The 112,763-nt window shown below is 64.5% G+C and carries 107 protein-coding genes, 6 tRNA genes and 1 pseudogene (1 of these 114 running past the window's edge); 47 read left to right on the top strand and 67 right to left on the bottom strand.

All coding sequences use genetic code 11. The features are described 5' to 3' along the window. From AC3FNH_RS13360 to AC3FNH_RS13335, 6 genes are all read right to left on the bottom strand, one after another. Positions 1-297: the start of an HTD2 family dehydratase gene (locus tag AC3FNH_RS13360; protein WP_488720402.1), read on the bottom strand. It extends 549 nt beyond the left edge of the window; 297 of the gene's 846 nt are visible here — the first part of the coding sequence; the start codon lies at positions 295-297; the stop codon falls past the left edge of the window. A gap of 579 nt (positions 298-876) precedes the next feature. Continuing rightward, complete coding sequence (locus AC3FNH_RS13355; RefSeq protein ID WP_488720357.1) at positions 877-1,683, bottom strand: IclR family transcriptional regulator; 807 nt, start codon at positions 1,681-1,683, stop codon at positions 877-879. Positions 1,684-1,707: 24 nt separating this feature from the next. Further along, positions 1,708-3,843 carry an acetate--CoA ligase family protein gene (locus AC3FNH_RS13350; protein ID WP_488720356.1) on the bottom strand — a complete coding sequence of 712 codons (2,136 nt, stop codon included), beginning with the start codon at positions 3,841-3,843 and terminating at the stop codon, positions 1,708-1,710. A 6-nt stretch (positions 3,844-3,849) separates the two neighbouring features. Beyond that, on the bottom strand, positions 3,850-4,650 hold the full coding sequence (locus AC3FNH_RS13345) for an enoyl-CoA hydratase/isomerase family protein (RefSeq protein ID WP_488720355.1): 801 nt from the start codon (positions 4,648-4,650) through the stop codon (positions 3,850-3,852). A gap of 47 nt (positions 4,651-4,697) precedes the next feature. Then, positions 4,698-5,696, bottom strand: coding sequence for a tripartite tricarboxylate transporter substrate binding protein (locus tag AC3FNH_RS13340; protein WP_488720354.1), 999 nt, complete (start codon positions 5,694-5,696; stop codon positions 4,698-4,700). 136 nt (positions 5,697-5,832) lie between these two features. Next, entirely contained in the window at positions 5,833-6,825 is a 993-nt protein-coding gene (locus tag AC3FNH_RS13335) for a LysR family transcriptional regulator (RefSeq protein ID WP_488720353.1), read from the bottom strand. Positions 6,826-7,176: 351 nt separating this feature from the next. On the opposite strand from AC3FNH_RS13335, the gene AC3FNH_RS13330 reads away from it, so the two are divergent. From AC3FNH_RS13330 to AC3FNH_RS13260, 15 genes and pseudogenes are all read left to right on the top strand, one after another. Continuing rightward, positions 7,177-8,484: a cation:dicarboxylate symporter family transporter gene (locus AC3FNH_RS13330; protein WP_488720352.1), complete on the top strand. Its 1,308-nt coding sequence runs from the start codon at positions 7,177-7,179 to the stop codon at positions 8,482-8,484. Positions 8,485-8,503: 19 nt separating this feature from the next. Then, complete coding sequence (locus AC3FNH_RS13325) at positions 8,504-9,064, top strand: carboxymuconolactone decarboxylase family protein (RefSeq protein ID WP_488720351.1); 561 nt, start codon at positions 8,504-8,506, stop codon at positions 9,062-9,064. Positions 9,065-9,095: 31 nt separating this feature from the next. Beyond that, positions 9,096-9,920 (top strand): SDR family NAD(P)-dependent oxidoreductase, encoded by an 825-nt coding sequence (locus AC3FNH_RS13320; RefSeq protein WP_488720401.1) that lies wholly within the window; start codon positions 9,096-9,098, stop codon positions 9,918-9,920. Between the two features lie 2 nt (positions 9,921-9,922). Continuing rightward, positions 9,923-10,747 carry an amidohydrolase family protein gene (locus AC3FNH_RS13315; protein WP_488720400.1) on the top strand — a complete coding sequence of 275 codons (825 nt, stop codon included), beginning with the start codon at positions 9,923-9,925 and terminating at the stop codon, positions 10,745-10,747. 12 nt (positions 10,748-10,759) lie between these two features. Then, positions 10,760-12,061: an MFS transporter gene (locus tag AC3FNH_RS13310; RefSeq protein ID WP_488720350.1), complete on the top strand. Its 1,302-nt coding sequence runs from the start codon at positions 10,760-10,762 to the stop codon at positions 12,059-12,061. Then, positions 12,058-12,999: an SMP-30/gluconolactonase/LRE family protein gene (locus AC3FNH_RS13305; protein WP_488720349.1), complete on the top strand. Its 942-nt coding sequence runs from the start codon at positions 12,058-12,060 to the stop codon at positions 12,997-12,999. The genes AC3FNH_RS13310 and AC3FNH_RS13305 overlap by 4 nt, the downstream gene beginning before the upstream one ends. Before the next feature lie 42 nt (positions 13,000-13,041). After that, complete coding sequence (locus AC3FNH_RS13300) at positions 13,042-13,839, top strand: substrate-binding domain-containing protein (RefSeq protein ID WP_488720348.1); 798 nt, start codon at positions 13,042-13,044, stop codon at positions 13,837-13,839. A gap of 85 nt (positions 13,840-13,924) precedes the next feature. Next, positions 13,925-14,428 carry an alpha/beta fold hydrolase gene (locus AC3FNH_RS13295; RefSeq protein WP_488720347.1) on the top strand — a complete coding sequence of 168 codons (504 nt, stop codon included), beginning with the start codon at positions 13,925-13,927 and terminating at the stop codon, positions 14,426-14,428. Beyond that, complete coding sequence (locus AC3FNH_RS13290; protein ID WP_488720404.1) at positions 14,316-14,831, top strand: alpha/beta fold hydrolase; 516 nt, start codon at positions 14,316-14,318, stop codon at positions 14,829-14,831. Before AC3FNH_RS13295 ends, AC3FNH_RS13290 begins: the two co-directional genes overlap by 113 nt. A 70-nt stretch (positions 14,832-14,901) precedes the next feature. After that, positions 14,902-15,795: an alpha/beta fold hydrolase gene (locus AC3FNH_RS13285; protein WP_488720346.1), complete on the top strand. Its 894-nt coding sequence runs from the start codon at positions 14,902-14,904 to the stop codon at positions 15,793-15,795. Positions 15,796-15,888: 93 nt separating this feature from the next. After that, positions 15,889-16,743 carry a 3-oxoadipate:acetyl-CoA acetyltransferase gene (locus AC3FNH_RS13280; RefSeq protein ID WP_488720345.1) on the top strand — a complete coding sequence of 285 codons (855 nt, stop codon included), beginning with the start codon at positions 15,889-15,891 and terminating at the stop codon, positions 16,741-16,743. 52 nt (positions 16,744-16,795) lie between these two features. Next, positions 16,796-17,788: a Bug family tripartite tricarboxylate transporter substrate binding protein gene (locus tag AC3FNH_RS13275; RefSeq protein ID WP_488720344.1), complete on the top strand. Its 993-nt coding sequence runs from the start codon at positions 16,796-16,798 to the stop codon at positions 17,786-17,788. Positions 17,789-18,485: 697 nt separating this feature from the next. Beyond that, positions 18,486-18,950 (top strand): cupin domain-containing protein, encoded by a 465-nt coding sequence (locus tag AC3FNH_RS13270; protein WP_488720343.1) that lies wholly within the window; start codon positions 18,486-18,488, stop codon positions 18,948-18,950. A 672-nt stretch (positions 18,951-19,622) separates the two neighbouring features. After that, positions 19,623-19,937 (top strand): hypothetical protein, encoded by a 315-nt coding sequence (locus AC3FNH_RS13265; protein ID WP_488720342.1) that lies wholly within the window; start codon positions 19,623-19,625, stop codon positions 19,935-19,937. Positions 19,938-20,178: 241 nt separating this feature from the next. Continuing rightward, positions 20,179-20,377 (top strand): annotated as a pseudogene (locus AC3FNH_RS13260) (VOC family protein); the annotation flags it as partial. Positions 20,378-20,616: 239 nt separating this feature from the next. Here AC3FNH_RS13260 and AC3FNH_RS13255 read toward each other — a convergent pair. Beyond that, on the bottom strand, positions 20,617-20,871 hold the full coding sequence (locus AC3FNH_RS13255) for an NUDIX hydrolase (RefSeq protein WP_488720341.1): 255 nt from the start codon (positions 20,869-20,871) through the stop codon (positions 20,617-20,619). 167 nt (positions 20,872-21,038) lie between these two features. On the opposite strand from AC3FNH_RS13255, the gene AC3FNH_RS13250 reads away from it, so the two are divergent. Continuing rightward, positions 21,039-21,236 (top strand): hypothetical protein, encoded by a 198-nt coding sequence (locus AC3FNH_RS13250; RefSeq protein ID WP_488720340.1) that lies wholly within the window; start codon positions 21,039-21,041, stop codon positions 21,234-21,236. On the opposite strand, the gene AC3FNH_RS13245 is transcribed toward AC3FNH_RS13250, so the two are convergent. The 5 genes from AC3FNH_RS13245 to AC3FNH_RS13225 all read right to left on the bottom strand — a co-directional run bounded on the left by AC3FNH_RS13245 (position 21,177) and on the right by AC3FNH_RS13225 (position 24,523). Continuing rightward, the gene (locus AC3FNH_RS13245) at positions 21,177-21,452 is read right to left on the bottom strand and encodes an ADP-ribosylglycohydrolase family protein (RefSeq protein WP_488720339.1); all 276 of its coding nucleotides are present in this window, start codon (positions 21,450-21,452) and stop codon (positions 21,177-21,179) included. The two genes, AC3FNH_RS13250 and AC3FNH_RS13245, sit on opposite strands and share 60 nt — an antisense overlap. Before the next feature lie 132 nt (positions 21,453-21,584). Continuing rightward, on the bottom strand, positions 21,585-21,818 hold the full coding sequence (locus AC3FNH_RS13240; protein ID WP_488720338.1) for a hypothetical protein: 234 nt from the start codon (positions 21,816-21,818) through the stop codon (positions 21,585-21,587). A gap of 212 nt (positions 21,819-22,030) precedes the next feature. After that, positions 22,031-23,116 carry a tripartite tricarboxylate transporter substrate binding protein gene (locus AC3FNH_RS13235; protein ID WP_488720337.1) on the bottom strand — a complete coding sequence of 362 codons (1,086 nt, stop codon included), beginning with the start codon at positions 23,114-23,116 and terminating at the stop codon, positions 22,031-22,033. A gap of 30 nt (positions 23,117-23,146) precedes the next feature. After that, a complete protein-coding gene (locus AC3FNH_RS13230; RefSeq protein WP_488720336.1) occupies positions 23,147-23,809 on the bottom strand; it encodes an aspartate/glutamate racemase family protein in 663 nt (220 codons plus the stop codon). Positions 23,810-23,815: 6 nt separating this feature from the next. Then, positions 23,816-24,523 (bottom strand): HpcH/HpaI aldolase family protein, encoded by a 708-nt coding sequence (locus AC3FNH_RS13225; RefSeq protein WP_488720335.1) that lies wholly within the window; start codon positions 24,521-24,523, stop codon positions 23,816-23,818. Between the two features lie 271 nt (positions 24,524-24,794). On the opposite strand from AC3FNH_RS13225, the gene AC3FNH_RS13220 reads away from it, so the two are divergent. The 3 genes from AC3FNH_RS13220 to AC3FNH_RS13210 are packed head-to-tail and all read left to right on the top strand — an operon-like array spanning position 24,795 to position 27,415. After that, the gene (locus tag AC3FNH_RS13220; RefSeq protein WP_488720334.1) at positions 24,795-25,562 is read left to right on the top strand and encodes an SDR family NAD(P)-dependent oxidoreductase; all 768 of its coding nucleotides are present in this window, start codon (positions 24,795-24,797) and stop codon (positions 25,560-25,562) included. Between the two features lie 11 nt (positions 25,563-25,573). Next, positions 25,574-26,455, top strand: a complete 882-nt coding sequence (locus tag AC3FNH_RS13215) for an IclR family transcriptional regulator (RefSeq protein WP_488720333.1) — start codon at positions 25,574-25,576, stop codon at positions 26,453-26,455. 24 nt (positions 26,456-26,479) lie between these two features. Then, complete coding sequence (locus AC3FNH_RS13210) at positions 26,480-27,415, top strand: SMP-30/gluconolactonase/LRE family protein (protein ID WP_276100007.1); 936 nt, start codon at positions 26,480-26,482, stop codon at positions 27,413-27,415. Between the two features lie 706 nt (positions 27,416-28,121). Here the strand turns inward: AC3FNH_RS13210 and AC3FNH_RS13205 are convergent. Continuing rightward, positions 28,122-28,198: transfer RNA gene (locus AC3FNH_RS13205), tRNA-Arg, on the bottom strand. A 41-nt stretch (positions 28,199-28,239) separates the two neighbouring features. Further along, positions 28,240-29,472: a GGDEF domain-containing protein gene (locus AC3FNH_RS13200; RefSeq protein ID WP_488720399.1), complete on the bottom strand. Its 1,233-nt coding sequence runs from the start codon at positions 29,470-29,472 to the stop codon at positions 28,240-28,242. Between the two features lie 416 nt (positions 29,473-29,888). Between AC3FNH_RS13200 and AC3FNH_RS13195 the strand changes: the two genes are divergently transcribed. After that, positions 29,889-29,965, top strand: a tRNA-Pro gene (locus AC3FNH_RS13195). Between the two features lie 64 nt (positions 29,966-30,029). Here AC3FNH_RS13195 and AC3FNH_RS13190 read toward each other — a convergent pair. Continuing rightward, entirely contained in the window at positions 30,030-30,563 is a 534-nt protein-coding gene (locus AC3FNH_RS13190) for a hypothetical protein (protein WP_488720332.1), read from the bottom strand. 601 nt (positions 30,564-31,164) lie between these two features. Here AC3FNH_RS13190 and infA point away from each other — a divergent pair. The 3 genes from infA to AC3FNH_RS13175 all read left to right on the top strand — a co-directional run bounded on the left by infA (position 31,165) and on the right by AC3FNH_RS13175 (position 33,288). Continuing rightward, a complete protein-coding gene (gene infA / locus AC3FNH_RS13185; RefSeq protein ID WP_006578938.1) occupies positions 31,165-31,386 on the top strand; it encodes a translation initiation factor IF-1 in 222 nt (73 codons plus the stop codon). A 225-nt stretch (positions 31,387-31,611) separates the two neighbouring features. Then, positions 31,612-32,088: a SixA phosphatase family protein gene (locus tag AC3FNH_RS13180; RefSeq protein ID WP_488720398.1), complete on the top strand. Its 477-nt coding sequence runs from the start codon at positions 31,612-31,614 to the stop codon at positions 32,086-32,088. Positions 32,089-32,445: 357 nt separating this feature from the next. Continuing rightward, positions 32,446-33,288: a GNAT family N-acetyltransferase gene (locus AC3FNH_RS13175; RefSeq protein WP_276100005.1), complete on the top strand. Its 843-nt coding sequence runs from the start codon at positions 32,446-32,448 to the stop codon at positions 33,286-33,288. Positions 33,289-33,368: 80 nt separating this feature from the next. Here the strand turns inward: AC3FNH_RS13175 and ppx are convergent, their stop codons facing one another. Then, the gene (ppx, locus tag AC3FNH_RS13170; RefSeq protein ID WP_276100004.1) at positions 33,369-34,901 is read right to left on the bottom strand and encodes an exopolyphosphatase; all 1,533 of its coding nucleotides are present in this window, start codon (positions 34,899-34,901) and stop codon (positions 33,369-33,371) included. A gap of 157 nt (positions 34,902-35,058) precedes the next feature. On the opposite strand from ppx, the gene ppk1 reads away from it, so the two are divergent. Beyond that, a complete protein-coding gene (gene ppk1 / locus AC3FNH_RS13165) occupies positions 35,059-37,182 on the top strand; it encodes a polyphosphate kinase 1 (RefSeq protein WP_488720331.1) in 2,124 nt (707 codons plus the stop codon). 79 nt (positions 37,183-37,261) lie between these two features. Here the strand turns inward: ppk1 and phoR are convergent, their stop codons facing one another. The 11 genes from phoR to AC3FNH_RS13110 form a co-directional block, all read right to left on the bottom strand. Then, the gene (gene phoR / locus AC3FNH_RS13160) at positions 37,262-38,593 is read right to left on the bottom strand and encodes a phosphate regulon sensor histidine kinase PhoR (protein ID WP_276100002.1); all 1,332 of its coding nucleotides are present in this window, start codon (positions 38,591-38,593) and stop codon (positions 37,262-37,264) included. 120 nt (positions 38,594-38,713) lie between these two features. Further along, positions 38,714-39,421, bottom strand: coding sequence for a phosphate regulon transcriptional regulator PhoB (phoB, locus tag AC3FNH_RS13155; RefSeq protein ID WP_488720330.1), 708 nt, complete (start codon positions 39,419-39,421; stop codon positions 38,714-38,716). Positions 39,422-39,449: 28 nt separating this feature from the next. Beyond that, entirely contained in the window at positions 39,450-40,154 is a 705-nt protein-coding gene (gene phoU / locus AC3FNH_RS13150; protein WP_276100001.1) for a phosphate signaling complex protein PhoU, read from the bottom strand. Between the two features lie 57 nt (positions 40,155-40,211). Continuing rightward, entirely contained in the window at positions 40,212-41,000 is a 789-nt protein-coding gene (gene pstB / locus AC3FNH_RS13145) for a phosphate ABC transporter ATP-binding protein PstB (protein WP_224079776.1), read from the bottom strand. Between the two features lie 58 nt (positions 41,001-41,058). After that, positions 41,059-41,961 (bottom strand): phosphate ABC transporter permease PstA, encoded by a 903-nt coding sequence (gene pstA, locus AC3FNH_RS13140; protein ID WP_276099999.1) that lies wholly within the window; start codon positions 41,959-41,961, stop codon positions 41,059-41,061. Then, positions 41,958-42,923 (bottom strand): phosphate ABC transporter permease PstC, encoded by a 966-nt coding sequence (gene pstC, locus AC3FNH_RS13135; RefSeq protein WP_276099998.1) that lies wholly within the window; start codon positions 42,921-42,923, stop codon positions 41,958-41,960. The genes pstA and pstC overlap by 4 nt, the downstream gene beginning before the upstream one ends. 112 nt (positions 42,924-43,035) lie before the next feature. After that, positions 43,036-44,067, bottom strand: coding sequence for a phosphate ABC transporter substrate-binding protein PstS (gene pstS, locus AC3FNH_RS13130; RefSeq protein ID WP_276099997.1), 1,032 nt, complete (start codon positions 44,065-44,067; stop codon positions 43,036-43,038). Between the two features lie 242 nt (positions 44,068-44,309). Then, the gene (gene glmM / locus AC3FNH_RS13125; RefSeq protein WP_276099996.1) at positions 44,310-45,653 is read right to left on the bottom strand and encodes a phosphoglucosamine mutase; all 1,344 of its coding nucleotides are present in this window, start codon (positions 45,651-45,653) and stop codon (positions 44,310-44,312) included. Positions 45,654-45,700: 47 nt separating this feature from the next. After that, positions 45,701-46,507, bottom strand: a complete 807-nt coding sequence (folP, locus tag AC3FNH_RS13120) for a dihydropteroate synthase (protein ID WP_488720397.1) — start codon at positions 46,505-46,507, stop codon at positions 45,701-45,703. A 204-nt stretch (positions 46,508-46,711) separates the two neighbouring features. Continuing rightward, positions 46,712-48,595 carry an ATP-dependent zinc metalloprotease FtsH gene (ftsH, locus tag AC3FNH_RS13115; protein WP_276099995.1) on the bottom strand — a complete coding sequence of 628 codons (1,884 nt, stop codon included), beginning with the start codon at positions 48,593-48,595 and terminating at the stop codon, positions 46,712-46,714. A 136-nt stretch (positions 48,596-48,731) separates the two neighbouring features. Further along, a complete protein-coding gene (locus AC3FNH_RS13110) occupies positions 48,732-49,409 on the bottom strand; it encodes an RlmE family RNA methyltransferase (RefSeq protein WP_276099994.1) in 678 nt (225 codons plus the stop codon). A 204-nt stretch (positions 49,410-49,613) separates the two neighbouring features. On the opposite strand from AC3FNH_RS13110, the gene AC3FNH_RS13105 reads away from it, so the two are divergent. After that, positions 49,614-50,117 (top strand): YhbY family RNA-binding protein, encoded by a 504-nt coding sequence (locus AC3FNH_RS13105; protein ID WP_276099993.1) that lies wholly within the window; start codon positions 49,614-49,616, stop codon positions 50,115-50,117. Between the two features lie 44 nt (positions 50,118-50,161). On the opposite strand, the gene AC3FNH_RS13100 is transcribed toward AC3FNH_RS13105, so the two are convergent. From AC3FNH_RS13100 to gloB, 15 genes are all read right to left on the bottom strand, one after another. Further along, complete coding sequence (locus AC3FNH_RS13100; RefSeq protein WP_488720329.1) at positions 50,162-50,665, bottom strand: DUF4149 domain-containing protein; 504 nt, start codon at positions 50,663-50,665, stop codon at positions 50,162-50,164. A 34-nt stretch (positions 50,666-50,699) separates the two neighbouring features. Next, positions 50,700-51,176 carry a transcription elongation factor GreA gene (greA, locus tag AC3FNH_RS13095; RefSeq protein WP_276099991.1) on the bottom strand — a complete coding sequence of 159 codons (477 nt, stop codon included), beginning with the start codon at positions 51,174-51,176 and terminating at the stop codon, positions 50,700-50,702. A gap of 226 nt (positions 51,177-51,402) precedes the next feature. Continuing rightward, positions 51,403-54,651 (bottom strand): carbamoyl-phosphate synthase large subunit, encoded by a 3,249-nt coding sequence (gene carB, locus AC3FNH_RS13090; RefSeq protein WP_488720328.1) that lies wholly within the window; start codon positions 54,649-54,651, stop codon positions 51,403-51,405. A gap of 79 nt (positions 54,652-54,730) precedes the next feature. Continuing rightward, positions 54,731-55,411, bottom strand: a complete 681-nt coding sequence (gene leuE, locus AC3FNH_RS13085) for a leucine efflux protein LeuE (protein WP_488720327.1) — start codon at positions 55,409-55,411, stop codon at positions 54,731-54,733. A 49-nt stretch (positions 55,412-55,460) separates the two neighbouring features. After that, positions 55,461-56,597: a glutamine-hydrolyzing carbamoyl-phosphate synthase small subunit gene (carA, locus tag AC3FNH_RS13080; RefSeq protein ID WP_488720326.1), complete on the bottom strand. Its 1,137-nt coding sequence runs from the start codon at positions 56,595-56,597 to the stop codon at positions 55,461-55,463. Between the two features lie 336 nt (positions 56,598-56,933). Continuing rightward, entirely contained in the window at positions 56,934-57,344 is a 411-nt protein-coding gene (locus AC3FNH_RS13075) for a RidA family protein (RefSeq protein WP_488720325.1), read from the bottom strand. Positions 57,345-57,387: 43 nt separating this feature from the next. After that, positions 57,388-57,837 carry an acyl-CoA thioesterase gene (locus tag AC3FNH_RS13070; RefSeq protein ID WP_488720324.1) on the bottom strand — a complete coding sequence of 150 codons (450 nt, stop codon included), beginning with the start codon at positions 57,835-57,837 and terminating at the stop codon, positions 57,388-57,390. Continuing rightward, complete coding sequence (locus AC3FNH_RS13065) at positions 57,834-59,510, bottom strand: AMP-binding protein (RefSeq protein ID WP_276099985.1); 1,677 nt, start codon at positions 59,508-59,510, stop codon at positions 57,834-57,836. Before AC3FNH_RS13065 ends, AC3FNH_RS13070 begins: the two co-directional genes overlap by 4 nt. Positions 59,511-59,578: 68 nt before the next feature. Continuing rightward, positions 59,579-60,748: an acyl-CoA dehydrogenase family protein gene (locus tag AC3FNH_RS13060; protein ID WP_488720323.1), complete on the bottom strand. Its 1,170-nt coding sequence runs from the start codon at positions 60,746-60,748 to the stop codon at positions 59,579-59,581. A gap of 35 nt (positions 60,749-60,783) precedes the next feature. Then, the gene (locus AC3FNH_RS13055) at positions 60,784-61,635 is read right to left on the bottom strand and encodes an enoyl-CoA hydratase family protein (RefSeq protein ID WP_276099983.1); all 852 of its coding nucleotides are present in this window, start codon (positions 61,633-61,635) and stop codon (positions 60,784-60,786) included. Positions 61,636-61,699: 64 nt separating this feature from the next. Then, complete coding sequence (locus AC3FNH_RS13050; RefSeq protein ID WP_488720322.1) at positions 61,700-62,497, bottom strand: SDR family NAD(P)-dependent oxidoreductase; 798 nt, start codon at positions 62,495-62,497, stop codon at positions 61,700-61,702. A 2-nt stretch (positions 62,498-62,499) separates the two neighbouring features. Next, positions 62,500-64,869: a bifunctional salicylyl-CoA 5-hydroxylase/oxidoreductase gene (locus AC3FNH_RS13045; protein WP_488720321.1), complete on the bottom strand. Its 2,370-nt coding sequence runs from the start codon at positions 64,867-64,869 to the stop codon at positions 62,500-62,502. 148 nt (positions 64,870-65,017) lie between these two features. Beyond that, positions 65,018-66,910: a propionate--CoA ligase gene (locus tag AC3FNH_RS13040; RefSeq protein WP_488720320.1), complete on the bottom strand. Its 1,893-nt coding sequence runs from the start codon at positions 66,908-66,910 to the stop codon at positions 65,018-65,020. A 182-nt stretch (positions 66,911-67,092) separates the two neighbouring features. Beyond that, positions 67,093-68,760, bottom strand: coding sequence for a transglycosylase SLT domain-containing protein (locus tag AC3FNH_RS13035; RefSeq protein ID WP_276099979.1), 1,668 nt, complete (start codon positions 68,758-68,760; stop codon positions 67,093-67,095). Positions 68,761-68,891: 131 nt separating this feature from the next. Beyond that, entirely contained in the window at positions 68,892-69,692 is an 801-nt protein-coding gene (gloB, locus tag AC3FNH_RS13030; RefSeq protein ID WP_276099978.1) for a hydroxyacylglutathione hydrolase, read from the bottom strand. 12 nt (positions 69,693-69,704) lie between these two features. Between gloB and AC3FNH_RS13025 the strand changes: the two genes are divergently transcribed. From AC3FNH_RS13025 to AC3FNH_RS13000, 6 genes are all read left to right on the top strand, one after another. Then, on the top strand, positions 69,705-70,499 hold the full coding sequence (locus AC3FNH_RS13025; protein ID WP_488720319.1) for a class I SAM-dependent methyltransferase: 795 nt from the start codon (positions 69,705-69,707) through the stop codon (positions 70,497-70,499). A 63-nt stretch (positions 70,500-70,562) separates the two neighbouring features. Further along, the gene (rnhA, locus tag AC3FNH_RS13020) at positions 70,563-71,000 is read left to right on the top strand and encodes a ribonuclease HI (RefSeq protein ID WP_488720318.1); all 438 of its coding nucleotides are present in this window, start codon (positions 70,563-70,565) and stop codon (positions 70,998-71,000) included. A gap of 31 nt (positions 71,001-71,031) precedes the next feature. After that, positions 71,032-71,745 carry a DNA polymerase III subunit epsilon gene (dnaQ, locus tag AC3FNH_RS13015; protein WP_488720317.1) on the top strand — a complete coding sequence of 238 codons (714 nt, stop codon included), beginning with the start codon at positions 71,032-71,034 and terminating at the stop codon, positions 71,743-71,745. A 133-nt stretch (positions 71,746-71,878) separates the two neighbouring features. Next, positions 71,879-71,953, top strand: a tRNA-Val gene (locus AC3FNH_RS13010). Positions 71,954-72,133: 180 nt separating this feature from the next. Continuing rightward, entirely contained in the window at positions 72,134-72,793 is a 660-nt protein-coding gene (locus AC3FNH_RS13005; RefSeq protein WP_488720316.1) for a hypothetical protein, read from the top strand. Positions 72,794-72,999: 206 nt separating this feature from the next. Continuing rightward, the gene (locus AC3FNH_RS13000) at positions 73,000-74,973 is read left to right on the top strand and encodes a sensor domain-containing diguanylate cyclase (RefSeq protein WP_488720315.1); all 1,974 of its coding nucleotides are present in this window, start codon (positions 73,000-73,002) and stop codon (positions 74,971-74,973) included. Between the two features lie 54 nt (positions 74,974-75,027). Here the strand turns inward: AC3FNH_RS13000 and AC3FNH_RS12995 are convergent, their stop codons facing one another. From AC3FNH_RS12995 to AC3FNH_RS12970, 6 genes are all read right to left on the bottom strand, one after another. Continuing rightward, the gene (locus tag AC3FNH_RS12995) at positions 75,028-76,743 is read right to left on the bottom strand and encodes an ABC transporter substrate-binding protein (protein ID WP_488720396.1); all 1,716 of its coding nucleotides are present in this window, start codon (positions 76,741-76,743) and stop codon (positions 75,028-75,030) included. Positions 76,744-76,866: 123 nt separating this feature from the next. Then, positions 76,867-77,175: a DUF2160 domain-containing protein gene (locus tag AC3FNH_RS12990; protein WP_488720314.1), complete on the bottom strand. Its 309-nt coding sequence runs from the start codon at positions 77,173-77,175 to the stop codon at positions 76,867-76,869. Positions 77,176-77,197: 22 nt separating this feature from the next. Continuing rightward, positions 77,198-78,031, bottom strand: a complete 834-nt coding sequence (locus AC3FNH_RS12985) for a carbohydrate ABC transporter permease (RefSeq protein WP_488720313.1) — start codon at positions 78,029-78,031, stop codon at positions 77,198-77,200. After that, positions 78,024-78,908 carry a carbohydrate ABC transporter permease gene (locus AC3FNH_RS12980; protein WP_276099970.1) on the bottom strand — a complete coding sequence of 295 codons (885 nt, stop codon included), beginning with the start codon at positions 78,906-78,908 and terminating at the stop codon, positions 78,024-78,026. The genes AC3FNH_RS12985 and AC3FNH_RS12980 overlap by 8 nt, the downstream gene beginning before the upstream one ends. Next, entirely contained in the window at positions 78,905-80,023 is a 1,119-nt protein-coding gene (locus AC3FNH_RS12975; protein WP_488720312.1) for an ABC transporter ATP-binding protein, read from the bottom strand. Before AC3FNH_RS12975 ends, AC3FNH_RS12980 begins: the two co-directional genes overlap by 4 nt. A 1-nt stretch (position 80,024) precedes the next feature. Beyond that, complete coding sequence (locus AC3FNH_RS12970) at positions 80,025-81,146, bottom strand: ABC transporter ATP-binding protein (protein ID WP_488720311.1); 1,122 nt, start codon at positions 81,144-81,146, stop codon at positions 80,025-80,027. 162 nt (positions 81,147-81,308) lie between these two features. Here AC3FNH_RS12970 and AC3FNH_RS12965 point away from each other — a divergent pair, with 162 nt between their 5' ends. Next, positions 81,309-82,079 (top strand): DeoR/GlpR family DNA-binding transcription regulator, encoded by a 771-nt coding sequence (locus tag AC3FNH_RS12965; protein ID WP_276099967.1) that lies wholly within the window; start codon positions 81,309-81,311, stop codon positions 82,077-82,079. Positions 82,080-82,158: 79 nt separating this feature from the next. Here AC3FNH_RS12965 and purU read toward each other — a convergent pair whose 3' ends face one another. After that, positions 82,159-83,025, bottom strand: a complete 867-nt coding sequence (gene purU / locus AC3FNH_RS12960) for a formyltetrahydrofolate deformylase (protein ID WP_276099966.1) — start codon at positions 83,023-83,025, stop codon at positions 82,159-82,161. 69 nt (positions 83,026-83,094) lie between these two features. Beyond that, positions 83,095-83,937 (bottom strand): NUDIX hydrolase, encoded by an 843-nt coding sequence (locus AC3FNH_RS12955; RefSeq protein WP_276099965.1) that lies wholly within the window; start codon positions 83,935-83,937, stop codon positions 83,095-83,097. Positions 83,938-83,984: 47 nt separating this feature from the next. Here AC3FNH_RS12955 and glpK point away from each other — a divergent pair, with 47 nt between their 5' ends. The 3 genes from glpK to AC3FNH_RS12940 all read left to right on the top strand — a co-directional run bounded on the left by glpK (position 83,985) and on the right by AC3FNH_RS12940 (position 87,765). Beyond that, positions 83,985-85,535, top strand: a complete 1,551-nt coding sequence (gene glpK, locus AC3FNH_RS12950) for a glycerol kinase GlpK (RefSeq protein ID WP_488720310.1) — start codon at positions 83,985-83,987, stop codon at positions 85,533-85,535. A 39-nt stretch (positions 85,536-85,574) separates the two neighbouring features. Then, positions 85,575-87,179 (top strand): glycerol-3-phosphate dehydrogenase/oxidase, encoded by a 1,605-nt coding sequence (locus tag AC3FNH_RS12945; protein WP_276099963.1) that lies wholly within the window; start codon positions 85,575-85,577, stop codon positions 87,177-87,179. A gap of 193 nt (positions 87,180-87,372) precedes the next feature. Further along, the gene (locus AC3FNH_RS12940) at positions 87,373-87,765 is read left to right on the top strand and encodes a hypothetical protein (RefSeq protein ID WP_276099962.1); all 393 of its coding nucleotides are present in this window, start codon (positions 87,373-87,375) and stop codon (positions 87,763-87,765) included. A gap of 41 nt (positions 87,766-87,806) precedes the next feature. Here AC3FNH_RS12940 and AC3FNH_RS12935 read toward each other — a convergent pair whose 3' ends face one another. The 4 genes from AC3FNH_RS12935 to AC3FNH_RS12920 all read right to left on the bottom strand — a co-directional run bounded on the left by AC3FNH_RS12935 (position 87,807) and on the right by AC3FNH_RS12920 (position 89,416). Further along, positions 87,807-88,034 (bottom strand): hypothetical protein, encoded by a 228-nt coding sequence (locus tag AC3FNH_RS12935; protein ID WP_488720309.1) that lies wholly within the window; start codon positions 88,032-88,034, stop codon positions 87,807-87,809. 138 nt (positions 88,035-88,172) lie between these two features. Continuing rightward, positions 88,173-88,568: a YXWGXW repeat-containing protein gene (locus AC3FNH_RS12930; RefSeq protein WP_276099960.1), complete on the bottom strand. Its 396-nt coding sequence runs from the start codon at positions 88,566-88,568 to the stop codon at positions 88,173-88,175. 101 nt (positions 88,569-88,669) lie between these two features. After that, the gene (locus tag AC3FNH_RS12925) at positions 88,670-88,873 is read right to left on the bottom strand and encodes a hypothetical protein (RefSeq protein WP_276099959.1); all 204 of its coding nucleotides are present in this window, start codon (positions 88,871-88,873) and stop codon (positions 88,670-88,672) included. A gap of 81 nt (positions 88,874-88,954) precedes the next feature. Beyond that, positions 88,955-89,416 (bottom strand): DUF4149 domain-containing protein, encoded by a 462-nt coding sequence (locus AC3FNH_RS12920; protein ID WP_488720395.1) that lies wholly within the window; start codon positions 89,414-89,416, stop codon positions 88,955-88,957. 266 nt (positions 89,417-89,682) lie between these two features. On the opposite strand from AC3FNH_RS12920, the gene yfiR reads away from it, so the two are divergent. Together yfiR and dgcN are read left to right on the top strand one after the other, a co-directional pair. After that, positions 89,683-90,270, top strand: a complete 588-nt coding sequence (gene yfiR, locus AC3FNH_RS12915; protein ID WP_488720308.1) for a regulatory sequestration protein YfiR — start codon at positions 89,683-89,685, stop codon at positions 90,268-90,270. Continuing rightward, complete coding sequence (dgcN, locus tag AC3FNH_RS12910; protein ID WP_488720307.1) at positions 90,267-91,541, top strand: diguanylate cyclase DgcN/YfiN; 1,275 nt, start codon at positions 90,267-90,269, stop codon at positions 91,539-91,541. Before yfiR ends, dgcN begins: the two co-directional genes overlap by 4 nt. 43 nt (positions 91,542-91,584) lie before the next feature. Here dgcN and AC3FNH_RS12905 read toward each other — a convergent pair whose 3' ends face one another. The 7 genes from AC3FNH_RS12905 to acs all read right to left on the bottom strand — a co-directional run bounded on the left by AC3FNH_RS12905 (position 91,585) and on the right by acs (position 98,918). Next, positions 91,585-91,860, bottom strand: coding sequence for a hypothetical protein (locus AC3FNH_RS12905; RefSeq protein WP_488720394.1), 276 nt, complete (start codon positions 91,858-91,860; stop codon positions 91,585-91,587). Positions 91,861-91,914: 54 nt separating this feature from the next. Continuing rightward, positions 91,915-92,763 (bottom strand): D-amino acid aminotransferase, encoded by an 849-nt coding sequence (locus tag AC3FNH_RS12900; protein WP_488720306.1) that lies wholly within the window; start codon positions 92,761-92,763, stop codon positions 91,915-91,917. An 810-nt stretch (positions 92,764-93,573) separates the two neighbouring features. Then, the gene (locus AC3FNH_RS12895; protein ID WP_488720305.1) at positions 93,574-93,816 is read right to left on the bottom strand and encodes a hypothetical protein; all 243 of its coding nucleotides are present in this window, start codon (positions 93,814-93,816) and stop codon (positions 93,574-93,576) included. Positions 93,817-94,147: 331 nt separating this feature from the next. Next, the gene (locus tag AC3FNH_RS12890) at positions 94,148-94,438 is read right to left on the bottom strand and encodes a hypothetical protein (RefSeq protein WP_488720304.1); all 291 of its coding nucleotides are present in this window, start codon (positions 94,436-94,438) and stop codon (positions 94,148-94,150) included. A gap of 189 nt (positions 94,439-94,627) precedes the next feature. Next, positions 94,628-94,718 (bottom strand) — tRNA-Ser (locus AC3FNH_RS12885). Positions 94,719-94,778: 60 nt separating this feature from the next. Beyond that, entirely contained in the window at positions 94,779-96,830 is a 2,052-nt protein-coding gene (locus tag AC3FNH_RS12880) for a sodium:solute symporter family protein (RefSeq protein ID WP_276099952.1), read from the bottom strand. A 105-nt stretch (positions 96,831-96,935) separates the two neighbouring features. Beyond that, the gene (acs, locus tag AC3FNH_RS12875) at positions 96,936-98,918 is read right to left on the bottom strand and encodes an acetate--CoA ligase (protein ID WP_488720303.1); all 1,983 of its coding nucleotides are present in this window, start codon (positions 98,916-98,918) and stop codon (positions 96,936-96,938) included. Positions 98,919-99,231: 313 nt separating this feature from the next. On the opposite strand from acs, the gene AC3FNH_RS12870 reads away from it, so the two are divergent. The 4 genes from AC3FNH_RS12870 to murI all read left to right on the top strand — a co-directional run bounded on the left by AC3FNH_RS12870 (position 99,232) and on the right by murI (position 103,379). Then, the gene (locus AC3FNH_RS12870; RefSeq protein ID WP_276099950.1) at positions 99,232-100,143 is read left to right on the top strand and encodes a DMT family transporter; all 912 of its coding nucleotides are present in this window, start codon (positions 99,232-99,234) and stop codon (positions 100,141-100,143) included. Between the two features lie 104 nt (positions 100,144-100,247). Continuing rightward, positions 100,248-100,781 carry a TIGR00645 family protein gene (locus AC3FNH_RS12865; protein ID WP_276099949.1) on the top strand — a complete coding sequence of 178 codons (534 nt, stop codon included), beginning with the start codon at positions 100,248-100,250 and terminating at the stop codon, positions 100,779-100,781. Between the two features lie 192 nt (positions 100,782-100,973). Then, positions 100,974-102,497, top strand: coding sequence for a fumarate hydratase (locus AC3FNH_RS12860; RefSeq protein ID WP_276099948.1), 1,524 nt, complete (start codon positions 100,974-100,976; stop codon positions 102,495-102,497). Positions 102,498-102,569: 72 nt separating this feature from the next. After that, on the top strand, positions 102,570-103,379 hold the full coding sequence (gene murI, locus AC3FNH_RS12855; protein WP_488720302.1) for a glutamate racemase: 810 nt from the start codon (positions 102,570-102,572) through the stop codon (positions 103,377-103,379). A 3-nt stretch (positions 103,380-103,382) separates the two neighbouring features. On the opposite strand, the gene AC3FNH_RS12850 is transcribed toward murI, so the two are convergent. Further along, the gene (locus AC3FNH_RS12850) at positions 103,383-105,683 is read right to left on the bottom strand and encodes an AAA family ATPase (RefSeq protein ID WP_488720301.1); all 2,301 of its coding nucleotides are present in this window, start codon (positions 105,681-105,683) and stop codon (positions 103,383-103,385) included. Positions 105,684-106,095: 412 nt separating this feature from the next. Here AC3FNH_RS12850 and AC3FNH_RS12845 point away from each other — a divergent pair, with 412 nt between their 5' ends. The 4 genes from AC3FNH_RS12845 to AC3FNH_RS12830 all read left to right on the top strand — a co-directional run bounded on the left by AC3FNH_RS12845 (position 106,096) and on the right by AC3FNH_RS12830 (position 108,480). After that, positions 106,096-106,755 carry an energy transducer TonB gene (locus tag AC3FNH_RS12845; RefSeq protein ID WP_276099945.1) on the top strand — a complete coding sequence of 220 codons (660 nt, stop codon included), beginning with the start codon at positions 106,096-106,098 and terminating at the stop codon, positions 106,753-106,755. A gap of 34 nt (positions 106,756-106,789) precedes the next feature. Continuing rightward, complete coding sequence (locus AC3FNH_RS12840) at positions 106,790-107,518, top strand: MotA/TolQ/ExbB proton channel family protein (protein ID WP_488720300.1); 729 nt, start codon at positions 106,790-106,792, stop codon at positions 107,516-107,518. Between the two features lie 24 nt (positions 107,519-107,542). Then, positions 107,543-107,953 (top strand): ExbD/TolR family protein, encoded by a 411-nt coding sequence (locus AC3FNH_RS12835; RefSeq protein ID WP_276099943.1) that lies wholly within the window; start codon positions 107,543-107,545, stop codon positions 107,951-107,953. Positions 107,954-108,159: 206 nt separating this feature from the next. Next, positions 108,160-108,480 carry a hemin uptake protein HemP gene (locus AC3FNH_RS12830; RefSeq protein WP_276099942.1) on the top strand — a complete coding sequence of 107 codons (321 nt, stop codon included), beginning with the start codon at positions 108,160-108,162 and terminating at the stop codon, positions 108,478-108,480. 134 nt (positions 108,481-108,614) lie between these two features. Here AC3FNH_RS12830 and AC3FNH_RS12825 read toward each other — a convergent pair whose 3' ends face one another. The 3 genes from AC3FNH_RS12825 to AC3FNH_RS12815 form a co-directional block, all read right to left on the bottom strand. Beyond that, on the bottom strand, positions 108,615-109,022 hold the full coding sequence (locus AC3FNH_RS12825; protein WP_211949045.1) for a heme-binding protein: 408 nt from the start codon (positions 109,020-109,022) through the stop codon (positions 108,615-108,617). A gap of 182 nt (positions 109,023-109,204) precedes the next feature. Further along, positions 109,205-109,462 carry a hypothetical protein gene (locus AC3FNH_RS12820; protein WP_488720299.1) on the bottom strand — a complete coding sequence of 86 codons (258 nt, stop codon included), beginning with the start codon at positions 109,460-109,462 and terminating at the stop codon, positions 109,205-109,207. Between the two features lie 262 nt (positions 109,463-109,724). Further along, the gene (locus AC3FNH_RS12815; protein WP_276099940.1) at positions 109,725-110,048 is read right to left on the bottom strand and encodes a hypothetical protein; all 324 of its coding nucleotides are present in this window, start codon (positions 110,046-110,048) and stop codon (positions 109,725-109,727) included. Between the two features lie 208 nt (positions 110,049-110,256). Here AC3FNH_RS12815 and AC3FNH_RS12810 point away from each other — a divergent pair. Further along, positions 110,257-110,343: transfer RNA gene (locus tag AC3FNH_RS12810), tRNA-Leu, on the top strand. 37 nt (positions 110,344-110,380) lie between these two features. Here the strand turns inward: AC3FNH_RS12810 and AC3FNH_RS12805 are convergent. Continuing rightward, on the bottom strand, positions 110,381-111,466 hold the full coding sequence (locus AC3FNH_RS12805; protein WP_276099939.1) for a YeiH family protein: 1,086 nt from the start codon (positions 111,464-111,466) through the stop codon (positions 110,381-110,383). A 96-nt stretch (positions 111,467-111,562) separates the two neighbouring features. Between AC3FNH_RS12805 and AC3FNH_RS12800 the strand changes: the two genes are divergently transcribed. After that, positions 111,563-112,474, top strand: coding sequence for a LysR family transcriptional regulator (locus AC3FNH_RS12800; RefSeq protein WP_488720298.1), 912 nt, complete (start codon positions 111,563-111,565; stop codon positions 112,472-112,474). Positions 112,475-112,522: 48 nt separating this feature from the next. Here AC3FNH_RS12800 and AC3FNH_RS12795 read toward each other — a convergent pair. After that, a tRNA-Cys gene (locus tag AC3FNH_RS12795) sits at positions 112,523-112,596 on the bottom strand. Between the last annotated feature and the right edge of the window lie 167 nt (positions 112,597-112,763).

Here is a 112,763-nt window from a genome sequence, read left to right as displayed (position 1 = left end):
AACGCGGTCGCCCACCCGAAGCGGAGCACGAAATTCAAACTGGCCACCAGCCCACATGCGACGTGGCAGTGGCACGGGAGGCAGGAAGCCACCACGCTTTGCATGACCATCCGCACCAATCTCGCTCTGTCGGTGCATGGGAAGAAAGTAAAGCCAATGCCACAGCGGCGGCAATGGCGTACCAGTCGGCTGCGGTGCCACCGGATAGTCCAGCGTGGCCCGCAAAGCAGTCACCGGCACCGCGGTAATCGTATCTTCGTGCTGCTCCCTGCGTCCGATCCATGTCCGCGGGTCCATTGCCTGTTCGTTCACTGCTCTCTCCTTGCTGTCCGTGCCAGAGCGGCACATGCACGCGAATTGATTTTGGTCTCCCCGCTGAAGAGAGGGAAATGCATAGTTCCGATGGATTGATCCGCCAACTGCATCAATCGCGAGCCCGTGCAGCAGGTCCGGGTCGCAAGCCGATACCGCCACCGGCCTTGCTGCCCTTGACGCCCATGAAGGAAGGGAGCGCGTAACCGCCATGGATTCGATTGAAGTCAACCTCAGCGTAGACATCGGTGCGCTTCGACAGGTTGTAGTCAGCAACACCCGTGACCATACTTCGGCTGCCATCGGCGTTGCGTTGGCGGTCGTAGTGTGACGTCACCGATAGTGTTTAGGCTTGGGTCGCAGCTACCGCGATGCCGCCTAAACGGACCATTGCCGTCAGTCAGAAGACGGAGGACATAGCCGTCCGGCGATTGCAAGGATCGGCGCTTCGAGCGATGTCATGGCGCGGCGACCCAGCGGCCCATCGGCTTGGCAAGGGAGCGAGGTACGGGAAACGCACTGCTTGAATGGGCGGACGACGTCGCCCAGCGGCGGATGGGGCAGTCAGCCTGTCCTGGCTTCCACTGACAAGAACTCTGCCCGTACATCGGCAGCCAGGCGCATCAGCAGCGGTGCCAACCGCAGCACTGCCTCCGATAGCGGAACCTTCGTCGACTGGCTGACGTTCAGCACGTGAATCGCGTGCGCTCCGAGTTGCAGGGGCGTGGAGACTGCCACGACCTCCGGCTGCCAGCCAGCGGCGCACCAGCCATGCTGTCGGACATGCGTAATGGCCTCGCGGATTTCCGCTTCGAGCGTTGGCGAGCTCGCGAAGCGCGCCTGGAAGTCCGCCATCATGGCAGTGCGCTCGCCCTCGGATGCGGCCGCCAGCCACGCCCGCCCCAGGGAAGTCAACGCCATCGGCACGCGCTGCCCCGCCACCACGCTGCGCAGGGAGGCCCTGCGGCTGTAGCGGATCGATTCGAGGTAGACCATCTCGTCGCGGTCGGCCATCGCCAGGCCGACGTTCAGGTGCTCGCGCTCTGCCAGCTCCCGCATCCGTGGCGCAGCGACTTGCAGGATGGCGGAGCCGCTGCGCATGGCGTGCGCGAGGCTAAGCAACGGCACGCCGAGGCGGTAGGCACGCAACGCGGTGTCGTACTGGAGGAAGCCGGTATCGACAAGGCTCTGCGTCAGCCGGCTGACGGTCGAACGGGGCAGTCCGGTACGCTCGGCGAGTTCGCTATTGCCAAGGGTCTCCGAGCCCGGCCGGAAGGCGCGCAGGATCTCGAGCCCTCGCTCCAGCGAACGGTTGGCCAGCAGGCTGGCCGGGCGGCCGCGCGCCCGGCGACTTGCATCTTGCGCATCCAACGTCTTCCTCCCGCGGGCTTGCCCTCAGGGCGCGATCACGGCCACGCCGTCCGCCGCACGCACGCCTTTTCCGGCTGGCAGGACGAAGAGCGGATTGATCTCCGCCTCGGCGAGGCGGGCGCCCATTGCCGCCGTCATGGCCGAGAACGCCACGATAGCATCGGCGAGTGCTCCCACGTCGGCCTTCGGCCGGCCGCGATAGCCGTCAAGCAGGGGCCAGGTCTTCAGGCAGTGGATCATGTCCAGTGCCTCTGCATGCGTCAGGCCTCCGGCTGGCGGCAACAGGCGCAACGTCGTGTCCTGGAACAGCTCCGCCGTGACGCCGCCCATGCCAAGCAGAATCGCGGTGCCGAGGGCGTCGCGGTGCATGCCAAGAATCAGCTCGACGCCACCGGACACCATTTCCTGCACCAGGAAGCGCTCCGGCGCTTCACCCGTGTGATGCCGCACCGCCTCGCGCATCACCTCCAGCCGGGCGCCTGCCTCCGCCGGCGCGACGCCCACCGCTACCCCACCCACGTCGCTCTTGTGCGTGATGGCGGACGACAGAATCTTCAGCACTACCCGGCCACCCAGTTCGCGCGCGGCAGCCTCCGCTTGCGCTGCGTTGGCAACTTCCCGTTCGCGGACCCCGGGTACTCCGAAGCGCGCGAAGAGTTGCTTGGCCGCGGCCTCGTCCAGCGGCCCCGCCGGCAGATCGGAGGTATCCACCAACGAAGACGCAGGGACCGCGTCTGCGTCGTCCGGAAGCCGTTGGCGCGCCGCCAGCATGGCCGCGAACGCTACTGCGCAACTCTCCGGCGCGCTGAAAGCCGGCACGCCACTGCGGCTCAGCACGGCCGCCACTTCCGGCGCGTGGGGACTGACGTAGGCCAGCACCGGCTTGTCGCTCTCCGGCAGGCAGTCGTTGATGGCATCGGCCATCAGGTGCGGCATGGCCAGGCCGGACGAGCCGACGATCACGGTCACCGCGTCATACGACGGGCTCGCGAGCAGTGCACGGATCGCGCCGCGCAGCAGATCTGGCTGCAGGCCGGCCAGCGTCACGTCGATGGGGTTGCGGTCCAGCGCGGCGTGGTCGCCCTTTTGCAGGGCGCGCAGCCGCTCAGCCGTCATCGCATCCGGCGGCGGTGTCTCGAAGCCGGAAACGCCGAGGCTGTCCGCCACGAGCGTGCCCGCGCCTCCGGTCGAGGTCAGCACGGCGATCCGCCGACCGGTCAGCACGCGTCCAGTAGCAAGCGCGGCAGGGATGTCGACCAGGTCAGAGAACGATTGTGCCCGGATCACGCCAACCTGCCGGAACAGCGCATCGTACATGCGGTCGGCGCCGGCCATTGCGCCGGTGTGCGACACAGCGGCGCGCGCGCCCGCCTCGGAGCGGCCGATCTTGAAAGCCACCACGGGCTTGCCGGCCGCGGCCGCCTTCAGCGCCGCCGCACGGAATTTCGCCGGGTGCCGCACGCTTTCCACATACAGCGCAATGACCTGCGTGGCCGGGTCGTCAGCCAGATAGTCGATGAAGTCCGCGAGGTCGAGGTCCGCCTCGTTGCTGGTCGACACCAGCTTGGACAGGCCGACGCCCCGCGCCGCCGCACGCGACAGCAGCGCACCCAGGATGCCGCCGCTTTGCGACACCACGCCGACGCCGCCCGCCGGGAACCGCTCCATTTCCAGCGCGCCGCTCGCCGAAAGTGGAATGCTGTCCGTCACATTGACCAGCCCGATCGTGTTCGGACCGAGCAGGCGCATGCCGCCGGCCGCTTCGACCAGTTCAGCCTGCCGCCGCGCGCCTTCCGCGCCGGTCTCGGTATAGCCGCTCGCCAGTACGATGGCCGCCGCCGTGCCGCGAGCGGCCAGCTCGCGAACGGCATGGTGCGCCCGCTCTGCGCCAAGCAGGACGAGACCGACGTCGGGAACTTCGGGAAGCGAGTCGATGTCCGGATAGCAGCGGATGCCGCCGATCGCGGCCACCCGCGGGTTGACCGGGTAGATTGCGCCCGCATAGCCGTGGCGCACAAGGTATGAGACGGGGCGGCCCGCGGTCTTTTCCGGATCGGCCGACGCGCCGATCACCGCCACGCTGCGCGGCGCGAACAGGCGGGAGATAGCGTCCGGGCCTGAGCGCGGCGAGGCAATGGAAGCGCGGAATGAAGTCGTCATGATGTCTCAACCCTTTGCCGTGGCAGCCTTGGCCAGGAAGGCGAGCACCGATTCGCGGTGCTCGCTGCTCGTGTAGCAGATGCCCTGCGCCTGGCTCCCCTGCGCGAACACCTGGTCGGAGGTCAGTTCGAAGGTCTGGTTCAGGATCGTCTTGCCGAGCGCCAGCGCCGTGGGCGAGCCCTTCGACAGCTCTGCCGCCCAGGCGACCGCTTCGGCCAGGAGCGTTTCCGGCGACGTGCTCAGCCGGTCCGCGATGCCGAGCGCCAGCGCCTCCCCGGCATCGACCTTGCGGCCGCTGAAGATCAGCGCCTTGGCCATTGGCAGCCCGGTGCGCCGTGGCAGGAAGTACATGCCGCCGCCATCGGGAATCAGCCCGCGGTGGATGTACGACCACGCAAAGCTGGCCGACGCCGACGCCATCACGAAATCGCAGGCCATGGCCATGTCGGCACCGAGGCCGTTGGCGCCGCCATTGACCGCGGCGATGACCGGCTTGGGCATGTGATGAAGCAGCGCGACCGAATGGTGCACGCGCTGCTGGCGCGTCCAGCCGTTGAAGCCGACTTCGCCGTGGGGCGCTTCCATGCGGCGCTGCATGCCAGCCACGTCGCCGCCGGCACAGAATCCCTTGCCGCTGCCCGTCAGTACCAGCGCGCGGATCTCCCGGCTTGCGGTGACATATTCCAGCGCGTCGATAAGCTCGATGCGCATGTCGTCGCTGATGGCATTGCGCTTCTCGGGGCGGTTCAGGGTGAGGACCGCTACGCCGTCCTGTACGTCGAGGTGAATCAGGTGGTGTTCGCTCATGATGGGTGTTTGGATGTTCAATTCGGCTGCTTGTGTAGACGGGTGCGTCAGTTCAAGGTGATGTGGGCGTCCTTGACGACCTTGCTCCAACGCGCCTGTTCGCCGAGCACGTAGCGCCCCAAGTCCTCCGGCGTCCCGGGAGAGACGATCAGCCCCTCCGACGCCACACGCTTGCGGAAGCCGTCGGCTGTCACCGCCTTCTTCGCTGCAGCATTCAGCCGGGCAATGATCGGCGCTGGCGTGCCGGCCGGCACGAAGAGCCCGTACCAGCTTTCGGCGACATATCCGGGTACGCCCGCCTCGGCGATCGTCGGCACCTTTGCCAGGTCGGCGCTGGTCGAGCGCTGTGCTGTGGTCACGCCCAGCGCCCGCAACTTGCCCGACTCGAGCAGGTTGCCGACTGCGGAAGCCGTCGCGAACATCATGTCCACCTGGCCGCCCAGCAAGTCAGTGATGGCCGGGCCGGCGCCTTTGTAGGGAATGTGGTTGAGGTCGATCTTCGCAAGGCTCTTGAACAGTTCGCCGGCAAGGTGGGCGGACGTGCCCGAGCCCTGCGAGGCAAAGGAGAGCTGCCCAGGCTTCGCCCTTGCGGCGCTGAGGATGTCCTTCACAGATTTGTAGGGACTGTCGGCGCGCACGACCAGCACGTTGGGCGAGCGGCCGACCAGCATCACGGGAGCGAATGCCTTGTCGGTCTGGTACGGCAGCTTCGGCTGCAGGCTCGGGTTGACGGCGTGGGCGAAGGTCGCCATCACAAGCGTGTAGCCGTCCGGCGGCGACTTGGCGACGTTATCCGTGCCGATAATGGTGCCCCCGCCGGGCCGATTGTCGACGACCACCGGCTGCCCGAGGTCCTGGCCCATTGCAACGCCCATCGCGCGTGTGATCAAGTCGGTGCCGCCGCCTGGCGAGAAGGGTACGACGATGCGAATGGGCTTGTCGGGATAGGCGGCCTGCGCAAGCTGTGCTGGCAGGGGTGCCAGAACGGCAAGAGGCGCGAGGAGCGCCCTCAGGCTGCGGCCGGCACGATGTATCAGAGTTGCCACGGTTGTCTCCTGTCATTGGCTTCGCCGGTATGCCGGCTGCACAAACAGGTTAAGCGTGGAATGGTGTTGTGGCAGCCCACCAATTCCATACAGTGGAATTGGTGGGCTGCCTATCGCGTTTGGCTCGGTGTTTCGCCTAGCGGCTGTCGGGGATGGCGTGCATTCGCCGCGCAGACAGCGGCGGGTTACCTGAACCTCCATCTTCGAGCCATGCCACATCCGATTTCCATGTGGCGTTCTCGATAAAGCTCCGCAACTTCTCACACATCATCGTTATCCACGCCTCAGCGAAACGCGATAGAGGTTGGTCACGCAGAGTCGTTATCGCGACGGTGGAGCGGATCGCAGGCCGCTCGATACGGTGCGCCACCAGTTCTCCCGCTTCGATCTCTTGTTGGATGGCGACATACGTCAGGATGGAGTACCCCAATCCAGCCTTAACCAGGCGCTTCGTCAGCGCGACGCTGTCCACTTCGAGCGTCACGCGCAAGCGCACCCCGTGCTGGATCGCCGCCTGTTCCACCAGGCGACGGTTGCTATGGGGGAGTCCGGGCAGGATGAGCGGGATATCGGCCAAGTCACGGATCTGCAAATCCGGTTTGCCAGGGCCGGATCCTGGCGGACCAACCAGAATCATCGGCTCGTTGAACAGCGGCCGGACGTCGAAGGCATCCAGTGGGGGCTGGTTGTAGACCACCGCCAAGTCGACGCGCCGGTCGAGCACCCACTCTTGCAAAGAGCTGCTCAATCCCTCGCGCACATGCAGGGAGACCCGAGGCCATCGGGCGCGGAAATCTTCGATCAACTCGGCACCGACCAGCAAGCCAATCGTCGGCGGCAGTCCCACGGCCAGATGACCCCGTTCTTCGTCGGCGCTGGCGCGAACGGCTTCCCCGGTCTCGGCAAGCATGTGCGTGATCATTTCTGCTCGTTCGAGCAATCGCGACCCTGCTGCAGTGACTCTTACGCCTCGTCCGTGCCGGATCAGCAGGGCCACGCCGATTTCCGTTTCGAGCTTGGCAATTTGCCGGCTGAGTGCCGGCTGAGCAATGTAGAGCTCGGCTGCCGCGCGGCTGAAGCTGCCGGCGCGCGCAACGTGGATGAAGCTCTTGAGTTCGCGGATGTCCATGGTGCTTGAGCTATGCCTATAGAGCATAGATTTGTATGTTTATACGGTCTTTGTCAAGCAGATGGCATCAATCTATGCTTCCGGCAGATACGAAGCATTCATAAGATCCATTGGAGACAGGCATGTTGCCCCTCGCAGTCCTGCACCCCTCGCCTCATTCCTAGCCGCCCCGGCGGTACGGCCTGCCCGGTTATAGCCGGCGCGAGCATCCAATCTCTCGAACGCCTCTCCGAGTTCCGCCTTGCCAGCGGGCGGCTTGGGAGCCCTTCGACTTTCTACAAGCTCCGGCGGTAACGCCGCAGCGCATTCGGTCCGGTCAATTCCGTGCCTGGATCAGGAGACGCGATCAACGTGAAGCATTTGAAGAAACTGCATATCCAGGTGCTGCTCGGACTCGTCTGCGCAGTCATCCTCGGCCTTGTTGCACCCCAGTGGGCGATTGCGATGAAGCCATTGGGCCAGGGCTTCATCGCCCTGCTGAAGATGATGCTCGCTCCCATCATCTTCTGTACGCTGGTCCAGGGACTGGCCCACGTTCGCGACCTCCGGATGCTTGGCCGCATGGGTGTGAAATCGCTGGTGTACTTCGAGGTTCTCAGCACTGTGGCCATGGTCCTCGGCTTCGTGCTGGTCAATGTATTTCAACCGGGCATCGGGCTGCACGCGACCAACCTGGCCGAGAGCGCCGATGCCGTCAAGGCCACGGCCAGTGCAGGTGGGATTTCCGCCGTCAACTATGTCCTCGGGCTGATCCCGCACACGTTGGTCGATGCCTTTGCCAAGGGCGACATCGTCCAGGTGCTGATCATCTCGATTCTGGCCGGACTGGCGCTCAACCTCTCCGTCGGGCATGACTCTGTGCTGCTGCGCGGGCTCGACGAGGCCCAGTCGGTGCTCTTCCGCATGCTCGCCTTCATCATGAAGCTGGCGCCGCTGGGAGCCTTCGGTGCAATGGCGGCAGCGGTGGGCAGCTATGGCGGCATGACCCTCGTATATCTGCTCAAGGTGATCGTGCTGTACTACGCTGCATCGCTCGTCTTCGTGTTCGGCGTGCTGAGCAGCGTCAGTTGGATGATCGGGCTGCCCTACTTCGCGATCCTGAAGCTGATCCGCGAAGAACTGCTGCTGATCTTGGGCACGGCGTCCAGCGAGGTTGCATTCCCGCGACTTGTCGAGAAATTCCAGCGCGCGGGTTGCGACGATGCAGTGGTGGGCTTTGTTTTGCCGGCCGGCTACAGCTTCAACTTGGATGGAACGTCCATCTACATGGCGATTGCCATCGGCTTTATCGCGCAGGCGACCGACACGCCGTTCTCGCTGTGGCAGCAAATCGGACTGCTCGCAATTCTCAGCCTTACCTCCAAGGGCGGCACCACGGTTGCCGGCGGCGCCTTCGTCAAGCTGGCTGCGACCCTCCAGTCCGTACGCTCGCTGCCCCTTGCCGGCCTGGGCCTGCTGTTCGGCATCGACCGCGTCATGGCCGTCGCCACGGCACTGGTCAATGTCGTCGGCAACACCATGGCTGTATTCGCCATCGCGCGCTGGGAGGGTGCATTTGATGCAGAAGCCTTCACCCGGGAGACAGGTGGCCGTGTTCGGACGCCCCTTCTGTCGACAAATACGGCCGCGACAACGCGTGCCGTAGCCCAAACGAACTGAACTCTGCAAAGGTCCTGCCATGCAACCCCGTATCTCGCCCATCAATCCCGAAGATCTCGACGCAGCGCAGCGCGCTGTGTATGACGCCATCGCAAGTGGCCCACGCAAGGGCGTCCGTGGTCCGCTCGCTGTCTGGTTGCATCGCCCGCAACTGGCCGACCGAGCACAGGCACTGGGCCGCTACTGCCGGTATGACAGCAGCCTCCCGCCGCGCCTGTCGGAACTGGCGATCCTGTTCATGGGCCGCCATTGGCTCGCCGAATATGAATGGGCCGCGCACAAGCCCTTCGCCCTGGAGGCCGGTGTTGCCCCTGCCGTCATCGATGCGATCCGGGATGGTGCCACACCTCCGTTTTCCCAGCGCGACGAGGCACTGGTGTACGCATTCCTTACACAGCTTCATGCATGGCGCGCCGTGGATGACGCCCTTTACGCCGAGCTCACCGAAGCGATCGGAAAGGACGGCGTCGTCGATCTGGTCGGCGTTGCTGGCTACTACACCCTCATCTCGATGACCATCAAGGTCTTCAATGTCCCGCCGCCCGTCGGCGCGACGCCTGAACTGCCAACGACTCTCTGACAAGGAACCTGCCGTGAATATCGTGGATACGATGAACTCATCAGCAACTGTTTCGTCCGCCGGCCGTCTGCAAGGCAAGGTGGCAATCGTCACCGGCGCCGGTTGCGTTGGGCCCGGCTGGGGCAATGGCCGCGCTGTCGCCGTCCTGTTCGCCATGGCTGGCGCACGCGTCTTCGCCGTCGACAAGAGCATGGAAACCATGGAAGAAACGCTGCGACGGGTGCGCGATGCTGGCGGTGACGTGACCCCCTACACGTGTGATGTCACCGACAGCGCCGCAGTGAAGACCATGGTCGACGCCTGCGTCGAAAAATACGGACGTGTCGACATCCTCGTGAATAATGTCGGCGGCTCCGCGGCGGGCGGCCCGGTCGATCTGCCGGAGGAGAAGTGGGATGCGCAGATTGCGTTCAACCTGAAGAGCGTATACCTGACCTGCAAGCACGTGATCCCGGCCATGGAGCATGTCGGCGGCGGTGCGATCGTCAATACGGCCTCGACATCCGGACTGCGCTGGACCGGATCGGCCCAGGTTGCCTACGCCGCGTGCAAGGCCGGTGTCATCCAGCTATCCAGAGTGGTGGCTGTGGAATACGCCAAAAAGGGAATCCGGGTCAACACCGTCGTGCCGGGACAGTTGCACACGCCAATGGTGGAGGCGCGTCTTGCCGGGCAGCGGTCTGGCGGCGATGTCGACAAGCTTCTGGAAACCCGTCTGGCACGCATCCCGCTTGGCTTCATGGGAGATGGCCGCGATACCGCTAACGCGGCACTGTTCCTGGCTTCCGACGAAGCACGCTTCATCACCGGCACGGAAGTGGTGGTGGATGGCGGCATGATTGCACGCTGCGATTGACCATGCAGGCACTTCAGAACGGCGGTATGTGGGACTGCCACACCCATATCTATGGTCCGTGGGAGATCTATCCGCTCCCTGCCGATGCAGCGTACCAGCCGGCGGAGGCGCCAATGGAGCAGCTTCTGGCGGTCCATGCACGGCTCGGCATTGAGCACGGCGTGCTGGTCCAGGCGGCCTGCTACCGGAATGACCACAGTGCGTTGCTGGCGGCCCTGGCCATGTCGGACGGCCGGTATCGCGGCATTGCACTCGTGGATCATGCCACGACCGATGACGAGTTGCGCACGCTCCACCACGGGGGAGTGCGTGGCATCCGGTTCAACTTCATGGGGCACTTGCCCGGGGATCGGGACCTCGGTCGATTGCGCGCGGTCGCCGAGCGAATTGCACCACTGGGCTGGCACGTGCTTCTGCACGGCCGGCTCGACCAGATCCTGCCCGTCCTGGAGGAATGGAAAGGCCTGGATACGGTGCTGGTGATCGACCACATGGCCCGGCAGGATGCCACCGCACCCCTCGATGAAGGGCGGGTGCGCGCGCTCGAGGGCCACCTGCGGCACCCGAAGCGCTGGATCAAGCTCTCGGGTGTCGATCGCCTGATGCAGGGCGCCGCACCACCGTGGGCCGCCGCCTTGCCGCTGGCTCGCAGGCTACTGCGCGCCGCCCCCGAACGTGCCATCTGGGGGACAGATTGGCCGCATCCGAACATCCAGGGCGATGCCCCGGACGATGGCGAACTGCTGGCCTTCGTGCGCGAGGTGTGCGGAGACCCGGCGCTGGCCGAAGCGGTGCTGATCGATAACCCGCAGCGACTGTATTTCTGATCGAGGCATTCAATGAATACAACCACGCTTGATGCCACGCTCAAGCAGGATACCGCCGAGCAGCGTGCGTATCGGAAGGCCGCCTTGCGGTTGGTGCCGTTGCTCGCGGTAGCTTACTTCGTCAACTATCTGGATCGCACCAACGTCGGCTTCGCTGCGTTGACGATGAACCATGACCTGGGGCTCAGCGCGTCGCAGTTCGGCTTCGCGGCAGGCATCTTTTACGTCGGCTATTGTCTGTTCGAGGTCCCGAGCAACCTGGCGTTGTATCGCTACGGTGCACGCCGCTGGCTGGCGCGCATCATGATCACTTGGGGCCTGTTTGCCGCCGGCACGAGCCTGGCCGTCGGTCCCAACAGCTATGCGGCCATTCGCCTGCTGGCCGGCATTGGCGAGGCCGGGTTCTTTCCCGGCGTGATCTTTTACCTCACGCTGTGGTTTCCATCGCGTTATCGCACGCGCATGATGGGCTGGTTTCTTGCCGCGATTCCACTCTCATCGGTATTCAGCGGGCCGCTGTCGGTGTCGATGCTGGAGCTGGACGGCTGGCTTGGGCTGCACGGCTGGCAATGGCTGTTCATCCTGCAAGGGCTGCCGGCATGTGTGCTGGGCATGCTCTGCCTGCGCATGCTGACGGACAGGCCGGATAACGCGACGTGGCTGACAACGGAAGAGCGCACTGCCTTGGCGGCGGCCATTGAGCGTGAGCGCAGCGCGGCTGTGGAGCATCGCCTCGGGCCCGCGCTTAAAGATGCGCGTGTTTGGCTGCTAACGGCCATCCTGTTCAGCTACATCATTGGCATTCTCGGCATCGGCGTGTGGATGCCGACCATCCTCAAGACGCATCACCTGTCGAACACGCAGGTGGGCTTTGCCACCGCGCTGCCCTATGTCGTGGGCGCCCTTGTGATGCTGGGCTGGGCACGCGTGGTGGCGCGCACGCAGCGCTACGTGCTGCATCTGGTGATCACGTGTGCGGTGGCGGCGCTGGGCTTCTTTGTGTCGGTGGCATCGGATGCGCTCGTGCCAGCCATGCTTGGGTTGACTGTGGCAGTGGTGGGGCTGTCGTCCGTGCGCACTTGCTTCTACAGCATCCCGGCCACGTTCCTGGACAAGCAGGCCGCCGCAGGCGGGCTGGCGTTCATCAATTCGGTGGGTAGCCTTGGCGGGTTGTTCGGACCGTACATAGTCGGCTGGCTGAAAGACGCGACCGGCTCGTTCAAGGCGGGGCTGATCGGCATGGGCACCATGTTGGTTCTGGCAACGCTGCTTTCACTGGTCCTGCTTACCCGCGTCAAGGAGGGCCAGCGATGAGCACCGATTGGTGGCACCCCAGCCTGCGCACCCCTGACCCGGCCGTGCGCGTCCTGGACCCGCGCTTCGAGCACTATCGCCTGCCGCACGCCAAGGTCGAGCGACTGTGGACTGGCTGCCGGTGGGCCGAAGGCCCGGTCTGGTTTGGCGATGCAAGGGCGCTCTACTGGACCGACTTGCCTAACGATCGCATTTTGCGTTGGGACGAAGCGTCCGGTACCGTGGCGACATACCGTGCTCCCTCAGATAAAGCCAATGGCCTGACGCGTGACCGACAGGGCAGGTTGATTGCGTGCGAGCACGGCCAGCGCCGCGTCACGCGCACCGAATACGACGGAAGCGTCACCGTGCTCGCGAGCGAATACCAGGGCAAGCCACTGAACTCCCCCAACGATGTGGTGGTCGCCAGCGATGGCGCGGTGTGGTTCACCGATCCGCCATTCGGCCTGGTGAGTGACTACATGGGCCAGATCGGCGAACCGCAGTTGCCCGCAAGCATCTATCGGATTGACCCGCAGGATGGGCGGCTGGACTGTGTTGCCGACGATGTGCCCGGCCCCAACGGGCTGGCGTTCTCGCCGGATGGGCGCACGTTGTACGTGGTCGCGTCGCGTGCGCGGCCTCGGACTATCGTCGCATTCGACGTAGTCAAAGGCGCGGAGCTGGCCAATGGCCGCGTGCTGATCGACGCGGCGGACGGTGCTCCCGACGGCTTTCGCGTCGACATCCACGGCAATCTATGGTGCGGTTGGGGAACCGGTACGGCGGAACTCGATGGCGTGCGTGTGTTTGCGCCGGAAGGCACAGCCATCGGCCACATCGCGCTGCCGGAGCGCTGCGCCAACCTCTGCTTTGGTGGGCGGCACCGCAACCGCCTGTTCATGGCGTCCACCACATCGCTCTATGCCCTGTATGTGAATACACGCGGGGCAGTCTAAATCGGTAACCCCACAAACGAAGAACGAATTATGAGACAAGACATGCCGTTCCAATCCAGAGTGCGCCGTTTTACGGCACGTACGCTGTGTGCAATGCCGCTGATCGCCGCAACCAGCGCGGCCTGGGCCGCCGATATCCACGTGCTGGCGACGGGCGCGTTGCACGCGGCTTTCGAACAGGTCATACCCGCGTACGAGCGCGAGTCGGGCGATCATCTGATCATCTCGTGGGGGCCGTCCTACGGAAGCTCGCCCGACGCCTTGCCGATGCGCATCAAGAACGGTGAGCCGATGGACGTCTGCTTCATGATCGGGGCTGCGTTGACCGAGCAGGTCAAGCAAGGACGCTTCATTCCAGAATCACGCGTTGACCTGGTGGCCTCGGGTATCGGCGTGGCGGTACGCAAGGGCTTGACAACGCCCACGATCCGCACGGTGGATGACTTGCGCAAGGCGCTGCTGACAGCCAAATCCGTTGCCTTCTCTGAAGGCGCAAGCGGTACGTACATCACTGGCACGCTGTTTGAGCGGCTGGGCATTGCCGAGCGAATGAAAGCCAAGAGCGTGCTGATCCGGGGCAAGGAGTTGGTCGGCTCGGCGCTTGAGCGTGGCGATGCCGATCTTGGCTTGCAGCAGATCAGCGAGCTGCGCGCATTCAGTGGCATCCAATATGTGGGTCCGCTACCGGCCGAGGTGCAGAAGACCAGCGTGATTGCTGTTGCGGTGGCGAAAGACGCCAAGGAGCGCCAAGCCGCCGAAGGGCTCATCACCTATCTGCGCTCGCCAGAAGTTGCCGCCAAACTGATGCAGACAGGGCTCGACCCGATTCGCGCCAAATAACCTGATCGACCGCCGCTGCTCGGCTTCTCGAGGCCTGTTTCAAGCGCATAGGGCAACTGTTGCCCGAATCAAGAAGAACCGGGCCATGCCCCGGATAAACGGAGACTCCATGATGTTGCAGAAGTGCGTTCTGGGCGCCGCGTTGGCACTGACGGTGGCTGCCTGCGCCACACCGGCGCAAAACGGCGCAGACGTTCAGCGAAAGCTCGTAAGTCACGGCGATGTGCAGATCGAAACCCTCAGCCAGGGGACTGGGCCGACGGTTGTCATCCTGCCTTCGCTCGGGCGCGGCGCAGAAGACTATGACGAGATAGCACGCCTACTCGCGGCCGATGGGCTGCACGTGCTGCGACCGCAGCCTCGCGGTATTGGGCAAAGCAAGGGTCCGATGACGAACCTCGACATGCATGCGTTTGCGGCCGACGTCGCTGCCGTGCTGGATCAGGAGAAGACTGGCCCCGTGGTTGTAGTGGGGCATGCCTGGGGTAGCCAGGCCGGCACGCATGCTCGCGGTGGATCGGCCGGATCTGGTGCGTGGCCTGGTCATGGCCGCCGCCTCCGCAGGCAAGCTGCCACCCGGCTCCAATGAGAAGCCTTACGGCCGGTTGCGCGAGGCGATTGACGGTTCCGGCAATCTCGCGCTGCCCGAGGCAAAGCGCCTGGGGTATCTGCGCCAAGCGTTCTTCGCGCCCGGCCATGACCCGAAGCCGTGGCTGGGCGGCTGGTATCCCGATACCCACCATGCGCAAGCCCACGCCCGCAACGTTACACCAGTCGATGCGTACTTCGCCGGTGGCAACGTTCCCATGCTCGACCTGCAGGCGCAGTACGACGCCGTGGTGGTGCCCAACGTGTTCAAGCCCATGCTGGGCGACCGCGTGACGGTGGAGGTGATTCCTGATGCAGGACATGCCATGGCGCCTGAGCAGCCGTTGGCGATGAGCCGCGCAATTGCCCGCTTTGCCGGACGTGTCTATGCAGGCGCATCTTGATCCGGTCAAAACAACAACACGCAGTCTGGTGCCTTCGCCCGGCATGCACAACCAACCCAAGGAGAACACCATGAAGTTGATCAAATACGGCTGCACCGCACTGGCGGCGGTCATGCTTTCATTTTCTGCTCTGGCGGCAACGGGTGCTGATCAGATCGACCGTGAACTGGTCAAATACAACAACGTGCAAATCGAGGTGATGCGGCAGGGCAAGGGTCCGTTGATCGTCATCCTCCCGTCGCTTGGCCGCTCAGGGCGTGATTACGACAAGGTCGCTGACAGGCTCGTCGCCGATGGTTTCCGTGTGCTGCGCCCTGAGCCGCGTGGCATCGGGCAGAGCAAGGGGCCAATGGCCAACCTCGACATGCACGCCTTTGCCGCAGACGTTGCAGCGGTCATCGAGAACGAGAAACAAGGGCCCGCCGTTGTGGTCGGCCACGCTTGGGGCAACTTCCCGGCACGCATGGTCGCGGTGGACCGGCCCGAGCTGGTGCGCGGTGTTGTGTTGGTCGCGGCTTCGGCCGGCAAGGTTCCGCCTGGCTCGACCGAGAAGCCGATCAGTGCCGACATGCGCAAAGCCATCGATGGCGCTGGCGACATGCGGCTGCCCGAGTCGCAGCGGTTGGCCTACCTTCGCGAAGCCTTCTTCGCTCCGGGTAACGACCCCAGGGTGTGGCTTGATGGCTGGCACGAGGCCACGCACGAAGCCGAATCGCATGCGCGAAACACGACCCCCGTGGACGACTACTTCGCCGCAGGTAAGGCACCCATCCTTGACCTCCAGGCCGAACATGACGCCGTGGCGCCCCGGCGCTTTTCGCAGGTCTTGAAGTCAATGCTGGGCGACCGGGTGACCGTGGTGGTCATCCCGAACGCTGGACACGCCCTGGCGCCAGAACAGCCCAAGGCTATGGCCGATGCGATCGCGGCCTTCGCGCACCGCGTGTATTCGACCGCTCGATAGCCCGTCACTGGAGTGCGCCAGCGCGACGGCCGGTAGGTAGTCCACCCCCGGTCGCGTGCCAGCCACCGCCTCGTCCTTTGGAAGATTCAAGTCATGTCCCAGCCCTGCATCATCTCTGTCGCCATCACCGGCTCGCTGCCGCGCAAGAAGGACAATCCGGCGGTGCCAATCACCGTCACCGAGCAGATCGAATCCACGCAGGCTGCCTTCGAGGCCGGCGCCACACTCGTCCACCTGCACGTGCGCAACGACGACGAGACGCCATCCTCCGAACCCGAGCGCTTCGCCCGCGTGCTGGAAGGTATCCGAAAGCATGCGCCGGGGATCATCACGCAGGTCTCCACCGGCGGTCGCTCGGGCGCTGGCCGGGAGCGAGGCGGAATGATCTCGCTGCGCCCGGACATGGCCTCGCTGGCCACGGGATCGGTCAACTTCCCGACCCGCGTCTGCGACAATGCGCCCGACCTCGTCGACTGGCTCGCGTTGGAAATGAAGAACTATGGCGTCAAGCCAGAGGTAGAGGCGTTCGACTTGTCGATGATCTTCCAGGCGGTGGCAATGCAGAAGGCCGGCAAAATCGACGGCGCGCTGCATATCCAGTTCATCATGGGGATCAAGAACGCCATGCCGGTGGATCGCGAGGTGTTGGCCTTTTACGTCCAGACACTGCGTCGCCTCGCGCCCAACGCCACGTGGACCGGCGCCGGCATTGGCCGCGACCAACTCACGATGGCACGCTGGTCGCTGGAAATGGGCGGGCATTGCCGCACCGGGCTGGAGGACAACGTCCGGATGGACAGGAACATGCTGGCGCCGTCGAACGCCGCGCTGGTGAGCCAGGTTGCCGCGCTGTGTGAGGAATACGGCCGGCCGGTGGCAACTGTTGCCGAAGCCAGGGGGTTGCTGGGCCTGCATCCGGCTATTGCGGACGCTGAAACGCCACAATAGATGTGTGCTGGAGGACCGTGCAAGTGCAAATCGTGAATATTTGGAGTGACAGATGAACAGCAATCTTGGATTCGGGCGCCGCAAGGCGCTCGGTCTGATCGTCGGCGCGATGGTCTGCCCGCTGAGAGCAGGGGCACAAGCGGAGACATATCCGGCCAAGCCAATCAGGCTGGTGGTGGCGTTTTCAGCAGGCGGTCCGACTGACATTATCGCGCGCGTGATTGCACGCGATATGAGCGCGAGGCTTGGACAACAGATTATTGTGGACAATCGTCCGGGCGCGGGCGGCAACATCGCTGCCGAGTACGTAGCCAAGTCACCCGCGGACGGTTATACGCTGCTGTATAACAGTTCATCCATCGCAATCTCGCCGGCACTGTACAAGAATGCGAGGCTAGATCCTGATCAGATCTTCGCTCCAGTCGGGTATGCAGCAAAGGTTCCACTCGTGCTGCTCGTCAATGCCGCGTCGCCAGTCAAAACACCTGCTGACTTCATCAAGCTGCTCAAGGCCAGGCCGGGCCAACTCAACTTCGGATCGTCCGGTAACGGAACCATCGACCATTTGACGAGCGTGGTGTTTGCCGACAAGACGCGGACCAGTTTCAATCACGTACCGTACAAAGGCAATGCCGCTGCCCTCCCAGACCTCCTCGCCGGACGGATCGACTTCATGATGTCAGGCAGTCTCAACGCAATACTCCCCTTCATCAAGGATGGCAAGCTGCGCGCCCTTGCGGCAACCACGTCCAAGCGCGTATCCGTGTTGCCGGATGTGCCGACGCTCGCTGAGACGGTATTGCCGGGCTTTGATTCGGGGACTTGGCAAGGAATCGTGGCGCCGAAGGGCACGCCTACGCCAGTGGTGATGAGACTCAACAAAGAGTTGAATGCGACGCTCGGATCGCCAGCGGTGGTCAAGGCGTTACGTCTGCAAGGCGCCGATCCGACCGGAGGAACCCCCGGCCAGTACCGGGAACTGATTCACGCCGAATACGTGCGCTGGACCAGCGTCGTCAAGGAGACTGGCGCCACCGCAGGTTGACTGGGATGGAGACACCATCATCGTCCGGGGTCATGGTCACATTCCCCGCCTGTTTGACGGTTCAATTAACCCAAGCCCTTCCCAAAGAACCTAGTTGTCAGCTTGCGCCATTGCGGCCATTGTTCGCCGCGTTGGGCATCCGCTCATGGTTCGGTCGTGTACCGAATGACCGAAACCGGCCCGTCATCGGCCCACCGTTCTCAGAGTTCGAAAGACGGCTTATCGGTGCCATAGCCGCCATTCGGGCGTGTCCAAGCCAAATGGCAGAGATGGGTCGCAGCCGCCGACGACCGCCGTCGGCCCTAAAACGGTGAGCCGACGGCGGAGGTCGGCCAGGATGCGTCATTCGCTTGCTTCATCGCTCGGACATTCGCACATCTCGTCCGCACCTGAAACCAGCCAGTGGATTCGCGAAGACCAACGTCGATTTCGTCGGCGCGGACGTGCCCAAGGCCGGGCACTCAGCGACAGCAGTCGTATTCGATCCGGGGCACGGCGCGCCCCTCCTGGCCCAGTTAAGAGGCGTCTGACAACGGGACAAGGTTTCATGATCGTGATGGCGTCCAGAATGTCCCTCCCCTGGCGCGTTTCCGTTCCAAAGTTGCGGCACCGCGGCTTGCATCGTCATGCTTCTTTCCTAACATGAAGGCAATCCGCGCTGATAGCGACTGCGAAAACCGGATCTGGGAGGCTAAAAATGAAACGGCTGGAATTTGCTCTGCTGCTTGCCTTGGCCATCGCGCCTCCTCTGTTCGGCCAGGAGGCCGCTCCGGTGGACAAGATGGAAATGCTGAATGCCGCGACCCTCAAATGGACAGATGCGCCCGACACGCTCCCAAAGGGAGCCAAGATTGCTGTGCTATACGGCGACCCGATGAAGGGGGGTTCGTATGTGATCCGGCTGAAGCTGCCGGCCGGATACGAGATCCCACCCCATTGGCACACGCAGGACGAGAACCTGACGATTCTCTCCGGTGCACTCTATCTTGGGTCAGGTGACAAGTATGATATCAATAAGGCACATCAGCTAGTGGCCGGCGGCTTCCACCATCTACCTGGCAAGGCGCAGCATTACGCCTTTACGAAGCGGGCAACCATTGTCGAGATTCACGGAATGGGGCCGTTCGATATCCATTATCTCGAGGAGAAGATGAAAGGCTGAATGCATGCCGCAGTTCCAGTCAAAACAAAGGCGCCCCTCGCCTTGGAGGGGCGCCACGGCAATTGGACAGCGGGGCTCTCTTGGGACCAACTCTAGGTCGGACCATGTCACGGTTCCATGGCGGCACTGTTGATCTTCTTTGGTGCCATGGCACATGGTATCGCTCAACGCGGTGAACCGAAGGCAAGGCTTTGTTTGCTGCCCTTGTGCAGATGACCGTTAGCCTCGGAGAGCGGCCGTCCAAATGGCGCAGAAGCCAACGGCGCAAGCGGGTCGGTCAGGGACGGCCGCGACCTGGAGGTGAGCACCCGGCCGTGACCGGCCATGAAGAGCCGCTTGGTAGCTCCGTTTGTCTGTTGTACCCAACCCAACAGAACCGCCCTATCACTTCGCCCTTGTTTTCGGTCTAGCGGCTCGCTACGACCCGCCCCGCGGACATCGAGACACCAGGTTGCAGCGATTGGTATCTGAAGCTTAGTCCCCTTGGGGTCATGACATGCACATGTTCAGTGGTATCCCCATATTTGCACCGATTGAATTCTAAAAAGCGCAATCAGAAGGGTGGTTTTTACCTCAGTGCGGGGATATGCGGCTGGCTGACGGCAGCTAGAATCGACTTCTCGCTCCGGTTTGCTCGCTCGTCTAAGGGGAACAATGCCCGAGGGTCGCCGCATGCTCATCGCACTTACCGAGAAGGTCCATATCCTGCGGGAGCAGTACCCCGGACGACGCATTTTGGTCTTGCGAGATAACTACTGCGCTGTCTTCCTGGACTGTGAAATGGGGAAGGATGGTGTTGAAATAACCGTGTCGCCTCTTGATGGCGGCTCGGAGAGGCAGACGCTCCAATGGGACCCGGCGAGCTACGCGATCATGGTAGAGGAAGCCAGTGTTGGCGACCAGCAGAGCGCTGCGCCGAAGGCTGACGAGAGCCAATTCGAGCAGGCCCCGCCCAAAAAGAACCCGCCAAAGCGCGGGGGGCACTAAGACGGGCCGGAAAAGCAGCGGTGTATCCTGACATGTCCAGTATTTCACGTCGTTTAAGTCTGATGTGAGCGTCATTGTGTTGGCGCGCACGGAGCACTTTAGTGCGCTGATCCGTGACCGGCAGAAAGCAGCCGGTCGCCAAGGGCAGCTCTTAGGTAGGCTGTTTCCTCGGTAAAATCATCCACCCGTTGATCCGGACGCCCACTCTCCAAGTTCGTGACACCGTGAGGGACCGAAGAACGTGACGGTCAAGCGAATGGACAACGTACTGATAGTTGTGGACGACCTCGAAGCCGTGAAGGCATTCTTTATTGAGTTGGGCCTCGCGTTTGAGGGCCAAACCACGGTTGAAGGGCCTTCTGTCGGGAGCCTCATAGGTCTCGGAGACGTCCGAGCCACCCTCGCTATGCTGTGGACAGGGAATTGAACTGGACAAATTCCGGCGTCGCTCGCCCGCACTGCAGTTCAGACATTCAGAGGTCGGTCGGTTCTCCCATAGAAGTGGCCATCCAATTCGTGAACGTTGGTTATCGATTGAATCGATAGGCAAGACCACCCAACGGGATGACATGGTCTATGGTTGCCAGGAATTGCCGGGTGGAATTTGTCCAGTCGACAAACCAATCACGATGACGGAGTGCCTAATGCCACGAGCACCGCACGCTTGCGTTGACCCCGCTTAACGCAGGGTGTCGTGGTACTGACAACTGTCCCATTCCCATGCAGGTCGAATGGCGTGACCCATTGACAGTGCAGAATCTCTCGGTTCGGCTTTGGCTATTGCGACTTTGCCAAGAATCGCAACGAACACATGGTGCACCGTGGTGGCACCGATTATCTGGAACGCAAAATCCAGCCCCTTGGCCACCATGGATGTTTCCTCTTCCAACTCCCGGATCGCGGTCTCTGCCAGCGTTTCGGCTTTGCCCGGCATAACTGCCCTCCGAGCCCCGCAGCATACGGCTTTTGGGTTAGGGGAATTCACTGAGGAAGATGTGCACCGGGAATTGTATTAACAATGCTAGTATGTTTGCTCTAAATTTTGCAGAGCAACATCGATGTGAGAGGCAGGCCGACAGTAATCCATCAAGGAGACACGCAATGCTGAGTCCGCATGAATTCGCAGCCCTGATGCTGGTCAACGATGCGCAGGATCAAATCGAAATAGATCGTGCGGACCTTCACGCCCTGATGGAACGTCAATTTGTGGCAATGGAACCGCTGGCCTCAGGGCAACAGCTACCTCGCGTCACGCCGCACGGCCAAGCATTCCTGCACGCCGTTGCGCGAACTCGCTAATTGGCGACTACGGGTTTTATCTGCCCGCCGGACGATCAGCGGTTCCACCAGTTCGAACCCGCGCAACTTTTCAAGCCATCGCGTCGGCGCCCCTGCCAGACCTGAGCGAATCCCGGCAAGTCCGCCGGTGATAGCGGCACTGGTGTCCGTATCGTGATCGAAGAGGATGGCGGCTTGACCACACCTTCGAAGGTTCTCTCGGCCATTTCCCGTCACTCACTCACGAGTCAGCGGACGATCGGGGTCGACCTTATTTCGGGCATTCGCATTGTGGTGTGCGATGACCGGGGCGAACAGCGCCTATGGCCCTCACCTCGCGGTTGGCAGAAGTCGGCCATGTTCGGTTAGCTAGGCAAGATCGACCAACGGCAGCGGCCGATCACCTGCCGACCTGGCCGCGTGGATGGCCGTTGTAGATTGAAAGCTGTCGTCGAGGCCGACTCCGTTCGACTGGCGGCAGCGGTCGGCAAGAGCCACTCCTGCGAATTCTGGTTCCTCACAATGCTGTGGGCGATGAGGATGGGTAAAGCGTTCCTCGTAGAGAATCGCAAATTGGTTCGAGACCTCGCTCTGCATCAACATCGTGTCGGCTTGCTCCTCAAGTGAGAGATTGGGATCGTCGGCTTCGTCGCCTCGGACGCCGGCTGGTTAGGTATGCATTGACACGGCGCCAAATCGAACTAAATCGCTTTGGCGCCGCGACTGATGCCCCAGCCCGGAAAGCAACGTCCTAGATCGAATCTATCTCATGGGATTTGCAAGGGATGACGGCCATACTATCCCTACACTCGCTCTCACGGTTGCTGCTGCGGCTTCGTCTTGTTGACTCCAGCAGCCAGCGCTTCATATATCGGACGCTCATGCGTGACGAAGTCGTTGAACTCCTTCGTCGACATGTAATGGATGGTGAGGCCACGGCTATTCATGAAATCGACGAAGGACTTCTCCCGAACTCCCTTGGCGAACGCGTCATGAAGAGTCTTAACGATTTCGTCCGGTGTTCCCGCTGGCACGCCGATACCTCGCCACGTGCCGATCGACAGGTCGATCCCCTTTTCCTTCAGTGTCGGCACGTCGGGAAACGCGGCACTGCGTTTGTCGGCCATCACTGCGATGATCTTCAGCTTACCTGCCTGAACATAGGTAGCGACCTCCGGCGGGCTGGCGACGAAGGCATCGATGTGTCCGCCGAGAACCGCCTGCAATGCAGGTGACGCGCCATTGTATGGGACGTGCAGCAGCTCGATGTTCGCCTTCTTCTCGAACGCCGCAGCGGATAGGTGCCAGATGTTGCCAAAGCCGGAGTTGCCCACGGTTACCTTGCCCCGCCTGGCCTTGGCCTCTGCGATGAACGCATCGATGGAGTCAAGCTTCGTGTTGGCCGGCACCACCAGGCACGCGGGGTCTTCATTCACAAGAATGACGGGCCGGAAGTCATTGGCTGAGAATTTCACCGGCTGAAAGATGGGAAGCGTAAAAATCTCAGAAGTGTACGAACTGAGGTTCAGTCCGTTGGCGGGCTTGCTAGCGGCTTGGATCAGCCCAACTGCGTTGCCTGCGCCTGGCACGTTGAGAACTACGATGGTGCGACCGAGGTGCGGCTTGGTCGCTTCCGCAAGCGCCCTGAATGTAAGGTCGGTTCCTCCGCCCGCAGCGACGGGCACAATGAAGTTGACATGGCCGTCCGGCAACACTGCGGAGGTCTTGCCCTGTGCGCTCGCATCCCTGGCCGGGCTGATAGCAATCAGCATTGCCGTTATCAGCGAGGCGAGCAGCGGCGACTCGATGCGCCTGCTCGTAGCTCTGCGCTGCAGTGGCTGGCAGCGGCGTCGGGCCAATGACGTACACAGGGAGGTGAGATTTTGGGGGAAGTTGTTCATGGTTGTCTCCTACGAATATTGTCGCCTACGCTACGCGAGCAGGGCCAGGTGACGAGTAAGTTCTCGCATCAACAAAGGCGGGCTGGAAAGCACGGGGCAGTCCAATTCAGCGGCCAGGCTGTCCCGCAAAGGGGCTAGAGACGCTTGGGCCAGCACCAGGACGTCGACGTCCTGGGATAGCCTGGCGGCGGCATCGTGCACCAAGGCATCGTGCGTGGCACGGTCGCCCGCCATGAGCGCCCTGTACGCATCGGCATTGACGTGCGGATGAATCGCGACCGTTCGGCTCTGCAGTTCGGCATGTGCAAGTAGCAGTGAGGTGCTAGGGGCCACCGTACTCGTTGCCGTACAGAGCAGGCCGATACGCGGGCCGCAGTTGACGGCTTCGGCGGCCATTGGATCGTCGATCTTGAGTATCGGCCGATTCGCCGTCTGACGCGCGATATCAATAGCGGGTGAGGTAGAGGAACAGGTCATCACAACCAGATCAGCGCCGGCGTCGATTGCCAGATGCACTTGGCTGACGACACGGCGGTGAATCAAAGTAGGCTCACCGCCGCGCAGCAAGTCCTGCAATAAGCTCTCATTGAGGATATGAAAGCAATCAATGTCAGGCAGTTGCGCCCGCATCAAGCGCTTGAACTCGTCAACGAGAAAGCCAACGGTGTGGACAAAGGCGATCCGTGCAGCCATCGCGCCTCACTGCTTAGTCATGCGCTTGACCAGAGCGGTCGCGGCGCGCGTGATGATCGAGGTGTCGGTGGCCACGCCAACGAAGTCCACGCCATCGGCGATGCGGCGTTCAGCTTCGCTTTCGTTCAGGGTAAGGTAGCCGGCCGGCTTTTCTATCGCGCGTAGGCGCCGGAAAGCATCATCGACGGCTGCTTGTACTATCGGGTGCTGGCCATTACCCAGATGCCCCATCGAGGCCGCGAGATCGGCTGGTCCGATGAATACGGCATCGACGCCGTCGACCGCAGCAATGGCTTCCAGGTTCTCGAGCCCCTCGACAGTTTCGATCTGCACGATGACACACAACTCTTCTTCGGCGCTGCGCAGGTAGTCGGGATTTAGCCCATAAGCTGCGGCGCGCGTGCTGCCTGACACTCCACGCACACCGCGTGGCGGATAGCGCGTATAGCTCACCGCAGTGGCGGCTTCTGCCGCGGACTGAATGCAAGGAAAGAGCAGCGTTTGCGCTCCCGCATCGAGATAGCGCTTCACCAGCACCATATCCGACCACGCGGGCCGCACGATGGGACTAACTTCGAAAGCCGACATCGCCTGTAATTGCGCGATCACTTCCGGCATATCGTTGGGCGAATGCTCAGTGTCAAGCAAGATCCAGTCGAACCCGCAGCCCCCTAGCAATTCAGCGAGCATGGAGCTGCCGAGCGTTGAGAACATGCCGATCTGCTGACGTTGGCGTAATAGTCGCTTAAATCGATTGGAAGGTGTCTTCATGGTAAATTTAAATTTGATCGGAATACGAACATTTGTTGTCGTTTGTGCAGGTATTGTTCGATGATGTACACGACCAAGTCAAGGCGAAGTACGGACGGGGTTTACCCGGGGCAGACGGCGAGCCGCGCTGCGACGATCATTGTCTTGTTCACAACAAATGTTCGCATTCCGATTTCGCGCAGCCGCAGTCAGTTGGCGTCGGAGTTGAAACGGGATGCACAACCGCGCAATGGATTCTGCATTTGAAGGACTGGTGGCTGTGGTCACAGGCGGCGGCGCCGGCATAGGCCGCGCGGTGGCCGAAGCGTTGTTGGCACGCGCCGCGCGCGTCGCCATACTGGACCGCGATACCGATGAAGTTCCACACGGAGCGACCGCTCTTTCCGCCGATGTGACGGACGACGCAGCGGTAGCGCAAGCCATAGGCGGTTTCGGCGCGTCCCACGGCCGCATCGACATCCTTGTCAACAACGCCGGAGTTAGCTACCCGGCTACTGTCGAGGACGGGCCGCTTTCCGACTGGCAGCGGCTGTTCGACCTCAACGTGCTCGGCTACGTGCGCACCACGCGCGCAGCCCTTCCCTTCCTGCGCCGGTCACGCCACGCGTCAATTATCAACATGTCGTCATGCACAGCTAGCACCGGACTGCGCAGGCGCGTCGCGTACTCCGCCACCAAGGGCGCAATTGAGTCGATGACGCGTGCCATGGCGGCCGACCTCGTCCATGAAGGCATCCGTGTCAATGCCGTGAGCCCGGGCACCGTGGACACACCATTCATCCGGACGCTGATCGCCCAGGCGCCTGACCCGGCCGCACAAGAGCAGATCTACCACCAGCGACAGCCGACAGGTTTCATGCTGCGCGCCGAGGAAGTGGCCGAGGCGGTTCTCTACCTTGCCCATCCGGGCGCTCGATCCACGGTGGGCACGGTGTTGACGCTCGACGGTGGTCTGGGCTCCCTGAGGCTTTTCAGCTCGTGAAAGCATTGCCCATGAATAAAGCCAGCGAAGTGCGCAAAACTGCGACAAAGAGGACTGTTGCCAAGGCAACCGCGACGCGGGACGACACTGCGGCGCCGTCGCCGGCAAGCAATCCGAAGAACGTCGTCAACTCGGTGATGAAGGCATTCAGCGTGCTACACGCCTTTACACCAGAGATGCCAGCCATGACGGTGAGTGAACTTGCCTCCGCCACCGGGATGGACCGCGGCACAACATTCCGCCTGATCCACACCTTGCTCGCGCTTGGGTACCTAGTGCCGGTCGATGTGCGCCGCTTTCGCCTCGGGCTGAAGTGCCTGGAGCTCGGCTACCAGACCCTGTCGTCGCAGGACCTCTGGTCGCACGCGGCGCCATTGCTCCAGGCATGCGTGCCCGACGCCGCGGACGCCGCTTCGCTTGGCATGCTTGACGGAGCAGACGTCGTCTTCCTGCAACGCGCCGACAACGGTCTCGCCCGCCGCAACGTGGACCGCCGTCCGGGTAGCCGCGTTCGCGCCTATGGTGCGGCGCTGGGGCATGCCATGCTCGCTTGGCTACCCGAGCACGAGCAAGTGCAACTACTGGAAAGTACGGAGCGCGTCAAGCTGTCCGAGCGGACGCTGACGGACGTCGATGCTCTGCTCAAACGCTTGCACCAAGTGCGCAAGCAAGGGTATGCCGTCTCGGATGGCGAGAACGCCTATGGCTTGCGCACGGTTGCCGTACCGGTGTTCGACGCACAGGGCGCGCCGGTGGCCGGCGTAAGCCTCACCGTCGACGCCGATCGCATGTCGGTTGCCGAACTTGTAGCCTCCGGGGTGCCGCGTGCCCGAGCCATCGCTGACGAACTTGCTCAATTTGTCCGCTTTTGCGCCGCCCCGCTACAGCGCTGATTTTTCGCGAGGAGAAACACTCTCATGTGGGAACCCCATGTCGGCTATCCCGATCCTGCAGTACAGGTGCTGCACCCGAGCTTCGAACGCTATCGCATAGTGCTGGCAGCAGTAGAGCGCCTGGCCACCGGCTTTCGCTTCACCGAGGGGCCGGTCTGGTTTGGTGACCATCGCTGCCTATTGTTCAGCGATATCCCAAACAACCGGATCATGCGCTGGGATGAGCAGTCTGACGCAGTCAGCGTCTTTCGCTCCCCATCAAACTTCGCAAATGGCAACGCGCGCGACCGCCAGGGCCGCCTGGTAAGTTGCGAGCACGGCACGCGGCGCGTCACGCGCACCGAACACAACGGCTCGATCACGGTATTGGCCGATTCCTATGAAGGAAAGCCGCTCAACTCGCCCAATGATGTAGTGGTGAAGTCCGACGGCACGATCTGGTTCACCGACCCCGCTTTCGGTATTTCGAGCGACTACGAAGGCAACCGCGCCGAGCCCGAGTTGCCAACGTACCTTTACCGCCTAGATACACGCTCAGGCCGGCTTTCTGTGGCCGCCGACGACCTCCTCTCACCAAACGGTTTGGCGTTTTCCCCCGATGAGAAGCAGCTCTACGTCGTCCAAAGTCGCGCAACGCCCTATCGCAACATCGTGGTTTACGACGTGGTTGACGACGGCTCGCGCCTAAACCACCAGCGAGCGCTGATTGACTGTGGCCCAGGCATCCCCGATGGGCTGCGCTGCGACGAAGATGGCAATCTCTGGTGCGGCTGGGGCATGGGCGATCCCGAGCTAGACGGCGTAATGGTCTTCTCGCCGCAAGGAGAACGCATCGGCCGCATCCGACTACCCGAACGTTGCGCGAACCTTTGCTTCGGCGGTCGGCATCGCAACAGACTGTTCATGGCTGGCAGCCAGTCACTCTATTCGCTGTATGTGAACACCCGTGGTGCCCTCTGATTGGCAGCGGTATACGCGCCCGGCGTTCGTGCTGCGGCTCAGCCCCCGCGGGCCATAGGATGTGACGACATCGCCCAAGGTGCACTGGGACCGTGCGTCGGCTGGCGGCTTGACGGGTAGGCTATCCGGATGGGCGCCGGATTTCTACTGGGGCCTCTGGCTACGCCTTCTCCCCCTTCCTCGCTGCCCGGAGCAATCCGTCTGCAATTCAATAAACTAACGCGCCGCGCTATGACGGACACACTGGCGTATGCAACGCTAGGCGTCATTCTTCCGAACCATGACGACAGCGCCACCAAGGCCCATACCGTCAACAAGGGATGCGAGAGGCCTGCGCGTCTGGCCCAGACCCGCCCCCATCACGCATTCCGCCCGGCATCTCGTGATAGGACACTGAATGTGCCTTTGCTGCATGCCTGTCGCGATAGGCCTAATTCGGACGGAAAGCCAGCGACGTCAACAGCGGGGCGGCGTCGACGGCAACGTACGCGCGACACGTCCGGCGCGAAAGCCTAGCGACTCGCCCGGCGACAGGGATCGCCTATGCTGGAATGTTTGGGCTCAGTGGAACCGGTTCGGAACGCCTGCTACCGCTGCCGCCCACCCTACTCCGCTTCCCGCCTGCCAGAATTGCCCGCAGATTGCCCGCCGGCGCTAGGCCGTGCGCGCGCCAAGCTAGCACACGCCCGCAAACCCTTGATTGGATTGGCGCGTCCTAGAGGATTCGAACCTCTGACCGCTCGCTTAGAAGGCGAGTGCTCTATCCAACTGAGCTAAGGACGCGAAGGGCAGCATTCTACCGCAGTGCGATGCCGCCTGGCGGATCAGAATGCCGCGCGTCGCCAATGCGCGGACTCGCCCGTGCCGGCGCCATGCTGCGGCTTGCCGGTGCGGCGCAGCGACACGCAACTGCGGCCGGCGCGCTTGGCGTCGTAGAGCCCCTGGTCGGCACGGCGCATCAAATTCTCCACCGCCTCCGTGGGCTCGCGCTGCGCCATGCCGATGCTGACGGTATAGGCAATCGCGTCCGGCTCAGAGGGGCACGGCGTGTTTCTCACGGTCGTGCTCAGGCGCAGGCTCGTCGCGCGTCCCCGCTCGAGCGTCGTCTCAGGCATGGCAATGGCGAATTCCTCGCCGCCGAGCCGGCCAATAATGTCTTGCGGACCTACCGTCTTGCGCAGCAAACCCGCGAAATGCCTGAGCACGCTATCACCGGCCATGTGCCCGTACACATCGTTGATGGCCTTGAAGTGATCCAGGTCCACGAACGCGACCGTCAACGGCTTGCCGCTCCGATCCGCTTGCACGCTCGCCGCTTCCAGCTGCTGCCAGAAGGCACCCCGCGCCAGCAGGCCGGTCAGGTCATCGTGGTTGGCCTTGCGCTCGAGCATCCGGCGCAGGCGGTCGTGCGCCATCAAGGCAAAGCTGACCGACAGCCCTACCACGGCAAAAACGTTCAGCACGACCAGCGAACCGTCCTGCGCCAGCGGACCAGGCACGTCGGGCTGGGCGATGGATCCGGAGAGATTCCAGGCATTCAGCCCGGCACACCCCGCCGCAATCAGCACCAGCGACAGAGCAGCGAACCGTCCCGTGCCTCGCTTGTGCACGAGCAACGGTACAGCATTCCGAACCAGGTCCAGCAGCAGCAGCGTCTGCCCGAAACCCAGCGCCGCTGGCATCCAGGGGCGCAGCGCCTGCAGCCAGCCGATATGCGGCAACCAGATGCCGCCCGCCATCGCTGCCGCGAGGACCAGATTCACAACCACCAGCATGGAGGCCCGGCCGGGCTTTCCGGCGAAATGCCGCGTGCCCACCACCATCAGCGAAATGCCAGAGAACAGAGCCATGTCGACAGCATCGGCGGCCAGCCAATACCCCGCGAACTCCGCAAGGGCTGGCATGGCGGCCCCTGACGCGGCCACGAGGCCGCCGAGCGCCCACGAAGTCAGGCCGCTCAGCTCCATTCCCTGCGAGCGGCGCAACACGGCACAAACCACCGCCATTTGCAGGGCTAACAGGCCTGCAATGAGCACAATCATGTGCGACTGAAACATCTTCATTCCCGTCCAGCGCAAGCAGCGACCCGCACGTCGCCACTCTCGCCTTTCTGTGTCGGTCCTGCTTTGGGACCGTCGTTTTCAATGTGCCGCCAGACCGGTCCCGGACCGCCGGCCGCCAACGCAAGCGCGAACGGACTGGCACGGCCGGCACGCTCTCCGCGGACGGGAGCGCACTTCATATTTTGATGGTCTGGAAAGTCCGCACAAGGGATGCATCACCGTCGATTGCCGGCAGCGACGGGGCGGACTGCGGCGATCTGGCGATTATCGCCGGGCCCGAATCCAAGTCAAGCTGCAGTTGGCCCGTCCGAAGCGGGGTGCGTACGCCCGGGCGCTTTCGGCGCGCCGCGGACGACACCTTTCAAGATGGATTGACCACGCCATGCAGAGCCGGCTACAATGGCCGGCTTCGGAGCGTAGCGCAGCCTGGTAGCGCATCTGATTTGGGATCAGAGGGTCGTAGGTTCGAATCCTATCGCTCCGACCAGTACGAAAAAAAACGGCTTATGTCGCAGGACATAAGCCGTTTTTTCTTTCCACGCCCTTAGTCATCACGGGGGCGAACCGGGTTGCGGCGCTCTCGCCACGGCATTGCGCCGCTCGAAATGGCAATAGGCGTCGGCGGCAACCAGTCCGAACAGCGCATGCGCAAACAGGCTTTCCCAGCCTCGCGCGTCATGGAACCAGTTGAAATAACGCCCCAGCGCGTAGAAGTTCACCAGGTAAGCCGCGACACCAAAGACAATGCCGACGACGGATGCCAGGCCCATGCTCGAATCCAGGCGAAACGAGCCCAGGATCAGCGCCAGCACCGAGGCCAGGATGATCGCCAGTGCATAGTGAACCGTCCCCGCAGCTAGCACAATGGTCCAGTTGAAAGTATCCGGCGAAGCCAACACGTCCCGACCCAGGATGATGGCCGCCACCATCTTCACCGTGTCCCAGGCACCCAGGTAGAGCAGGAAGCGCGCCGATAACAGTTCGAGCACCATGTATGCCGTGCCGGCGATCAGACCAGCCACCACCGCTGCCCGCCAGTCGGGCCGGCAGCGTACATAGTGATGCGATTGCATGTGGAGTTCCATGCCCACCTCCGTTTGCAAAGATACGCCCGTGAGTTAGTTCTAGCTCATCCCGGGCAAATGCCAAGGGCCGCGGTCCGATCAAAAGATGCTCATGAATCACTTTATGGGGCTGAATACCGCCTTCCAGGCCCAGGCTCCCGCCCGCGCCACGGAGTTTCGTCCGCCTCATTGAAAACCCGCTCCCGTGGTACAATATATCGTTAGCCCGGGATGTTCCGCGCATCCCTGTCACCGGGCGTTCTCTCCAGCGTGAAGGCCGGCCCTTCAGATCCTTCCGCAACGTTACAACCATGGCGAGCGACCGGTAACACGTTGCCCGCGCACCCCGCGACTCGCACGGCCGAGGTTCTGCGGCCGTATCGGCAAGACAGATCGGCCGGGCAGACAGCGCCCCCTGGACGATTCCCTAACTGGACCGGATGGCACGCGGTTTGCGGCGTCATCAGGACCGTGTCAGCTTGCCGGGGACAACCCAAGGCGCGCCCCGCCGCCATGCGGCAAGCCCGTGCACATGCGCCGGACCGGCAAGCCCGCGCGTCGCGTCACATCGAATGTAAAACGTAACCATTGCAGCCTGCAGGTTGCAGAAAAGGAAGATAGATTGGCTAAGGAAGAACTCATTGAATTTGGCGGTGTGGTGTCGGAAGCCCTGCCCGACAATCGTTACCGAGTCCTGCTGGAGAATGGCGTCGAGATCTGGGCCTATGCATCGGGCAAGATGCAGAAGCACCGCATCCGCATTCTGGCAGGCGATCGCGTCACCCTGGAAATGTCGCCGTACGACCTGACCAAGGGCCGCATCAACTTCCGCCACAAGTCCTGAGTCTTTACCAGGTCCGGGTGCAGGTACGCTTTTCCGGCCCGGCCTCAGCGCAATGATTGCGCGCCAGCGTGTGTCACGCGCCTGACACCACGCTCGGAGACACTTGCGGGCTGCCTGACAGGCAGCCCGTATTGTTTGGGCGGGCCGCCATCGCGCTGGCGGGCCTCGCTTGCGCTGTCGGACGGCTTCACCATACTCGAAGCACGCTTCCTGTCCCGCTCCGACATGAACCTGATCCTCTGGCGTCACGCCGAAGCCGAAGAGCTCCCTGATCCGCTAAGCCTGAGCCGGCACGCGGACCTGCAGCGCCCGCTGACGCGCCGCGGGCGCAAGCAGGCGGACAGTTCCGCGGCCTGGCTGCGCGCCCAGTTGCCAGCCGACACCCGTGTGCTGTGCAGTCCTGCCCTGCGCACGCGAGAGACCGCATCAGCGCTTAGCAGCCATCCTGAAGTTGTGGAGGCCCTCGCGCCCGGCGCGGATGTCAGCGCCGTTCTCGGCGCGATAGGCTGGCCTCAGGGCGATGAAAACGTCGTGGTGGTGGGTCATCAGCCCTGGATCGGAAGACTGGCCAGTCTGCTGCTGGCCGGCACGGAGATGAACTGGAGCGTGCGCAAGAGCGGCATCTGGTGGCTGGCCAGCCGCACCCGCGAAAGCGAGGCGCAAACGGTGCTGCGCGCGGTCATGAATCCAGAATTCCTCTGACATGCCTCGATAAGAAATCTCTGATTCTCCGACCTGCTGGGGCACGGGCACGCCATCTGCAAGCGGCCAGCCGGACGCCACCGAAAAATTCAGCAAAGAGCGATAGCCCCCTGTTTCTCCACTCAATAGAGTCGGGTAGTTCGCCGGCAGGTCCGGCGCTGGTGACCCGGAGAACCAGGCATGTCTCGCAGCCCCACCCCGCTTTCCCATCCTGCCCAAGGCATGCCGTCATCGGTCGCCCCCGGCACCCACACCGCGCCGGCGCGCGTCATGGAAGCGTCATCGCCGGGTCACGGTACTGTCACCGCGGCTCACTACATTGCTTCGCAGCAGTTTCGTCACCCAAAGGACACTCTGATGCGAGACCTCCCGACGCCTACCCAGCCGCTTTTCGACTCCCTGCCCAATGGCCTCGGTGGCCAGTCGGCGCGGAGGCGTCTTCATCGCCCGTCGGATACACCGGCAAATGAATCGCCTGTTCTCAGCGTGGCGTGGGCGCGCCACCAGGACGAAGTAGTCGAGGCCCAGCGCCTGCGTTACAAGGTATTCGCCGACGAGATGGGCGCGCGCCTGGCGTCGAAGGTGCCCGAGCTGGATGTCGACATGTTCGACGCCTACTGCGACCACCTGATCGTACGGGACATGGCCACGCTCAAGGTAGTTGGCACCTACCGCGTGCTGCCGCCACACCAGGCCAAACGTATCGGCTGCCTGTATGCGGAATCGGAATTCGACCTGGTGCGCCTTTCGCACCTGCGACCGAAGATGCTCGAACTCGGCCGTTCCTGCGTGCACCGCGACTACCGCTCGGGCAGTGTCATCATGGCCCTGTGGGGTGGCCTGGGCGAGTATCTGCAGCGCTGGGGCATCGAATCGATGCTCGGCTGCGCCAGCGTGCCCATGAGCGACGGCGGCCACTATGCGGCCAGCCTGCACCGGCTGTTCAGCGAGCGTTCGCTGGCGCCGATCGAGTACCATGCCTTCCCGCGCCTGCCGCTGCCCGTCGAAGACCTCAACCAGCAACTCGACGTCGAACCGCCGGCACTGATCAAGGGCTACCTGCGCCTGGGCGCCCGCATCTGCGGCCTGCCCGCCTGGGATCCGGACTTCAATGTGGCCGACTTCCTGACGCTGCTGCGGGTGAATGACATGAACCCGCGCTATGCCCGCCACTTCCTCGGCCTGAACCGCCCAGCCTGAAGCGTGCCGGCGCAAGGAAAACGGCGGCCACTGGCCGCCGTTTTTGTTTGGTGCCCGGCGCCGCCCGGGCGCTCAGGCGCTCAGGCGTACACCACCTTGTACCGCTTGCCGACGCGCTGCCACTCGTCGGCCTCCTGCGCCAGGCTGTATTCGACCAGAGGATTGGCTTCGATCCAGGTCTTGGGCACCCGAACCTCGAAACCCTCGTCAAGCGCGTCCGAACGCTGCGACACACGGATATCCGGTAGCGGCGCATCCGAACGCCGGCGACAGAGTACGAATGCCAGCCGCAAGCTGAAGAGCATGCGCCAGTCGAGGAACTTGCCGCTGCCCGAGAGTTTGCCGAGCTTGCCGGCATGACCAAGCAGCAAGGCCGCCAGGCGCGCCTGGTCGGTCTTGGAGAAGCCCGGCATGTCCGCGTGCGTGGCGATATAGGCCGAATGCTTGTGGTAGCCGCTGTGGGAGATCGACATGCCGACCTCGTGCAGGCTGGCGGCCCAGCCCAGCAACCCGAGGTTATCCTCGCGGCGCTCATGGGTCGGCTCCGGAAACTGCGACAGCAATGTGGTCGCGGCGCGTCGCACACGGATTGCCTGGGCGCGGTCAACACCGTAGCGGCGCATGAACTGGTCCACGGTCACGGTGCGCATGTCCTCGTGATGACTGCGCCCGAGCAGGTCGTAGAGCACGCCGAGGCGCAACGCGCCATCGGTCACGTCCATGCGATCGATGTCGAGTTCAGCGAACACGCCGAGCATGATCGAGAGCCCGCCTGGCAGCACCGGGATGCGGTCCGCCTTCAGGCCGGTCAGCTTGACCCGGTTGGTGTTCTCGGCCTTGACCAGCGCACGCTTGAGCCGCTCCAGCCCTTCTCGCGTGATGCCATGCTCGGCCGGGTTGTCATTCATGCCATTGAGTTCGATCAGTTCGGCCAGCGCACGCGCCGTCCCCGATGAACCGACTGCCTGCTCCCACCCTGCGGCGCGGTACTGGCGCACCAGCACCTGGATCTCGCGCCGCGCGGCCAGTTCAGCCTGCTTCATCGCGTACTCGTCGACGTTGCCGCTCGGAAAGAACTGGCGGCTGTGCGACACACATCCGATGTAGAGGCTCTCCATCAGCTTCGACTGATAACCGCTGCCAATGATGAATTCGGTCGAGCCGCCGCCGATGTCGACCACCAGCCGGTTGCCCTGGCAGACCGGCGCGTCGTGCGATGCCCCCAGGTAGATCAGGCGCGCTTCCTCGCGTCCCGCGATGACTTCGATCGGGAAGCCCAGCGCGGCCTCGGCCTCGATCAGGAACTCCGATGCGTTCTTGGCCACGCGCAGTGTATTGGTCGCCACGGCACGCACCTGCTCCGGCGCGAAATCGCGCAGCCGGTCGCCAAAGCGGCGCAAGGCGTCAATGCCGCGCCGGCGTGCCGGCTGGTCGAGGTACTTGTCCGGTGTCAGCCCGGCTGCCAGCCGCACCGGCTCGCGCAGGGCGTCGACCTGGAAGATCTGGCTGGCCGGGCCGTTGACTGTGGGGGTCTCGTCCACTCGCCCGATCATCAGGCGGAAGCTGTTCGAGCCCATGTCGACGGCGGCCAGCAGGCGTGGGGTGTTGTTCATTCGGTGTCTGGAAAGCTGATACACATGGGGTACAGGTTACCGCGCCGCAGGAGACTTGTGGTCCGCCCGGACAGTATGCTGACAACCCCGGAAAATTATGTCCCCGCCATGTCAACATCATGACAAAATCAAAGTGTCATAAAAGTGACATGAATGTATGAAAAAGTCGCCACATTACCAAAAGAAGGTCATGACCATGTCGACGACACCGTCCAGCACGCTGCTCAATCGCGAGCTGGGCATTCTGGAATTCAACGCGCGCGTTCTGGCCCAGGCTGCCGATCCCAAGGTGCCGCTGCTCGAAAGACTCAAGTTCATCTGCATCGTGTCCAGCAATCTGGACGAGTTCTTTGAAATCCGCATGGCAGGACTCAAGGAACAGATGCGTGACAACGCCTCCGGCCTCACGCCTGACGGCCTTTCCTTTCAGCAGACCTATCAGTTGGTCACGGCGCGCACGCAGCAGCTCGTGGCTTCGCAGTATGACATGCTGCAGAACGTCATTTTTCCCCTTCTCGAGAAGGAAGGCATTTTTTTTCACCTGACGACCACCTGGACCGATGCGCAACGCGAGTGGGCCCGGGATTTCTTTGTACGCGAACTGGGTCCGGTACTCACGCCGATCGCGCTCGACCCGGCCCACCCATTCCCGCGCGTACTGAACAAGAGCCTGAATTTCGTGGTCGAGCTGTCAGGCAAGGATGCTTTCGGCCGTGAGGCTGACCTGGCCATCGTGCAGGCACCCCGCGCGCTGCCGCGCGTGGTGAAGATGCCCGAGAAGCTGTCGGGCTACCCGTTCGGCTTTGTCATGCTGTCCTCCTTCATGCAGGGATTCGTGCATGAACTGTTCCCGTCGATCGAAGTCCTGGGCTGCTACCAGTTCCGCGTCACGCGCAATTCCGACCTGTTCGTGTCCGAAGACGAAATCACCGACCTGCGCGAAGCGCTGCAGGGCGAACTTCCAACGCGGCACTTCGGCGACACCGTGCGGCTGGAAGTCTCCTCGGACACACCGTCGGCGCTGGCGCGCCGGCTGTTGCTGGAATCCGGCCTCGGCGAGCAGGACCTGTACCGCGTCTCTGGGCCCGTGAACCTCGTTCGACTGATGCAGATCCCGGACATGGTGGATCGCCCGGCGCTGAAGTTTCCGCCGCACGTGCCGGCACCGGTCAAGCCCTTCACGACTGCCGCACCGATCTTCGATGTCATCCGGCAGCAGGACGTGCTGCTGCACCATCCGTTCGAGAGCTTCAACTCCGTGCTCGACCTGCTGCAGCAGGCCGCGACCGACCCGAACGTGGTAGCCATCAAGCAGACGGTCTACCGCACCGGCAATGAATCGCTGGTCATGGAAGCGCTGATGACCGCCGCGCGCAACGGCAAGGAAGTCACGGTGGTCGTGGAACTCCTGGCCCGCTTCGACGAGGAAACCAACATCAACTGGGCCGAGCGGCTGGAATCGGCCGGCGCCCATGTCATCTACGGCGTGGTCGGTCACAAGTGCCACGCCAAGATGCTGCTGATCGTGCGGCGCGAGGCGTCCGGCGCCAAGGCCAAGCAGGTCAAGCTGCGCCGTTACGCCCACCTCGGCACCGGCAACTACCATCCGCGCACCGCCCGCCTGTACACGGACTTCGGCCTGCTGACCGCCAACGAGGCCATCTGCGAGGACGTGCATCACGTCTTCCAGCTGCTGACGGGAACCGCCGGCACGATCCGGCTGAACCACCTGTGGCAGTCGCCCTTCAGCATGCAAAGCAATCTGGTCGAGCATATCCGCGCCGAGGCGCGCAATGCGCGTGCCGGCAAGCCAGCCCGAATCGTCGCCAAGATGAATGCGCTGCTGGAGCCGTCCATCATTGACGAGCTGTACAAGGCGTCGCGCGCAGGCGTGAAGATCGACCTGATCGTCCGCGGCGTCTGCGCGCTGATGCCGGGCGTGCCGGGCATGTCCGAGAACATCTCGGTGCGCTCGATCGTGGGGCGCTTCCTGGAGCATCATCGCGTCTACTACTTCCTGGCGGGCGGCGACGAGGTGCTTTACCTGTCGAGCGCCGACTGGATGGACCGCAACCTCTTCCGCCGTGTCGAGGTGGCTTTCCCCGTGCTGGACAAAGCGCTCAAGGCACGCGTCATCAGGGAGAGCCTGCAGGTGCATCTTCGTGACAATGCGTCGGCGTGGATCATGCAGCCCGACGGCTCCTATGTGCGCAAGGAGACGCGCGCCAAGCACCCGCACGTCAGCCAGAACGACCTGCTTGCCATGTTCGGCGGCGCATGACCCGAGCAGGTTGAAATGAATCGGCCCGCATAAGCGGGCCATTTTTCTTGCGTCGGACTTGCGTCGCCGATGGCTGAAGTCAGGCAGCTCGGCGCGAAGGGTCGGCCGCGCCAGCTTCGCGCACGCTGCGCTCCAGCGGGAAGATGATGCGGAACACACTGCCCCGCCCCACTTCGCTGCTCACGCGCAGCTCGGCATGGTGGCGCGAGACCACATGCTTGACGATGGCCAGGCCCAGGCCGGTGCCGCCGGTGTCGCGCGAGCGGCTGCGGTCGACACGGTAGAAGCGCTCGGTCAGGCGGGGAATATGCTCGGGGGCAATGCCCAGACCGGTATCCGACACCGAGAACACGGCATGTCCGTCGTCCCAGCCGAGCCGGATGGTGATACGGCCGCCGGCCGGCGTATAGCGCACAGCGTTTGACACAAGGTTGCCCAGCGCCGACAGCAACTCCATCTCGGTGCCGCGCAGCCCCACGGTGGGATCGATCTCAGCAACGATGTGGTGGCGCTCCTGCGACAACGCTTGCGCGTCGTGCACGAGGTGCTCCACCAATGCGCGGACCGGCACGAGTTCCTGGCCCGGGGGCTGCTCATCGCTTTCCAGCTTGGCCAGGGCCAGCAGGTCTTCCACGATGCTCTGCATCCGCATGGACTGCACCAGCATCATGTCGACGTAGCGCCGCCGGTCTTCCTCGGACACCGGCAAGTCGCGCACGGTCTCGAGAAAGCCGGTCAGCACCGTCAGCGGCGTTTTCAGCTCGTGCGACACATTGGCCACGAAGTCGCGCCGCATGGCCTCGGTATTCTCGAGCTTGGTGATGTCCTGCGTGATGACCAGCTTGCGGTTGTCGCCATACGGCAGCACCTGTACCGAGATGACACCCTGCTTGTGCTCGCCCATGTCGCGCATCGCCAGCGGCTCGTCGAAGCGCTGGCGCGTCAGGTAGTGGACGAACTCGGGACGGCGGATCAGGTGGGTGATGCGCTGGCGCACATCGCGCCGCGCGTTCAGGCCGAAGTGCTGTTCGGCCACGTCATTGCACCACTCGATCTGGTCGGCGTCGTCGAGCATCAGCACGCCATTCGGCGAGGCCTGGATAGCCTGGATAAAGCGCGTGTGCTGCTGCTCCACCTGCAGGACCTGCAGGCGCCAGCGCTTCACCAGCCGGTGCAGGCGATAGTAGACTTCGCCCCAAAGGCCGAGCGCGCTGGGGATTTCGCCATATGCCGGCGCATCCAGGACCTTCCACAGCCGGTTGATCTGGTAGAGATGGAACGCCAGCAGGGATACCGTTGAAACACTCATCACGGCCAGCGCGAGTACCGCGCCCGCCACGAAATAGGTCCCGACGGCAACCACCACCAGGCTGATCAGGATGGCCACGGAGCGGGCCCAGATGACATTCATGCGCGCAAAAGAAACTCGGAAGCCCGGACTGCGGGCAGATGGCGGCAGCGCCGCCGTTTTGCGGCAGAGTTTGCCACGAATTCGTGACAACTGGCCATGCAGCGCTGGCCAGGCCCAGGCTCAGTTGCCCGGCGTACGGGCCAGTCGGTAGCCGCTGCCGCGCACGGTTTCGATCATATTGCTATAGCCGCCAGGCGTCAGCGCCGCGCGCAGCCGCTTGATATGCACATCGACGGTACGCTCTTCGACGAAGACATGGTCGCCCCAGACCTGGTCCAGCAGCTGCGAGCGGCTGTGCACGCGCTCCGGATGCGTCATCAGGAAGTGCAGCAAGCGGAACTCGGTCGGACCGAGGTCCAGCTTGATCGGGCCTGCGCTGTCTTCACCGGTGACGCGGTGCGTGGCCGGATCCAGGCGCAGGCCGTTGATCGCCACCACGTCATCCGTGAGCTGCGGCGCACGACGGCGCAGCACCGCCTTGATGCGGGCAAGGAGTTCCTTCGGCGAGAACGGCTTGGTGACGTAGTCGTCCGCGCCGGCCTCGAGGCCCATCACCTTGTCCTGCTCCTCGCTGCGGGCAGTGAGCATGATGATGGGAATCTGCTTGGTGCGGTCGTTGGCACGCAGTTCCTTGGCGAAGGTTGCGCCTGACTTGCCCGGAAGCATCCAGTCCAGCAGCACCAGGTCTGGCAGCACGTCGCTCATCAGCGACAGCGCCTGCTCGGCGTTATAGGCCCGGATCGGATAGTGCCCCGCGTGCTGCAGGTTGACGGCGATCAGCTCAGCGATCGCCGGTTCGTCTTCGACAACGAGAATGCTGCTTGGCATGTGTGTGTTTCTCCGCAGGTGACGCCGCTCAGCTCAGGGCTTCGCGCTCCATGTCCTCGCGCGAGGCATGGCGGACATCGGTCCCCTTGACGATGTAGATGATGAACTCCGCAATGTTCTTGGCATGGTCGCCGATGCGCTCGATTGCCTTGGCCACGAACAGGAAGTCCAGCGCGACCGAGATCGTACGCGGATCTTCCATCATGTAGGTGATCAGCTTGCGCACGAAGCCGCGGAATTCCTCATCGATGGCTTTGTCGTCCTTGACGATGCGCGCAGCGGCCACCGTGTCCAGGCGGGCAAAAGCGTCCAGCGCCTGGCGCAGCAGCGAAATGGCCATCTCGCCTGACAGCTTCACTTCGGCGTAGTTGATATTATGCGCCGCCGCGTCTTCCATGATGTGCTTGGTGCGCTTGGCGATCTTCTCGGCCTCGTCGCCCGCGCGCTCCAGGTTCGTGATGGTCTTGGAAATCGCCATCACCAGGCGCAGGTCGCGCGCGGTAGGCTGGCGGCGCGCGATGATATTGCCGCAGTCGGCGTCGATCTCGACTTCCAGCGCATTGAGCTGCTGTTCGCGCGCGATGACCTGGTCGGCCAGCGAGCTGTCGAAGTCGGCCAGCGACCGCATGGCGAGCTCGATCTGCGACTCGACCAGGCCACCCATCTGCAGCAGCTTGGTGTTGATGGCATTGAGGTCGGCGTCGAATTGAGTGGAAAGGTGCTTGTCGGGCATGGGTTTCTCCAGACCGCTATGGGTTTCCGGTGCGTTGGCGTGGCACGGCGACCGGTATCAGCCGAACCGGCCAGTGATGTAGTCTTCCGTTTCCTTGCGGTGCGGCTTGATGAAGATCTTCTCGGTCTCGCCGAACTCGATCAGTTCGCCCAGGTACATGTAGGCGGTGTAGTCCGAGCAACGCGCAGCCTGCTGCATGTTGTGGGTCACGATCACCACCGTATATTCGTCTTTCAGCTCGGCGATCAGTTCCTCGATGCGGCCCGTGGAAATCGGGTCCAGCGCCGAGCACGGCTCGTCGAGCAGCAGCACTTCAGGGCGGATGGCAATGCCACGGGCGATGCACAGGCGCTGCTGCTGGCCACCCGACAGGCCATAACCCGACTGGTGCAGCTTGTCCTTGGCCTCGTTCCACAGCGCGGCCTTGGACAGCGCCCACTCGACGCGGTCGTCCATCTCCGAGCGCGACAGCTTCTCGAACAGGCGCACACCAAAGGCGATGTTGTCGTAAATCGACATCGGGAACGGCGTCGGCTTCTGGAACACCATGCCCACCTTGGCACGCAGCAGCGCGATGTCCTGGCGGCTGGTCAGCAGGTTCTCGCCGTCCATGTTGATCTCGCCCTCGGCACGCTGCTCGGGGTAGAGGCCGTACATCTTGTTGAATGTGCGCAGCAGCGTGGACTTGCCGCAGCCCGACGGGCCGATAAAGGCCGTCACCTTGCGATCGGGGATCGACATGTTGATGTTCTTCAGGGCATGGAACTGGCCGTAGAAGAAGTTCAGGTTGCGCACGTCGATCTTGGCGCGCACGGAGTCGGGAATATCGATGACAGTCGAAGTCATGCTGGTTCTCGCTTGGTATTCAGGTTCCGGTCCGATTCCTGGAATCGCGCGCCGGTCATTATTTCTTGAACAGGATGCGCGCGAGGATATTGAGCGCGAGCACGCCGATCGTGATCAGGAACACGCCTGCCCAGGCCAGTTGCTGCCATTCCGTGAACGGGCTCATGGCAAAGCGGAAGATGGTGACGGGCAGGTTCGCCATGGGCTTGTTCAGGTCGCTGGTCCAGAACTGGTTGGACAGCGCGGTGAACAGCAGCGGCGCGGTTTCGCCGGCGATACGCGCCACGGCCAGCAGCACACCGGTAATGATGCCGGCGTAGGAAGACTTGACCGTGATCGACAACACCATCTTCCACTTCGGCGTGCCGAGCGCGAAGGCGGCTTCACGCAGGGCATTCGGCACCAGGTTCAGCATGTTCTCGGTCGTGCGCACCACGATCGGAATCTGCAGCAGCGCCAGCGCGCATACGCCCGCCCAGCCGGAGAAGTGGCCCATGCGAGTCACCACCAGTGCGTAGACGAACAGGCCGATCACGATCGAGGGCGCCGACAGCAGGATGTCGTTGATGAAGCGAATCAGGCTGGCCAGAGGCGACGACTTGCCGTACTCGGCCAGGTAGATGCCCGCCAGGACGCCCAGCGGCGTGCCGCACAGCGTGGCCAGCGCCACCATCACGAAGCTGCCGTAGATCGCGTTGGCCAGGCCGCCACCCGCGGTGTTCGGCGCCGGCGTCATCTGCGTGAACAGGTCCAGCGACAGGCCGCCCACGCCCAACGTGACAGTAGTGAACAGGATCCAGGCCAGCCAGAACAGGCCGAAGCCCATGGCACCCAGCGAGGCGGTTAGTGCAAACAGGTTGGTGCGGCGACGGCGCGCTTGCAGGCGCGCGCGCACGGCATCGGCGTCGGGCCGTACGGCCGGGATCGAAGCGGAAGACACAGCGTGGCTCGCCTGGTTCATTTTGCGCCCTCATTCTTTGCCAGCCGCAGCAGCAGCAGCTTGGACAGCGCCAGTACCACGAACGTGATGAAGAACAGGATCAGGCCAAGCTCCATCAGCGCGGCGGTGTGCAGGCCAGCCCCCGCTTCGGCAAACTCGTTGGCCAGAGCGGACGTGATGCTGTTGCCCGGCGAGAACAGCGATGCGTTGTCGAGCAGGTTGGTATTGCCGATCACGAAGGTGACGGCCATGGTTTCGCCCAGCGCGCGGCCGAGACCGAGCATGACGCCGCCAATCACGCCGGCGCGGGTGTAGGGCAGCACCACGTTCCACATCACTTCCCAGGTGGTGCAGCCCACGCCGTACGCCGACTCCTTGAGCAGCACCGGGGTGACTTCAAACACGTCGCGCATCACCGAGGCGATGTACGGAATGATCATGATGGCCAGGATGACACCGGCGCACAGCAGGCCGATGCCCAGCGGAGCGCCCTGGAACAGCTTTCCGATCACCGGCAGCTGGCCGACAGTCGCAGCCAGCGGCTTCTGGAAGTACTCGCCGAACAGCGGCGCGAACACCAGCAGGCCCCACATGCCGTAGACGATCGACGGCACGGCGGCCAGCAGTTCGATTGCGGTGCCGAGCGGGCGGCGCAGCCAGGCCGGCGAAAGCTCGGTCAGGAACAGCGCGATGCCGAAGCTGACCGGCACGGCAATGATGAGTGCGATCAGCGAAGTCACGAGCGTGCCGTAGATAGGCACGAGCGCACCATAGACGTCAGCGGGAGGGTCCCATTCCGCAGTCCAGAGGAAGCGGGCGCCGAATGTCTGGATCGAAGGCCAGGCGCTGATCGCCAGCGACACGATGATGCCCCCCAGCAGGAGCAGCGTCACGATGGCGGCCCCGCGTGTCAGGCCGCCGAACAGGATGTCGCCGAGGCGGCTGGGCGGCCGTACGGCTGGGAGATCGGACGAAATCGCCATGGTGCAGAGAATGCGGTCGATGATTTGGCAGGCACCGGCGGCAAGCCGCCGGGCCACTCAGCCGGCTGCGGCACACACGCCGCGGCCGGCTGCCATACAGGCAGACAGTGCCTTAGTAGAGTGCCTTGCCCGAAGCGTCCTTGACACTGGTCTTCCAGGTAGTGCGGATCTGGTTCACGACCGCTTCCGGCAGCGGCACGTAGTCCAGGTCAGCGGCCATGTTGCCGCCGCTCTTGTAGGCCCAGTCGAAGAATTTCAGCACTTCTGCTCCCTGCGCAGCCTTCTCCTGGTTCTTGTGAACCAGGATGAAGGTGGCACCCGCGATCGGCCATGCAGTCTTGCCCGGCTGGTTGGTCAGGATCTGGTAGTAGCTCTTGCTCCAGTCCGCGCCGGCCGCAGCGGCCTTGAAGGCATCGTCACCCGGCTGGACCACGGCACCCGACGCGTTCTTCATGTTCAGGTGGGTCATCTTGTTCTGCTTGGCGTAGGCGTACTCGACGTAGCCGATCGCGCCGTTCAGGCGCTGCACGAAAGCTGCCACGCCTTCGTTGCCCTTGCCGCCGGTGCCGCCGCCCGGCCAGTTGACCGTGGTGCCCTCGCCCACCGATTTCTGCCACTCGGGGCTGACCTTCGACAGGTAGTTGGTGAAGATGAAGGTCGTGCCCGAACCGTCAGCGCGGCGCACCGGCAGGATGTCCTGGTTCGGCAGCTTGGCATGCGGGTTCAGCGCCTTGATGGCCGGATCGTCCCACTTCTTGATCTTGCCAAGATAGATATTGGCCAGCACCTCGCCGGTGATGGTCAGCTCGCCCGGCTTCACGCCTTGCAGGTTGATGACCGGCACCACGCCGCCGATCACGGTCGGGAACTGGACCAGGCCCTGCTTGTTCAGGTCTTCGTCCTTCAGGGGTGCGTCGGAAGCGCCGAAATCGACCGTCTTGGCGCCAATCTGCTTGATGCCGCCCGACGAACCGATGGATTGATAGTTGACCTTGTTGCCCGTTGCTTTTTGGTATGCGTCGGCCCACTTGGAATACACGGGCGCCGGGAAGGAAGCGCCTGCACCGGTAATTTCCGCCGCGAACGCAGTACCCGCTACGACCATCGAAACGATGCCTGCCACGGCAGTCTTGACCAGCTTCATATGTCCTCCAGAGAACATTGGTTGGGAATGACAAATTTTTGACAAGACGAACTCTATGCTCCGCATATGACAATTCCATGACATCTTCAAATCTTCCTGGAAGCCAGAGTGGACGCGGATAACGCTTGCCTTTCCAGCCCTGATCGATGCTGGGAGAAGTTATCGGTTAATTGCGTTATCGGGCAAAAAAAACGCCGGGACATGCCCGGCGCGTTGATATGACTGGATTCGGCTAGCGAGGCTCAGGCACGCAAGGCCTCTGCCAGTGTCTGCGCGGCGCGCTCGGCGGTCTCGGCCTGCTCAGCCTCGACCATCACGCGCACCACGGGCTCGGTACCGGATGCACGGATCAGCACGCGGCCGCGCCCTGCCAGTTCGGGCTCCACCACCGCGCGCGCCGCCTTCAGGCCGGCATGCGACTGCCAGTCGAACCCCTTCTCGACACGGACGTTGATGAGCTTTTGCGGGAACAGGCTGACGCCCTCGAGCAGGCCGGCAAGTGTCTTGCCGCTGCGGCGCAACGCTGCCAGCACCTGAAGCGCCGAGACGATGCCGTCGCCGGTGCTGTGCCGATCCAGGCACAGCAGGTGGCCGGATCCCTCGCCGCCCAACGTCCAGCGGCGCTTGTTCAACTCTTCGAGCACGTAGCGGTCGCCCACCTTGGCCCGAACGAACTCCACGCCAATGCGCTTGAGCGCAAGCTCGACGGCCATATTGGTCATGAGCGTGCCAACAGCGCCTTCGACTGCCTGCCCTTCGGCCATGCGGTCCCGCACGATCAGGTACAGCAGTTCGTCGCCGTTGTACAGGCGACCTTCGCCGTCCACGACCTGCAGCCGGTCCGCGTCCCCGTCGAACGCCAGGCCCAGGTCGGCACCGTGCTCCCGGACTGCCTCGACCAGCTTGCCGGGCGCAGTGGCGCCGTAGCCGTCGTTGATGTTGCGGCCATCGGGCTGGTTGCCGATCGCGATCACATCAGCGCCGAGTTCATGGAAAACATGCGGAGCAATGTGATACGCAGCACCGTGCGCGCAGTCCACGACCAGCTTGAGGCCGCGGAGATCCTGGCTGTTCGGGAACGTGCTCTTGCAGAACTCAATATAGCGTCCGGGAGCGTCGTTGATGCGCCGGGCACGGCCCAGGTCATCGGACGGCGCACAGATCATCGGCTCTTCGATGGCCGCCTCGATCTGGGACTCGACTTCGTCGGGAAGCTTGTCGCCATCGGCCGAGAAGAACTTGATGCCATTGTCGTAATACGGATTGTGGCTGGCCGAGATGACCACACCCGCCGACAGCCGCAACGCACGCGTCAGGTAAGCGATGCCGGGCGTCGGCAGCGGCCCGGTCAGCAATACATGCACGCCCGCCGACGTAAAGCCGGCCTCAAGTGCCGCCTCAAGCATATAGCCGGAGATTCGCGTGTCCTTGCCAATCAGCACGGTCGGCCGCCCCTGCACGGTGCCGGCGCCGTGGGCAAGCACCTTGCCGGCAGCATGTCCCAGCCGCATCACGAAATCCGGCGTGATCGGCGATTCGCCAACCTTGCCTCGTACGCCATCCGTCCCGAAATACTTGCGCGTCATTTCCTTAATCCTTTCTTGCTCGCTCTGTCTGGCAACTATTGCTGTGCTCACTGCGATGGCTGCTGGACCGCTGCCACAGCCTCATTCCGGACTGCCCACCACGTTTTGAGGGCATCCACCGTATCCTGCACATCATGCACGCGCACGATATAGGCTCCGCGCTCTGCCGCACATACCGCCGCGGCAATGCTCGCCGCCACACGCTGCAGCGGCGGCCGGCCGCCAAGGATCGCGCCAAGCGTCGACTTGCGTGACAAGCCCACCAGCAGCGGCAGGCCGGATTTCGCCAGCGCGGGCAACTGCCCCAGCAGGCGCAGATTATGATCCGGAGTCTTGCCGAAGCCAAATCCAGGGTCCAGCGTGATGCGGGCCGGGTCGACACCAGCCTGACGCAATATGGCCACGCGCTCTTCGAGGAAGTCACCCACCTCGGTCACCACGTCCGCGTATTGCGGGTCTTCTTGCATGGTCTGCGGGTCCCGCTGCATGTGCATCACGCACAGCCCAGCCTGTCCGCCGGCGACGGCCTCGACCGCGCCGGGCATGCGGAAGCCCCAGATATCGTTGATCAGGTCGGCACCAGCCGCAAGCGCTTCACGCATCACTTCCGGCTTATAAGTATCGATTGACAGCGGCTTGCCGCAATCGCGCAAGGCCTCGACGATCGGAAGCACGCGAGCCAGTTCTTCGTCCAGCGGCAACGCCGCGGAACCCGGTCGGCTCGACTCTCCGCCGATATCGAGAATGTCCGCGCCTTCCGCGATGAGCTGCTCGGCATGCCGCAGCGCCGCGTCCCGGGTGGCGTGCTTGCCGCCATCCGAAAACGAATCGGGCGTGACGTTGAGAATGCCCATGACGAGCGGGCGACGATCGAGTGCGAAGCGATAGCGGCCGCACTGGAAATAACGGGATGGCGAGGTCTGCTGCAAGGTAGGGAAACGGAATCGAAATGAAAAGATTCTGCGGGCGTACTACACAGAAACAAGAAAGCCGGTGCGAAGGCACCGGCTCTCGGAACTACCAGGCGATCACGGTCCTGCGGACCTTGATCCGTGCCGTCAGGCCGTGGCGGGCGCGTTCGAAGGCGCCACCGGCGTGCCGCCGGACGGGGCATTGCCGCCACCATTGGGGCCCGACACACCGCGCGGCGGACGCGGCGGCTTGCCAGCCATGATGTCGTTGACCTGGTCCGCGTCGATCGTTTCCCATTCCATCAGCGCATTGGTCATGGCCTCGACCTTGTCGCGGTTCTCTTCGAGCAGGCGCTTGGCCAGCGCGTACTGCTCGTCGATGATGCGGCGGATCTCGGCGTCGACCTTCTGCTGCGTGGCTTCCGACACGGTCTTCGACGACAGCTTGCCGAACATGCCGTCCTGCTCGGTATCCACGTAAACCATGGCGCCGAGCTCATCGCTCATGCCAAAGCGGGTCACCATGTCGCGGGCGATCTTGGTCGCGCGCTCGAAGTCATTGGAGGCACCGGTGCTCATGGCGTTGAGGAAGACCTCTTCCGCCGCCCGCCCGCCGAAGAGGATGGCGACCTCTTCCAGCATGTTGTCCTTGTACTTCGAATACTTGTCATGCTCCGGCAACTGCCAGGTCACCCCCAATGCCCAGCCACGCGGCATGATGGTGACCTTGTGCACCGGATCGGCCTTCGGCAGCAGCTTCGCCACCACCGCATGACCGGACTCGTGGTAAGCCGTGGCCTTGCGCTCTTCCTCGCGCATGACCGTCGACTTGCGCTCCGGACCCATGTAGATCTTGTCCTTGGCGTCCTCGAAGTCCTGCATGTCGACCACCCGCTTGTTGCGGCGGGCGGCAAACAGCGCGGCCTCGTTCACCAGGTTGGCCAGGTCGGCGCCCGAGAAGCCCGGGGTGCCACGCGCGATCACCGAGGCGTCCACGTCGTTGCCGATCGGCACTTTGCGCATATGGACCTTCAGAATCTGCTCGCGGCCGCGGATATCGGGCAGGCCCACGTAGACCTGGCGGTCGAAGCGACCCGGACGCAGCAGCGCCTTGTCGAGGACGTCGGCACGGTTGGTCGCGGCGATCACGATCACACCGGAGTTGGCCTCGAAGCCGTCCATCTCGACCAGCATCTGGTTCAGGGTCTGCTCGCGTTCGTCGTTGCCGCCGCCCATGCCGGCGCCACGATGGCGACCGACCGCGTCGATTTCATCGATGAACACAATGCACGGCGCCTGCTTCTTGGCGTTCTCGAACATGTCGCGCACACGGGCCGCGCCCACGCCGACGAACATTTCAACGAAGTCGGAACCCGAGATGCTGAAGAACGGTACCTTGGCCTCGCCGGCGATGGCGCGCGCCAGCAGCGTCTTGCCGGTACCCGGAGGGCCAACCAGCAGCACGCCGCGCGGAATGCGGCCGCCCAGCTTCTGGAACTTCTGCGGATCCTTCAGGAAGTCGACCAGTTCGACCACTTCCTCCTTGGACTCGTCGCAGCCGGCCACGTCCTGGAACGTGACGGCGTTCTGGTTTTCATCGATCAGGCGCGCACGGGACTTGCCGAACGAGAAGGCACCGCCTTTCCCGCCGCCCTGCATCTGCCGCATCATGTAGAACCAGAAGACGATGATCAGCAGGGTCGGCCCGAGGTAATACAGGGCCTGTACCAGCACGTTGGGTTCGTCGTCAGCCTTGCCGGTCACCTGAACGCCGTACTTCATCAGGTCGCCGACCATCCAGATATCACCGGGCGAGATGATGGTGTACTTGGCGCCCTCTTTCGGCGACACCACGAGGTTGCGGCCCTGCACGTCGACACGCGACACCTTGCCGTTCTTGGCGTCATCCATGAACTGCGAGTAGGTGACGCCATCCTGCGCACGGGGCTTGTCGAACTGCTTGAAGACGGTAAACAACACCAGCGCGATCACGAGCCAGATTGCCGCCTTTTGAAACAGGTTGTTATTCAAGGCCGAACTCCTTTGCGATTGCCTTGCCAACGGATAGCTGCATTGTAATGCAGCCCCCGCCCCGAAGGGGTAACAGCGAAAACTATGGTGCCGATAGCCCCCGGGGCCCAGACTGCCCCGGCTTTTGCCGGACCCATCAATTCATCACTTTGAGGTGACGCCCAAGGATAAACGTTTCGGAGGATTTGTCGCGCGACGCCTTGGGCTTGCGCGGGGCGACTACCTTGAACTGCCGTTTGAACTTCTCGACGATCTGGCTGTAGCCACTGCCGTGGAAGCACTTTACCAGCAACGCGCCGTCCGCCTTGAGATGGGCTTGGGCAAAATCCAATGCCAGATCACACAGATACTCAATACGCGCGGCGTCAGCAGACGCCACACCGGATAAGTTGGGGGCCATGTCAGACAATACAAGATCGATTTTCGCGCCACCGGAAGCGGCCATGACCACTTCCTCCAGCTGGCGAAATACCTCTTCCTCACGAAAATCGCCCTGAATAAACGTGACGTCGGCGACCGGCTCCATGGGCAGGATATCGATCGCCACGACCGCGCCGTCTGGCTTGCCACCAGTGGCCCGGGGCGAGGCAGCCAGCTTGTTGCGGGCGTACTGGCTCCAGCTTCCCGGCGCAGCGCCGAGGTCGACAATGACCTGGCCCGGCCGGATCAGGTTGTCCTGCTCGTCGATTTCCTTGAGCTTGTAGGCCGCGCGCGCACGATACCCGTCGCGCTGCGCCATCTTCACGTACGGGTCGTTGATATGGTCGTGCAGCCACGACTGGTTGAACTTGTTCTTCGACTTGCCTTTGGCCATTCTGATTACGCCTGTTTCCTGTCTGCCAGCACCGCCGATCGCGCGCGCCGCAATTTCTTGCCTGTTTTGCCGTTTTTTGCCGCCGACCTGCACTGATTTGGCGGATAATACGCGCCAATCGCATGCCAGCGGTGGTCAATTCGGGCCGCCATTGCCCGTTCGGGCCGTTGGCAGCACTTATTCCTGCGCAGTCCGCGCCAATTTATGTCCGCACTTCAACTTATTCCAGCCCAGCGCTCCGAACTCCGCTCCCGTGCCCATGGCCTCAATCCGGTCGTGATGATCGGCGCGGAAGGCCTCACGCGCGCGGTGCTGGCCGAAATCGACCGCAGCCTGGCGGCCCACGACCTGATCAAGATTCGCGTATTCGGTGATGATCGCGAAGCTCGCGTCGCCATCTATGAATCCATCTGCGATGAACTGAGCGCCGCACCGATCCAGCATATCGGCAAGCTGCTGGTCGTCTGGCGCCCGGGCGAGGCCCGCCTCAAGGAAAACCAGCCCCAGGATCTCGGCCGCCACGCACCGGCCCGCCGCGGTGGCGCCGCGCCTCGCACCGTGACGGTGAAGAAGCCCAGCGGCGCGCCCAATCGCCGTCCCACCCGCAAGGAAGTCACGGTGCTGGGCAATGAACGCGTCACGGCCGGCGGCAACGTCAAGCGCTCGCGCGCCCGGCCCTCCAGCCAGAAAAAGAAGGCTCTGGCCTGATCGACGGCCCCGGTACGGGTTAAGGGCCGCCCTGCTCCGGCTGGCTACTCGCCAGCCGACCGCGGCGCCGAAGCGCGCCACACCAGCGCCAGCGCCAGCAGGCTCTGCACCAGATAGAAGGCGCTGGAGACGCCGTGCAGCATGCCAAACTCAGCCCGGAACGGCGACTCCGACACGCCGACACCGAGTACCGCCGCCTTTTCCTTGAGGCTGCCCATGAACGGCTGGGTGCCGAAATAGCCCACCAGCACGCAAACCAGCATGGCCAGCACCAGCCAGCGCAGACCCCGGTAGCGGTTGGCGCCGCGCCGGATCAGCACATTACATAGCACCAGCTGCAATACGCCGACGGTCACGCCGAGGATCGCCTCGGTCTGGAACAAGTGTCCGGCGATCATGCCCGCCGTCTCGCGGCTGGGCAGCACGGCAAACAAGGTCGGGGCCACCATATAGCCCACCGTCCACAGGCTGCCGGCCCAGATGACCGTCAGAAGCAAGAAGATGCGGTGGGGCAGCGGCGGCAGGCTTGAATAGGAGGAAGAGAACACGATCCGCTTGGTCCAGTCGGCCGGCGTACCGGCTTCAGATGTAGCGGACGGTGATGACTTCGTACTCGCGTTCGCCGCCCGGAGCCAGGACGGTTGCAACGTCGCCTTCGAACTTGCCGATCAGCGCACGCGCGATGGGCGAGCTGACGGAAATCTTGCCGCTATCCAGGTCGGCCTCGTCATCGCCAACGATCTGGTAGCTCACCGGGCTGCCCGATTCCAGGTCTTCGAGGTCGACCGTGGCACCGAAAACGATGCGGCCATCGGTGTCGAGTTGAGTCGGGTCGATAACCTGCGCTGCCGACAGCTTGGATTCGACCTCCAGGATGCGCCCCTCAATAAATGCCTGCTTTTCCTTGGCAGCGTCGTACTCGGCATTCTCGGACAGATCGCCCTGCGCGCGGGCTTCGGCGATGGCATTGATCACCGCTGGGCGCTCAACGGCCTTCAGGCGTTGCAGCTCTTCCTTCAGGAGCTCGGCGCCACGCTTGGTAATCGGAATGGTGCTCATGTGTTCGATCAACAAAAAAACGAGCCGCAGCGGAGCTGGAACCATGCCCGGCACATAGGCCCGGGGCACTTCCGCTCGACCGCGGCTTTCGGATGGGAAAGGCGCCCGGGGAAACCGGGCGCCGATCAATGAATTCGACGTAGTTTAGGCCAAGATGCCCGCAGGCAGCAACACCGGCAGGCCGATGGCCCTTGACGGGGCGTAACCGCCCCGCCAGTCCGTAATGTTACGCGAGCGACGCATGCAGGCCCTGCAGGTCATAGACCTCCAGGCTTTGCATGTGCTTCAGGCCCTCCACCGCGGCGCTGGCGCCGGCGATGGTGGTGTAGTAAGGCACGCGGTTGGCCAGCGCCGAGATACGGATCGAGCGCGAATCGGCAATCGCGCCGCGGGTCTCGTCCACCGTGGTGAACACCAGCGCCAGTTCGCCGTTCTTGATCATGTCCACGATGTGCGGACGGCCGTCCTTGACCTTGTTGACCACCTTGACCGGGATGCCGGCGGCTTCGATGGCCGAGGCCGTGCCGCGCGTGGCCACGATCGGGTAGCCCATGTCGTGCAGCATGCGGGCCACGGCGACGGCGCGCACCTTGTCGCTGTCCTTCACGGTGATCAGCACGGCGCCTTTCTCGGGCAGGCGCGAGCCGGCGGCGAGCTGGCTCTTGAACAGCGCCTCGCCGAAGGTCTTGCCCACGCCCATCACTTCGCCGGTCGAACGCATTTCAGGTCCGAGGACCGGATCGACGCCCGGGAACTTGTTGAACGGGAACACCGCTTCCTTGACGCTGTAGTACGGCGGCACCACCTCGTCGACAACGCCCTGCGAGTCCAGCGACTGGCCGGCCATGCAGCGCGCGGCAATCTTGGCGAGCTGCATGCCGGTCGCCTTCGACACGTACGGCACGGTACGCGAGGCGCGCGGGTTCACTTCCAGCACGTAGACGGTGTCGACACCGTTGTTCTGCTGGATCGCGAACTGCACGTTCATCAGGCCGACCACGTTCAGGGCGCGGGCCATGGCAGCAGTCTGGCGCTTGAGTTCCGCCACGGTTTCAGCCGACAGCGAGTACGGCGGCAGCGAGCACGCCGAGTCGCCCGAGTGCACGCCAGCCTGCTCGATGTGCTCCATCACGCCGCCGATGAACACGCGCTTGCCGTCCGACAGCGCGTCGACGTCGCATTCGATCGCGTCGTTCAGGAAGCGGTCCAGCAGCACCGGGGAATCGTTCGACACCTTGACGGCCTCGCGCATGTAGCGCTCGAGGTCGCGCGGCTCGTGCACGATTTCCATCGCGCGGCCGCCCAGCACGTACGACGGGCGCACCACCAGCGGGTAGCCGATTTCCTCGGCCAGGCGCAGCGCTTCGTCCTCGGCACGCGCGGTGCGGTTGGGCGGCTGGCGCAGGCCCAGGTCCTGCAGCAGCTTCTGGAAGCGCTCGCGGTCTTCCGCGGCGTCGATCATGTCCGGAGTCGTGCCGATGATGGGCACGCCGTTGCGCTCCAGGTCCAGCGCGAGCTTCAGCGGGGTCTGGCCGCCGTACTGCACGATCACGCCGACTGGCTTCTCGATCGCGACGATCTCCAGCACGTCTTCCAGCGTCACCGGCTCGAAGTACAGGCGGTCCGAGGTGTCATAGTCGGTCGACACGGTTTCCGGGTTGCAGTTGACCATGATGGTCTCGTACCCGTCCTCGCGCAGTGCCAGCGCGGCATGCACGCAGCAGTAGTCGAACTCGATGCCCTGGCCGATCCGGTTCGGGCCGCCGCCCAGCACCATGATCTTCTTCTTGTCGGTCGGGCTGGCCTCGCACTCGCCATGCTCGGCCTCGTAGGTCGAGTACATGTAGGCGGTGTTGGTGCCGAACTCGGCCGCGCAGGTGTCCACGCGCTTGTACACCGGACGCACGTTCTGGGCGATGCGCGCCTCGCGCACGGCCTTGGCGTCGGTCTTCAGCAGCCTGGCCAGGCGGCGGTCCGAGAAGCCCTTCTGCTTCACGTAGCGCAACTCGGCCGTCGACAGGCTTTCCAGCGTGCGCGCCTTGATCTGGCTTTCGGTCTTGACGATGTCCTCGATCTGGGCGAGGAACCACGGATCGATGGCGGTCTCGGCGTGCACCTCTTCCAGCGACATGCCGATACGGAAGGCATCTCCCACGTACCAGATACGGTCCGGACCTGCCTCGCCGATCTCCTCGACGATCTCGTCGCGGTCGGTGGTCTTCTCGTCCAGGCCATCCACGCCGACTTCCAGGCCACGCAGGGCCTTCTGGAACGACTCCTGGAAGGTACGGCCCATGGCCATCACCTCGCCCACCGACTTCATCTGGGTGGTCAGGTGGCTGTCGGCCTGCGGGAATTTTTCGAAGGCGAAACGCGGCACCTTGGTGACCACGTAGTCGATCGACGGCTCGAACGAAGCCGGGGTCGCGCCGCCGGTGATCTCGTTCTTCAGCTCGTCCAGCGTGTAGCCGACAGCCAGCTTGGCCGCGACCTTGGCGATCGGGAAGCCGGTCGCCTTCGAGGCCAGCGCCGACGAACGCGACACGCGCGGGTTCATCTCGATGACGATCATGCGACCGTCCTTCGGGTTGATCGAGAACTGCACGTTCGAACCGCCGGTGTCCACGCCGATCTCGCGCAGCACGGCCAGCGAGGCGTTGCGCAGGATCTGGTATTCCTTGTCGGTCAGGGTCTGGGCCGGGGCCACCGTGATCGAGTCGCCGGTGTGGATGCCCATCGGGTCCAGGTTCTCGATCGAGCAGATGATGATGCAGTTGTCCGCCTTGTCGCGGACCACTTCCATCTCGTATTCCTTCCAGCCCAGCAGCGATTCCTCGATCAGCAGTTCGCGCGTCGGCGACAGGTCCAGGCCACGCTTGCAGATCTCTTCGAATTCTTCGCGGTTGTAGGCAATGCCGCCGCCCGTGCCGCCCAGCGTGAACGACGGACGGATCACGATCGGGTAGCCGGTGGTGCCGGTTTCCTGCGCAATGCGCGTCTGCACGGCAAGCGCTTCATCCATCGAGTGCGCGATGCCGGACTTGGCCGAGCCCAGGCCGATCTTGGTCATCGCGTCCTTGAACTTCTGGCGGTCCTCGGCCTTGTCGATGGCTTCCGGCGATGCGCCGATCAATTCCACCTTGTACTTGTCCAGCACGCCGTGACGATGCAGGTCCAGCGCGCAGTTCAGCGCAGTCTGGCCGCCCATGGTCGGCAGGATCGCGTCCGGACGCTCCTTCTCGATAATGCGCTCGACCACTTCCCACGTGATCGGCTCGATATAGGTCACGTCGGCCGTGGCCGGGTCGGTCATGATGGTCGCCGGGTTCGAATTGACCAGGATGACCTTGAAGCCTTCTTCGCGCAGCGCCTTGCAGGCCTGGGCGCCGGAATAGTCGAACTCGCACGCCTGGCCGATGATGATGGGGCCGGCGCCGATGATCAGGATGCTCTTGATGTCTGTGCGTTTTGGCATTGCACTATCTCTTTTTTGGCCGGCCGCCCGTTCGGGACGGCCGCACCGGAATATCAGGAATCCCGCGGGATTCGGAAAGTCAGCTCAGGGTGGCAGTCGCCAGCTTCGCGCCGAAGCCGATGAACATGGCGCCAACCCCACTCGACACGCCTGCCGACAAGCGGCGTCGGCGGCGAAACGCGGCAGCCAGTTTCACGCCGACGAAGATCAGCGTCGTCAGGTAGAGGAAGCTGAAGATCTGCACGACCACGCCCAGTGCGAGGAACGCCAGCGCCGGATAGCCGAAGCCCGGGTCGACGAACTGGATGAAGAACGAGATGAAGAACAGGATCGCCTTGGGATTCATCAGGCTGATGACCAGCGCCTTGCGGAACGGGTTGGACTGGTCGACGGGCATGGCCGCGGCGGCATTGATGGCCTGCCCCGCCTGACCCGCCTTGGTCCAGTTGCGCACCGCCTCACGCAGCATGTTGAACCCGATCCAGCCCAGATAGGCCGCGCCGATGTACTTCACCACGTAGAACAACGCCGGGCTGGCCTTCAGCAGCGAGGCCACGCCCGCCGCCGACAGCACCATCAGCACCGCATCGCCGAGGAACACGCCGCATGCGCCCTTGTAGCCCGCGCGCACGCCACGCTGCGCCGCCACGGACAGCACATACATCGAGTTCGGCCCCGGCAGCAGCACGATGAAGATCGTGCCCAGCACATAGGTCCAGAAATCGGTGATGCCGAAGGCGGTATGCATGAAGGTGTTCATGGCGTGTCCTGGTTCCCTGCTCGTCCCTGTTTCTCGAATGGCCTCGCGCTTACTTGCGCGCGTCCGCCATCATCTTCGTGAAGCGGTCGAACAGGTAAGCCACGTCGTTCGGGCCCGGCGACGCTTCCGGGTGGCCCTGGAAGCAGAAGGCCGGCTTGTCGGTCAGCGCGAAGCCCTGCAGCGTGCCGTCGAACAGCGACACGTGAGTCACGCGCGCATTGGCCGGCAGGGTTTCCGCATCCACCGCGAAACCGTGGTTCTGCGACGTGATCATCACACGGCCATCGTCCAGGTCCTTGACCGGATGGTTGGCGCCGTGATGACCGGCCTTCATCTTCAGCGTCTTGGCACCGATGGCCAGGGCCATGATCTGGTGGCCCAGGCAGATGCCGAAGGTCGGGATGCCACGGGCGATGAACTCGCGCGTCGCGGCAATGGCGTAATCGCACGGCTCCGGGTCGCCGGGGCCGTTCGACAGGAATACGCCGTCCGGATTCAGCGCCAGGGCATCGGCCGCGCTGGCCTGGGCCGGCAGCACCGTCACCTTGCAGCCGCGCTCGGCCAGCATGCGCAGGATGTTGTACTTCACGCCATAGTCATAGGCGACCACGTGGAACTGCGGCTTGTCCTGCTTGCCGTAGCCCTCGCCGAGCGCCCATTCCGACTGGGTCCACTCGTACGGTTCCTTGACCGACACCACCTTGGCCAGGTCCATGCCGGCCAGGCCGGGGAACGAACGGGCCAGGTCGATGGCCTTCTGGACGTTGTCCTCGCCGGCCAGGATGCAGCCGTTCTGGGCGCCCTTCTCGCGCAGGATGCGGGTCAGCTTGCGGGTATCGATGCCCGCGATGGCGACGACCTTTTCCTGCTTCAGGTAATGGCCGAGCGTGTGTTCCTTGCGGAAATTCGATGCCAGGATCGGCAGGTCCTTGATGATCAGGCCGGCGGCATGGACTTTCGTGGCTTCAATATCCTCACGGTTGACGCCGTAATTCCCGATGTGCGGATACGTCAGCGTGACGATCTGCCGGGAATAGCTCGGGTCGGTGAGGATTTCCTGGTAACCGGTGATGGCGGTGTTGAACACCACTTCGCCGATGGTATGGCCGGATGCGCCAATGGAATAGCCACGAAAGACCGTGCCGTCTGCAAGCGCGAGAATGGCGGACGGGAAAGACGGTAACACGGGTAGGCTCCTGCTGGACTCACCCCGTGACCGACCTGATCAACGCCTCGTGCCCCTTGGAGATGTCCGGTACGGCTGCATTGGCAGGTTGCCATTTGCGGCGCGACTCGGTCACAGCATGCACTTTGCATCACAAACTTCAATGCTGGCAAAGCTGCGCGGACGGGGGGCGGCGGAAGGTGGAAAGCGGTAGGCGCTAGGGTGAAGGGTTCTGAAAGCGAAACTTTCGAATTATATCTCGCACCCGGCAATTTCTCAAGTTTTCAAGGACTTGCGAGCGGCACGGGCGATGCCCGCGCCGCGCTGTCAAGCCGCTGCCACCCCGGACACAGCGCCTTATGCAGCCGGCGGCACCACCGCCGTCACCTCGATCTCCACCTTGGCGCGCGGCTCCACGAGGTCCGCGACCTCCACCGCGGTCATCGCCGGGAAATGCCGGCCGATGGTGTCCCGGTAATGCTGGCCGATGACCGGGTAGGCCGCCACGTATTCCGCCTTGTCCTTCACATACCACGTCATGCGCGTGATGTGCTCCGGCTTCGCGCCGCCCTCGGCAAGAACGGCGACGATATTGCGCAGGGTCTGGGCCACCTGCAGGCCGAAGTCGTCGGTCTCGAATTCGCACTGGCTGTTCCAGCCGATCTGGCCTCCGACGAAGATGAGCCGGCTGCCGGCCTGCACCTCCGTCATGATGCCGTTGGAATATCCGCGCGGTGCGGCCCAGTTGGGCGGCTGCAGAATCTTCATGATTGCTTCCTGATGTCTCGGTTGTTCGAATGGCTTTGATGCTTCAGATACCCCGGCCACCGGGCGCGGCCGGTCTGGCATCCAGATACTGCTCCATGGCCTGCCGCACGGGGCCTGGCAACGGCCTTGGCGCGATATTTCCCGTATCGACGCAAACCAGCCGCTGCGTCACTTCCAGCCGCAGCCCGCCGTCGGGGCCCACGAATCGCACCTGCACCGTGAAGCTCGATTGCCCCAGCTTGAGCACGCGCAACTCACGCGTGAGCGATTCCCCCAGGCGGCTGGGCGCGACGAAACGGCAGTGCAGCTCGGCAGTCGGCACGCCGGCATGCCCGGCGCCGTGCATGGCACCGAAAGGCCAGTCCAGCGCCTGGGCAAACCAGTCTTCAATGAAGTCATTGAGCATCTCGAAGTAGCGCGGATAGAACACGATGCCGGCGGCATCGCAATGCCCGAAGCGCACCAGCACCGTATTGCGGAATACCGTGATCATGGCTTCCCCGCAGCGGGCGCGTCGCCGTTGGCCTGTTCCGCCATCTGGCGCAGCCGGAAGCGCTGCAGCTTGCCGGTTTCCGTGCGCGGCAGCGCCGGAACGAAAACGATGCGCCGCGGGTACTTGTAAGGCGCGATCTGGCGCTTCACGTAATCCTGCAGCGCGGCGCGCGTGGCGTCGCTGGCCTCCACGCCTTCGCGCAGCACGACGTAGGCCGTCACCACGTGGCCGCGCTCCGCGTCCGGCGCCCCGACCACGCCGCATTCGGCCACGTCCTTGTGCTGCATCAGCGTGCTCTCCACCTCCGGGCCGGCAATGTTATAGCCGGCGGAGATGATCATGTCGTCGGAACGGGCCTGGTAGAAGTAGTAGCCGTCCTCGTCCATGTAGAAGGTGTCCCCGGGCAGGTTCCAGCCGGCCTTCACGTAGTTGGCCTGGCGCGGGTCGTCCAGGTAGCGGCAGCCCGTCGGGCCGCGCACCGCTAGCTTGCCCACCGTCCCCGGAGGCACCGGCTGCATGTCCTCGTCGACGATCTGCGCGACATAGCCTGGCACGACCTTGCCGATGGCGCCCGGCTTCACCTCGGCGCCCGCGCTCGAAATGAAGATATGCATCATCTCCGTGCCGCCGATGCCATCGGTCATCTCGATGCCCGTCGCCGCCTTCCACGCCTGGCGCGTAGCGTCGGGCAGCGCCTCGCCGGCCGACACGCTCTTCTTCAGGCTGCTCAGGTCGTAGCGCGAAGCCAGCGCGGCCATCTGGCGGTAGAAGGTCGGCGCGGTGCACACGATGGTCGCGCGGAAGTCCGCAATCAGTTCCAGCAGTCCGTCCGGCGTGAGCTTCTCGGCCAGCACGGTGCTCGCGCCGATGCGCCACGGGAAGCACAGGATGCCGCCAAGGCCGAACGTGAAGGCGATTGGCGGCGTGCCGCAGAAGATGTCGTCCGGCTCGGGCCGCAGCACGTGGCGCGGGAACAGGTCGCACATCGCGAGCACGTCACGGTGGAAGTGGACGGTGCCCTTGGGCTGGCCGGTCGTGCCGCTCGTGAATGCGATCAGGCAGATGTCGTCGGCCGCGGTGTCGCAGGCATCGAAGGTGTCGGGCTTGCCCTCCATGGCGGCCTCGAGCGAGCCCTCGCCTTCGCCGTTGAAGTACAGCGCCTGGGTCAGGCTCGCGCAGTGGAATTCGCCACCTTGCTGCCGGTTGGCCTCCAGATCCTCGCGCAGCCGCACATCGCACAGCGCCGCGGTGACCTGGGCCTTGTCGAGGATCTGCTTGAGTTCCTTCGCGCGCAGCAGCGGCATGGTCGGCACCGCGATCAGGCCTGCCTTGATGGTCGCGAGCCAGCTCGCGGCCATCATCAGGTTGTTGGGCCCGCGCAGCAGCACGCGGTTGCCCGGCACCAGCCCCATATCCTCGGTCAGCACATGGGCGATGCGGTTGCTCAGCGCCGCCAGCTGGGCATAGGTGACGGTCTCGATGCCGCCATCGCGCCGGTGACGGATGGCCACGCGCTCGCCGCGGCCTTCACGCACATGCCGGTCAACCAGTTCCACGGCGCAGTTCAGGCGCTCGGGGTAGTCGGTGTCTGCATTGAAGCAGAACTCTGGCCATGCCTGCGGCGGCGGCAGCCGGTCGCGGGCGAAGGTATCGAGGTGGGCGGTGGTCGCCATGACTTGCCTCCTGTCTGCTGTGTCGCTGACTTGGTGATGGTGCGATGCCGGGTTGCTGCCGCGCAGGTTCAGCCTGCCTGCGCCGCGAGCGTTTCGCGTGCGATGATCAGCTTCTGCACCTCGGTCGCGCCTTCGTAGATGCGCAGCGAGCGGATCTCGCGATAGAGCCCTTCCACGCGTGTGCCGACCTTGACGCCAAGGCCGCCGAACATCTGCACCGCGCGGTCGATCACCTGCTGCGCGTTTTCGGTGGCCACCATCTTGGCCATGGCCGCCTCGCGCGTGGTGCGCACGCCCTTCACGTCGCGCAGCCAGGCCGCGCGATAGGTCAGCAGCGCCGCCGCGTCGATCGCGGTTGCCATGTCGCCGATGGCCGCCTGCGTGAGCTGCAGATCGGCCAGCACGCCGCCGAACATCGGCCGCGCACGGGCTCGCGCCAGCGCTTCGTCGAGCGCGGCACGGCCAAAGCCGAGCGCCGCCGCCGCGACCGAGGCGCGGAAGATGTCCAGCGTCATCATCGCCACCTTGAAGCCCTGCCCGGGCTCGCCCAGGCGGTTGGCCACCGGCACGCGGCAGTTGTCAAAGCGCAGCGTGGCCAGCGGGTGCGGCGCCATCACGTCGATCCGTTCGGCAATGCTCAGGCCCGGCGTGTCAGCGTCCACCACGAAGGCTGAAATGCCGCGCGCTCCCGGCGCTTCGCCGGTGCGCACGAACACGCAGTAGAAATCAGCGATGCCGCCGTTGGAGATCCAGGTCTTGGCGCCATCGATCACATAGTGGCTGCCGTCGGCATCGAGCCGCGCGCTGCATTGCATTGCCGCCACATCGGAACCAGCGTCCGGCTCCGACAAGGCAAAGGCCGCGATGGCCTCGCCGCGCGCCACGCGCGGCAGGTAGCGCTCGCGCACCTCGGCGCTGCCGGCGAGCGAAATCGCGCCGGAGCCGAGGCCCTGCATGGCGAACGCGAAATCGGCCAGGCCATCATGACGGGCCAGCGTTTCACGCAGCAGGCACAGCGAGCGCGAATCGAGCTTCGGCAAGGCGCCGCCGTGCGCTTCCGGCACGCAGTAGCGCAGCCAGCCGGCCTCGCCAAGCTGGCGCACCAGCGCGCGGCAGGCGGCGTCGGTATCGCTGTGGTCCACCTTCAGGCTGGCCGCGCACCACGCGTCGAGGTCGCGCTCCAGCGCGCGGTGCGAGTCGTCGAACAACGGCAGTTCGAGATAGGTCTTGTCGGACATCGGGAATCCCTTTGGGTTCGTGCCTTGGATAGCGGTCAGTCGCCTTCGAACACAGGCTTGCCCTTGGCGACGAAGGCCTCGTAGGCACGACGGAAGTCGCGCGTCTGCATGCAGATGGCCTGGGCTTCGGCTTCCGCCTCGATGGCTTCGTCGAGCCCCATGTTCCACTCCTGGTGCAGCAGCTTCTTGGTCACGCCGTGCGCGAAGGTCGGGCCCGCTGCAAGCTGCGCGGCGAGCGCGTGCGCCTCGGCCAGTACCTTGTCCGACGCATGCAGCGCGTTGAAGAAGCCCCACTGCAGGCCCTCTTCGGCCGTCATCACGCGGCCGGTGTACAGCAGTTCGCTGGCCCGGCCCTGCCCGATCACGCGCGGCAGCAGCGAGCACGCGCCCATGTCGGCGCCGGCCAGGCCCACGCGCACGAACAGGAATGCGGTCTTGGCCTGCGCCGTGCCCACGCGCATGTCGGAGGCCAGCGCCATCATCGCGCCAGCGCCCGCGCAGATGCCGTCGATCGCGCTGATGACGGGCTGCGGGCAGGCGCGCATGGCCTTGACGAGATCGCCGGTCATGCGCGTGAAGTCCAGCAGTTCAGGCATGCTCATCTTCGTGAGCGGGCCGATGATCTCGTGCACGTCGCCACCTGAGCAGAAATTGCCGCCTGCGCCCGTGACCACCACGGTCTTGATGTCGCTGGCATAGCACAGCGCGCGGAACAGGTCGCGCAGCTCGGCATAGGAATCGAACGTCAGCGGGTTCTTGCGTTCCGGGCGGTTCAGCGTGATGGTGCCCACCTTGCCGTCGTCCGAGACGGACCACAGGAAGTGTTTCGGCGAATAGTCCGCGAAGCTGCGCTTGTGGTGGCGCATGTCGAGTGCGATGTCGGTCATGTTCTCTCTCTGTCTGGTTCTCTCAGCAGCGCCATCCGCTGCCGTGTTCGCTGGCGCTGCGCGCTTACCCTGTCATGACTTCCCCGCCCGCCACGGCGATCGCCTGGCCCGTCACCGCGCTGGCCGATGGGCGGCACAGCCACGCGACGGCGTCCGCCACTTCGTCGGGCTGCACCAGGCGCCGCTGCGGATTGCGCGAGGCCAGTTCGGCGCGCGCCTCGGCTTCGCTGCGACCGGTCTTGTCCACGATATTGGCCACGGCGTCGCGCACGATATCGGTCTCCGTATAGCCCGGGCAAACCGCGTTGACCGTAATGCCGCTGCGCGCGGTCTCCAGCGCCAGCGCGCGCGTCAGTCCGATCACGCCGTGCTTGGCCGCGCAATAGGCGCTGACGTAGCCATAACCGACCAACCCCGCGGTGCTGGCCACATTGACGATACGCCCCCAACCCGCCGCCATCATGGCGGGCAGCGCGGCCTGCGTGCACAGGAAGGTGCCGGTCAGGTTGACGTCCAGCATTCGCTGCCACAGCGCCAGGCTGGTCTTGCCGAACGGCGCGCTGTATGCCTGCCCGGCGTTGTTCACGAGCACGCCGACCGGGCCGGCCTTGGCCTCGGCCGTGGCGAAGGCGGCGGCAACGCTGTCCGCATCGCTGATGTCCGCCGGCACCGCCGTCAGCACGGCGCCATCGGTCAGCAGGGGACGCAGCTCGCCGGCGGCACGTTCCAGCACCTGCACGTCGCGCCCCACCAGCGTGACGCTGGCGCCTTCGGCCAGCAGCCGGCGCGCAATGGCCGCGCCAATGCCGCGTCCGCCGCCGGTCACCAGCGCGTGCCGGCCTCGCAGGGAATCGACCGTCATCGTCAATGCTCCACCACGCCACGGGCCAGGGCCGCGGCGCGTTCGAGGTTGGTTTCGAGCTGGCGCTTGCCGGCTTCATACTGGCGCGGCCAGCTCACGTCGCGGTAGCCAAGCTTTGCCGCTTCATGCAGCGTCCAGGCCGGATCGGCCAGGTGCGGGCGCGCCACGGCACACAGGTCGGCGCGGCCGGCCGCGATGATGCTGTCGACATGGTCGGCCTCGAAGATCGCGCCCACCGCAATGGTCGGGATGCCCGCCTCGTTGCGGATGCGGTCGGCGAAAGGCGTCTGGTACATGCGGCCGTACACTGGCGCCTGGTCCGGACTGACCTGCCCCGAAGAGCAATCGATCATGTCCGCACCGGCTGCCTTGAACGCGCGCGCGATCTCCACCGCATCGTCGGGCGTGATGCCGCCTTCGACCCAGTCGTGCGCGGAAATGCGCACCGACATGGGCTTGTCCGCCGGCCATACCGCTCGTACCGCCGCGAACACTTCGAGCGGGTAGCGCAGGCGACTGGCGAGCGCGCCGCCATACTCGTCGGTGCGCTGGTTGGTCAGCGGCGAAATGAAGCTCGACAACAGGTAGCCATGGGCGCAGTGCAGCTCGAGCCAGTCGAACCCGGCCTCAGCGGCGCGGCGTGCAGCGGCCACGAAATCATCGCGCACGCGCTCCATGTCGGCGTGCGTCATTTCGCGTGGCACCTGGGACTCATCAACGAGGTATGGAATCGGCGAGGCCGACAGCAACGGCCAGTTGCCCTGCGGCAGCGGATGGTCCATCGCCTCCCAGCCAAGCTGCGTCGAGCCCTTGCGCCCGGCATGACCAAGCTGCATGGCGATGCGTGCATCGCTGTTGGCGTGGACGAAATCGACGATGCGCTTCCAGGCATCGCGCTGCGCGTCGTTCCACAAACCCGGGCAGGCCGGCGTGATGCGCGCATCGGGCGACACGCAGGTCATCTCGGCCACCACCATGCCGGCGCCACCAAGCGCGCGCGAGCCGAGGTGCACGAGGTGGAAATCGCCCGGCACGCCATCCACGCTCGAATACATCGCCATGGGCGATACCACCACGCGGTTCTTAAGCGTCACGCCACGCACGCGGAATGGCGTGAACATGGGCGGCACCGGCTTGTCTTCACGCAGGCGCAGCGCCTCGGGCGGCACGCCAGCCTGGCCGGCCAGCCAGTGCTCGAACTTCTGCACGTAGCCAGCGTCGCGCACGCGCAGGTTCTCGTGCGAGATCCGCTGCGAACGCGTCAGCAGCGAGTAAGCGAACTGCTCCGGTTCCAGCCCCGCATAGCGCTCGACGTTCTCGAACCACTCGGTGGAGTTGCGCGCGGCGTTCTGGATCTTCAGCACTTCCACGCTGCGGGTAGCCTCGTAGCGGGTCAGCGCGGCAGGCAGGGAGTCATGCGCGGACGGGCCCGAGCTGGCGATTTCGGTTGCCAGGTCAATCGCATCCTCCAGCGCCAGCTTGGTGCCCGAGCCGATCGAAAAGTGCGCTGTGTGCGCGGCATCGCCCATCAGCACCACCGGCACGCGGCGGCCATCGGGCAGCGTATTCCAGTGCACCCAGTGCTTGCAGATCACGCGCGGAAAGCGGATCCAGTTTGCCGAGCCGCGCAGGTGGGTGGCATTGCTGATCAGTCTGTTGCCGTCGAGGTACCTGGCGAAGAGCTTCTCGCAGTACGCTATGCCCTCTTCCTGGCTCATCTGCTCGATGCCGGCAGCGCGCCAGACCTCTTCCGGCGTCTCCACGATGAAGGTGGAGGTGTTATCGTCGAAGCGGTAGGCATGTGCCTGGAACCAGCCATGCTCGGTCTTCTCGAAGGCAAAGGTAAAGGCGTCGAACAGCTTGTGCGTGCCAAGCCAGACGAAGCGGCACTGGCGCGTATCGATATCGGGCTGGAAGGTGTTGGCGTAGCGCGTGCGAATGCGGCTGTTCAGGCCGTCCGAGGCGATGACGAGGTCGGCCTGGTATTGCATGGCCAGGGTCTGGTCGTCCGTTACATCGGTCTCGAACACGAGCTTCACGCCGAGCGCTTCGCAGCGCGCCTGCAGGATGTTGAGCAGCCGCTTGCGGCCAATGCCGATGAAGCCATGCCCGCCGGAGCGGATGGTGCGCCCGCCGATATGAATATCGATGTCGTCCCAGTGATTGAAGGCTTCGTTGATCTCGACGGCGCTGACCGGGTCGGCCTGCTTCAGGTTATCCATGGTGGCGTCTGAGAACACCACGCCCCAGCCAAAGGTGTCGTAGGGCCGGTTGCGCTCCACCACGATGACTTCGTTGGCCGGATCCTGCAGCTTCATCAACAGGCCGAAGTACAAGCCTGCCGGCCCGCCACCAATACAAAGCACTCGCATCTGTCGTCTCCTGCCCGGGCTGCCCGCCAGCGGCGGGAGCGCATCTAAATCATGTCTAAATATTTTATGCTTCAAATATTAGCCCGCAAGCGTGGCCGGTGCAAGTCGAATCTGCGATGTGCCCCGAGCGGCGCACATCGCAGGTTCGTCAGCCCTTCAGGGCCGACAGCAGTTGTTCCAGCGCAGTGGGATCTTCGATCGTGGTGAGGTCGCCCGGATCGCGCCCTTCCGCCACCGCCTGGATGGCGCGCCGCAGCAATTTCCCGGAACGCGTCTTAGGCAGTGCATTCACAAAGAATACGCGCGCCGGCCGCGCCACGGCCCCAAGCTGCTGCTCCACCGTCTTCATGAGTTCGCCCTCGAATGCGAGCCGCGCCTCGGGTGTCGCGGTGCGCGTGGCGTCGCGGGCAATGCAGAAGCCCATCGCCACCTGCCCTTTGAGCGCGTCCTGCACGCCCACGACCGCGACTTCGGCCACGCCCGCGTGGGACGACAGGCTCTCCTCGATCTCGCGCGTGCCCAGGCGGTGGCCGGCCACGTTGATGACGTCGTCGGTACGGCCCAGGATGAACACGTAGCCGTCTTCATCGCGCACGCCCCAGTCGAAGGTCGAATAGCACAACCGGTTCGGCACCGCCGACCAGTACGTCCGCACGAAGCGTTCGTCGTCACCCCACACCGTGCTCATGCAGCCGGGCGGCAACGGGCCGTCGATGGCCACCACGCCCTTCTGACCGGGGGCGCATTCCTCGCCCGTGTTCTCGTCGACGATGCGCAGGTCATAGCCATAGGCCGGCACGCCCGGCGAGCCGAGCTTGGGCGGCAGCACGGCAATGCCGCGCTGGATGGCGATGATCGGCCAGCCCGATTCCGTCTGCCAGTAGTTGTCGACCACGGGCTTGCCGATGCCATCCTGGATCCATCGCGCGGTAGGCTCGTCGAGCGGCTCGCCGGCCAGGAACAGCAGCCGCAGGCTTGAGAGGTCGTATTTCGTCAGGAAGGCGGGGTCCTGTTTCTTCAGCACGCGGATCGCGGTGGGCGCGCTGAACATCAGGTTGACCTTGTACTGCTCCACGAGCCGCCACAGGATGCCGCCGTCCGGGCGGATCGGAGTGCCTTCGTACATCAGCGTGGTCATGCCCGCCAGCAGCGGACCGTAGACGATGTAGCTGTGCCCGACGACCCAGCCGATGTCCGACGCCGTGAACATGGTGTCGCCGGCCTTGCCGCAGAAGATGTACTCCATCGAGGTAGCCAGCGCCACCGCATAGCCGCCGGTGTCGCGCTGCACGCCCTTGGGCTTGCCGGTGGTGCCCGACGTGTAGAGCACGTAGGACGGCTCGGACGAGTCCAGCCAGGTGCATGGCACCTCGGTACCGGCCACGCGTTCGCGCCAGGCCGCGTAGTCTTCATCGCGGCCTTGCACGCGTGGCATGTCGGCGAGCTGGCGGTCGACCAGCAGCACCTTCCCGGGCTTATGGCCGGAGAGCCGGATGGCCTCGTCGAGCAACGGCTTGTATGGCACCACCTTGCCGGCCCGCGAACCGGCGTCGGCGCTGACAATCACGCGCGGCTGCGCGTCGTCGATGCGCGCCGCCAGGCTGACCGAGGCAAAGCCGCCGAACACGACCGAGTGGATCGCGCCGATGCGCGCGCACGCCAGCATGGCAAACGCCGCCTCGGGAATCATCGGCATGTAGACCAGCACGCGGTCGCCCTTGCGTACGCCAAGCCCTTGCAGGATGGCCGCCATGCGACTGACCTCGTCGTGCAGCTGGGCATAGGTGTAGGTGCGCTCCTGCTCCGTTTCGGTGGACACCCAGACCAGCGCCGGCTGCTGCGCGCGCGTGGCCAGGTGGCGATCCACGGCGTTGTGGCACAGGTTCGTGCGCCCGCCGACGAACCAGCGCGTAAATGGCGCGCGGCTGTTGTCGAGCACTTGTCCGAACGGGGTTTCCCAGTCGATGCGCTGCGCCTGTTCGGCCCAGAACCCCTCGGGGTCGGCCAGCGAACGGGCATGCACGGCATGGCTTGCCGTCATGGCAGGTCTCCTCCGCGTCTTGCGGGTAGTTATTGTCGTGCTAGTTTGCCACCGGCACGGCGTCCTGTGCGCCCCCCCCCGTCCGTTGTGCTTGGCAGGCGCCGCTGTTTCGCCGGCGGCGCCGGCGAAACAGCGGCGCCCGCGAAGAACGACACCCCAATCCCGACCACCTTCCTCCCCGCCTACCGGGCCTTACCTGCCTTAGACGCCCCCTTGGCCGAGGCCTTCACCGCCGGCGCCGACTTGGCCGCCGCCGAACGCGAAGCCCCGGAGCCCTTGCTGACCGCCTGGCGCGGCGCGGCTTCCACCGTGATGCGCTTGCGCCCTTCGGCCTTGCCCCTGGCGGGCGCCGATACGCGCACCACTTCGGGCTTCTCGGTGGCCGGCTCCGCGCGCGCCGTGCGCGCGGCCCTGGTCGCTCCACCAGCGCGGACCGGCACCATCAGCACCAGGCTTTGTCCCGCAACCAGCTTGGTGCCGGAAAGCTTGTTCCACGATTGCACCTGGCTCGGCGACACGCCATAGCGGTGCGCCACCGTGGCCACCGTGTCCCGGCGGCTGGCGCGCACCACCACGCGGCGCGCATCGGGCAGGTCAGGTTCCATGGCCAGCATGGCGCTGTCCGCCAGCGTCGCACTGATGTCCTGATCATGGTGGCCCGAACGCGGGATCATCACCGTCGAGCCGGCCTTCAGCCGCATGCCGCGCGGAATGCTGTTGATCTCGCGCAGCGTATCCGGATCAATGTTCAGGCGTGCCGCGAGCGATTCCACGCGCTCGCGGTTATCCACCGTCACCGCTGTCCAGCTCGACAACCCGCCCCGGTAGGTGTTCAGGTTGTACTGGAAGCGTTCGGCGTTATCGAACGGCAGCAGGATCTGCGGGTTCGACGCGCCCAGGATCACTGGCTGGTTGAACGACGGGTTCAGCGCCTTGAACTCTTCGAGGGACATATTGGCCAGCTTGGCCGCCAGCGTGACGTCGATATCGCGGCTCGTGGTGACCGTGACGAAATACGGATGGTCCGGGATATCGGGCAACCTGACGCCATACGCGGCCGGGTTGGCGATGATGTTCTTCACCGCCTGCAGCTTCGGCACGTAGTAGCGCGTCTCGTTCGGCATCGTCAGGCTGGCGTAGTCGGTGGGCAGGCCACGCGCCTGGTTGCGCGCGATCGCGCGCGAAACCGCCCCCTCGCCCCAGTTGTACGCCGCCAGCGCCAGGTGCCAGTCGCCGAACATGTCGTAGAGGCGCGCCAGGTAGTCGAGCGCGGCATCGGTCGAGGCCAGCACATCGCGGCGCTCGTCCCGGAACATGTTCTGCTTGAGGTTGTAGGTCTTGCCTGTACTCGGGATGAACTGCCACATGCCCGCCGCCTTGGCACTCGATTGCGCCTGCGGATTGAACGCGCTCTCGACGAACGGCAGCAGCGCCAGCTCGGTCGGCATATTGCGCCGCTCCAGTTCCTCCACGATGTGATACAGGTAGCGGCTCGACCGCGCCACCATGCGCTCCATGTATTCCGGGCGCTGCGCGTACCACTGGGTGCGGTCGTCCACCAGCGTCCCCTCCAGGTCCTGCATGGCGAAGCCACGGCGGATGCGGTCCCAGATATCGGAGGACGGGCCGCGCAGCCAGTCCAGGCCAGGCTGATCGGCGTTGATTTTGGCGGCGCCAGGTGCGAGCGTCTTGTCGACGCTGAGCGTGTTCAGCGGATCCTTGCCGCTGCGCGTGGAAGTCAGGGCGGTCGGGGCGCCGGACGCATCGGCGCCGGGCGGTGTGGGCGTGCTGGCGCAGGCTGCGAGCAGCACCACGCTTGCAAACACCGCCAGTAATCGACCAAATTTCATTAAGTTCTCGAATTGTGACGCTAAAAGGTTGCGTGATGCTAAAAAAAACGGGCTTTCGCGTCAATGAGATTTTCCAAGCGACAAATATGCCGGCGCGCGCCCTGTCGCCGCCGCACTCGCGCCGATGCGGTTCAGCGGAAATTGTCCTTCCAGCCCCGCAGTGCGCCAAACGCCTCGGCATCGCCCGCCACATTGCCGCCCTGCGCCTGCACCGCCGCACGCACGGCCGGCTCGCGTGAACGCAGGAAGGGATTGACCTCGCGCTCGAGCGCGATGGTGGACGGCACGGTCGGCTGGCCCTGCCCGCGCAACGCCTCGACGCGCGCATCCCAGGCAGCCAGCGCGGCATTGCCGGGCTCCACCGCGCGCGCAAATCGTACATTGCTGCGCGTGTATTCATGCGCGCAGTACACGCGCGTGTCTCCTGGCAGCGATGCAAGCTTGTCCAGCGACGCCAGCATCTGCGCGGGCGTGCCTTCGAACAGTCGGCCGCAGCCCGTGGCAAACAGCGTATCCCCGCAGAACACGGCCGGCCCCGCTCCCTGCAGTTCGCCGACATAGGCGACATGGCCTGCAGTATGGCCCGGCACGTCGAGCACGCGCAGTTGCAGCGCGGGCGCCTGCAGCGTCACCGTATCGCCTTCGCGCACGGCCTGGGTACGGCCGCCAATGCGCTCCGCGGCCGGGCCGATCACGGGCATAGGCGAGCCGTCGGCCGTGGCCGGGTGCGCGGCAAGCAACTCGGCCACACCACCCTGGTGATCGCCATGGTGATGGGTGATTACAATAGCGCCCAGAGCCAGGCCCTTGTCCACCAGGAACCGCTCCACCGGCGCCGCCTCGCCGGGATCGACCACGGCAGCATTGCGGCCGTCGTGGATGGCCCAGATATAGTTATCCTGAAATGCGGGGATCGGCTCCACTTTCAACATGCGTGTACTCCTATGGCTGACCGTCCGATTGTAAGCTGGGAAGACTGGCTGGCTTCGCCTCCCGGGCAATACATGCTCCGGTGGGAGGCGCAGCAATACGACCGGACCGTGACGGACATCTTCGGCTATCACGCGGTCCAGATGGGCCTGCCCGTCATCGATACCCTGCGCGAGAACCGGATGCCGTTCTCGGCGCTCGCACTCGATCCCGCCAGCGGCCCCCACGGGCCGCGCGCCGCGCACCCCGACGCGCGCCAGTTGCTGTGCCGTTTCGACGAACTGCCGTTCGATACGCAGAGCATCGACCTTGCCACCCTGCCCCATGTGCTCGAGTTCGCCGAGGACCCGCACGAAGTGCTGCGCGAAGTCTCGCGCGTACTGATGCCCGAAGGCCGTGTGGTGGTGACCTGCTTCAACCCGATGAGCCTGTGGGGCGCGCGCCAGGGACTGAACCGGCTGGGCGCCATGCCGTTCCTGCCCACTGACGCGCAGTCGATCGGCTTTGTGCGCATCAAGGACTGGCTCAAGCTGCTGGGCTTTGACATCATCCGTGGCCGCTTCGGCTGCTACTGCCCGCCGTACCGCACCGACCGCTGGCTGCAGCGTGCCGCATTCATGGAAAAGGCCGGCGACCGCTGGTGGCCGATCTTTGGCGCGGTGTACATGATTTCCGCGGTCAAGCGCGTGCGCAATATCCGCCTGGTCGGCCCGGCCTGGAAGACCGCCAAGGCAGCGCTCACACCCGTAGCCAGCCCGGTGGCGACACCGACCGGCACACACGGCAAAACCCCCGGCGACGACAGCTGACCCCGCCGGGGCGCACCTATCAACCCTGCGGCGGCCCAAGCGGGCTGCCCTGACGAACGACTCATGCAAGAAGTTACGATCTATTCCGATGGCGCCTGCAAGGGCAATCCCGGCCGCGGCGGCTGGGGGGCTGTGCTGGTTGCCGGCGCCAGCGAGAAAGAGCTGTTCGGCGGCGAAGCCAACACCACCAACAACCGCATGGAGATGACCGCGGTCATCGAAGCGCTGCGCGCGCTCAAGCGCCCTTGCATCGTGCGCGTCTACACCGACTCGCAATATGTGCAGAAGGGCATCAGCGAATGGCTGCCCGGCTGGAAGGCACGCGGCTGGAAGACCGCCGACAAGAAGCCGGTGAAGAACGCCGACCTGTGGCAGGTCCTCGACGGGCTGGTGCAGCGGCACCAGATCAGCTGGCACTGGGTACGCGGCCACAATGGCCACCCGGGCAATGAACGCGCCGACGCGCTGGCCAACCGCGGCGTCGAATCGCTCAACGGCTGAGCCGGCCCGAGCGTCCGCTAGAATGCCCGCCATGCGACAAATCGTTCTCGACACCGAAACCACCGGCCTGAATGCCGCCAGCGGCGACCGCCTGATTGAAATCGGGTGTGTCGAACTGGTCAACCGGCGACTCACCGGCCGCCACCTGCACTTCTATGTCAACCCCGAGCGCGACATCGACGAAGGCGCGGTCGCCGTCCACGGCATCACCATCGAATTCCTGGCCGACAAACCGAAGTTCGCCGAGGTTGTCAACGAGGTTCGCGACTTCGTGCAGGACGCCGAGCTGATCATCCACAACGCCCAGTTCGACCTTGGCTTCCTGGACATGGAGTTTCGCCTGCTGGGGCTGCCGCCGTTCCGCAGCCACGTCGGCAGCGTGATCGATACCCTGCTCGAGGCGCGCCAGATGTTCCCCGGCAAGCGCAATTCACTCGATGCGCTGTGCGACCGGCTCGGCGTGAGCAACGCCCACCGCACGCTGCACGGCGCCCTGCTCGATGCCGAACTGCTGGCCGAGGTCTACCTGGCCATGACGCGTGGCCAGAACTCGCTGGTCATCGACATGCTGGACGGCGCGGAAACCACGGATGGCTCCGTCACGGCCCTAGACCTGTCCAGCATCGTCCTGCCCGTCTTGCGCGCCAGCGAAGCCGAGGCAGCCGCACACCTCGGTGTGCTCAAGCAGTTGGACAAGGCGAGCGGCGGCAAGACGGTATGGCAGGAATCTGCTGCTGCGACATGACCCTTGTGCGTCCGGCCCAGGAAAAAATCTGACGGAAGGGCTTTACAAGATACAAGAACGTCTGCATAATCTCATTTCTCCGCTGCACGACGAAGTCAACGCCGTAGTCAACACGAAAGCGACGCAGCAGCTGGGGTGGTTAGCTCAGCGGTAGAGCACTGCCTTCACACGGCAGGGGTCACAGGTTCAATCCCTGTACCACCCACCAGATTCAGGAAAGCCAGCCTTGTGCTGGCTTTTTTCATTTCCGCGCTCCATTTCCGCACTCGCCTCGTACTCACGCCGGTTCCCGCAACGCCCCGGTACCGATTAAACGGTACCGTCTCATTCCGGCACGAACCCTGCGCCAATACGGTAGACCGCTCCACCATCGAGCAGGAGCGGGTTCATGCCGCAGTCTTCGCTTCGCCCTCCTTTGCAACCGATCCCCACGCAAGCGGTGTTCGCCTGGGCCGGACGCTACCCTGTGTCACCGGGCTGGTTCGAAATCCGCCCGGTCCGCGTTCCACGCGACGCCAGGCCCGTCTATGACGAAGACCTGGACTGCATCACCGGCTACCACCGCATTTTTGGCCCCACAGCCCTCACGTACGACCTGCTTGGCAGCTTCGTCACGATCGACGAAGCGCACGAAGCCAGCCCGCGGCAGGTGGCCCTGCCCTACCTCGCCATCGGCGCCCTGTGGCAACCGGAAGCCTGCGGCATGACGCGCGCCGGCTTCCACGCCGAAGGCGCCGCACTCGACGCGCGCACCTGCGGCAAGCTGCGCGAGCGATTCATCCGACTGTCCCGCCTGCCGCTGCATTTCACCGCCGAGGCGCTGGCGGACATGCAACAGGCCGAGCGCTTCGTCCCACTGCATATCCTGCGGCTGGCGATGCGATGCGGCTGCCGCGAAGCCCCAACGGGCGACGCCGAAGCCGCCTCGGTGCGCTATACCGTCGGCATCAGCCGCAAGCGGCAGCCCGCCTTGCTGGAACTGGCTGTCCGACTCTCCGACCGGGTCATTCTGCGCATCCGGCAATGGCCCGTTGGCACACCGCCATAACCGCGATACCGTCGCGCCGTTGCCACCAAGACGCGCCAACGGAGTGCAGCCCGCACCACAATGCCGCGCCACTTATATCGGCGGCTATGGCGATGATGGGCGCATCTGCTACCCTGAACGCCTGGTTCCGTACAAGAAGGGCGGGGTCGTCAGTCCAAATGCCCTGGGGCCGGAAACGGGTCAGTGCGCGGAAGAAGAAGCAAATCATGCGTCACTCAATCAAACTGCGGATGGCGGTCGCGACCGCCACGGTGGTTACGTTGATCATCGTGCTGCGGGCATTCGCTTCGCAGTACTACGCGTACTACAGCCTGAAAGACCTGCAGCAGAACCACCAGGACTCCCTGGTCAGGCTGGTCGCCGAACAGCTCGACGAAAAGATTGAGAACCGTGCCTCCGTCCTGCGCCACATCGCCCAGCAGCTGGCGCCCGCGCTGGGCGGCCGTCCGTCCGAACTCAAGCGCATCGCCACGCAGATGCCAGACCTGCCGGAGACCTTCAACGCCGTGTTCATGGCAGGCCCCAACGGGGCAATGATCTTCAGCACCGCGGTGCCGGAGGGCGTGCACATCAACCTGGGTGACCGCGACTATTTCCGCGCGATCGTCAATGGCGCACCATTTGCGGTTTCCGACCTGCTCCAGGGCAAGCTGACCAAGTCGCCCGGCGTGGTGCTCGCGGTTCCGCTGCATGGGCCGGGTGGCGAACTGCGCGCGGTGGTGGGCGGGGTCATCAACCTGTCGCTGGCCAATTTCCTGCACGAACTGGCGCGCAGCCCTGCCGGCGTCACGGGCAGCTTCTGCCTTGTTTCCGCCGGCCCAAACCCGCGCTACGCCATGCACCCGGATCCTTCGAAGCTCCTGGCCTCGGCCAGGGCCATCGGCGAGACGTGCGGCGTCGACCAGCCCGAATCCTTCTGGGAGCCCATCCGCCCGCGCCAGCCGGTGATTGCGCGCTACCTGCTGGAATCCAATGGCTGGGAACTGGTATCCGTGCTGCCAGCCAAAGAGGCCTATGCACCGCTGTTCTCGGCGCGCCCTCGCGTGCTCGCCATTGCCGCGCTCTCGCTGGTAGTCGCAGCCGCGCTGATGTGGCTGGTGATGTGGCGGCTGCTCGCGCCGCTGCAGCGGTTGCACCGTGCCGTGCGCCGCGTCGCCACCAACCCGGCCGCCGCCGCGGAGTTGCCGGTGGGCCGCGAGGACGAGATCGGCGAGCTCTCCGCGACCTTCGCCGACGTCATGCGCCAGCTCTCCGAGCGCGAAGCCGCGCTGAAAACGGCCAAGGACCACGCCGCCGAGAGCGAAAAGCGCATCGAGGCCATTGCCAACCATGTGCCGGACTTTGTCTCGTTCATCGACATGAACGAGCGCTTCGTCTTCGTCAACCAGGCCTATGCGCGCCATTTCGGGCTGCCGGCACAGCAGATCATTGGCCTCTCGCTGCGCGAGCTGTGGGGCACGCAGGCCTATCTGGCCTCGCGCCCGCATCTGGAGCAAGCCTTTGCCGGCAAGGCCGTCAAGTTCACACGCGAAAGCCCGGACGGATCGGAATGCATGCAGTTCACTTGCCAGCCGGCCTGGAACGATGCACAGGACACCATCCTCGGGCTGCATCTGTTCGCGCGCAATGTCACCAGCGAGCGCCAGAAGCTGCGCAGCCTGGAAGCGCAGACCGTGTCCGACCACCTGACCGGGTTGCTCAACCGCAAGGGCTTCGACCGGCGTTTTGCCGAAGCCCTGGCACGCGCCGACGCCAGCGGGCAGGCGGCAGCGCTGCTGCTGGTCGACCTGGACGATTTCAAGGCCGTCAATGACGGCTACGGGCACGCCATTGGCGACCGCCTCCTGGTTACCCTGGCCCAGCGCCTGACCTGCAGCGTACGCGAGGACGACGCCGTGGCCCGCATTGGCGGCGACGAGTTTGCGGTGATCCTGGAGAACGTCAACGATGTCCGGGCGGTCGAGCGTATCGCCAACACCATCGTGCAGACGGCGCTGGCGCCGGTCGTCATCGACGGGCAAGAGCACGCTGCCACCGTCAGCGTCGGCTCGGCCATTCACCGTCCCGGCGAAGGCATGTCCGTCAGCGAGCTGTTCATGCGGGCCGACATGGCTCTGTATGAAGCCAAGCGCCAAGGCAAGGCGCGCTATGCCGCGCCGCTGGAGGACACGCCAGCCTAGCCTGAAAGACGAAGGGCCTGCCACGCACCGTCAGGCAGGCCCCGGCTCAACGCCTCAGCGCACGCGCCCCTCCTTCCACGCTTGCAGCAGCTTGTCGTAAGCGATGGTCTCGCCCTTCGGCTTCTCGTTGTCGAGCTTCTTCCACGGCGCATGGTCGCTGGACAGCCACTTGGACGGATCGCCCTTGGCGTTAAGCTTGGGCGCGCAATTGCTCATGCCCGCGCGCTGCAGGCGCGCCATGACCTGGTCCATCTCTTCGGCAAGGTTGTCCATGGCGGCTTGCGGCGTCTTCTCGCCAGTCACCGCCGTGGCCACGTTCTTCCACCAGAGCTGCGCCAGCTTCGGATAGTCGGGCACGTTGGTACCCGTCGGCGTCCATGCCACGCGCGCCGGGCTGCGGTAGAACTCGATCAGCCCGCCGTATTTGGCCGCGTTCCTGGTCAGGTAGTCGTGATGAATGTCACTGTCGCGAATGAACGTGAGGCCCACCAGCGACTTCTTCAGCGACACCGTCTTGGCGGTCACGAACTGCGCGTAGAGCCATGCGGCGGCCAGCCGGTTGGGATCGGTGTTCTTGAAGAACGTCCACGAACCCACGTCCTGGTAGCCGTTCTGCATGCCCTGCTTCCAGTACGGGCCGTATGGCGATGGCGCCATGCGCCATTTGGGCGAACCGTCGGCGTTCACCACGGGCAGCCCCTTCTTGGTCATGTCGGCGGTGAAGGCCGTGTACCAGAAAACCTGCTGCGCGACCTGGCCCTGCGCCGGCACCGGGCCCGCTTCCGAGAAAGTCATGCCCATGGCCTGCGGCGGCGCGAACTTCTTCATCCAGTCGATGTACTTGGTCAACGCGTAGACCGCCGCCGGGCTGTTGGTCGCACCGCCGCGCGACACCGAAGCGCCCACCGGCGTGCATTTGTCCTCGGCCACGCGAATACCCCACTCGTCGACCGGCATGCCATTGGGCAGGCCCTTGTCGGCCGTGCCGGCCATGGACAGCCAGGCATCGGTAAAGCGCCAGCCGAGCGACGGATCCTTCTTGCCGTAGTCCATGTGCCCATATACCTTCTTGCCGTCCAGCTCCTTCACGTCGTTGGTAAAGAAGTTGGCGATGTCCTCATACGCGGACCAGTTGGTCGGCACGCCCAGGTCATAGCCGTACCTGGCCTTGAACTTGTCCTGCAGATCCTTGCGCGCAAACCAGTCGGCGCGGAACCAGTACAGGTTGGCGAACTGCTGGTCGGGCAGCTGGTACAGCTTGCCGTCCGGCGCGGTGGTGAACTTGGTGCCGATGAAGTCCTTCACGTCGAGTCCGGGATTGGTCCATTCCTTGCCAGCGCCGGCCATATAGTCGGAGAGCGGCAGGATCGCGCCGTAGCGGTAGTGGGTGCCGATCAGATCGGAATCGGAAATCCACCCGTCATAGATCGACTTGCCCGACTGCATCGAGGTCTGCAGCTTCTCGACCACGTCGCCTTCCTGGATGATGTCGTGGTTGACCTTGATGCCGGTGATCTCCTCGAAGGCCTTGGCCAGCGTCTTGGACTCATACTCGTGCGTGGTGATGGTCTCCGACACCACGTTGATCTGCGTGACCCCCTTGGCCTTGAGCCTGGCGGCGGCGTCGATGAACCACTTCATCTCGGCCTGCTGCTTGTCCTTGGACAGCGACGAGGGCTGGAACTCGTTGTCGATCCACTTCTTCGCCTCGGCCTCGCCCGCCCGGGCATGGCCGCATGCCAGCGCGGCAGCGCAGGCAAGGACCGTCATTGCTGACTTCACGTGCACGTTCATCGGTGTCTCCTCGAGAATCCCCTCCCCGTTTGCTGTCCGGGCGCGGCCCCGGGGAAGGGATAAGCCGCATGTCCCATGAAGGTTGAAGCGGGCCCGCTTTCAGCCCTTGCGCATGACCAGCAGCAAGACCAGCATCGACAGGCCGAAACTGATCCAGATGGACGGCTCCTCCGCCAGCGAGAACCATTGCATCAGGCTTTCGCCGAGCCCCACCCATGCCAGGTTGATCCAGGCGGCGCACATGAGCCCGATAAACAGCCGGTCGCCGCGCGTGGTGGCAATCGGCAGGAAGCCCTTGCGCAGCTCCGCCGGCGAGCGGACTTCCCACGCCGTCATGGCCACCAGCATGGCGACGATGCAGGCAAAGAACACGGCCACCGGCGTGGTCCAGACCATCCAGCTCAGCATGGCGATCTCCTCGCTCTTCGGACTAGACGCGGCCCATCGCGAAGCCCTTCGCGATGTAGTGGCGCACGAACCAGATCACGATGCCGCCCGGCACGATGGTCAGCACACCGGCCGCGGCCAGCACGCCCCAGTCCATGCCCGACGCCGACACCGTGCGCGTCATGGTGGCCACGATCGGCTTGGCGTTGACCGAGGTCAGCGTGCGCGCCAGCAGCAGCTCCACCCAGCTGAACATGAAGCAGAAGAACGCGGCCACGCCCACGCCGGCCTTGATCAGCGGCAGGAAGATGGTCAGGAAGAAGCGCGGGAAGGAATATCCGTCCACATAGGCGGTCTCGTCGATCTCGCGCGGCACGCCCGACATGAAGCCTTCCAGGATCCACACGGCCAGCGGCACGTTGAAGACCAGGTGCGCGAGCGCCACGCCAAGGTGCGTATCCATCAGGCCGATGGTGCTGTAGAGCTGGAAGAACGGCAGCAGGAACACCGCCGGCGGCGTCATGCGGTTGGTCAGCAGCCAGAAGAAGACATGCTTGTCGCCGATGAACTGGTAGCGCGAGAACGCGTACGCCGCCGGCAGCGCCACCGTGATCGCAATCACCGTGTTCATGGCGACGTAGATCAGCGAGTTGATATAGCCCGAGTACCACGAGGCATCGGTGAAGATGGTCCGGTAATGTTCCAGCGTGAATGCCGCCGGCCACAGCGACAGCGTGGAGAGGATCTCCTCGTTGGTCTTGAACGACATGTTCACCATCCAGTAGATCGGCAGGATGGCGAACAGCAGGTAGGCCAGCAGGAACGTGGTGCGCCACGCCGTGGCGCGCTTGCGGGTATCAGAGCGGGTATCAGCCATGGGGCATGTCCTCGCTGCCGGCGGTACCCGCGCGCTGCATCCAGTTATAGAGGATGAAACACATGAGCAGGATGATCAGGAAATAGACGATCGAGAAGGCCGCGGCCGGCCCCAGGTCGAACTGGCCGACGGCCTTCTGCGTCAGGTACTGCGACAGGAAGGTGGTGGCGTTGCCCGGGCCGCCGCCGGTGAGCACGAAGGGTTCGGTGTAGATCATGAAGCTGTCCATGAAGCGCAGCAGGACCGCGATCATCAACACGCCGCGCAGCTTCGGCAGCTGGATGTAGCGGAACACGGCGAAGCGGCTCGCGCCATCGATCTGCGCGGCCTGGTAGTAGGCGTCCGGGATGGCGCGCAGGCCGGCGTAGCAGAGCAGCGCCACCAGCGGTGTCCAGTGCCAGACATCCATGACCAGCACGGTCACCCAGGCATCGAAGGCGCTGCCGGTGTAGTTGTAGTCAAACCCCAGCGCGTCGAGCGCCGCACCGAGCAGGCCAATGTCGGTGCGCCCGAAGATCTGCCAGATCGTGCCGACCACATTCCAGGGGATGAGCAGCGACAGCGCAACGACAACCAGCACGGCCGATGACTTCCACCCTCTCGCAGGCATCGACAGCGCCAGCAGGATGCCAAGCGGTATCTCCACCACCAGCACCGCCAGCGAGAAGCCAAGCTGGCGCAGCAGCGCATCGTGCAGCTCGCCGTCGCGCAGCACGTTGCGGAACCACTCCGTGCCCACGAACACGCGCCGCTCGGGCGAGATGATGTCCTGCACCGAATAGTTGACGATGGTCATCAGCGGCAGGATGGCCGAGAACGCCACGCACAGCACGACTGGCAACACCAGCAGCCAGGCCTTCTGGTTGATGGGCTTCATGGCTGACTCCCTGGCACCAGCACTTCATTCACGTAGTAGCAGGTATGGCGGTTGAACACGGACAGCCACGCCGTATCGCCGGGGCGCAGCGCCGCGGCCTCGGGGCCCAGGCGCGCGCGCAGCGTGCCTGCCTGACTGCCAGCCTCCTGCACGGTGCCGGTCACCAGCCAGTAGGTGCCGATGTCCTGCGCGCGCTCCACGCGCACCGGCACGGCCTGCGTGTCCGCATTGCCGGCCAGGCGCAGGTACTCGGGCCGCACGCCGACGCGGAAACTGCCGGCGTTTTGCAGCGCGCCGGCCACCGCATCCGGCAGGGCCGGCAGATAGCGGCGCCCCGCCATGTCGACGGCACCGTCGCGCCAGCTTGCCGGCAGGAAATTCATGCCGGGCGAACCGATGAAGTGCCCGACAAAGGTATGCGCGGGCCGCTCGAACAGCGCGTCGGCCGAGCCGACCTGCACGGCCTTGCCACGCGACATCACCACGACCTGGTCGGCAAAGGTCAGCGCCTCGGTCTGGTCATGCGTCACGTAGACCAGCGTCAGCCGGAATTCATGATGGATCTCCTTGAGCTTGCGCCGCAGCTGCCATTTGAGCTGCGGATCGATCACGGTCAGCGGCTCGTCGAACAGGATCGCCGACACGTCCTGTCGCACCAGCCCGCGGCCCAGCGAGATCTTTTGCTTGGCGTCGGCCGCCAGCCCGCTCGCGCGCCGGTCGAGCGAGCCCGACAGGTCCAGCATCTCGGCCACGCGCCCTACCCGCTCGCGCACCTGCGCGGGCGGCACGCCGCGATTGCGCAGCGGGAACGCCAGGTTCTCGCCGACGGTCATGGTGTCGTAGATCACCGGGAACTGGAACACCTGCGCGATATTGCGCGCCTGCGGCGAGTCGGCGGTCACGTCGCGGCCGTCGAACAGGATGCGTCCGTGCGACGGCCGCAGCAGCCCGGAAATGCAGTTCAGCAGCGTGGTCTTGCCGCAGCCGGACGGGCCCAGCAGCGCATAGGCGCCGCCATCCTCGAAGCTGAACCTGAGCGGCAGCAGCGCGTAGTCGTCGTCGGAGCGCGGGTTGGCGGCGTAGGCATGGGCCAGGTCCAGGTCGATGCGCGCCATGTCAGCCCCCTGCTACAGCGCCGGATGGCAGGACCCCGGCGGCCAGTGCGCCGGACCGGCGCGGCGCGCAGATGAGCCGGCCGCTGTCATCGAACACATAGAGCTGCTCCGGCACCAGATGCAGTGTCAGTGGCGCGCCCAGCCGCAAGTCGAGCACGCCTGCGAACTGCGCGACCAGGTTGCCCACGGGCGTGTCGGCATGCACGAAGGTATCGGAACCGGACAGTTCGGCCAGCGCTACGCGGCCGGGCACCGGCACCGATCCCGGCGAACCCTCCAGACGCAGCGCCGCGGCGCGCACGCCGACGGTGACGGGGCCGCCGTGACGGCCGGCTTCGGGAACGGGCACGGAGATGACGTCTGACAGCGTGACCCGGCCGTCCTGCAACGACCCTTCGATCAGGTTCATGGGCGGATCGCTGAAGGCACGCGCCACGCGCAGCGAATCCGGATAGTGAAAGACTTCTGGCGTCGGGCCGTACTGCAGCAGTTCGCCGGCGTCGAGCACCGCGGTATATCCGCCCAGCAGCAGGGCCTCGGCCGGCTCGGTGGTGGCGTAGACCACGGTGGCCTCGCCCTGCGCGAACAGGTGGGTCAGCTCTTCGCGCAGTTCCTCGCGCAGCTTGTAGTCCAGGTTGACGAGCGGCTCGTCCAGCAGCATCAGCGGCGCGCCCTTGGCCAGCGCGCGAGCCAGCGCCACGCGCTGCTGCTGGCCACCCGACAGCTCGGCCGGGTAGCGGTCCAGCAGATGGTCGATATGCAGCCTGGCAGCCAGCGACCGCACCCGGGCAGCAATGTCATCCCGGTCTGCCTGGCGCCGCAGCCGCAGCGGCGACGCGATGTTGTCGAAGACACGCAGCGACGGGTAGTTGATGAACTGCTGGTACACCATCGAGACGTTGCGCGCACGCACGGGCACTCCGGTCACGTCGGCGCCGTCCACCAGTACGCGGCCGGCGCTGGGGCGGTCCAGGCCCGCCATCACGCGCATCAGGGAAGTCTTGCCGGCTTGCGTAGCGCCAAGCAGTACCGTCACCGCGCCCGCCTCCGGCATCAGCGACATCGGGTATAGGCAGGCTTGCGAGCCCGCCTGCTGCGCAATGCCCTCGAGACTCAGCTGCATCCGATCTCCAATGTTCGAAATGCCCTTTGCATCACAGGAACCCAACGCGCGCCTGACGCGCACGATGCTTGGCTTTATGCTCGTTTTAGTAAATGAACGAACATAAAACAATAGTGCAGCGCATCATTTGTTTTCGTTTGTGTTTGAACTAGAATGCCTCGCATGACCCTCAATCCGCGCCAGACCGCCCTTCTCGAGGAAGTCCGCAGCCAGGGCTTTGCCTCCATCGACGCGCTCGCACGCAAGTTCGGCGTGACGCTGCAGACCGTCCGGCGCGACGTCAACCTGCTGGCGGAAAGCGGCATGCTGGCGCGCTTCCACGGCGGGGTACGGGTCGAGGGCTCGACCACGGAGAACATCGGCTACCGGCAGCGGCAGGTGCTTAACGCCGAAGGCAAGGTGCGCATTGCGCGCGCGGTGGCCAAGGCGGTGCCCGAAGGCTGCTCGCTGATCCTGAACATCGGCACCACGGTGGAAGAGATCGCCCGTGCGCTGATGCATCACCGCGGCCTGCGCGTGATCACCAACAATCTGAACGTGGCCGGCATCCTGGCCGACAATCCCGACTGCGAAGTCATCGTGGCCGGCGGCGTGCTGCGCTCGCGCGATCGCGGCATCGTCGGCGAAGCCACCGTGGAGTTCATCCGCCAGTTCAAGGTGGATATCGGGCTGATCGGCATTTCGGGGATCGAGGCCGACGGCACGTTGCGCGACTACGACTTCCGCGAGGTCAAGGTGGCACGGACCATCATGGAGCATGCGCGCGAGGTATGGCTGGCCGCGGACGCCAGCAAGTTCCACCGCCAGGCGATGGTGGAACTGGCGCATCTGTCGCAGGTGGACAGGCTGTTCACCGACCAGCCGCTGGCGGCCCCGTTCGGGCAGATCGTGGCGGACAGCGGAGTGAACTGTGTGGTGGCGGACCAGGACTGAAGCTGCCGCCAGGGCGGCGGCGCGTGCCGGTGTGCGCTGGCCGGCCGGCGCAATGCGCGCCGGCGGCAAGCCGCGGGGATTACTTGAACACGACCGTCTTGTGGCCGTTCAGCAGGATGCGGTGTTCGGCATGCCACTTGACCGCGCGGGCAAGCGCCACGCACTCGACGTCGCGGCCCACGGAGGTCAGCTGCTCCGGATCCATGCTGTGGTCGACGCGCGCGATTTCCTGCTCGATGATCGGGCCTTCGTCCAGGTCGGCCGTCACGTAGTGCGCGGTCGCGCCGATCAGCTTCACGCCGCGGTCATGAGCCTGGTAGTACGGCTTGGCGCCCTTGAAGCTCGGCAGGAACGAGTGGTGGATATTGATCGCGCGCCCGGCCAGCTTGCGGCACAGGTCGTCGGACAGCACCTGCATGTAGCGCGCCAGCACCACCAGGTCGATGTTCTGATCGCGCACCACTTCAAACACGCGGGCTTCCTGCGCGGCCTTCTGCTCGGCCGACGCGTTCATCAGCGGCAGGTGGAAGAAAGGCACGTCGTAGGACGCCGCCAGCTGGTAGAAGTCGCGGTGATTGGACACGATGGCCGCGATCTCGACCGGCAGCCCGCCCACCTTGGCGCGGAACAGCAGGTCGTTCAGGCAGTGCCCGATCTTCGACACCATGATCATCACGCGCGGCTTGGCCGCGGCGTCGAACAGTTCCCACTGCATGCCGAACTGGTCGCCCACCGGCGCGAACGCAGCCTTCAGCGTGTCCAGTCCCGGGCCGCCGGCCGGCGGGGTGAAATGCACGCGCATGAAGAAGCGGCCGGTGAATTCATCGCCGTACTGGTCGGAGTCGACGATATTGCAACCGTTCTGGAACAGCAGGCCCGATACGGAATGGACGATGCCCGGCTGGTCCGGGCACGAAAGAGTGAGAATGAATCCGGTGTTGCTCATCGTGAATTGTTCTGTCGGGTGCGTGCGGCAAGGGGCCGCGAGGGCGCAGGCGGGGCACGGGGCCCGGCGTCAGGCGGAATCGCCCGCGGATGCCAGCCAGCCGCGCCGGCGGAGGGCATCCAGCGTCACCAGTGTCGCATCGACCGTCATGGTGCCGGCCGACATGATAGCAAGCAATGCAGCGGGATCGATGCGACGGTGTTCGGCGACCTCGCCGTCCCGGTTGTGCGGAATGAAGTCGGCGGGCAGTTCCAGGTCATAGATATAGACGTGCTCCCACTGCACGCCTTCCGGAATCTCGCGCAGCACTTCGATGCGGCCATGGGCCTGTACGCCACGCGCCAGCGCGGCCGGGATGCCCGATTCTTCCTCGCATTCGCGCACCAGCGTGGCCAGAGGGTCGCTGCCGTGCGGCATGCCGCCGGCCACCAGGTTGTCCCACATGCCGGGGTCGACCGCCTTGGCCTGGCTGCGCCGCGAGATCCAGAAATCCGGTTCGCCGCGGATCACGCCGTTCATGTGCGAGGCGAACGTGAGCAGGCCGAGGAAGCGCGCCGCGGCGCGCTCCACCACGGCCAGCGCCGGGGCGTCAAGCGCCGGCGTCACGGCGAACAGCTCATTGCGCCAGCCACGTACGTGGCCGGCATCGGCAAGCTGCCTGGCCAGCGCCTCCAGCGCCGCGCTGCGTACCGCGAAGTCGCCACGGCCCGGCAGCAGGTCAACGCCGGGGCCGAGCGGCGTGTCCTCTTCAGGCCCCAGCAAGCAACCCATGCCGCGCAGGATCTCGGCATGATCGCGCGGCAGCCAGCCGACCTGCTGGCCCGACACCATCAGGCGCAGCTTGGTGGCGTAGTCAAAGGGGCTGCGCGCGGCAAGGGACGCGTCGATGGCGGCAAGGGTGTCGATAGGCATCGGCAGACGCAAGTTGAGGTTTCTCAGGGACTTCAGGGACGACAGGCATGAACCAGCAGACCACGCCCGCCGGGCAGCAGCAGTTCGTACTGGCGCTCGACCAGGGCACCAGCAGTTCGCGTGCCATCCTGTTCGATCACACCGGCAATCCGGTGCGGCTTGCCCAGCGCGAGTTCCGCCAATATTACCCACATCCCGGCCACGTCGAGCACGACCCGTACGAAATCTGGCAGTCGCAGCTCGCGGTCGCGCACGAGGCCCTGAACGACGCCGGCATCTCCACCTCGCAGTTGCGCGCCGTCGGCATCACCAACCAGCGCGAGACCACGGTGCTGTGGGACCGCAAGACCGGCGAGCCCGTGGGCCGCGCGCTGGTCTGGCAGGACCGCCGCACCGCGCCGATGTGCGAAGCGCTGCAGGATGCCGGCCATGAGCGGATGATCCGCGAGAAGACCGGGCTGGTCGTCGATGCCTACTTCTCCGGCACCAAGCTGCGCTGGATGCTCGACAACATCCCGGGCGCACGCGAACGCGCGCAGCGCGGCGAGCTGGCCTTCGGCACCGTGGACAGCTGGCTGATCTGGCAGCTCACCGACGGCGCGCGCCACGTGACCGACGTGTCCAACGCGTCGCGCACGATGCTGTTCAACATCCACACCTTCGAATGGGACGACGCACTGCTGGCGCTGCTCGACATCCCGCACAAGGTGCTGCCCGAGGTGGTGCCGTCGAGTGGCGAAGTCGCGCGCACGGCACCGCACCTGTTTGGCGTGGAAGTGCCCATTGCCGGCATCGCGGGCGACCAGCAAGCCGCCACCTTCGGCCAGGCCTGCCTGTCGCCGGGCATGGCCAAGAACACCTATGGCACGGGCTGCTTCCTGCTGATGAACACCGGCCCGCAGCCGGTGGTCTCGCGCAACCGGCTGCTCACCACGATCGGCTGGCAGATTGGCGGCCAGACGCAATACTGCCTGGAGGGCGGCGTCTTCATGGGCGGCGCCACCATCCAGTGGCTGCGTGACGGCCTGAAGATCATCGAAAGCGCCCCCGAGGTCGAGCCGCTGGCGCGCCAGTGCGACGACACCGGCGGCGTGGTACTGGTGCCGGCGTTTGCCGGGCTGGGCGCGCCCCACTGGGATGCGTTCGCGCGCGGCACGCTGGTCGGCATGACGCGGGGCACCGGCCGCCCGCAGATCGCGCGCGCCGCGCTGGAATCCATCGCGCTGCAGAGCGTGGACGTGCTCGAGGCCATGCAAAAGGATGCCGGCATCTCGCTGGCCGAACTGCGCGTCGATGGCGGCGCCTCGCGCAGCGACCTGCTGATGCAGATGCAGGCCGACCTGCTAGGCACGACCGTGGTGCGCCCGCGCGTCACGGAAACCACGGCATTGGGTGCCGCTTACCTGGCCGGGCTGGCCACCGGCTACTGGAGTGATCCGGGACAGATCGCCAGGCAATGGCAGGTGGAACGGCGCTTCGAACCCAGGCTCTCGAGTGACGAACGCGCGCACCGGCTGAACCGCTGGCATCGCGCCGTCGACCGGGCCCGCGACTGGGCGCGCGAAGATGACGAGCCCACCGGCACCGCGAAGTCCTGATTGCAGCCGCGCCCGCCTTACCCCCCACCCGAACTTGTCATGCAGAAAGTCCCGACCCCGATCCAGCCACCGTCCCGCGCCGCCTTGCTCGCAAGCCTGGAACGGGAGCCCCGCTGGGACGTGATTGTCATCGGCGGCGGCGCCACCGGCCTGGGCACGGCCGTCGACGCGGCCTCGCGCGGGTACCGCACGCTGCTGGTGGAAGCCGCCGACTTTGCCAAGGGCACGTCGAGCAAGGCCACCAAGCTCGTGCATGGCGGCGTGCGCTACCTGGCGCAAGGCAATATCAGCCTGGTGCGCGAGGCCCTGCATGAGCGCGGACTGCTGGCCCGCAATGCCCCGCACCTGGTCTGGCCGCTCGGCTTTGTCGTGCCGGCCTACCAGCTCTTCGACCAGCCGTTCTATGGCATCGGCCTGAAACTCTATGACATGCTGGCCGGCAGCCTGAACCTGGACGGGAGCCGCTGGCTGAGCCACCGCGAGGTGCTGGCCGCCGCGCCGACACTGGCCGAGCACGTGGGCGGACGCCCGCTGCGCGGCGGCAACCTGTACTTCGACGGCCAGTTCGACGACGCCCGCCTGGCCATTGCGCTGATGCGCACGCTGTTCGACGTGGGCGGCACCGCCATCAACTACCTGCCGGTGACCGGCCTGTCGCAGCAGGGCGGCGTGGTCAATGGCGTGACGGTTCGCGATGCGCTCGGCGATGCCACCTTCCGCCTGCGCGCCGACTGCGTGGTCAACGCCACGGGAGTATGGGTAGACGCCGTGCGCCAGATGGAGGGCGGCCACGCCCGCACCATGGTCGCGCCCAGCCAGGGCGTGCACCTGACGCTGCCGCGCAGCTTCCTGCCGGGGGACCGGGCCGTCCTGATCCCGAAGACCGATGACGGCCGCGTGCTGTTCGTGGTGCCGTGGAACGGGCACACGATCGTCGGCACCACCGACACGCCGCGCCAGGACCTGCCGCTGGAACCCGATGCCAGCGCCGACGATGTCGACTTTATCCTGGATACCGCCTCGCGCTACCTGGCGCGGGACCCGAGCCGTGCCGACGTCACCAGCGTCTGGGCCGGCCTGCGGCCGCTGGTCAAGGCAACCGGCGAGGCATCGACCGCTTCGCTGTCGCGCGAGCACACCATCGTGGTGTCGCGCGCCGGGCTGATCACGGTCACAGGCGGGAAATGGACCACCTATCGCAAGATGGCGGAAGATGTCATCCAGACGGCGATCCAGCGCCAGATGCTGCGCGCCGCGCCGTGCGTGACGGCTGACCTTGCCCTGCATGGCGCCAGCGGCCTGCCCGCAGACCTGCCGGCGCCCAACTCGGTCTCGCCGGACCGTTACTATGGCAATGAGTTGCCGGCATTGCGGGCCCTGCCCGGCAACGAGAACTTCCTGGCGCCCACGGCGGGACTGACCGAGGCCCACGTGCGCTTTGCCGCGCGCCACGAACTCGCGCGACGTGTCGAGGACGTGCTGGCCCGGCGCAACCGGGCGCTCTTCCTGGATGCCCGCGCGGCCGTGGAGGCCGCGCCGCGCGTGGCAGCGATCCTGGCGCAAGAGCTGGGCCACGACGACGCCTGGCAGGCCGCCGAAGTGGCGAGCTTCCGCAAGCTCGCCGCCGGATATATGCTCGGCTGAGCCGGCCGGCTGCTGCCTTCCATACCAGACAGGACCACCGACATCGCCTTGCGCGACCTGGAGCAGACGGACAGGAATCCTCCCATGCCCGGCGGCTGTCGCGCCGTGCCATAGCGCGGCCTGTTATCGCCCCCCCATTTGAGGCAATGGCATTCCGGGAGATAATGCGGGCCATTGCAATACGGAGAACACCATGGACGAGATTGAAGACCTGTCCGACCTGCCGATGCCACGCTTCATCTGGGGCTTCGCGATCGCCGCCGGCCGGGGCGGAGAGGTCCTGCACGACGAATTCGAGTACCTGACCCACACGCGCAGCCCGCGCTTCACGTGCCGCGTGGTCGAACTCGAGGACATGCCGGCCGACAGTGACGAAGGCGGCATCGACGGACGCATCGTCCACCCCGACGATCCGCGCCGCATGTTCTACATCACCGATGCCGGCATGGCACTGGTCAACTTTTCGCTGTTCGACAAGATGCCGGACCGCCAGAAGTTCAAGAAGATCTGCGACGAAGCGATCGCCAACTGGATGTTGCGCCGCGAATTCCTGGGAGATGAGGACGACGAGGGCGACGAAGAGTAAGGCTCGGGTGCAGCGCGGTCAGGCCTGCCGCCCGCGCTGCGCTAGACCGCTTCCCTTACCTCGATGAGATCCGCCGCCACGCGCTGGATCTCGGCATAGACGGGAATGGCCTCGAGCGGGCCCGTACATCCCACGGCCGTTGCCTGGCTCGCATCGGCGCCCGGCGGCAGGAATACGAAGGCCATGCCGGGCCGCCAGCCCGGGTGGTTGCGCAAGCTGTCATTGAGGATGTCGAGATACTGAGCACGCGTGAAAACATGCTTTGCCATGGTCCGTCTCTCCGTGTCGGCTGCGGGCGGGCCAGATGGCCCGCAGGCGCTTCGCACTACCGGCGGGGATCGTAGCATGGCATGCCGCACGCCGGTCACCGTGAAGGCTGCCGGCTCAGCCTGACCTCCGGCATTGCTTCAGCATTCGCCCTTCTTGGCGTGGCCCGGCGGGCAGTGATACCCCTTGGGCCCCTTGCCGCGGTGATCGTCCCAGCGGCCAGGTACCAGAACCCAGCCATCGCGCGACTGGATCCAGCGCGGAGACTCATAGACATAACCGGGCCGCTCATGCTCCCAGCGGCCCTGCTTCCACGCGTGCTTGTGATGATGATCGTCCCAGTCCCAGTAGCCCGGCATCCAGACATAGCCGGGGCGCGGCGCGGGCACGACCTCATAGACCGGCGCCGGCGGCGGCACGCCAATGGCAATGTTGACCGAGACCTGGGCCTGCGCCGGGAGGCCGGCGCCAAGTCCGCCGCAAACAAAGGCCGCAAGCAGGACCGCACGCGGCAGGACGCGAAAACGAGTCTTCATGGATACCCTTTCTTGTAGATGTGGCCCAAGTCTAACTCCGAAGTGGGCACATCCGTTGTAAGAAACGGTATCCCGGTACGGACCCGAGACGGCGTGACGGACTAATGGTCCGCGACCATGGCTTTCAGTTCGGCATCGCCGGCGACTCGCGCCGCATCCGACGTGGTGAACGTATCGTCAGAGACAATGGTGCGCCGAATTTGCTGGGCATTGAAATCGACCAGTGAAATGATCCAGACATAGCGGCCCGCCTGGGGCGCCGTCTGCACGAAAGACTTCAGGCCGGAATGGGACTCGCTCGCCATGATCCACCTCCTTGCAATGCGTGTCTGAAAAGACTAGCACAGCATGGCGACAGTTCCCTGAACCCGTCACGGTCCAGTTCTTCAGCTGACAATGCGACCGAGCGTCGCCACCGCGACATTGAACAAACCCAGCACCAGATTGATACCGACCGCTTGCCGGATCCGGTTGAGCGCGGCGGCGGCGGCTGGCCATTCGCCAGCGTCCACATTGCGCCGCAAAGCGGGATAGGGCCCGAAGAAAACGAAGAGGAAGACCACGGCCATCACCACGCCGACGCCCGCCATCAGATGCCAGTTCGGCGGTGCCGCGGCCATGCCGGCATGGGCCATCATGGCACCGCCGCTGAGCAGGATCAGCACCAGTGCCGCCCAGACCCATCGGAAGAAGCGGTCAAAGACTCCGCGCCAGAGGCGCAGGCGCGACGGTGGATCGAGTACCTGCCCCGCGACCGGGCGCAGGCACAGATAGGCGAAGAACATGCCGCCCACCCAGACGACGGCAGCGATCACATGCAGGAACAGTAGAAGCGACAGGAAGGTCATCATGCGGTGTGGGGGGAATCGGCGCTGCGCACCAAAGCCTGCATTCTATGCGCCGCGCGCATTCACGCGCACAGGATGCCCGCAGGCCCGCTGACGATTCAGGATTGCGGCGATCCTGCCGATAACCGCTTCAGACAATGCCGGGAACCGCCCCCAACCTGCGTCCCGGCCCGATCAAAACGAGAACGCCATGGAACGCACTGCGTTCCATGCAAGAGCGGGCCCAGGACAACCCGATCAGGCCGTACGCACATTTCACCCACCTCATGGCTCGCGCCCCCGCCAGAATCCGCCCCAGGCGGAACCGAAGCCCCTTCCGCTACTGCCTGCGCCTGCTGGCGGCTACCGTGCTGGCTATCGTGCCAGCCGTATTGCCGCCGGGCGCGATCGCTCAACCCGCCCCGCAACGCGCCGACATGGTGGCGCGGGTCGTCTTCAGCCTGCTCGGCTACGCGCACTGGCCGGCCGAGCGGGAGTCGATTCGCCTCTGCGTGGACAATACCAGCCGGTATCCGGCCCGCCTGCTCGAAGGCGGGGCGCTGAGCAACGGCCGCCAGGTGCGCACGCGCGAAGTCGATGTCATGTCGGAACCGCTCGCGAGCCAGTGCGATGCGCTCTATCTTGGCACCATGACCGACGCCCGGCGCCAGCGCCTTGCCGCGGAACTGACGGGCCGGCCAGTGCTGGTCATCAGCGAAGAGGACTTCGAGTGTGAGGTTGGCAGCATGTTCTGCCTGAACATCCGCGAGAGCCAGGTGTCGTTCCGCGTGAATCTCGATTCGCTCGCCCGCAGCGGTGTCCATGTCCATCCGGCCGTGCTGCAACTGGGCCGGCGCCGGGGCGCATCGTCATGAAGCCTGGATCGCGGCTTGCCAATGGCCGGCAACGCCCTACCCTCTACGGTGCGCTGCGCCGCATCCACCTTGGCGTGGCGCTGCTGGCGGTCTGCACGGCGGGGCTCTCGCTGACCGCGCTGGGCCTCACGGCATTGCGGGTCTATGCCGACCACAACCTGCGGCTGGTGGCGCGCTCGATCGCCTATACGCTCGAAGCGCCCGTGGTATTCCACGACAAGGCTGCCGCCAGCGAGACCCTGGCCCTGATTGCCGAGTCCGAAGATGTGTCGCGCGCCACGGTACTGGACCCGGATAACCGCGTCCTGGCGGACTGGCAGCGTCCGGGCCACGAACGCCGTGACGGCTTGCGGCACACCATCGGGGAACTGCTCAGTACTGGCGTGATCGAGCAGCCGATTCTGCATGACGCCAGGCCGGTCGGCATCCTGCGCATGACCGGCGACCCTTCCAATCTGCTGCACTTCCTGCTGCAGGGCGGGCTGGGCCTGCTCGCCTGTCTGCTGCTGACGGCGGTCAGCGCGCACTACATGTCGAGCCGCATGCTGGCGCAGATCGTCGAACCGCTGCGCAACCTGATGCGCGTGGCCCACGCCGTGCGTTCGGAGCGCGATTTTGCCCGGCGCACGCCACCCGCCCGCATCGAGGAGCTGAATGCGCTTGGCGACGACTTCAACGGCCTGCTCGACGAACTGGAAACCTGGCAACACCAGATGCAGCACGAGAACCGGTCGCTCGCTCATCGTGCCAGCCATGACTCGCTGACCGGCCTGCTCAACCGGTCAGCGTTCGAGGAATTGCTGGAACTCGCCGTACGCGCCGCGGCTGCAAGCACCGGCTATGCAGCCCTGCTCTATCTCGACAGTGATGACTTCAAGGGCATCAATGACCGCTTTGGCCACGCTGCCGGAGACGCCGTGCTGATAGCCCTGGCGCAACGCATCCGCGCAGGCGTGCGGGAGGGCGATGTAGTCGCCCGCCTGGGGGGCGACGAGTTCGCCGTGCTGACCACGTCCTTGCGCGCGCCCGCAGACGCCATCCAGATCGCCGAGCAGGTCCTGCAACGGATCCCCGAGCCTGTCCATTTGCCCGATGGCACCTTCATCACCGCATCGCTTAGCATTGGCATAGCCGTGTTCCCGGTGCATGCGCGGGGCAGCCAGGGGCTGCTGCACGCGGCCGACGCGGCCATGTACGGCGCCAAGCGCCGGTCTGGCGGGGCCTGGCAGAGTGCGGAGCCACGCCTGGAGACCATCCAGGACCAGTCATGACCCGTGCCTTCCACAGCGACACCGTGGAGCAGGCGTCCAGGGCTCAGTCGCCGAATGGATTCGGCGCGCGGTTCTCGATCGAGTCCGACAGATCGAAGTCGTCGCGCACCTTGTCGACCACGGCGCGGATGCCGGCCTCGTAGCCGGTGCCCTTGCCGAAGCCCTTCATATCCCAGTTCCGTCCGCGTGCATCACGCGGGTGCGGCTCAGGCATCGGCACGCGAATCCTGGCGCCATCCTCGCCGATTTCGTCGATCTGCTGCACTCGCCGGCTCACCTCGTCCTGCAAGGCGCGGCGGCCGCGCTCGCGCTTGGCCATGGCAATCTCCCGGAGCGGTTCGGCAGCCATGCTAGCACGTGCGTACCCGGCCGCTCAAAGCGCGGCCTTCGCAGCCTGATAGGCGTCGTAGAGCTTGCGGAATACCGGCCCGGGCACGCCGGTGCCGATAACCTGCCCGTCAATGGACACCACCGGCAGCAGCTCCTTGCTTGCCGACGACAGCAAGACCTCATCGGCGCCGAAGACCTCGTCACGCGAGATACGGCGCGCCTCCAGCGAGATATCGAACGTCTCGCAGAGTTCCTCCATCAGGCCGTAGCGGATGCCCTCCAGGATGAGGTTGTCCTTGGGCGGCGCCAATACCCGGCCTTTGCGCACCACCCACACATTGGACGACGAGGCTTCCGTGAGCCAGCCATCACGGAACTGGATAGCCTCGGTCACGCCATGCTCGGCAGCGTGTTCCGCAGCCAGCACATTGCCGAGCAGCGAGGTCGACTTGATCTGGCAATTCAGCCAGCGGCGGTCCTCCATCGTCACGCATGCTACGCCCTTTGCAACGGCCTCCGCCGACGGCAGCACCATTGGATTGGTCATGATCAGCACCGTCGGCGTGACCGCCTTGGGAAAGGCGTGCGCCCGCCGCGCCACGCCGCGCGTGACCTGGATGTACACCATCTGGTCGGAGAGTCCATTGGCTTCCACCACGCGTGCAATCAGCGCCAGCCACTCGGATTCGCTGTGCGGATCGGGAATGCCGATTGCTGCCAGACTGCGCGCAAGGCGCGCCAGGTGCTGGGCGCCGCGGAACGGCTTGCCGTGGTAGATCGGGATGACTTCGTAGATGCCATCGCCGAAGATGAAGCCGCGGTCCAGCACAGGGACGCGGGCTTCGGACAAGGGAGTCAATTCCCCATTGAGGTAGACGGTGGGTTCGGACATGGTGCGCGCGCGTTGGAAGGGATGTCCGATTCTTTCACAGTGCGAGACGGCAGCCTATGCAAATGGCGCATAAGGTGGCCAGGAAAAGCGAAAGCGATGAATGTCGTCCGTCCCTCGAATTCATAACAACGCGGCCAAAATCCTTCCTTTCTGAACAGGGACTCGCTGCGAAGACTTCCGATACAGTACTCCGCTACCCTGTTCAAGGAGACGGGCATGCCTTCGCGAATTGTTCGCGTTTCGCCAGCTGCCTTGGGGTGGTCCATGCAATCAGCTGGCCTGCCCGCCCCGCTTCATTTCGCTACGCTGGATGCGGCTATTGCTGCTGGCTGGCACTACGCCAGGAAGGAGCACGCCGTGCTGGAAATATGCAGGGAAGGCGGGACGGTCCGGCTACGCAGCGCAGGGACGGAGGACGCGCCAGCAAGGACTTCACGGAATGAGAAAGCGACTCCTGGCGAGGATAGGCGCGACCTGAAGGTCATATCGTGAGCTCGATCACAGCCGTGCCCTGCTTGCTGTGCGGCGATCTTGCGCGACGTTGGCGTGACCGTCGCGATCAGCTCCATGGCGATTGCGTGTATCGCTGCGCACGCTGTGGCGGGCGCTTTTCCGTCACAGGCGACGCCTCTTCGGCAATCGGCAAGGGCCAGTGGAACACTGCGGAACTGATGGATGCAGTCAGGCAGCATATTGCCATGGGCGCACTGCCGCGCATCGAGAACATCGGCGGCATGCCGAGCGTGAGGCCGGTTGGCCGTCAGACGCCTTGACGCGCCTGGCCGTCGTTTGCAAACGGCGCCCGTCCCCTTAACCGGGATAGGTCATGCCATGCAAAATCAGCGCTCGATGCTTGACCAGATCGCTGAGGCTATCGCATAGCCTGGCACGGATTTGCTCGGCGCTATTGCTTTCAATGCCGTCCCGCTTGAGTTCCGCGATCCGTCGCTCCTGCGCGTGAATGCGCTGCCCCAGGCGCTCAATGGACCGTTCCGTGTCATCCAGCTCCTTGAGGTCCTCCTGGATGTTCCGAGGCGCCAATCGTGCTTGCATGATGGCCTCCTTGCAGATGCTGCCATGACTTGGTGATAGCTCTTGCGCGAGGCGTCCGGTATCGGAGGAAGTCCGACAAGGAACGGAGAGGTGACGAGGCCAATAAAATCTGCGCGCAGAGAAAAGCCCCTCGGTGCGGGGGCCTCGAGGGGCTGAAGGACCTGTAGGCTGGAGGAGATCCGGCACCTACGTGAGGCCAGTCTACGTCGCGGGCAGGCTGGCCGCATCACCCACCCGGGTCAGTCTTCACTGCGCGCGGGCAGGTTCGAATAGTCGAATAGTGAGCCTGCGCTGGCCGCCAACCTGGATCACCGGCCGTCAACGCATGCACTCACGAGCGCTTGCATTCGACCTTCTCCTCATAGTCACCGTTGTCTTTCCACTCGCGCTCGATCAGGCAGGGGCCTTCGCGGTACTTCTGCTTTTGCTCATAGCCAGGCGGACCGCCTTTGCATTTTCGCTTCTCCTTGTACTCGCCATCGCCCTTTTGCTTGCGCTCGACCTTGCACGGGCCCTCGCGAAATTTTTCCTTGTACTCGGTACTATCGGCGCGTGTCACTGGCGAGACCAGGAAGAAGCAGAGAAACAGGGTCAGGCCGGCTGTTCGGGATGTTCGGGACATTAGGCAGATGTGCGGCATCGGGGGCGCCAGAATAGCGAAAGCGGCTTTGGGCAGCTGTATCAAAGCGTTACGCCCCTCCTCGGAATTGCAATCGTGCAGGCAAACAAAAAGGGCTGGGGTCGATGACCCAAGCCCTTTTTATAACCCTGCCGTCAGCTGTCGCTAACCCGCAAAGCCTTACAGAATGTGTGGCGGAGAGAGGGGGATTCGAACCCCCGATAGGCTGTTAACCTATACACGCTTTCCAGGCGTGCGACTTAAACCACTCATCCATCTCTCCGGGAAGTCAGCGATTATAGCAGAGCCCGGCAACGCGTCCAGCGTTTCGTGATCTGCCGCCCTACCCCTTTCGCAAGTAGCTCACCAGGCGGTCGATCACAGGCGCGTTCCGTGGCGTGACAAGGCTGACCAGGATGGCCGCGGCAAAGCCCGCCGGAACGCCGAATGCCCCAGACGCAATCGGGTCCACGCCGAACCACCGGTCGCCGAAAATCCCGGTCATGCGGGTAAAGAACGGATAGTTGACGAATATGTAGTAGACCGAGATGCCAAGCCCCGCGGCCATGCCCGCTACCGCGCCGGCGGCGGTGGTGCGGCGCCAGAAGATGCCCAGCACCAGTACCGGGAAGAAGCTGGAGGCTGCCAGTGAGAAGGCAGCGCCGACCAGGAACAGGATATTGCCAGGACGCAGGGAGGTGACGTACGACGCGAACAGCGCCACCCCTAGCAGCACGATCTTGGCCGTGGTGACGCGCCGCTGGTGGCTCGCCTGGCGGTCGACCATGTGATAGAAAACGTCGTGCGACAGGGCATTGGCGATTGTCAGCAACAAGCCGTCCGCGGTGGACAGCGCGGCCGCCAGCGCGCCGGCGGCGATCAGCCCGGATATCACGTAAGGCAGCCCGGCAATCTCCGGCGCCGCCAGCACGATCATGTCGGGCTGCAGCAGGATTTCCGCCCATTGCACGATGCCGTCGCCATTGACGTCGCGCAGGGCGAACACAGGCGGATCGACCTTGCGCCACTGCACGACCCACTGCGGCAGCTCGGCATAAGGCGTGCCGACCACATGCTGGAAGAACTCGTATTTGACCAGTGCCGCCAGCGTGGGGGCTGAGACGTATAGCAAGGCGATGCAGAGCACGGCCCACGCCACGGAGTTGCGCGTTTCCTTCACCGAGGGCGTGGTGTACAGGCGCGTGAGAATGTGCGGCAGGCTGGCAGTCCCCACCATCAGGCAGAACACCAGCAATACGAAATTCAGCCGCTTGTTCCCGCGCTCGTGTTCCGAGGCCGAGGGATAGGGCTCGGTCGATGGCGTGGAAGGCTGGCTGCGCGCGAGCGCGTCTTCGCGCATCTGGTTCCACTGCTGCTTCGCGGCGGCCGCATCGGCGGGGAATTCGATGCGTTCACGTTCTACCGCCTTGATCTCCCGCAGCGGCGCATTGCGCCCGCGCAAGTCCCGAAGCCGCGCGTCGAGCGCGTCGCGCTCTTCGGCGAACGATTCCGGCAACCGCGCGATGCGGTCCTGCATCTGGATGGCCTGCTGCCGGTAGTACTCTCGTACTGCCTGCTCGGCCGGCTCGCGCTCGAGTTGCCGCTCGCGCTGGTCCAGCTGTGACAGCAGCGGGCCATAGCTCAGTTGCGGCACGACTTCCTGATGGTGCTTCCACGCAATCATCGAAACCGTGACGAGGAAGGCGACAATCATCATGATGTACTGCGCCACCTGGGTCCATGTCACCGCGCGCATGCCGCCCAGGAACGAGCAGACCAGGATGCCGGCCAGCCCGAAGAATATGCCGACCGCGAACTCCACGCCGATAAAGCGCGTGACCACGAGGCCTACGCCCTGGATCTGCGCGACCAGGTAGACAAACGAGCACAGCGATGCCGCCAGTACCGCGATGGCGCGCACCGGCAGATTGCCGCCCGGCTTGCCATTGCCGTAGCGCGCCGCCAGGAAATCGGGAATGGTATAACCCCCGTACTTGCGCAGATACGGCGCGAGCAGGAACGCGACCAGGCAATAGCCGCCGGTCCACCCCATCACGTAGGCCAGGCCTTCATAGCCGGACGCGAACAGGATGCCCGCCAGACCGATGAAAGATGCCGCGCTCATCCAGTCGGCCGCGATCGCCATGCCGTTGAACATGGCGGGCACGCGCCGCGCGGCCACGTAGTATTCGTTGAGATCCGAGGTGCGGCAGATCAGGCCGATGCAGGCGTAGATCGCGATCGTGATAAAGAGAAAGACATAGCCGAGCCAGAGCGCATCGGCATTGGATTTCTCTAGCAGCCCCATCATGCCGACGAAGCCGAACAAACCCAGCGTGAACAGGCCGTAGTACAGCATCAGCCGGCGGCGGAAACGCGACTGGGCGTCGGGCATAGGCAGAGCGGTCTGGCAGTTGAGGGGGAACGACAGTGAAGAACCCGCCGGCGCGTTGAGCGCGGCGGCGGGTTCGGTCGGGCTGGGCGCTACCGGATGATCCGGTTACTGCGCCTGCTTGAGTTGATCAAGGATTGCGGGATTTTCCAGCGTGGAGGTGTCCTGCGTGATTTCCTCCCCCTTGGCCAGCGAACGCAGCAGACGCCGCATGATCTTGCCCGAGCGCGTCTTCGGCAGGTTATCACCGAAGCGGATGTCCTTCGGCTTGGCGATCGGGCCGATTTCCTTGGCCACCCAGTTGCGCAGCTCCGTGGCGATTTTCTGCGCCTCGGCATCCGACGGACGCGCGCGCTTGAGCACCACGAACGCACAGATCGCCTCGCCAGTGGTGTCATCCGGACGGCCCACCACCGCGGCTTCGGCCACGATCGGGTTGGCAACCAGCGCCGACTCGATCTCCATCGTGCCCATGCGGTGCCCCGACACGTTCAGCACATCATCGATGCGGCCCATGATGGTGAAGTAGCCCGTCTCCTTGTCGCGGATCGAGCCATCGCCGGCCAGGTAGAGCTTGCCGCCCAGCTCTTCGGGGAAATAGCTCTTCTTGAACCGTTCCGGATCGCCCCAGATGGTGCGGATCATCGCCGGCCAAGGGCGCTTGACCACCAGGATGCCGCCCGCGCCATTCGGTACATCCTGCCCGGTCTCGTCGACAATCGCCGCCATGATGCCCGGCAGCGGCAGCGTGCACGAACCCGGCACCAGCGGCGTCGCGCCCGGCAGCGGCGTGATCATGTGGCCCCCGGTCTCGGTCTGCCAGAAGGTGTCGACGATCGGGCAGCGCTCGTTGCCGATGTTCTTGTGGTACCACATCCACGCTTCGGGGTTGATCGGCTCGCCCACCGTGCCGAGCAGGCGCAGGCTCGACAGGTCATACTGCTTCGGGTGGATCTTCTCGTCGGCCTCGGCGGCCTTGATCAGCGAGCGGATCGCCGTCGGCGCGGTGTAGAAGATGCTGACCTTGTGGCGCGCGATCATGTCCCAGAAGCGGCCGGCATTCGGATAGGTCGGCACGCCTTCGAAGATGATCTGGGTCGCGCCCGCGGCCAGCGGACCATAGGCGATGTAGGTGTGGCCGGTGACCCAGCCGATATCGGCGGTGCACCAGAAGAGATCGTCGGGCTTGATGTCGAAGGTCCACTGCATCGTCATCAGCGCCCACAGCAGGTAACCGCCGGTGCTGTGCTGCACGCCCTTGGGCTTGCCGGTCGAGCCCGAGGTGTAGAGCACGAACAGCGGATGCTCGGCGCTCACGGGCACGGCCTCGCAGGTATCGGGCTGGCCGGCCGAGACGTCTTCCATCCAGCGGTCGCGGCCTTCAGTCCAGTTGACCTTGCCGCCGGTGCGGCGATAGACGATCACGTGCTTCACCGCCTCGCAGTCACCAAGCGCGAGCGCCTCATCGGCAATCGCCTTGAGCGGCAGCGCCTTGCCGCCGCGCATCTGCTCATCGGCGGTGATCAGCGCCACGGCGCCAACGTCCACCAGCCGCTCCTGCAGCGACTTGGCCGAGAAGCCGCCGAACACGACCGAATGCGTGGCGCCCAGGCGGGCGCAGGCCTGCATCGCCACGACGCCTTCGATCGACATCGGCATGTAGATCACCACGCGGTCGCCCGTCTTGATGCCGAGTGCCTTCAGTCCATTGGCAAAGTGGCAGACCCTGGCGTGCAGATCGCGGTAGGACACGCGCGTCACGGCGCCATCGTCAGCCTCGAACACAATCGCCGTCTTGTCGGCATTGCCGTTCTGCAGATTGCGGTCCAGGCAGTTGTACGAGGCATTGAGCTCGCCATCCTCGAACCACTTGTAGAACGGCGCATCGCTCTCGTCGAGCACCTTGGTGAACGGCTTGTTCCAGTGCAGCAGGGCGCGCGCGCGGCTGCCCCAGAAGCCCTCGTAGTCGCGCTCCGCCTCGGCACACAGCGCGTGGTAGGCATCCATGCCCGAGATCGTCGCTTGCCGGACGAAGGACTCGGGCGGATTGAAAACGCGATGCTCTTGCATCACCGATTCGATGGTGGACATAGGCGGGTCTCCTGGTATTTGACTGAACGGCTTGGCTGCCAAATTACGCGCGGCGGCTTACTTAAACCTGACGCTCCCCACGCTGCGGCATCGCCGCCGGAACTTTGCTGCAAAGCAATAAACCTGCGCGTCGGATGCCCAGCAAGGAATGTGCAGCCTTCTTCATTAGGCTAGCACAGCTATAATCCCCCGGCCCGATATTCGGGCGCCTGAGCGTCCACAGCGCGCCGACGCCGGTGTCTGCGGATCGCCCACACCCTGCCCGCACCCTGCCCGCACAAAGGGCTTCGTGCTCACTCCCGAGGCAGTATCCGTGTCCATCTACCCGTTCTTCCTGATCGCCTCGATGGCACTCGTCGGCAGCAACGTCGGCCTGGGCAAATCGATCATCGCGCATGTGCCGGTGCTGCTGTTCGCGCTGCTGCGCTTTGTCATCGCCATCGTCTGCCTGTCGCCGTGGTACCGGCCTGCGCGCATGCGCCAGGTGTCGCGTGCCGAATGGCGCAACCTGTTCCTGCAGGCGTTCTTCGGCACCTTCCTGTTCACGCTGCTGATGCTCAATGGCGTGCGCCTGACCAGCGCGATGGCCGCTGGCGTGATTACCAGCACCATCCCCGCGACGGTGGCTATCCTGTCCTGGCTGTGGTTGCGCGAACGGCTATCGCGCCGGACGGTGGCATCGGTGCTGCTGGCAGTGGCCGGCGTGGCCGTACTGAACGTGGCGCGCGGCAGTTCGCATGGCGCGGGCAGCGGAGGCAGCCAGGCCCTGCTCGGCAACCTGATGATCCTGGGTGCGGTGGTCTGCGAATCGACCTACGTCATCCTGTCGCGCCGACTGACGCAGACGCTGGCTGCCATCGAGATCTGTGCCTACACGCACCTGATTGGCGGCCTGCTGATGCTGCCGCTGGGCTTCATCCCCCTGCTCGACTTCGACCTGTCCACCGTGCCGATGCAAACCTGGCTCATGCTGCTGTGGTACGCATTGTCCGCGAGCGTGTTCTCGTTCTGGCTGTGGATGAAGGGCATCCGGCACGTACCGGCCCAGCTCGCGGGCGTATTCACGTCGGTGCTGCCGGTGGCCGCAGCCGCCTACGGCATCGTCTTCCTGGGCGAGACGCCAGGCTGGCCGCACGCCGTGGCACTGGGCTGCGTGCTGGGCGGCATCGTGCTCGCGAGCTGGCCGGGGCCGTTGGCCCGCCGGGGATTGCGGGACCCGGCCTGAAACGTTTCAGGAAGTGACAGGCATCGCAGCGCACAATATGGGCACGGTACAATCGAACGCTATTTCGATTGTCTTGTTACATAGACCTTTCTGCCCGATTGCCCATGGCCCAATCTTCGATGCGCCCCATCCCCCGCCTCATCTTTGCCTCGCGCTGGCTCCAGCTGCCGCTGTACCTCGGCCTGATCGTCGCGCAAGGCGTCTACGTCTATCACTTCATGGTCGAGGTGTGGCATTTGCTGTCGCACGTGACCGAGTACGACGAGAACAAGATCATGCTGGTGGTGCTGGGCCTGATCGACGTGGTGATGATCTCCAACCTGCTGATCATGGTGATCGTGGGCGGCTACGAGACCTTCGTCTCGCGCCTGGGTATCGACAACCACCCCGATGAGCCCGAATGGCTCGACCACGTCAATGCCGGCGTGCTCAAGGTCAAGCTATCGATGGCGCTGATCGGCATCTCGTCGATCCACCTGCTCAAGACCTTCATCGACGCGGAACAGCGCTCGACCCATACCATCATGTGGCAGGTGGCCATCCACCTCGCTTTCCTGTTGTCCGCCCTGGCAATGGCCTGGGTGGATCGCATGACTTCCCATCCGGTCAGCGTTCATATGGCGCCTGAAGCACACTAAGGCAGCGAACCACGCTGGCCTCACCCCGGACCGCGGCCTGGCGCCGCGGTTCTTCATTTGGGACACCGCCTACGTCGCCATGTGGCGAAAAAAGCATGCGGAACCTTGTGGACGCCTGTATGCAGGCGGGCAGAGCGCCCCGGCTCGGTGTATGATTTCGGGCTGTGTTTCACCGCTGCCACCCCCCACAAAATGACCGTCATCAAGCAAGAAGACCTCATCCAGAGCGTCGCCGACTCCCTGCAGTACATCAGCTACTACCATCCGATGGACTACATCACCAGCCTGGGCCGCGCCTATGAGCTGGAGCAGAGTCCCGCCGCCAAGGATGCGATCGCGCAGATCCTGACCAACAGCCGCATGTGCGCAGAAGGCAAGCGCCCGATCTGCCAGGACACCGGCATCGTCACGGTCTTCGTCAAGGTCGGCATGGACGTGCGCTGGGATGGCGCCACCATGAGCCTGACGGACATGATCAACGAGGGCGTGCGCCGCGGCTACACCCATCCGGACAACGTGCTGCGCGCCTCGATCGTCAGCCCGCCCGAAGGCGCCCGCAAGAACACCAAGGACAACACCCCGGCCGTGATCCACTACGAGATCGTGCCGGGCAACACCGTCGACATCCAGGTCGCGGCCAAGGGCGGCGGCTCGGAGAACAAGTCCAAGTTCGTGATGCTGAACCCGTCCGATTCGATCGTCGACTGGGTGCTGAAGACCGTGCCGACCATGGGCGCCGGCTGGTGCCCGCCGGGCATGCTGGGCATCGGCATCGGCGGCACCGCCGAGAAGGCCATGGTCATGGCCAAGGAATCGCTGATGGAGTCGATCGACATCCAGGACATCATCGCCCGCGGCCCGAAGGACTGGATCGAGGAGCTGCGCGTCGAGCTGTACGAGAAGGTCAACGCGCTGGGCATCGGCGCACAGGGCCTGGGCGGCCTGGCCACCGTGCTGGACGTCAAGATCATGGCCAGCCCGACGCACGCCGCGTCCAAGCCGGTCGCGATGATCCCGAACTGCGCCGCGACCCGCCATGCGCACTTCACGCTGGACGGCAGCGGCCCGGCCAAGCTCGAAGCGCCTGACCTGTCGCAATGGCCGAAAGTCGAGTGGGCACCGAACACCGAAACCTCCAAGCGCGTCGACCTGAACACGCTGACGCCGGAAGAAGTCGCCTCGTGGAAGCCGGGCCAGACCCTGCTGCTCAACGGCAAGATGCTGACGGGCCGCGACGCCGCGCACAAGCGCATCGCCGACATGCTGGCCAAGGGCGAGAAGCTGCCGGTGGACTTCAAGAACCGCGTGATCTACTACGTCGGCCCGGTCGATCCGGTGCGCGATGAAGCCGTCGGCCCGGCCGGTCCCACCACCGCCACGCGCATGGACAAGTTCACCGAGATGATGCTGGCCGAGACCGGCCTGATCTCGATGATCGGCAAGGCCGAGCGCGGCCCGGTGGCGATCGAGGCCATCAAGAAGCACAAGTCGGCCTACCTGATGGCCGTGGGCGGCGCCGCTTACCTGGTGGCCAAGGCGATCCGGGAAGCCAAGGTGGTCGGCTTCGAAGACCTCGGCATGGAAGCTATCTACGAGTTCGACGTCAAGGACATGCCGGTGACCGTCGCCGTGGATAGCGAAGGCACCTCGGTGCACAAGACCGGCCCCGCCGAATGGCAGGCCAAGATCGGCAAGATTCCGGTCGCGGCGCTGTAAGATTGCACGCCTGCATGAAAAAGCCGGGTCCTCCCCGGCTTTTTTCCACCCCCGCCTTTCCGCTTGCCCAACGTGAACCCCGCTCCCATCGGCGTCTTCGATTCCGGCCTTGGCGGCCTGTCCGTGCTGCGCGAGATCCGCGCATTGCTGCCGCAAGAGTCGCTGCTCTACCTGGCCGACTCGAAGTACGCGCCTTATGGCGAGAAGCCGGAGTCGTTCGTGCAGGCACGCACGCTGCAGGCCTGCGAATGGCTGCTGGCGCAAGGCTGCAAGGCGCTCGTCATCGCCTGCAATACCGCCACCGGCCATGCCGTGGAGCTGCTTCGCCAGGCGCTGGCAGTACCGATCATCGGCGTGGAGCCCGGCCTCAAGCCAGCCGCGGCGGCCAGCCGCAGCAAAGTGGTAGGCGTGCTTGCCACCGCCAATACGCTCAGGAGTGCCAAGTTCGCACGCTTGCTTGCATCACTGGACGGCGAAAGCCGGTTCATCTGCGAAGCCGGCCTGGGGCTGGTGCCGCTGATCGAGCAAGGCGACATCAATGGCCCGGACATACGCGGGCGGCTGGACAATTACCTGACGCCGATGCTGGAGGCAGGCGCCGACACGCTGGTACTCGGCTGCACCCATTACCCTTTCCTCTCCGACACCATCCGCGAGATGGTTGGCGACCAACTGGCCCTGGTCGATACCGGCAGTGCCATTGCGCGCCAGCTGGCCCGCAAGCTGGTGGAGCACGCGCTGGCGACCGCACCCGACGCCGTCCCGCAAGACCGCTTCGCCTCGACCAAGGATGCCGCCCACCTGCGGCAGATGGCGGCCACGCTGCTGCATATCGAGGCGCAGGCGGAAACGGTGGCGATCGAACCCGCCCCTGCTTTCTGACGCCTACTTCAGGAAGCCCAGCGGACGGTGCGCGCGCACGTCGGGCTTGACCGCGTGCTCGTGCCGCAATTGCGCGAGAAACTCTTCCGGCGTGAGCGAATCGCCGAGCAGCACGCACTGGCGCTTGACCGTGGCGAAGTCGCCGGGGGTCAGGCAGTCCATGGCGTCCAGCTCGTGCCGCATGGCGTCCGTCAGCAGGGCCTCGTCACCGTCCAGCGCTTCATCGACAAACATCGTGGCGCGCTGACCGGCCTTCAGCGGCAGGAAGCGGATCTTGAACGAGAACCTGCGCAAGGCGGCCTCGTCGATGCGGTCGAACAGGTTGGTGGTGCAGATAAAGATGCCGTTGAAGCGCTCCATGCCCTGCAGCATCTCGTTGACTTCCGATACCTCATAGTTGCGCACGGCCTGCTGGCGGCTTTGCATGAAGCTGTCGGCCTCGTCCAGCAGCAGCACGGCGCCGTCTTCCTCGGCCCGGGCGAACATGGCAGCAATCTGCTGCTCGGTCTCGCCCACGTACTTGCTCATCAGGTCCGAGGCGCGCCGGATCATCAGCGGCAGGTCCAGCGCCGCGGCAATATGCTCGGCCAGCGCGGTCTTGCCCGTACCCGGCGGACCATAGAAGCACAGCGTGCCACGCTGCCGCGCGCGCAGCGCCTCGATGATCTTGGCGACTTCGTAGCGTGTTTCGAGATGCAGGTTGTCGAGACGGTAGTGCGTCACGACCGGCCTGGCCTCGGCTTCCGGCCGCAGCCCCATGGCGCGGTCGGCATGTTCGAGCTGGCGCATGATCAGGGCCTCGACCGGCTCATCCACGTCCGGCCGCGCGAGCTGCACGAAGCGCGCGGCCGACTGTACCTGCGCCGGCGTCAGCGACTTGCGTCCCGCCAGCGCGGTGATGAATCCATCGCTGACGTCCAGCCCGCCCAGGTGCTTGCGGATGATGTTCTCGCGCACCAGTGGCGGCGGGATCTTCAGTTCCAGGTGGAACTGGAAGCGGCGCAAGTAGGCGGGGTCGATCTGCCGGATCGAATTCGAGATCCAGATCACAGGGACCGGGTTCTGCTCCAGCGTCTGGTTGACCCAGGCCTTGCCGTTCACCGAGGCGCGCGCGTCCTCCTGGCCAAACAGGCTCATCAGCTCGCGCGAGCTGCCAGGGAAAACGTCCTCGACTTCGTCGAACAGCAGCGCGGTACGCGGCCGTCCGCGCAGGAAGGCCTGCGACACCTGCAGCGATCGGTAGCGATCCTTGCCCGACAGGCTGTTGCCGTCGCGGTCCAGGCAGTCGACCTCGTACAGCTCGCAACCGGCCTCGCACGCCAGTAGCCGCGCGAACTCGGTCTTGCCAGTGCCGGGCGGGCCGTAGATCAGCACGTTCACGCCTGCGGCATGCTGGCGCGTGCCATTCGAAAGCAGTGCAGTGAGGTAACGAGCATCGGTCTCGACATGCGGATAGTCCGAAACCGCCAGCGTAGGCGGTGCGGCCGGGCGCGTGAACACCGCCATCATCTCGGCCTCATTGGCATAGTTGCCAAGCAGCACATGCAGCAGGCGGTCGGACAGGCGCATCAGGTCGCCGAGGTCGGTCACGCTGTTCTCGGGCAATGGCTGCTCGATCAGGTTCAGCGTCTCCAGGCGCGAGCCGGGCCGCAGCGAGGCGGCTACGTCCGCCGGGCTCGCGCCGGTCAGTCCGGACAGGATCTGGAATGCCTCCTGGCTGTGGGCCACCTTGCAGTCCACCATCACGGCGCGCAGGTCGCGCTTGTACTTGGCCAATGCAGCGAACAGCAACAGCTTGCGCTCGTGCTCGGGCAGGTCAAGCACATGGCTGAGCATGTCGATGTTGCGCACCAGCAGCACACGTTCGCCATCGAGCCGCGATGCGATCGCCGCAGCCGAGGCATCGAACACCGCAAACATATCCTTGGCATGGTGCTTGACGTACTCGTCGAGGTAGTAGAACAGGGCACTCTCGTCGAAAGCGCTGTTCCACTGGCCGTGGCGTTCCAGGAACTCCTCGGGCGTCAGGCGCCCCGCCCCTTTCCACGCGGGCATATCGGCGCAACGGGCAGACAGGAAGCGCTGCACGCGCAGCACGACACCATACGGCCACACCATCTCCTGGGCGCTGACCGTGAGCACGTCATTGATATTGCTGCGCAGATTGAAGCGCGGACCCAGCGCACAGACGACCCGCAAGGCAAACTGGGCGCACATCCAGTCCAGGGCCGAACTGGCCGAGATTCCCGGGCCGGGGCGCAGTATTTTCGCGCGGTCCTCGTCAGCAAAACGTGTGAAGTCCATGGCCTCATCCCCGTGCACCCGATTGCGACACCGCAACGGGCGTACCACCACGCTCGCAGTCTTTTTCCTATGCTAGCGCGCTTTGCGGCTTGCGGCCCATTCCGCAGGCCCCGCGACTGGCCAGTCTCTGTGCTACCGGCCACCCACTCGCAACGTTGTCTGGATTTGGGGGTATAACTGGCCTTCGGATAAATTTCCAGCTGCGACGCACAAATCACAACAAATAAGAATCATTATCGTTTATACTCGCAACCTGACACGCCGCCAGAGAGTGGCGCTCCCCGGCAAACCCTGTTGCAGGAGCGTTTATCATGGAATTGCTTGTTAGTTTGCTGGTCGGATGTGGTATCTCGCTGATCCTGTTCTATCGCAAGTGACTCTGTGCCGGCTGGCAGACTCTGTTGTTCACCTCATGTTCGATCAACGCTTCTTCAAGATTACGCTCGCCGTCCTGCTGTTCCACGCCGGCCTGCTTTACCTCATCCAGAGTGGCCTGGGCCGCAAGATGACCGAGGCGGTGATCGCCCCGGAGATCATCGCCCGCATCATTCCGCTTGAGCAGCCCAAGCCGCCCGCGCCCGCGCCGGAGCCACCCAAGCCCAAGACGGAAACGCCGCCCCGGCAGGTGAAGGTCACCACGCCGCGGCCGACGCCACCCCAGCCCAAGCCGGTTCCGCAACCGGTTGCCGCGCTGCCGCCGTCGCCCACTGCGATCGAAGCACCACCGACACCGCCGACGCCCCCTGCTGCTGCGGCACCCGCGCCCGAGCCGGCACCGGTCTCCGCCGCGCCGCGCGCCGTGGGCATCGGCGAGATCCAGTGCTCGCCGCCGCAGCCGAACTATCCGGCCCAGTCCCGCCGCATGGGCGAGACCGGCAAGACCGTGGTGCGCCTGACAACGGATGAATCCGGCAAGGTGGTCAAGACGTCCGTAGTATCCTCCAGCGGATCGTCCCGCCTGGACCAGGCTGCCGTGGACGCGGTCCAGCGCATGCGCTGCAAGCCGTACATGGACAACGGCCGCGCCATCGCCGTGACCGCGCAGCAGCCGATCGGCTTCGAACTCAACTGATCTCAACCTAACAACGAACTCACCAGGAACCAACATGCAGGACCTCGGACTTTCCCACCTCTGGTCGCAAGGCGATTTCGTCATGCGTGCGACGGCCATCATTCTGCTGATCATGTCGCTCTTGTCGTGGATCGTGATCCTTACGAAGGCGTGGGATCTGGTTCGCCTGAAGAAGATGGCGCATGGCGCGGAAAAGCGCTTCTGGCACTCGGACGACTTCGAACATGCCCTGGAAACGCTGGGTGCCAGCGACGCCAACCCGTTCCGCACGCTGGCCATCGCCGGCAAGGACGCCGCCCAGCACCACCGCGCCAGCCAGCCGCAGCTGCATGACGTCATGGATATTTCCGACTGGCTGACGCGTTCGCTCAAGAGCTCGATCGACGACGCTGTGGCACACATGCAGTCGGGCCTGGCGGTGCTGGCTTCGGTGGGTTCCACGGCGCCGTTCGTGGGCCTGTTCGGCACGGTGTGGGGCATCTATCATGCACTGATCGGCATCGGCGCCTCGGGCGTGCCGACGATCGACAAGGTCGCCGGGCCGGTCGGTGAAGCACTGATCATGACGGCGTTCGGCCTGGCCGTGGCCATTCCGGCAGTGCTCGGCTACAACGCGCTGACGCGCGGCAACAAGTCGGTCATCTCCAAGCTGAACCGCTTTGCCCACGACCTGCACGCCTACTTCGTGACCGGCGCCCGCGTCCGCCCGACCGGCGCCCGAGCCGAAGACAACGCCGTGCGGCTCGCTGCGGCACGGCAGTAACACCACCGCATCAAGGAAGTCATCATGGCATTTGGCACCCTCGACGACGATGACGAGGTGATGAGCGAAATCAACATGACGCCGCTGGTCGACGTCATGCTGGTACTGCTGATCATCTTCATCATCACGATCCCGGTCATCAATCATGCGGTGAAGATCGATCTGCCGCGCGCAAGCAATACGCCGAACGATTCCAAGCCGCAGAGCATCAACGTCTCGATCGATGCCCAGGGCAAGGTCTACTGGAACCAGACCGAGGTAGACGATGCCGCGCTGGCGAACAACATTGCCCTGGCCGCCCAGCAGGAGCCGCAGCCTGAACTGCACCTGCGCGCGGACCGCGAGGTACGCTATGAGCGCGTGGCCGAGGTCATGGCCGCCGCACAGCATGGCGGGCTGGGCAAGATCGGCTTCATCACGGAACCGAAACAGTAGGCATGGTCTGACCTTGCTATGCAAAAAAAGGCATCCCGCGGGATGCCTTTTTTCTTTGGCAGTATCGCTGGGCCAAGTATGTAACGATTGGTCGCCACCGTTGAAATGATAACGGTTCTCATTTATGATCATCCCATCGCAAGCACGGCCCCGGTGACGTCGCCCGGCGTGCGAGCCAATCCCTCATTGCCGAACGGAGCCAGATAATGAGCACCCTTTCCCTGCCGCTGTCGCAACCCCGTGAAGTTACCCGCCGCCGCCTGTCGCTGCGGCGCGTGGAAGTTGCCCCTCAGGGCCGGCGCGATACACCTGCGTCATCAGCGCTCGAATCCGTGAAATCCGCTGTGGCGGCCATTCCCGCCCGCCTGGAGGCCCTCGTTCGCGAGAGCCGTCCGAATGCGCCTGCGGGCGAGCCTGTCGCACTGGAAACCATCATGCGTGGTGCCACGACGCTGCCGATCCGCCATAACGGCGAGATCTACACACTGCGCGTCACGCGCTACGGCAAGCTGATCCTGACGAAGTAAGGGAATGACACGGCGCCGGCACTGCAGTGCGGGCCGTCACAAGACGTGAGAGGGTGGCCGGCCGAACGGCCTGCCGATGGCAGTATCGCGTTTGCCAGCCCCGCAGCCAGCTGCGGGACTTCCGGCGAAACGGATCAGAGGCCCAGCGCGGCAATTCCGGCACGGGCGATCTGGGCGTCTTCGGTCGACTTGACACCCGATACGCCTACCGCACCGACGACCTGCTCATTGCAGACGATGGGCACGCCGCCTTCCAGCATGCCCTGCAGCGTCGGGGCAGTCATGAAGGAATAGCGGCCGTTGTTGATCATGTCTTCGTAGACCTTCGATTCGCGTCGGCCCAGGGCCGAAGTGCGGGCCTTCTCCGTCGCGATATAGGCCGAGATCGGTGCAGTGCCGTCCAGGCGCTGCATGGCGAGCATGTGGCCACCATCGTCCACCACCACGATCGAGACAGCCCACTGGTGCGCCTTTGCCTCGGCCTCTGCTGCGGCCATGATCTTTTTCACGTCTTCTGCCGTCAGCACGGTCTTCTGCTGCATACCACTCTCCTGATGTTCATACGGTGTGAGGCGGAAGTATAGCGCCGCGCAAATGTCACAGTCACCGCGCCGGGCGCGTTGGCAAGGGTCAAACACAATTGCCAAAAACAACATGACCCGCACGATAGGCGGGTCAGGTTGCAGATCAGTCGACGTCGCGAGACGCCGGGAGCTGGTATGCGTCAGGCGCCGTCGGTAAACGGATCCGGTTTGCTGGTGCGGGCACCGTCGGTGAACGGATCAGGCTTGGTGATCCGGGCGCCATCGGTATAGGGATCGGTCTTGCCGACGCGCGCGCCATCGGTGAACGCATCAACCTTGCCGACCTTGGCACCATCCAGGAACGGATCGACCTTGCCCGTGCCGGCAAACGACGGCAGCGACACAGCGGAAAGCGCCGCCAGGGCGGCGGCTGCCGCCAAACTACGCTTGATGTTCATGAGAGATTCCCCTTTATCTCAGTGACAGACAGGCGCCGCGCGGGACACGATCTCTTCGTATGACATCGCGGCGCCACACATGCAGTTTAGGGGAAAACCCTAATACGAACATCAACAAGCCTTTGAGCAGTCTATTCAGAAAATTTGACCACGGACGGCGTAGGGAACTTGCCAGGAACGGCCTGTCACCTACCTCAGGCGAACCGAACAAAACAAAAGAGCCCCGAATCGGGGCTCCTTCTTTCAAAAACCTTCCTGCCTGTCAGCGCCAGTGGCCATGACCGTGGTAGCCACGGGGGCCGTAGTACGGACGCGGGCCATAGTAGCGCGGGCCGTAATAACGCGGACCCGGACCGTAGTAGCGCGGACCGTAGTACACAGGAGCCGGCGCGTAGTACACCGGAGCCGGCGCCACCACGACCGGCGGTGCGGGCGGATAGTACACCGGAGCCGGAGGATAGTAAGCCGGCGCGCCGATAACCACGCCAGGCACACCGATCGCAACGCCAACACTCACATGGGCCATTGCCGCACCCGACGCAAGGCCAGCGACGATACCGAATGCTGCGAGCCACCAACGTTTCATTTCCTGCCCCTCTGTCCCGGATTTCCTGATGACTCTATTTTAGTGGCTCGGAACTTTCCGAGTGCAACGGCGCCCACGACATTGTTACGAGCCGTAACAGAAGAATCACTTTTGCTGTCTTTTGCTGGAAAACGGGCTTTGCGGAGAAGTCCTGGCAGCCCGCACTTGCATCCCGGATGCGCAGCCACCACAATGTTGGGCTTTCCGCGCGGCCGTGGAGAAATTGGTAGACTCAGCAGACTTAAAATCTGCCGCCCTTACGGGCTTACGGGTTCGAGTCCCGTCGGCCGCACCAGGCTGGCTGCGGCCGACGCCTCATCCCGCCCTTCCGCTCAGGCCATCAGGTAGCAGAGCGAAGCCCCGCCGACCATCAGGAAGACAAAGAGCACACCAGCCAGGGCGAGCGGCTTGCGCCCCGCGCGCAGCAGGTCGCCGATCCGCGTGTGCAGGCCGATGGCCAGCATGGCGCAGGCAAGCATCCAGTTGTCCAGAGCGATCAGGCCACCCTTCCATTCCTGCGGGACGGCGCCGGCAGAGTTCACTGCCATCACAGCCACGAAGCCGACGGCAAACCACGGCACCGACTTCAGCAGGCCACTCAGGCGCGGAGTACCGCCCTGGGCCTTGGCATCCTTGTTCGGCCACAGGGCCATCACCAGCAGCACCGGGCCGAGTGCCAGCACACGTACCATCTTGGCCACCACGGCGGCGTCTGCGGTGGTGTCGCCGATCATCTTGCCCGCTGCAATCACCTGTGCAACTTCATGCAGCGTCGCGCCGGTGAAGATGCCGAACATGCGCTCACTGACATTCCAGTGCCATGCGCCCGTCACCAGCTCGAACAGGTACGGATAGAGCAGCATGCCCACGGTACCGAACAGCACGACCGTGGCCACGGCAACCGCCGTCTGCTTGTCGTCGGTACGCACCACGGAAGACACCGCGATCGCCGCGGCTGCGCCGCAGATGGCGCTCCCCGAGCTGACCAGGATAGCTTCGCGGCGGCTCAGGCCGAATACTTTTGTACCGATCAACGTACCGAACAGGAGCGTGCCGAGCAGCATGGCAAGCGGTACCACGATGCCGGGCAGGCCGAGCGCGGCGATCGATGCAAACGTCAGCCGCAATCCGTACAGGGCCACGCCAAGACGCAGCAGGTAGTGGCGCGCAATCTGCATGCCGGGGGCCAGCGGTTGCAGCCAGTGCTTGGGCAGCGTGTTGGCTGCGACCATGCCGGCACACATCGCCAGCGTCAGCGCACTGAGGCCATAGCGCGAAATGGCTGGATGGTCGGCCAGGACCATGGCCAGCCACGCCACGCCCCCCAGGGGCAGCAAAGGCAGCAGGCGCTGGTGCCAAGGCAGCACGGCGGCTGAAGAAACCGCCTGGGCGGAGTTGGTAGCGGACACGGATGACATGGCGGCAGGGGGTTTTGATTAGGTGTATGAAGCGTACCCCGCCCCCTTTAATCTGCAAAACGGGTAATATCGGTATGAATTACCTGAAATGTCGATATGGATCAGCGACCCCTTCGCCTGACGTTGCGCCAGCTGCAGGTCTTCGTCTCTGTGGCACAACACGGCAGTACGGTTGCGGCTTCGGACGCCCTCTCGATGTCCCAGTCGGCCGTCAGCGCCTCGCTGGCGGAACTGGAACGTGCGCTCGACGGGCCTCTGTTCGATCGCGTGGCACGGCGCCTGAGCATCAACGAGACCGGGCGACAGTTCTTTCCGCGCGCCTTGTCGCTGATCGACCAGGCACAGGAGCTTGAGCGGTTCGCGACGCAAACCGGGGTGCAACTGCGCATTGCCGCCAGCAATACCATCGGCAGCTATATCCTGCCGGCGCTGATGGCGGGCTTCCGCGCCTCCCAGGGCGGCCCATGCCAGCTGGACTTGCGAATCGGCAATACGCGCGACGTATTGCGCTCGCTGCTGCAGTTCGATGCCGACATCGGGCTGGTCGAAGGCGCGAGCCATGAGCGCGAACTGCGCAGCATGCCGTGGTGCGACGACGAGATGGTCGTAGTGGTTGGCCCCTCCCATCCGCTTGCGGCCGCGAATGCGCCGCTCGATGGGTTGCGCGATGCCGAATGGATCGTGCGCGAACCCGGATCCGGCACGCGAGAGATCATTGAGGAAAGACTGATGCCGCTGCTTGGCGAGCTGCGTTTCGCACTGGAACTCGGCAACGCGGAGGCCATCAAGCGCGCGGTGATGAGCGGCTTCGGCGTGAGCTGCCTGTCGCTGCACGTGGTTCGCGATGAACTGGAACGCGGCACGCTGGTGGCGGTGCGACAGGGCCTGCCTCGTATCGTCCGTCCGCTGCAATTGGTGGTGCACCAGGACAAGTTCCCGACACGTGGGCTGTTAGCCTTTACCGAATATCTGCGGGTCACCTCCAAACAGGTTGGCGCACAGGCATAGACGATGCACAAACGAAAACAGCGCCCGATGGGCGCTGTTTTCCTCAACTGGAGGCGGAGGTCGGAATCGAACCGGCGTACACGGCTTTGCAGGCCGCTGCATAACCACTCTGCCACCCCGCCAGGTGACGTGCTGCTGGATTGTATCCGCATTCACCAAACGCTGCCTGGCAGCGCCTGCGGTTACCAACCCAAACAAAAAGGGAAGCGCTGCTTCCCTTCGGGGATGGAGCGGGAGACGAGTCTCGAACTCGCGACCTCAACCTTGGCAAGGTTGCGCTCTACCAACT

This window comes from Cupriavidus sp. 22TCCZM01-5, assembly GCF_057798915.1.
This window is presented reverse-complemented; position numbering and strand designations above follow the sequence as displayed.

Coding starts and splice junctions, on each gene's coding strand:
- AC3FNH_RS13350 (WP_488720356.1), bottom strand. CDS start 3,843: ATGACGACTTCATTCCGCGCTTCCATTGCCTCGCCGCGCTCAGGCCCG.
- AC3FNH_RS13345 (WP_488720355.1), bottom strand. CDS start 4,650: ATGAGCGAACACCACCTGATTCACCTCGACGTACAGGACGGCGTAGCG.
- AC3FNH_RS13335 (WP_488720353.1), bottom strand. CDS start 6,825: ATGGACATCCGCGAACTCAAGAGCTTCATCCACGTTGCGCGCGCCGGC.
- AC3FNH_RS13325 (WP_488720351.1), top strand. CDS start 8,504: ATGCAACCCCGTATCTCGCCCATCAATCCCGAAGATCTCGACGCAGCG.
- AC3FNH_RS13320 (WP_488720401.1), top strand. CDS start 9,096: ATGAACTCATCAGCAACTGTTTCGTCCGCCGGCCGTCTGCAAGGCAAG.
- AC3FNH_RS13315 (WP_488720400.1), top strand. CDS start 9,923: ATGCAGGCACTTCAGAACGGCGGTATGTGGGACTGCCACACCCATATC.
- AC3FNH_RS13310 (WP_488720350.1), top strand. CDS start 10,760: ATGAATACAACCACGCTTGATGCCACGCTCAAGCAGGATACCGCCGAG.
- AC3FNH_RS13305 (WP_488720349.1), top strand. CDS start 12,058: ATGAGCACCGATTGGTGGCACCCCAGCCTGCGCACCCCTGACCCGGCC.
- AC3FNH_RS13300 (WP_488720348.1), top strand. CDS start 13,042: ATGCCGTTCCAATCCAGAGTGCGCCGTTTTACGGCACGTACGCTGTGT.
- AC3FNH_RS13295 (WP_488720347.1), top strand. CDS start 13,925: ATGCCCCGGATAAACGGAGACTCCATGATGTTGCAGAAGTGCGTTCTG.
- AC3FNH_RS13290 (WP_488720404.1), top strand. CDS start 14,316: ATGCCTGGGGTAGCCAGGCCGGCACGCATGCTCGCGGTGGATCGGCCG.
- AC3FNH_RS13285 (WP_488720346.1), top strand. CDS start 14,902: ATGAAGTTGATCAAATACGGCTGCACCGCACTGGCGGCGGTCATGCTT.
- AC3FNH_RS13280 (WP_488720345.1), top strand. CDS start 15,889: ATGTCCCAGCCCTGCATCATCTCTGTCGCCATCACCGGCTCGCTGCCG.
- AC3FNH_RS13275 (WP_488720344.1), top strand. CDS start 16,796: ATGAACAGCAATCTTGGATTCGGGCGCCGCAAGGCGCTCGGTCTGATC.
- AC3FNH_RS13270 (WP_488720343.1), top strand. CDS start 18,486: ATGAAACGGCTGGAATTTGCTCTGCTGCTTGCCTTGGCCATCGCGCCT.
- AC3FNH_RS13265 (WP_488720342.1), top strand. CDS start 19,623: ATGCTCATCGCACTTACCGAGAAGGTCCATATCCTGCGGGAGCAGTAC.
- AC3FNH_RS13255 (WP_488720341.1), bottom strand. CDS start 20,871: ATGCCGGGCAAAGCCGAAACGCTGGCAGAGACCGCGATCCGGGAGTTG.
- AC3FNH_RS13250 (WP_488720340.1), top strand. CDS start 21,039: ATGCTGAGTCCGCATGAATTCGCAGCCCTGATGCTGGTCAACGATGCG.
- AC3FNH_RS13240 (WP_488720338.1), bottom strand. CDS start 21,818: ATGTTGATGCAGAGCGAGGTCTCGAACCAATTTGCGATTCTCTACGAG.
- AC3FNH_RS13235 (WP_488720337.1), bottom strand. CDS start 23,116: ATGAACAACTTCCCCCAAAATCTCACCTCCCTGTGTACGTCATTGGCC.
- AC3FNH_RS13230 (WP_488720336.1), bottom strand. CDS start 23,809: ATGGCTGCACGGATCGCCTTTGTCCACACCGTTGGCTTTCTCGTTGAC.
- AC3FNH_RS13225 (WP_488720335.1), bottom strand. CDS start 24,523: ATGTTCTCAACGCTCGGCAGCTCCATGCTCGCTGAATTGCTAGGGGGC.
- AC3FNH_RS13220 (WP_488720334.1), top strand. CDS start 24,795: ATGCACAACCGCGCAATGGATTCTGCATTTGAAGGACTGGTGGCTGTG.
- AC3FNH_RS13215 (WP_488720333.1), top strand. CDS start 25,574: ATGAATAAAGCCAGCGAAGTGCGCAAAACTGCGACAAAGAGGACTGTT.
- AC3FNH_RS13210 (WP_276100007.1), top strand. CDS start 26,480: ATGTGGGAACCCCATGTCGGCTATCCCGATCCTGCAGTACAGGTGCTG.
- AC3FNH_RS13200 (WP_488720399.1), bottom strand. CDS start 29,472: ATGTTTCAGTCGCACATGATTGTGCTCATTGCAGGCCTGTTAGCCCTG.
- AC3FNH_RS13190 (WP_488720332.1), bottom strand. CDS start 30,563: ATGGAACTCCACATGCAATCGCATCACTATGTACGCTGCCGGCCCGAC.
- AC3FNH_RS13180 (WP_488720398.1), top strand. CDS start 31,612: ATGAACCTGATCCTCTGGCGTCACGCCGAAGCCGAAGAGCTCCCTGAT.
- AC3FNH_RS13175 (WP_276100005.1), top strand. CDS start 32,446: ATGCGAGACCTCCCGACGCCTACCCAGCCGCTTTTCGACTCCCTGCCC.
- ppx (WP_276100004.1), bottom strand. CDS start 34,901: ATGAACAACACCCCACGCCTGCTGGCCGCCGTCGACATGGGCTCGAAC.
- ppk1 (WP_488720331.1), top strand. CDS start 35,059: ATGAAAAAGTCGCCACATTACCAAAAGAAGGTCATGACCATGTCGACG.
- phoR (WP_276100002.1), bottom strand. CDS start 38,593: ATGAATGTCATCTGGGCCCGCTCCGTGGCCATCCTGATCAGCCTGGTG.
- phoB (WP_488720330.1), bottom strand. CDS start 39,421: ATGCCAAGCAGCATTCTCGTTGTCGAAGACGAACCGGCGATCGCTGAG.
- phoU (WP_276100001.1), bottom strand. CDS start 40,154: ATGCCCGACAAGCACCTTTCCACTCAATTCGACGCCGACCTCAATGCC.
- pstB (WP_224079776.1), bottom strand. CDS start 41,000: ATGACTTCGACTGTCATCGATATTCCCGACTCCGTGCGCGCCAAGATC.
- pstA (WP_276099999.1), bottom strand. CDS start 41,961: ATGAACCAGGCGAGCCACGCTGTGTCTTCCGCTTCGATCCCGGCCGTA.
- pstC (WP_276099998.1), bottom strand. CDS start 42,923: ATGGCGATTTCGTCCGATCTCCCAGCCGTACGGCCGCCCAGCCGCCTC.
- pstS (WP_276099997.1), bottom strand. CDS start 44,067: ATGAAGCTGGTCAAGACTGCCGTGGCAGGCATCGTTTCGATGGTCGTA.
- glmM (WP_276099996.1), bottom strand. CDS start 45,653: ATGACGCGCAAGTATTTCGGGACGGATGGCGTACGAGGCAAGGTTGGC.
- folP (WP_488720397.1), bottom strand. CDS start 46,507: ATGGGCATTCTCAACGTCACGCCCGATTCGTTTTCGGATGGCGGCAAG.
- AC3FNH_RS13110 (WP_276099994.1), bottom strand. CDS start 49,409: ATGGCCAAAGGCAAGTCGAAGAACAAGTTCAACCAGTCGTGGCTGCAC.
- AC3FNH_RS13105 (WP_276099993.1), top strand. CDS start 49,614: ATGTCCGCACTTCAACTTATTCCAGCCCAGCGCTCCGAACTCCGCTCC.
- greA (WP_276099991.1), bottom strand. CDS start 51,176: ATGAGCACCATTCCGATTACCAAGCGTGGCGCCGAGCTCCTGAAGGAA.
- carB (WP_488720328.1), bottom strand. CDS start 54,651: ATGCCAAAACGCACAGACATCAAGAGCATCCTGATCATCGGCGCCGGC.
- leuE (WP_488720327.1), bottom strand. CDS start 55,411: ATGAACACCTTCATGCATACCGCCTTCGGCATCACCGATTTCTGGACC.
- AC3FNH_RS13075 (WP_488720325.1), bottom strand. CDS start 57,344: ATGAAGATTCTGCAGCCGCCCAACTGGGCCGCACCGCGCGGATATTCC.
- AC3FNH_RS13070 (WP_488720324.1), bottom strand. CDS start 57,837: ATGATCACGGTATTCCGCAATACGGTGCTGGTGCGCTTCGGGCATTGC.
- AC3FNH_RS13065 (WP_276099985.1), bottom strand. CDS start 59,510: ATGGCGACCACCGCCCACCTCGATACCTTCGCCCGCGACCGGCTGCCG.
- AC3FNH_RS13060 (WP_488720323.1), bottom strand. CDS start 60,748: ATGTCCGACAAGACCTATCTCGAACTGCCGTTGTTCGACGACTCGCAC.
- AC3FNH_RS13055 (WP_276099983.1), bottom strand. CDS start 61,635: ATGACCGACATCGCACTCGACATGCGCCACCACAAGCGCAGCTTCGCG.
- AC3FNH_RS13050 (WP_488720322.1), bottom strand. CDS start 62,497: ATGACGGTCGATTCCCTGCGAGGCCGGCACGCGCTGGTGACCGGCGGC.
- AC3FNH_RS13045 (WP_488720321.1), bottom strand. CDS start 64,869: ATGCGAGTGCTTTGTATTGGTGGCGGGCCGGCAGGCTTGTACTTCGGC.
- AC3FNH_RS13040 (WP_488720320.1), bottom strand. CDS start 66,910: ATGACGGCAAGCCATGCCGTGCATGCCCGTTCGCTGGCCGACCCCGAG.
- AC3FNH_RS13035 (WP_276099979.1), bottom strand. CDS start 68,760: ATGAAATTTGGTCGATTACTGGCGGTGTTTGCAAGCGTGGTGCTGCTC.
- gloB (WP_276099978.1), bottom strand. CDS start 69,692: ATGTTGAAAGTGGAGCCGATCCCCGCATTTCAGGATAACTATATCTGG.
- AC3FNH_RS13025 (WP_488720319.1), top strand. CDS start 69,705: ATGGCTGACCGTCCGATTGTAAGCTGGGAAGACTGGCTGGCTTCGCCT.
- rnhA (WP_488720318.1), top strand. CDS start 70,563: ATGCAAGAAGTTACGATCTATTCCGATGGCGCCTGCAAGGGCAATCCC.
- dnaQ (WP_488720317.1), top strand. CDS start 71,032: ATGCGACAAATCGTTCTCGACACCGAAACCACCGGCCTGAATGCCGCC.
- AC3FNH_RS13005 (WP_488720316.1), top strand. CDS start 72,134: ATGCCGCAGTCTTCGCTTCGCCCTCCTTTGCAACCGATCCCCACGCAA.
- AC3FNH_RS13000 (WP_488720315.1), top strand. CDS start 73,000: ATGCGTCACTCAATCAAACTGCGGATGGCGGTCGCGACCGCCACGGTG.
- AC3FNH_RS12995 (WP_488720396.1), bottom strand. CDS start 76,743: ATGACGGTCCTTGCCTGCGCTGCCGCGCTGGCATGCGGCCATGCCCGG.
- AC3FNH_RS12990 (WP_488720314.1), bottom strand. CDS start 77,175: ATGCTGAGCTGGATGGTCTGGACCACGCCGGTGGCCGTGTTCTTTGCC.
- AC3FNH_RS12985 (WP_488720313.1), bottom strand. CDS start 78,031: ATGGCTGATACCCGCTCTGATACCCGCAAGCGCGCCACGGCGTGGCGC.
- AC3FNH_RS12980 (WP_276099970.1), bottom strand. CDS start 78,908: ATGAAGCCCATCAACCAGAAGGCCTGGCTGCTGGTGTTGCCAGTCGTG.
- AC3FNH_RS12975 (WP_488720312.1), bottom strand. CDS start 80,023: ATGGCGCGCATCGACCTGGACCTGGCCCATGCCTACGCCGCCAACCCG.
- AC3FNH_RS12970 (WP_488720311.1), bottom strand. CDS start 81,146: ATGCAGCTGAGTCTCGAGGGCATTGCGCAGCAGGCGGGCTCGCAAGCC.
- AC3FNH_RS12965 (WP_276099967.1), top strand. CDS start 81,309: ATGACCCTCAATCCGCGCCAGACCGCCCTTCTCGAGGAAGTCCGCAGC.
- purU (WP_276099966.1), bottom strand. CDS start 83,025: ATGAGCAACACCGGATTCATTCTCACTCTTTCGTGCCCGGACCAGCCG.
- AC3FNH_RS12955 (WP_276099965.1), bottom strand. CDS start 83,937: ATGCCTATCGACACCCTTGCCGCCATCGACGCGTCCCTTGCCGCGCGC.
- glpK (WP_488720310.1), top strand. CDS start 83,985: ATGAACCAGCAGACCACGCCCGCCGGGCAGCAGCAGTTCGTACTGGCG.
- AC3FNH_RS12945 (WP_276099963.1), top strand. CDS start 85,575: ATGCAGAAAGTCCCGACCCCGATCCAGCCACCGTCCCGCGCCGCCTTG.
- AC3FNH_RS12940 (WP_276099962.1), top strand. CDS start 87,373: ATGGACGAGATTGAAGACCTGTCCGACCTGCCGATGCCACGCTTCATC.
- AC3FNH_RS12935 (WP_488720309.1), bottom strand. CDS start 88,034: ATGGCAAAGCATGTTTTCACGCGTGCTCAGTATCTCGACATCCTCAAT.
- AC3FNH_RS12930 (WP_276099960.1), bottom strand. CDS start 88,568: ATGAAGACTCGTTTTCGCGTCCTGCCGCGTGCGGTCCTGCTTGCGGCC.
- AC3FNH_RS12925 (WP_276099959.1), bottom strand. CDS start 88,873: ATGGCGAGCGAGTCCCATTCCGGCCTGAAGTCTTTCGTGCAGACGGCG.
- AC3FNH_RS12920 (WP_488720395.1), bottom strand. CDS start 89,416: ATGACCTTCCTGTCGCTTCTACTGTTCCTGCATGTGATCGCTGCCGTC.
- yfiR (WP_488720308.1), top strand. CDS start 89,683: ATGGCTCGCGCCCCCGCCAGAATCCGCCCCAGGCGGAACCGAAGCCCC.
- dgcN (WP_488720307.1), top strand. CDS start 90,267: ATGAAGCCTGGATCGCGGCTTGCCAATGGCCGGCAACGCCCTACCCTC.
- AC3FNH_RS12905 (WP_488720394.1), bottom strand. CDS start 91,860: ATGGCCAAGCGCGAGCGCGGCCGCCGCGCCTTGCAGGACGAGGTGAGC.
- AC3FNH_RS12900 (WP_488720306.1), bottom strand. CDS start 92,763: ATGTCCGAACCCACCGTCTACCTCAATGGGGAATTGACTCCCTTGTCC.
- AC3FNH_RS12895 (WP_488720305.1), bottom strand. CDS start 93,816: ATGCAAGCACGATTGGCGCCTCGGAACATCCAGGAGGACCTCAAGGAG.
- AC3FNH_RS12890 (WP_488720304.1), bottom strand. CDS start 94,438: ATGTCCCGAACATCCCGAACAGCCGGCCTGACCCTGTTTCTCTGCTTC.
- AC3FNH_RS12880 (WP_276099952.1), bottom strand. CDS start 96,830: ATGCCCGACGCCCAGTCGCGTTTCCGCCGCCGGCTGATGCTGTACTAC.
- acs (WP_488720303.1), bottom strand. CDS start 98,918: ATGTCCACCATCGAATCGGTGATGCAAGAGCATCGCGTTTTCAATCCG.
- AC3FNH_RS12865 (WP_276099949.1), top strand. CDS start 100,248: ATGGCCCAATCTTCGATGCGCCCCATCCCCCGCCTCATCTTTGCCTCG.
- AC3FNH_RS12860 (WP_276099948.1), top strand. CDS start 100,974: ATGACCGTCATCAAGCAAGAAGACCTCATCCAGAGCGTCGCCGACTCC.
- AC3FNH_RS12850 (WP_488720301.1), bottom strand. CDS start 105,683: ATGGACTTCACACGTTTTGCTGACGAGGACCGCGCGAAAATACTGCGC.
- AC3FNH_RS12845 (WP_276099945.1), top strand. CDS start 106,096: ATGTTCGATCAACGCTTCTTCAAGATTACGCTCGCCGTCCTGCTGTTC.
- AC3FNH_RS12840 (WP_488720300.1), top strand. CDS start 106,790: ATGCAGGACCTCGGACTTTCCCACCTCTGGTCGCAAGGCGATTTCGTC.
- AC3FNH_RS12835 (WP_276099943.1), top strand. CDS start 107,543: ATGGCATTTGGCACCCTCGACGACGATGACGAGGTGATGAGCGAAATC.
- AC3FNH_RS12830 (WP_276099942.1), top strand. CDS start 108,160: ATGAGCACCCTTTCCCTGCCGCTGTCGCAACCCCGTGAAGTTACCCGC.
- AC3FNH_RS12825 (WP_211949045.1), bottom strand. CDS start 109,022: ATGCAGCAGAAGACCGTGCTGACGGCAGAAGACGTGAAAAAGATCATG.
- AC3FNH_RS12820 (WP_488720299.1), bottom strand. CDS start 109,462: ATGAACATCAAGCGTAGTTTGGCGGCAGCCGCCGCCCTGGCGGCGCTT.
- AC3FNH_RS12815 (WP_276099940.1), bottom strand. CDS start 110,048: ATGAAACGTTGGTGGCTCGCAGCATTCGGTATCGTCGCTGGCCTTGCG.
- AC3FNH_RS12805 (WP_276099939.1), bottom strand. CDS start 111,466: ATGTCATCCGTGTCCGCTACCAACTCCGCCCAGGCGGTTTCTTCAGCC.
- AC3FNH_RS12800 (WP_488720298.1), top strand. CDS start 111,563: ATGGATCAGCGACCCCTTCGCCTGACGTTGCGCCAGCTGCAGGTCTTC.